This is a genomic window from Pseudomonas sp. LBUM1671, assembly GCF_059695685.1.
Genome location: NZ_CP166782.1, coordinates 3,263,407 through 3,376,486 on the forward strand (window position 1 = coordinate 3,263,407; position 113,080 = coordinate 3,376,486).

Below are 113,080 nucleotides of genomic sequence, written 5' to 3' on the forward strand. Positions count from 1 at the left end.
ATGCTCTGCTGGCTGGCCGCCCTGCGCGATGTGCCGCTGGGCCGGGCCTATTCGCTGCTGAGCATCAGCTACGCGCTGGTGTATCTGTTGGCGGCCAGCCTGCCGCTGTTCAACGAAACGTTCAGCCTTTCAAAAAGCCTCGGGGTGGTCCTGGTCATGCTCGGGGTCATCACCATCAACACCCATCCAGCTCGCGCGCCCGAACTCAGGAGTGGCTCATGAAAATCAGTGTATTTGGTAGCGGTTACGTTGGCCTGGTGCAAGCCGCCGTCCTGGCGGAAGTCGGCCACGACGTGGTCTGCATGGACATTGACGAGAAAAAAGTCGAGTTGCTGCAACAGGGCCACGTGAGCATTTTCGAACCGGGTCTGGCCAGTCTGGTGCGTGAAAGCCTGGAAGCCAGGCGGCTGCAGTTCACCACCGACGAAAAACTCGCAGTGCAGCATGGTCAGGTGTTGTTTATCGCCGTCGGTACGCCGTCCCGGGACGATGGCTCGGCGGACCTGCGTTACGTGTTGTCAGTGGGTGAAGCGGTAGCGCGGCACCGTGAGCAGCCGGTGATTCTGGTGGAGAAATCCACGGTGCCGGTAGGCACGGGCGACACCTTGCGCGCGCATATCGACAAGTGCCTGATCAAGGTCGGCCGCTTGCTGCAGTTCGATATCGTCTCCAACCCCGAGTTTCTCAAGGAAGGCTCGGCCGTGGCGGACTGCCGGCGCCCGGACCGGATCGTCATTGGCTGCGAAAGTGATGAGGTGCGCGACGTGATGCGTGACCTCTACGCGCCGTTCAACCGCAACCACGACCGCATCATGTTTATGGACCTGCGCAGCGCCGAGCTGACCAAGTACGCGGCCAACTGCATGCTGGCGACCAAGATCAGCTTCATCAACCAGATCGCCGAACTGGCCGAACACTTGGGTGCAGACATCGAATCGGTGCGCCTGGGTATCGGCGCCGACTCGCGCATCGGCTACCACTTCATCTACCCCGGCTGCGGTTATGGCGGCTCGTGTTTCCCCAAGGACATGCGCGCATTGATCCACAGCGCCGAAGAGGCGCACTGCTCCAGCGATCTGCTGCAAGCGGTGGAAGCGATCAACCAGCGGCAGAAGCACAAGCTGTTTGAGCGCATCAATGCATTCTACAAGGGCGATTTGCGCGGCAAGACGTTCGCAGTTTGGGGGCTGGCCTTCAAACCCAACACCGACGACATGCGCGATGCGCCGAGCCGGGTGCTGCTGGAATCGCTGTGGGCCGCCGGCGCCAGCGTGCGGGCGTTCGACCCGGAAGCCATGCAGGAAACCCAGCATCTGTATCCCGACGAGTCGAAGTTGATGCTGATGGGCACTCCGGAATCGGTATTGGCCGGCGCCGATGCGTTGATCATTTGCACAGAATGGCAGCAGTTCAAGGCCCCGGATTTCAATCTGATCCAGCAGCGGCTGAATGCGCCGGTGATCTTCGACGGACGCAATCTGTACGACGCTGAACGCCTGGCGCGCAATGGTTTTCTGTACTTCCCGATGGGGCGTGGTGAGTCGCGCAAGTTGCCGATTCCGCATCAGCAATGGCCGGCGGCTCAGGTGGTTGCTTGATCGCGTTGTGCTAGCCCCGTAGCACCGCGAGGCTGCGTTCGGCGACGCAGTCGTCGTAAAACCTGCGCATGCGGTTCACCTGATAAACCGCGGTGCCTGACTTCACGACTGCTTCGCAGCCGAACGCAGCCTCGCGTTGCTCGGCAGCTGCTACAGTGCCGCGCATGAATTTTATTGTCCGCCGTGCCCACTTTGACGACGCCGCCACCCTCCCCGCCATCGAGCGTTCGGCGGCGGAGCTGTTTCGCTGTGACCCTTCACTGGCCTGGCTCGCCGATGCTCCGGTGCCTAATGCCGTACACCATCAACAGGCAATCGAGCAGGAAGATGTTTGGGTGGCAGAATCCGCCGATGGCGCACTGATGGGATTTGTCAGTGCGGTTGAAATCGACAACGAACTGCATATCCAGGAACTGTCCGTCAGCCAACTCTTTCAAGGCCGCGGCGTTGGACGAAAGTTGCTGTTAGCGACCATTGAATGCGCCCGGGATCGAGAACTACACGGTCTGACCCTGACCACGTTTCGCGATGTGCCATGGAATCAGCCGTTTTATCAGCGCATGGGCTTTGAAACATTGAGCCCGGCACAACTGAGCCCACGTTTAACAGCAGTATTGAACAACGAAGTGGCCCACGGTTTACCCGGCGAACGCCGTTGTGCGATGCATTTGAACCTTAGACCGGCGCCTTCAGATCCACACCCAACGCCCGCGCAAACGCCTTGACCAGCGGACTGCGCACGGTGTTGTGCCGCAGGATCAGATTGAACGGCGTGACGATGCTGATCAGGTCCGGGCGCACCGCGCGAAATTGCCCCTGAGCCACCATCGATGCGGCGTAATGCTGCGGCAGAAAGCCCAGGAAGCGCCCGGTCTTGATCAACAATGCCACGGCTTCCACCTGGGTCGCCGACGCGGAAAAACTGTCGTAGTGGGCAAAATTCAGTTTGTCGCGATGGATCGCGTAGCGATGGTTGATGAACTCGTAATCCTTGAGCATATGGCTGCCGATTTCGGCGTCCGGCACCGAGAACAAGGGATGGCCGACCGCGCAGTAAACCTCCGAGCGTTCTTCATAGAGCGCGTAGTAATCAAACTCTTCACGCTTCTGATAAACCGGGACGATTCCCGCCACTAACCGCCCCTCGACCACGCCTCTTTCAACTTCATCCAGTTGCGACGCCTGAAGTTGAAACCTTACTTTAGGCGACTCTTCATTCATCCTTCTAAGTGCAGTAACTAACGGCGAATGAGCATCAGAGATTGTATTGTCAATAACCCCCACACCCAGATCACCGACAAGTTCATTCTGCGCTGAACTAAGCCGATCACGAAAGTTGTCGACCGAGGCAAACAAGTCGATGGACGCCTGATACACCAGGCTGCCTTCTTCGGTCAGGTGAAAACCTTCCCGGCCTCGGGTGCACAGGCGCATGCCGATGCGGATTTCAAGGTCGGAGATCTGTTTGCTGATGGCCGCCAGCCCCACATTCAGCTCGTTCTGGGCCGCACTGAAACCGCCGGCCTCGACCACGGCCTTGAACACTTTGAGCAGTTTGAAATCCAGCCCACTGAGGGTCAGCGGCGCGCGATGCGACGTTTTCAGCGGCGGGTTTCCGGAATTGGAAAGTGGGGTTTCCATAATGCTTATTTACCTCTGGCGCCCTATTCAACACTCTGTGTCCAACAACAAAAACAGTGCTGGTAAATAATAATGACCACAGAAAACCAGGCTTGGCAACCGCTAATAATCCCCGTACTTCAGTGCCAACTCACTGATTCCGAACTATTAAAAGCTGACACTTCGATCAGCTCTCGCAACGATGCAACTGCCCTCTTGAAACCTGCTTTGGCCTAACCACGCCCGAATAATTTCCGGCGAGTGTTCAAGGCCTTGCACACCGAATTCAGTTCGCTTTACCGACGAGGAAAACAACAATGTCTCAAACCACCGACCGTCTCTGGGGTGCGCGCTTCAAAAGCGGCCCGTCCGAAGCCCTGGCGGCCTTGTCCCGTTGCCCTGAGCGCTACTTTCGCCTCACCCCGTATGACCTCGCCGGTTCCAAAGCGCATGCCCGTGAATTGCAACGCGCCGGACTGTTGAGCGAGCAGGAAACCCTGACCATGCTCGATGCGCTGCAGCGCATTGGCGATGACTTCCGCGCTGGCAGCATCGCGCCGACCCTGGATGACGAAGACGTCCACACCTTCATCGAGCGCCTGCTGACCGAACGCCTCGGCGCCCTCGGTGGCAAGCTGCGCGCCGGGCGTTCCCGTAACGACCAGACCGCCAACGACCTGCGTCTGTTCCTGCGCGATCACGTGCGCACCCTGGCCGTTGAAGTGCTGGCCTTGCAGCAAGCGTTGGTGGATCAGGCCGAGCAACACATCGAGAGCATCTGCCCGGGCTTCACTCACCTGCAACAGGCCCAGCCGATCGTCTTCGCCCACCATTTGTTGGCCCACGCGCAATCGATGCTGCGTGACGTGCAACGCTTGGTGGACTGGGACAATCGCACTTCGCTGTCACCACTCGGTGCAGCGGCCATGGCCGGTTCCGCCATCGCGCGCCTGCCACAGCAGTCGGCCAAGGAAATGGGCTACAGCGGCGTCTGCGAAAACTCCATCGATGCGGTGGCCAGCCGCGATCACGTCGCCGAGTTCCTGTTTATCGCCAGCATGCTCGGGATCAACATCTCCCGCCTCGCCGAAGAATTCTGCCTGTGGTCGTCGCGGCAATTTCGCTGGGTCGCGCTGGACGATGCCTACGCCACCGGCAGCTCGATCATGCCGCAGAAGAAGAACCCGGACATTGCCGAACTGGCCCGGGGCAAGGCTGGCCGGTTGATCGGCAATCTCACCGGTTTGCTGTCGACGTTGAAATCCCTGCCGCTGTCGTACAACCGCGACTTGAGCGAAGACAAGAACGGCGTGCTCGACAGCGTCGACACCCTGTTGCTGGTGCTGCCAGCCATGGCCGGAATGGTTGCGACCATGAAGGTCAACGTCGAAGAACTGCGTCGTCAAGCGCCACTGGGCTTCACCCTCGCCACTGAAGTTGCTGACTGGCTGGCGGTGCGCGGCGTGCCGTTCAAGGAAGCGCATGAAATCACTGGTGCGCTGGTCCAGGCCTGCGAGAAACACGATATCGAACTGTGGGAGGCCTCCCCGGCGCTGCTGGCCGAGATCGACCCGCGCCTCAAACCGGAAGTGCGCGACAGCCTGACCCTCGAAGCCGCCATCGCTGCGCGCAGTGGCTGGGGCGGCACCGCGCCGCAGCAGGTGCGCGAGCAGATCGGGCGCTTGAAAACCGCCCTTGCCGCGCAGCACGAGTGGACCGAGAACTATCAGGGGTTCCGCCTCTAAGGCAAAACACAAAAACCTGTGGGAGCGGGCTTGCCCGCGATTGCGGTGGGTCAGCCAACATGAATGTTGAATGTAATACCGCCATCGCGGGCAAGCCCGCTCCCACAGGGATCAAGTTGGACCTGTGATACCAGTGTACGGAGAACAAACATGAGCCAGACTCAGGCAGAACGACTCCAGCGGGAGCGAAAACTGGCGGAAAACCAGTTCGACATCACCCAGTACCACCACGTCCCCCGGCGTTACTACGGGCGGATTTTCTTCGCCACCGTGATCGTCATTGCGATTCTCGGGCTGGTGCGGGCCTTCGCCGAAGGCAAGATCGAATGGTCGTACATCGGCCAGTTCCTCACCTCGCAAGCGATCATGTGGGGTTTGCTCAACACCATCGTCATGGCGGTGCTGGCAATGGCGCTGGGCATCGTCTTCGGGGTCATCACGGCGATCATGCGCATGTCGGCCAACCCGATCCTGCGCTACGTGGCGGTGACCTACACCTGGCTGTTTCGCGGCACGCCGCTGATCCTGCAACTGCTGTTGTGGTTCAACCTGGCGCTGATTTTCCCCACCATCGGCATCCCCGGTGTGTTCGAAATGGACACCGTGAGCCTGATGACGCCGTTCGTGGCCGCCCTGCTCGGCTTGAGCATCAACCAGGGCGCCTACACCGCCGAAGTGGTGCGTGCCGGCCTGTTGTCGGTGGACACCGGCCAGTACGAAGCCGCCAAGTCGATCGGCATGCCACGCCTGCAAGCGTTGCGCCGGATCATCCTGCCGCAAGCCATGCGCGTGATCATTCCACCGGTCGGCAACGAGTTCATCGGCATGGTGAAAATGACCTCGCTGGCGAGCGTCATCCAGTACTCCGAACTGCTCTACAACGCCCAGAACATCTACTACGCCAACGCCCGCGTGATGGAGCTGCTGATCGTCGCCGGTATCTGGTACCTGGCCACCGTCACCGTGCTGTCCTTCGGTCAAAGCCGTCTGGAGCGTCGTTTCGCTCGCGGCGCCGGCAAGCGTTCTTGAGGAGTCGAACATGAGAAGCATCGTCAAGGCCGTGAGCCTGAACAAGTATTACGACCAGTTTCACGCGCTCAAGGACGTCAACATCGAAGTCGAACAAGGCGAAGTGCTGTGCATCATTGGCCCGTCCGGCTCCGGCAAAAGTACCTTGCTGCGTTGCGTCAACCAGCTGGAAAAAATCGACAAGGGCGGCCTCTGGGTCGACGGCGAACTGGTGGGCTACCGCGTCGTCGGCAACAAACTGCACGAACTCAACGAGTCGCAGATCGCCCGTCAACGCCTGTCCACCGGCATGGTGTTCCAGCGTTTCAACCTGTTCCCGCACATGACTGTGCTGCAAAACATCATCGAAGGGCCGTGCCAGGTGCTCAAGCGTTCGCCCAAAGAGGCGCACGAAGAAGCCTTGGAACTGCTCGCCCGCGTCGGCCTGGCCGACAAGCGCGACAGCTACCCGATCGAGCTGTCGGGTGGTCAGCAACAACGCGTCGCCATTGCTCGTGCATTGGCGATGCGTCCCAAGCTGATGCTGTTCGATGAACCCACTTCGGCACTCGACCCGGAACTGGTCGGTGAGGTGCTGTCGGTGATGCGCGACCTCGCGCAAACCGGTATGACCATGATCGTCGTCACCCATGAACTGGGCTTCGCCCGTGAGGTTTCCAACCGCATGGTGTTCATGGACGGCGGGCAGATCGTGGAGGCTGGAAGCCCCGAAGAAATACTAATAAGTCCGCAAAACCCGCGCACCCAAAGCTTCATTTCTGCCGTTCGAACCTAAGCGCCAGCTGGCGTAACAACACTCATAAGAGAACGACCATGAAGAACATAGTTATCCCCGCAGTACTCGCAGGCGTTATGGCTTCCGGCTTCACCTGGGCCGCCGAATTACCGGCCAGCATCAAGGAAAAAGGCGAGGTCGTGGTAGCGATCATGCCGAACTACCCGCCGATGGATTTCAAGGACCCGGCCACCAACACCCTCACCGGTCTCGACGTTGACCTGGGCAACGCCCTGGCTGAGCGCCTAGGCGTGAAGATCAAATGGCAGGAAACCGGCTTCGAGCAAATGATCAATGCCCTGACCACCGACCGCGTGGACATGGTGATGTCGGGCATGACCGACACCGCCGAGCGCCAGGCCAGCGTGACCTTCGTCGACTACTTCACCAGCGGCCCGCAGTTCTACACCTTGCAGAAGAACAAGGACTTCAACGAGATCACCGACCTGTGCGGCAAGAAAGTCGGCACCAGTCGCCGTACCACCTTCCCAGCGGAAATCGCCGAATACAGCAAGGCCCACTGCGAAGGCGCCGGCAAACCGGCCATCGTGGTCGTCGGCACCGAAGGCTCGGCCGACGCCCGCGCGCAACTGCGCCAGAGCCGTATCGATGCGGCGATGCAGGGCAGCGAGACCCTGCCGTATCTCAAGACCCAGGAAAAGGACATGTACAAGACCGTGGGCCTGCCGATCTCCCAGCAGTTCACAGGCCTTGGCGTGAGCAAGAAAAAGCCTGAGCTGAGTGAAGCGTTGAAGGTGGCATTGCAGAGCATGGTGGATGACGGCACTTACCAGACCATCCTGAAAAAATGGGATCTGGAATTGGGTGCAATCAAAACCGTGACCATCAACGCCGGGAAATAACTCGATTCGTAGCAGCTGCCGAGCCTGCGAGGCTGCGTTCGAGGACGAAGTCCTCGCAAATCCTGCGTTCACGGTGTGTCAGGCACACCCGGGCGCCTGATTTTACGACTGCTTCGCAGCCGAACGCAGCCTCGCAGGCTCGACAGCTGCTACGGGTGTTTCAACTATAAATTCCGGAGCGCCACACGATGTCCTCCTCACCCCAACCCACCTGGCCCGACCAGCACAAAGCCTGCCTCGCCCTGGCCTTCGACCTCGACGGCCCGACCGGCGATGCGATGCTCAACGGCTCGATCTGGCGCAAGCCTGAGTATTTCGGTTTCGGCGGTTACGGCCCCTATCGGGCTTTGCCACGCATCCTCGATCTGCTCGACGACTACCGGATCCCGACGACGTTTTTCGTCCCGGCCTGGGTCGTGGAAAACTGGCCAAAGCAGTGCCAGGCGATTGTCGAGCGCGGGCATGAGGTGGCGTACCACGGCTACAAACACGAATCCTTTTACGCCCTGACGCTGGAACAGCAAAAGGACGTCATGAAGAAATCCCGCGAGGTGTTCTGGAAGCACCTGAACATCCGCGCCGAAGGTTTCCGCACCCCGTCCGGTGACTGGCGAGCTGAGACCCCGGCCATGCTGGTGGAATCCGGCGTGACCTACTCCAGCAGCATGCGCGGCGATGACCGCCCGTACCTGGTGAAAGTGCCGGGCCATGAAACGCCGCTGGTGGAAATCCCCGGCCGCTGGGAAATGGACGACTACGCCTCCCTCGCTTACACCCGCGCGCCGGACTTCCCTTCCGGGCTGGACCGCACTGCCAGCTACGAACTGACCCTCGACAACTGGCGCCGTGAATACGACGGTGCGATGAACGAAGGGCTGTGCCTGACCACCCTGTTCCACCCCAAAATCACCGGCAAACCCGGGCGCATCCTGTTGCTGGAAAAACTCTTCGAACACATGCGTCAGCGCGATGACGTGTGGTTCGCCACCTGCCGCGATGTCGCCCAGTGGTGGCTCAAGGAGCATCACCATGGCTGATTCGAACGTCTGGCCCAAAGGCTACCGCTGCGCCGTGGTCCTGACCGTCGATTACAACGACGTCCACGGCATCCTGACCCAAGCGCCGGAAGTCGCCGGGCGCGACAAGACGCTGTCGGTTTGGCGTTATGGCAGCCAACGCGGCGTCGACCGTTTGCTCGGTTTGTTCGCCGAACTCGGCGTAAAAAGCAGTTGGTGCATTTCCGGCATCGTCGCCGAGGAAAACCCGGAACACATCCAGGCGATCCAGGCCGGCGGGCATGAAATCGCCTGCGCCGGCTATCGCCATCAGAACTACGACCTGCTCGATCTCGCTGAACAAAACGCCGAGATCGCCAGAGGATGCGACGCACTGACGGCATTGACCGGCCTGCGGCCAACCGGGTTCCGCATTCCGGCCGGTAATGGCGCACCGGGCTTCATCGAGGCGTTGAGGGACCAAGGCATTCGCTGGTCTTCGTCCTGGCGTGGCGATGATTTGCCGTTCGCTCACCCCACGGCACCCGATGTCATCGAGCTGCCGCTGCACTACGAACTGGAAGACGAGCCCTACTTCGCCTTCAACCTCAGCCCGGCGGTGCCGCCAGCGCAATCGCGAATCGCCTCTTACAGCCACACCCTGGGCAACCTGCAAATGGACTTCGCCGGGTTTCATCGGTTTGGCCTGTGTTACGTGCTGCGCCTGCACCCGGAAATCATCGCCACGCCGGGGCGGATTGGCGTGTTGCGAGAACTGCTCCAGGGCATCCAGCAGCACGATGATGTGTGGATCGCCACGGCTGGCGAGGTCGCGCAATGGTGGGCGGATTCCGCCGTACCCGTGACCGAGGATCACCCGGCATCAGTGTATGAACGGCATTATCGGGATTACCTCGTATGACTGAACGCATGCAGCGACTGGCGCAGTTTTGCGTCGACACCCGTTTTGAAGACTTGCCACCCGCCCTGGTGGCCCAAGCCAAACGGCACATCCTCGACACCTTCGGCGTGACATTGGCCGGGGCGGATAGCGAGGTGGCAAAACAGGCGCGTCAGGTATTTGCAGGTGAAGCCGGCGACACCCTCGTCTGGGGCACGGACCTGCGGGTCGGCGCCGCTCAGGCCGCGATCCTCAACGGCATCGCCGCCCATGCCCTGGAACTGGACGACACCGGCGGCTGCGACCACTCCGGCGCGGTGGTGCTGCCGGCGATCATGGCCGCGGTGTCGATGCAGACAAAACCGGTCAACGGTCGCGAGTTGATTACTGCGGTGGTAATTGGCTACGAAGTCAGCCGACGCGTGCTCGAAGCCTGCGGCGGTTACTCGGCGCACAACGGCGCTGGCTGGCATTCGACGGCGACTTGCGGGGTGTTCGGCGCCGCAGCGGCGAGTGCACGGATTCTCGGCCTGGACGTCGCGCAAACCGTGTCGGCACTGGGCATCGCTGGAAGTTTCAGCGGCGGTTTGTGGGCCTTCATCCACGACGGCTCGCAGAGTAAAAAGCTGCACAGCGGTCGCGCGGCCGAAGGTGGATTGCTGGCGGCGCGGTTTGCTCAACAAGGCATCAGCGGACCGAAGAAGTTGTTCGAGGATGCCTGGGGCGGTTTTCTCAGAACCCTGGCCGGCGTGGCTTCAGACCCGAGCGCACTCGATGCGGATCTGGGCGTCGTGTGGAAGCTCGCGCGCTGTTCGATCAAGCCGTACGCCGCGTGCCGGGGGACGCATTCGGCAATCGATGCATTGGGGTTGTTGCTGGATCAACTGCAGGTCCGCGCCGATCAGATTGAAGACATCGACGTTTCGGTGTGCGGGTTTCTTCAGGACATGTGCGGTGGCCAGGAGGTCCGTACCCTGGCGGCGGCGCAGATGAGCCTGCCGTATGCCCTCGCCGCCCGGCTGGTGCATGGGCATTGCCGGCTGGAGGCGTATGACGAAGCGCAACGGGGCGATCCGCGGATTGCTCACTGGATGTCGCGCATTCGTCTTGAAGTGGACCCGCAACTGTCCGAGGATGGCGAGCCCGTCGTCAGCGTGCGGACCGTGGACGGTCGGCAGGCGAGCCTGTGTGTCGACCCGCCCTTGGGTGCGCCGGGGAATTCGTTGAGTGATGAGGCATTGGAGGAGAAGTTTTTCAGTCTGGCGTCGCGGGTGATGCCGCGGGAGCAAGCGGCAGAACTGCTTGAGCAATTGTGGCGGGTTGAAGAGCTGGAATCTGTCGAGGCACTGGGTGCATGGCTTGGGGGTTTGTGTGGTCGTTAAAACCACCCCTCACCCCAGCCCTCTCCCCACAGGGGAGAGGGGAAAGGGAGCTGATCTTCATGCTCTTCAAACCTGAATTCGACTCGGAGTTTCAGGTCGATGTAACTCGAAAAACACATCGATCAGTCCCCTCGCCCCTCTGGGGAGAGGGTTAGGGTGAGGGGTGGATCCCAAGCCAAACACCAAAATAAGGACATCCGCACCACCGTGGCCACTTACTCGCTCGTAATCCGCCGGTTGATGATCGTTTCGCTGACCATCGTCGTCAGCCGCGCCATCACCAGCCCGCTGCTCACCTTGTTCCTGAGCAACAAACTCGGCCTCAACCAACAAGACGTCGGTTTGCTGTTGGGTATCGCGGTGTTTATCGCCACCCTGCTCGCGCTCTACGGCGGTTACATCATCGACCGCCTCGAAAAGCGCCGGCTGCTGATCCTCGCCATGCTCTCCAGTGCCATCGGCTTCGTGTTGCTGACCTTTGCCGAAAACCTCTACCTGACCACCGCCACCCTGGTGATCACCGAAACCGCCTCGGCGCTGTTCCTGATCGGTTCGAAGGCGATCCTCAGCGAAAACCTGCCCATGGGCCAACGCGCCAAGGCCTTTTCGCTGCGCTACACCCTGACCAACATCGGCTACGCCACCGGCCCGATGCTCGGCGTGGTGATTGCCGGCGTGTACCCGATTGCGCCGTTCCTGATTGCCGGCGGCATCGCCTTCTTCAGTATTTTCCTGATGATCGGAATTCCAAAGGACTCCGCGCCGACACCCGCCATCGGACAACCGCAAAGCTTCCTCAAAACCCTGATCACGTTGAAAAACGACCGCACCCTGATCATGTTCACCTTCGGCTGCCTGCTCAGCACCGTGGTCCACGGCCGCTTCACCTTGTACCTGTCGCAATACCTGCTGGTGACTCACGATTCCAAGCGTGCGCTGGAAACCATGGCCGCCCTGCTCGCCTGCAACGCCATCAGCGTGATCCTGCTGCAATACCAGATCGGTCGTTTCCTCAAGCGCGAACAACTGCGTTACTGGATCGCGGGCGGCACCAGCCTGTTCATCGTCGGGCTGATCGGCTTCAGCCTGGCCGACAGTCTGGTGAGCTGGTGCGTGGCGATGTTCATCTTCACCCTCGGCGAAATGATCATTTACCCCGCCGAATTCCTCTTCGTCGACACCCTGGCCCCGGAAGAACTGCGCGGCAGTTACTACGGCGCCCAGAACCTCGCGGCCCTCGGCGGTGCGCTGAGCCCGGTGATTTGCGGATTCCTGCTGATGCACACACCGGCGCCGACGATGTTTTACGCATTGAGCGCGTTAACAGCCATGGGCGGGTTTCTGTGTTTCATGAGTGGCCGCCGAGTCGCGTTACAGCAAAAATAATGCACTCAAACTGCATTAATATGAATTTGTCAGCATCGGCATTGAACGGCACACTGTGTCCCGTTCCTCCCCCAATAGTTGGAACTCTTTCAAGGGCTTTCTGGGTTTCCCAGATAAGCCTTTTTTTTTCCTCGTTTTTTGCCAATGGATCGTTTGCCTCATGCTCGCTCGCTGGTTACCTGCCGCCGTCAACACCCGTCCTTCCGAATGGGGCCGCGCCGCCATTGGCATGTCCTTTGGAACGCTGTTCAGCGTCTGGCTGTGCGCTCAAGTGTTCGGCATGGAAGTGGCCCAGCATCTGATCGGGCCGCTGGGTGCCTCGGCGGTGCTGCTGTTCGCGGTGTCCTCCGGTGCCCTCGCGCAGCCGTGGTCGATTCTCGGCGGCTACTTGAGCGCCGGCGTTGTGGCGCTACTTGTCGCTCACGTACTGGGGCGAACCCTCGGCAGTGCTTGCCTGGCGGCCGGCATGGCGCTGATTCTGATGTGCTGGTTGCGTTGCCTGCATCCGCCGGCCGGGGCGTTGGCGCTGCTGTTGGTGCTGGCCGACCCGGCGACCATCGCGCTGGACTGGAAAGCTCTCGGCGCGGTGATGCTCGCCGCATTGACCATGCTGCTGAGCGCCCTGGCCTATAACAACCTGACGCGCATTCGCTACCCCAAACGTGCCGCAGAACCGGTGGCCGTGGTGCCGGCCGATCATCCGCCGATCGACAGTCAGGCGATCACCGCGCAGGACTTGAAACTGGCGTTAGCGGAGATGGAAGCGTTCTTCGATGTCACGCCGGAAGACCTTGAACAACTTATTCATATCAGTGAGTTGCACGCTAAACGTCGCAGTATTGGTGAGGTGTTGTTACGTCGCGCATAGCGTCGCAGGGATCGAACAGCGATCAACACGTCACCTTGCCTGCCGATAATCTGCAACTAGACTTCCCGGCGGGCTCTGATGATGCCAAGCGCTGAAAACCCTGTGGCGAGGGAGCTTGCTCCCGCTGGGCTGCGAAGCAGCCCCAAAACTGCAACCGCGAAACTTTCGGACACACCGCGTCATCCGGTTTACGACTGCTGCGCAGCCGAGCGGGAGCAAGCTCCCTCGCCACAGGTAAGTGGACCACCTCAGGTAAGTGCTCTCTTCAGAACTGAAGCTAGCCCTGCGGGCCGACGTTATCCAACACCCGATTCGCCGTAATCTCCGCCATCATGATGCTGTTAGAAATACCCAAAAGCGCGTAACGCGACTCCCCCTCCAGATGATCCACCAACTGGTGCACCATCACATCAACCGAGGCCAGCGTCTCGACCAGATACACCGCCAGGGTTTCAGTCGTGGCCTCTGGGTCTACGGAAAACAGGGTGCTGCGTGTTCGCGGGGTGGCTTTGATGTCGGCGTTCGATGGGAAATGGAAGTCGAGGGCTCGCTCGGCAGCCTCGTTGAGTTTTTTGGAATCGGTGGATTCGTAGGGGGAAACGTCGTCCGTTTCGGGTGGGTTGGGTGTTGGTTTGAACATTGGTGAAACTCCTCTCATCATATATAGGAGCCTTCACCCTTTCGCTACCAAACGAATGGGTGGCGGCCATGCACAGGTTGGTAGACCGGGATGTGAGGAGACCGGCGCGCCCGAAGACGCCCTGTACATGACCACCATAAAACAGAGACGAAAAAACGCCCCAAATGGTGATGCTTAGCACCTCACATGAAACCCGGGGCTACCAAACCCCCATCGCTGTTCTTCAGCGACGGGCAAACGATAAAACCCAGGCCCAAGGCGCACAAGCCGGCGAATTCTGGCGCAGTCGTAGGCAACGGCGCAAGGATGTGTAGCCTGAGTGAGTTTCTGAAGATGTCTATTAAACAACGCTGTTTAATTCTCGCCCTGGCTGAACGGAAGCGTTCTTCGACGTCACCCCGGAAGACCTTGAACAACTGATCCATATCAGTGACTTGCATGCGAAACATCACAGCATTGGTGAAGTCCTGAGCCAAAGTTCCTGACGACACGCCTCCCCCATTTAGAGCCATGCAAATATGCAGGAAGCACCTGCACATATCCCGGTTGTACATCACAAATTTGCACTGTTACGATCCAGCATCGCTCGCGCGCGAGCTTCTCTATAAAGAACAATAAAAGCAGGGAGTTAGTGATGACTGCTCAGGTTTCTTCTCCGCGGACTTCGTCCATGGATGCCACGCAAAACGAAGTGCTGGCCGAGGTTCGCAACCACGTCGGTCACCTGACCCTCAATCGCCCCGCCGGTCTCAACGCCATTACCCTCGACATGGTCCGCCACCTGCAGCGCCAGCTCGATGCCTGGGCGTTGGATTCCAACGTACACGCGGTGGTCTTGCGCGGTGCCGGCGACAAAGCGTTCTGTGCCGGCGGCGATATTCGCTCGCTGTATGACAGTTTCAAAAGCGGCGGCACGTTGCATGAAGATTTCTTCGTCGAGGAATACGCCCTCGACCTCGCCATTCATCACTACTGCAAACCGGTGCTGGCCCTGATGGACGGTTTTGTCCTCGGCGGCGGCATGGGTCTGGTGCAAGGCGCTGACTTGCGGGTGGTTACCGAGAAAAGCCGCCTGGCGATGCCGGAAGTGGCCATCGGTTATTTCCCGGACGTCGGCGGCAGTCACTTCTTGCCACGGATTCCCGGTGAGCTGGGAATTTATCTCGGCGTCAGCGGTGTGCAGATCCGCGCGGCCGATGCGCTTTATTGCGGTCTGGCCGACTGGTACCTGGAAAGCGAAAAACTCAGCACCCTCGACGAGCAACTCGATCAGCTCGAATGGAGCGATACGCCGCTCAAGGACCTGCAAGGCTTGCTGGCGAAACTCGCGGTGCAACAACTGCCCGATGCGCCATTGGAAGCGTTGCGCCCGGCCATCGATCACTTCTTCGCCCTGCCCGACGTGCCGAGTATTGTTGAGCAACTGCGCGAAGTGACGGTCGCCGACAGCCATGAATGGGCGACGACCACGGCGGATCTGCTGGAAAGCCGTTCGCCGCTGGCGATGGGCGTGACTCTGGAGATGCTGCGTCGCGGTCGGCACTTGAGCCTGGAAGACTGCTTCGCCCTTGAGCTGCACCTGGACCGTCAGTGGTTCGAGCGCGGCGACCTGATCGAAGGCGTGCGCGCCTTGCTGATCGATAAAGACAAGCAACCACGCTGGAACCCGCCGACCTTGCAGGCGCTGGACGCCGGGCACGTCGCGAGTTTCTTCAGCGGTTTTGACCAGAGCGGGAGCTGAGCCATGCACGATATCGAATTGAGCGAAGAACAAGTCATGATCCGCGACATGGCCCGGGACTTTGCCCGCGGCGAAATCGCGCCCCACGCGCAAGCCTGGGAAAAGGCCGGCTGGATCGATGACGGCCTGGTGGCGAAGATGGGCGAGTTGGGTCTGCTAGGCATGGTGGTGCCGGAAGAATGGGGCGGCACCTATGTCGACTACGTCGCCTACGCCCTGGCGGTGGAAGAGATTTCGGCCGGTGACGGCGCCACTGGCGCGCTGATGAGCATCCATAATTCCGTGGGCTGCGGCCCGGTGCTCAATTACGGCACCGAAGAACAGAAACAGACCTGGCTGCCGGACCTAGCCAGCGGCCAGGCGATCGGCTGCTTCTGCCTGACCGAGCCGCAAGCCGGTTCCGAAGCCCACAACCTGCGCACCCGCGCCGAACTGCGCGACGGCCAATGGGTAATCAACGGCGCCAAGCAATTTGTCAGCAACGGCAAACGGGCGAAACTGGCGATTGTGTTTGCCGTGACCGATCCGGACCTGGGCAAGCGCGGCATCTCGGCGTTCCTGGTGCCGACCGACACCGCCGGTTTTATCGTCGACCGCACCGAACACAAGATGGGCATTCGCGCCTCCGACACCTGCGCGGTGACGCTGAGCAACTGCACGATTCCCGAAGCCAACCTGTTGGGTGATCGCGGTAAAGGGCTGGCGATTGCCCTGTCCAACCTCGAAGGCGGCCGCATCGGCATTGCTGCGCAGGCGTTAGGCATTGCTCGGGCGGCGTTCGAAGCGGCGCTGGCTTACTCGCGGGATCGGGTGCAGTTCGACAAGCCGATCATCGAGCACCAGAGCATCGCCAATATGCTGGCCGACATGCACACCCGGCTGAATGCCGCACGTTTGCTGATCCTGCACGCGGCGCGGCTGCGCAGTGCCGGCAAGCCGTGCCTGTCCGAGGCTTCGCAGGCCAAACTGTTTGCTTCGGAGATGGCCGAGAAGGTCTGCTCGTCGGCGATGCAGATTCATGGCGGGTATGGGTATCTGGAGGATTACCCGGTGGAGCGTTATTACCGGGATGCGCGGATCACGCAGATTTATGAGGGGTCGAGCGAGATACAGCGGATGGTGATAGCTCGGGAGTTGAAGCATTACTTAGTGTGATGGCTGGAATTGGGGGGTGGTCTTGAAATCCACCCCTCACCCCAGCTCTCTCCCCATAGGGGAGTGGGGGAAAGGGAGCAGATCTTCAAGCTTTTCAAAACTTGAGTTCGACCTGATATTTCAGGTCGCCAATTTTCTACAATCACATCGGTCAGTTCCCTCGCCCCTCTGGGGAGAGGGTTAGGGTGAGGGGGTGGATTTCAAGGCCACCCCCCGCAATATCACTTACCGGTGAACTCGGCTTCACGCTTGGCAATAAACGCCGCCATCCCTTCCTTCTGATCCTGCGTCGCAAACGCCGCATGGAACACCCGACGTTCAAAGCGCACGCCTTCCGACAGGCTTACTTCAAAGGCGCGGTTGACGCTTTCCTTGACCATCATCGCAATCGGCAATGACTTCTTGGCGATCAACGTCGCGACTTTCAGCGCTTCCTCCAGCAGTTCATCCGCTGGAACGATCCGCGCGACAATCCCGCAACGCTCGGCTTCCACTGCATCAATCAAACGCCCGCTCAGGCACATTTCCATGGCCTTGGCCTTGCCCACGGCGCGGGTCAGGCGCTGGGTGCCGCCCATGCCCGGCAGCACGCCGAGGTTGATTTCGGGCTGGCCGAATTTCGCGTTATCGCCGGCGAGGATGAAATCGCACATCAGCGCCAGTTCACAGCCGCCACCCAAGGCAAAACCGTTGACCGCAGCGATGATCGGCTTGCGGCGGTTGGCCACGCGATCGCTGTCGCTGAACAGATCGTCCAGATAGATCTGCGGGTAGGTCAGCTCGGCCATTTCCTTGATATCGGCGCCGGCGGCGAAGGCTTTTTTCGAGCCGGTCAGCACGATACAGCCAATGTTCGAATCGGCTTCCAGGCCATCGAGGGCGTGGTTCAGTTCGCTGACGATCTGCGCATTCAACGCGTTCAACGCCTGCGGACGGTTGAGGGTAATCAGGCCCACGCGACCGTGGGTTTCCAGCAAAATCGTTTCGTAGCTCACAAATGGACTCCTTTTAAAGATTGCGCGAAATAACCATGCGCTGAATATCGCTGGTGCCTTCGTAGATCTGGCACACCCGCACGTCGCGGTAGATCCGCTCCAGCGGGAAGTCGTTCAGGTAACCGTAACCGCCGAGGGTTTGCAACGCCGAGGAGCAGACCTTCTCGGCCATTTCAGAGGCGAACAGTTTGGCCATGGACGCTTCGACCAGGGCCGGTTTGCCGCTGTCCCTCAGTGCCGCTGCGTAATGCACCATCTGCCGGGCGACGGCGATTTGCGTCGCCATGTCCGCCAGGCGGAAGGCTACGGCTTGATGTTCGATGATCGGTTTGCCGAAGCTCTCGCGCTCACGGGCGTAGTCGCGAGCCGCTTCAAACGCGGCGCGGGCCATGCCCACCGATTGCGAAGCGATGCCGACACGGCCGCCTTCGAGGTTGGCCAGGGCGATCCGGTAACCCTCGCCCTCCTCACCCAAACGATTGGCCACCGGCACTTTGACGTCTTCGAAGAGGATCTGACAGGTGTCGGAGGCGTGCTGGCCGAGTTTGTCTTCGACTCGGGCGACTTTGTAGCCCGGCGAATCGGTCGGCACGATCAGCGCCGTAATGCCGCGCTTGCCGGCACTCGGGTCGGTCACCGCGAATACGATCACCACCCCGGCGTTCTGCCCGGAGGTGATGAACTGCTTGCAGCCGTTGAGCACGTAGTGATCGCCTTCCAGGCGCGCGCGAGTTTTCAGGCCGCTGGCGTCGGAGCCGGCTTGCGGTTCCGTCAGGGCAAAGGCGCCGAGCATCGCACCGCTGGCCAGCGGCTTGAGGAAGCGTTCTTTCTGATCGTCGTTGCCGTACTTGAGGATCGGTACGCAACCGACCGAGTTGTGCACGCTCATGATGGTCGAGCAGGCGCCGTCACCGGCCGCGATCTCTTCCAGGGCCATGGCGTAGGCCAGGTAACCGGTGTCGCAACCGCCCCACTCCTCCGGCACCAGCATGCCGAAGAAACCCAGCTCGGCCATCTCGCCGATGGCTTCCTTGGGGAAGCGATGCTCGCGGTCCCACTCGGCAGCGAACGGTTTCAGCCGTTCCTCGGCGAATTGCCGGGCCATGTCGCGGATCTGTTGTTGGTCGTCATTGGGAATCATGGTGAATCCTTAAAATCCGGGGTACGACACAGAACTCTGTGGGAGCCAGCCTGCTGGCGATGGCGTCGTATCAGTCAATGTCGACTTTTATGACACACCGTCATCGCCAGCAGGCTGGCTCCCACAGGAGTGAGGTTGGCCTAGTAGAGGCATTCCACGGCCATGGCCGTGGCTTCACCGCCGCCGATGCAGATCGCTGCAACGCCGCGCTTCAGGCCTTTCTGGCGCAGGGCCGAGAGCAAGGTCACGAGGATTCGCGCGCCAGACGCACCAATCGGGTGGCCCAAGGCGCAAGCACCACCGTGAACGTTGATCTTCTCGTGGGGGATTTCCAGTTTGGTCATGGTCACGAGGCTGACGACGGCGAACGCTTCGTTAACTTCGAACAACTCGACGTCGTCCACGGACCAACCGGTTTTCTTCATCAGCTTCTTGATCGCACCCACCGGCGCCACGGGAAACAGGCCCGGGGTATCGGCAAATGCCGCGTGGCCGTGAATGACAGCGAGCGGTTTCAAGCCTTGTTTCTCAGCCTCGGACCGTCGCATCAACACCAATGCCGCCGCACCGTCGGAGATCGAACTGGAGTTGGCCGCCGTCACCGTGCCGCCCTCGCGGAACGCCGGTTTCAGCGAAGTGATCTTGTCCAGCTTGGCTTTTGGCGGCTGTTCGTCGTTGCTGATCAGCACCTGTTCTTTGCCGACGGTCACCGTGATCGGCACGATCTCGTCCTTGAAGTTGCCATCCTTGATCGCCTGCTGTGCGCGGGTGGTCGAGGCGATGGCAAACGCGTCCTGGGCTTCGCGGCTGAAACCGTTGGTTTCGGCGCAATCCTCGGCGAAGGTGCCCATCAGGCGCCCCTTGTCGTAGGCGTCTTCGAGGCCGTCGAGGAACATCGAATCGAGCACGCGGCCATGGCCCATGCGATAACCGCTGCGGGCACGGTCCAGCAGGTACGGCGCGTTGGACATGCTTTCCATACCGCCCGCGACGACCACGTCGGCGCTGCCGGCGACGAGCATGTCGTGGGCCAGAATCGCCGCTTCCATGCCCGAGCCGCACATCTTGTTCAGCGTGGTGCAGCGGGTCGATTTATCCAGCCCCGCGCCCAACGCGGCCTGGCGCGCCGGTGCCTGGCCGAGACCGGCGGGCAGTACGCAGCCAAACAGCACTTCTTCGACCGATTCAGGGGCGATACCGGCGCGTTCGACCGCTGCACGAATCGCAGCGGCACCGAGTTGCGGTGCGGTCAGGCTTTTCAGTTCGCCCTGAAAACCGCCCATCGGAGTGCGGACGGCGCTGACGATAACAATAGGATCGTTGGAAGTAGTCATGACAAATCCTCCTTATTTGGCGGCCATGCGCAAGGCACCGTCGAGACGGATCACCTCGCCATTGAGCATGCTGTTTTCAATGATATGCCTGACCAGCGCGGCATACTCGTCCGGTTTGCCCAGGCGCGGTGGAAATGGCACACCGGCCGCCAGGGAGGCGCGGACTTCCGGGGTCATGCCGGCCATCATCGGGGTTTCGAAAATGCCTGGGGCGATGGTCATCACGCGGATGCCGAAGCGCGCCAGTTCACGGGCGGCAGGCAAGGTCAGGCTGACGATGGCGCCTTTGGACGCTGCATAAGCGGCCTGGCCGATCTGGCCATCGTAGGCGGCCGCCGATGCAGTGTTGATGATCACGCCGCGCTCGCCGTCGGCATCCGCTTCGGTTTCAGCGATGGCCGCCGACGCCAGACGCAGCATGTTGAAGCTGCCGATCAGGTTGACGTTGATCACCTGGCTGAAACTGGCCAGCGCGTGCGGGCCGTTCTTGCCGAGGATCTTCTCGCCCCGCACGATGCCGGCGCAGTTGACCAGACCGTTGAGGCCGCCAAAGGCTTTTACCGTCGCTTGCACGGCAGCTTCGGCGGCAGCTTCGTCGCTGATGTCCGCCACCACGCTTTGCGCACCGAGACGTTCAGCCTGTGCCGCAACGGCCTCGGCGTTCATGTCCACCAGCATCACTTTGGCGCCGGCTGCGACCAGCATTTCCGCGGTGGCCGCACCGAGGCCCGACGCACCGCCGGTGACGAGAAAAACCTTGTTTTCGATCTGCATCATTGTTTCCTTGATTCAAGCTGAAACGTTCTTCGCGGCGGCCTCTTGAGCCTTTGCGATTTCCTGGTTGCGCAAGATAAAGCGCTGCAATTTGCCGCTTGGGGTTTTCGGCAACTCGCTGACAAATTCGATTTCACGCGGGTACGAATGCGCCGCCAGACGCTTGCGCACGTGTTGGCGCAGTTCTTCGGCCAGTTCCGGTGTCGCGCGGTATTGCTCACAGATCACGACGAAGGCCTTCACCAGCTCGGTACGTTCCGGGTCGGGCTTGCCGACGACGGCGGCTTCGATCACGGCCGGGTGTTCGATCAACGCACTTTCCACGTCGAACGGGCCGACGCGGTAACCGGATGTGGTAATCACGTCATCGCTGCGGCCGACGAAGCTGATGCTGCCATCCGGGTTCCACTCGACGGTGTCGCCGCTCAGGTAATAGTTGCCGACGAACGCTTTGGTTGGCGCGCCTTCGTAACCGGCGAACCAGCACATCGGCGACTGGGTGCGGTCGATGGCGAGGATGCCGGGCTGACCGACGCCGAGTTCCTTGTATTCGTCGTCGAGCACCACGATGCGGTGGCCCGGCGAGGCGAAACCGGCAGCGCCCATGTGGATCGGGTGCTCCAGGCCGTGGTGATTGCACAGGACCATGCCCAGTTCGGTCTGGCCGTAATGGTCGTGAATGACCACGCCGAGGTTGTCGGCGAACCAGCGGATCACTTCCGGATTCAGCGGCTCGCCGGCGCTGCTGACAATGCGCAGTTTGCCCTTGATCGACCTGGCGAATTCATCGCCGCCGGCAATCAGCAAGCGGTACGCGGTCGGCGACCCGGTGAGGTTGGTGATGCCGTATTTGTTGATGACCCGGCAAGTGCTTTCGAGGGTGAACGGGCCGTCGTAAAAGGTGATCGGATGCCCCATCGCCATCGGCCCGGTAACGCCGAAATAGATGCCGTAGGCCCAGCCCGGATCGGCCACGTTCCAGAACGCGTCTTCGGGGCGCAGGTCTACGGCGTCGCGGGTGTAGCTTTCGAAGGCGACGATGGCCTTGAGCGGCACCGACAAGGCTTTCGACGGGCCGGTGGTGCCCGAGGTGAACATCAGCAGGAACGGGTCTTCGCCGGTCAGCAGCACCGGTTCGCACTCGGCAGAGTAATTGGCCAGTTCGGCCCAGAAACTGTAATCGCCACGGACAATGCCTTGGCCTTTCGCACCGCCGACGGTGACGATGGTCGGGCAGTCGGCAACTTCAGCGAGTTTGGGGCGGTTGACCGCGTCGGTGACCACCACTTTGGCGCCGGAGCTACTGAGACGGTGCTCGATGGCTTTCGGGCCGAAGGCGGTGAACAGCGGCTGATAGACCGCGCCGATGCGCCAGGTCGCGAAGACGGTGATCAATAATTCAATGTTGCGTGGCAAGAGGCCGGCGACCTTGTCGCCCCTCTTCACGCCTTGGGCCAGCAGGAAATTGGCAAAACGCGCGGCCTTGTCCTGCAGGTCGCTGAAGGTGTACGTCGCGCTGGCGCCGTCGCGGCCTTCCCAGAACAGCGCAATGCGCCCCGGCAAGGCATGCCGGTCGCAACACTCGACGCAGGCGTTGAGGGCAGTCAAATCACCGGCAAGAGCGGCGTCGACGGTGTGCTGATAATTGAACTGTGACGTGGCAGACAAGTAATCGCGCATTGCCAGAATCCCTCTGTATTTTTGTTAGGTTGGGGGAACCGTAAAAAACCACAGAAATACTCGCCCCGCGCGGTGATCGGGGCAATGGTCAAAGCTATCAAGTTGTCTGACTGGTTTGGCCAAGGTTCAAGGGGTGTGTTGCCTGGACTGGCGCCTTCGCGGGCAAGCCCGCTCCCACAGTGTTTTGTGTCGTTTGTAATTATTGTGAACAATACAAAACCCTGTGGGAGCGTGGCTTGCCCGCGAAGAGGCCCGCCCTATCAACACAATCCTCGGATCAGTGTGCTTCGTTGAGGATCAAGCTCCGGTAATGCCCCGGATTCGACCCCGACCACTTGCGAAACGCCTTGTAGAACGAACTCGCATCCGCAAACCCCAGCCGCGTGGCGATTTCGGCGAAGCTGATGTGCGGCTCGGCCAGCCACACAATCGCCAATTCCTTGCGCACACTGTCCTTGAGCCCTTGATAGGTCTGCCCTTCCTCCGCCAGGCGCCGGCGCAAGGTCGAAGCCGACATGCACAGTTGCTGCGCCAGGGGCTCGGTCTCCGGCCACTGTTCGGCGGGCAGTTGTCTCAGATCATGCTTGATCCGGCTCGCCAGGCTTTCCGGGTCGCGGTACTTGACCAGAATATTCGCCGGCGCATGGGCCAGGAACCGCTTGAGCTCTTCCGGGCTGCGCTTGATCGGCAGGTCCAGGCAATCGGCCGAGAAAATCATCCGCGTGCGCGGCCGATCGAATCGCAGGTTTTCGGAGAACATCACCTGATAGTCATCGCAGAAATCCGGCTCCGGGCAGCGCAGTTCGATGGCCAGAATCGGTATACGTCGCCCGGCCAACCAACAGGCGACACCATGCACGATCATCCAGTAGGTGAAATAGGTGAAGGCCCGGCGCGGGTCCTGGTCGTCTTCCAGCAGCACTATCTCCGCCAGGCTTTGCTGATGAACCAACTGCGCGGGCATGCGTTCGAGCATCAACGACAGAAAACTCAGGCCTGAGGTCAGGCCGGCCGCCAGGCTCGGCTGGATCATCGAGCTGCGACAGAGAAACTCAAGGCTGCCGGACTTGAGCTTGCGCGGGTCCATGCCAAAAAACTCATCATCCCCACGCCGGGCGAGCAAGCGCCAAAGCCGTGCATACGCCGTCGCCGGAACGCGGGCATCACTGGTTTGCAGCAGCTGCGGATCAATGCCGACCTTGTTCAATACCTCGTCGGTGGCGGCTCCGGGGGCGCAGCTTTGCAACAGGGCTTCACGCACCAGTTGGATGGCGATGGTGTCTTTTTCCGACATTGAGCGAGGTGGGCCTTGATCTTGTTTGAGTGCCGGCATATTAGCGCACAGCGACCCAATCCTGTAGGAGCGAGGCTTGCCCGCGAAGCAGGCGACTTGGTCTTGCCCTGAAACCGCGTAATCGTTCTTCGCGGGCAAGCCTCGCTCCTACAAAGGTACGGGGTGATCTTTGATTTGTTCAGGTTAGGTTCAGGTAAATGCCAATGAATGCCATTTGGGAATGAGTGTCATTATGTTACAAATTAGCACCCTATCTAATTCCAAGTCGGTGCTGAATGCTTGTCCCTTTTCTGATCATGCTGCGCGAAGGCATTGAAGCCGCGTTGATCGTTGGCATCATCGCCAGCTATCTCAAGCAGACCGGCCGTGGCCAGTGGATGCCCGCCGTGTGGATCGGCGTGTTTCTCGCCGTTGCGCTGGCCCTGCTGGTGGGCGGTGGTCTGGAATTGGTCAGCGCCGAGTTCCCGCAGAAACAACAGGAACTGTTTGAAGGCGTGGTCGGCTTGTTGGCCGTCGGCATTCTCAGCTCGATGGTGTTCTGGATGCGCAAAGTGGCGCGTTCGATCAAGCACTCGCTGCACGTCTCCCTCGATCACGCGCTGACCGGCTCCAAACATCAGGTGACCGCGCTGATCGCCATGGTGTTTTTTGCTGTGGCCCGCGAGGGTCTGGAAACGGTGTTCTTCCTGCTCGCGGTGTTCCAGCAGAGCGAAGGCCCGGCAGCGCCGATTGGCGCCCTCCTCGGCCTGATCCTTGCGGTCATCGTCGGGTTCCTCATTTACACCGGCAGCATGCGCTTGAACCTCGGCGCATTCTTCCGCTGGACCGGTCTGTTCATCCTGGTGGTCGCGGCCGGCATTCTCGCCAACTCGGTGCAGGCGCTGCATGAGGCCGGGGTGTGGAATCACCTGCAAACCGTGCTCTTCGATTTCAGTGCGACGCTGCCGATGGACGGCCCGGTAGGTTCGGTGCTGGCCGGCATGTTCGGTTACCAGGACGCGCCGACGGTCAGCACCCTCGGGGCCTATCTGATTTACCTGGTGGTGGCGCTGGTGATGTTTTTTCTCCCTGCGCCCGCACTCGCTGAACAACCCTCTTCCGTTTCCAGCCAGTAAGGGCACCCATGCCAAATCAAGCCCCTCTCCAGGCCTTGCCTCCCCGCGCCTTGCGCTGGGCGGTGGCCGGTTCGGTGATCGTGATGATCGCCGCCGGTGGCCTGTTCTACTACGCCTCGAAAATGGCCGCCGCCAAGCGCCAGACCAACCATGATGAAGTGCTGGTGACCATTCACTCGCACAGCTGTGAGCCGAATGCGCTGACCGTTCCGGCGGGCCGCGCCAGTTTCCGTATCGTCAATCGCTCGGATCGGGCCGTTGAATGGGAAATCCTCGACGGCGTGCTGGTGGTCGAAGAACGGGAGAACATCGCGCCGGGCCTGAGTCAGGTCATCAACGCCAACCTGCTTCCCGGCGACTACGCGATCACCTGTGGACTGCTGAGCAACCCGCGCGGCACTTTGCACGTGACCCCGACCGCCGCTTCCGACGCGGCGGCCAAGGCCAAACCGTCGATGGTCGCGTTCGTGGGGCCGTTGTCGGAATTCCGCGTGTACCTGAGCAGCCAGGGCAGCGCACTGATCAAAGCCGTCGCCGCCCTTGAGCAAGCCATTGCCGCCGGCGACCTGAGCCAGGCACAAGCGCTATATGTGCCCGCTCGCGTCGCTTATCAACGAATCGCGCCGGCTGCCCAGCGTCTGGCCGAGCTGGACAACGCGATCAACGCCCGCGCCGATTACTTCGAGAAACGCGAGCAGGACCCGGCCTTCAGCGGTTTCCACCGGATCGAATACGCGCTGTTCCAGCAACGCAACCTCGACGGCTTGACGCCGGTTGCCCAGCGCCTGAGCAACGACGTCACCACGCTTAAGCAGCAACTGCTCGCCCAGTCGCTGCCACCGGAGCAACTGGTGAGCATTGTCGTGCGCAATCTCAACAGCCTCGCCGATGTGCGCGCCAGCAGCGGCGAAGAAGAACGCTACAGCCACATCGACCTGAACGGTTTTGCCGCCAACCTCTTTGCTGCGCGCAAAGTTGTCGACCTGTTGCGCCCGTTGTTGACCAAGTCTGCCGCCGAGTTGCTGCCGAAGATCGACGGTGCGATCACCGCGCTCGATGCCGAACTTAATGGCCTGAAGGTCAAGGACGGCTACGCGACCTATGACACGGTCACCGCCGAACAGCGCAAACAGATCGCCGACAAGACCAAGGCCCTGGCCGACGCACTCGACGCCATCGATCCCGCCCTCGGCCTCTCCGGCCTTTAAGCAGAAGACTCAAAACGATGAACGATTCAGAACACTTCAACCTCCAGCGTCGCCGGGTATTGATGGGCATGGGCGCCGCCGGTGTCGCGCTGGCAGGCTCCGCACTGAGTTGCCCGGCAATGGCCGCGAGCCCCGCGCAAGTCACCGAGGCGCCGAGCAGCGACAAGACCGAAGACCGCCACGCGTTCCACGGCCAGCACCAGACCGGCATCGTTACCCCGCGTCCGGCGTCCGGCATGTTGGTCTCGTTCGACGTGTTGGCCAGTGATCGCGAGGACCTGGAGCGGCTGTTCCGCACCCTCAACGAGCGCATCGCGTTCCTGATGCAGGGCGGCCCGGTGGCGCAAGTCGATCCGAAACTGCCGCCGGTGGATTCAGGAATCCTCGGCCCGGTGGTCACGTCGGACAACCTGACCATCACCGTGTCGGTGGGCGAATCGCTGTTCGACGAGCGCTTCGGCCTGGCCGCTGCCAAACCGAAACGGCTGATGCGCATGGTCGGTTTCCCCAACGATGCACTGGAAGCCGATTGCTGCCACGGCGACCTGAGTTTGCAGTTCTGCGCCAACACCACCGACACCAACATCCACGCCCTGCGCGACATCGTGAAAAACCTGCCGGACCTGCTGCTGGTGCGCTGGAAACAGGAAGGCAGCGTGCCGCCACAGGCGCCGACGAAACCCGGTGTGCCGGCGCAGAGCGCACGCAATTTCCTGGGTTTTCGCGACGGCTCGGCGAACCCGGATTCCAACGACGTCAAGGCCATGGACGGCATCGTCTGGGTGCAACCGGGCAGCGACGAACCGTCGTGGGCGGCCAATGGCAGCTACCAGGCGGTGCGGATCATCCGCAACTTCGTCGAGCGCTGGGACCGCACGCCCTTGCAGGAACAGGAAAGCATCCTCGGACGCATCAAAAGCACCGGCGCGCCCATGGGCGGCGAACATGAAACCCAGGTCCCGGACTATGCCAAGGACCCGGAAGGCAAGCTGACCAAGCTCGACGCGCACATCCGCCTCGCCAACCCGCGCACCGCCGCGACCCAGGCCAACCTGATCCTGCGCCGGCCGTTCAACTACTCCAACGGTGTGAACAAAAACGGGCAGCTGGACATGGGCTTGCTGTTCATCTGCTACCAGGCCGATCTGGAAAAAGGCTTCATCACCGTGCAGACCCGACTCAACGGCGAGCCGTTAGAGGAATACCTCAAGCCGGTCGGCGGCGGTTACTTCTTCACCCTGCCGGGTGTGACGAGCGACAAGGACTTCATCGGTCGCTCGCTGCTTGACGCTACCTCACCCAACACAAACACCTGAACGCCCCCCACACGGAACCGTCCCATGAAAAAGTCGCCACTCGCGTTACTGCTGACCCTTGGCTTGCTCAATACTCCGCTTTCGGCTTTCGCGGCGACGGCGCCGTTGGAGTTGGTGCAGCCGATTTCCGATTACAAAATCTACGTCACCGAGCAACTGGATGAGTTGGCCAGCCACACCCAGCAGTTCACCGATGCCGTGAAAAAAGGTGATCTGGCCACCGCCAGGAAACTCTACGCGCCGACCCGGGTTTACTACGAGTCGATCGAGCCGATTGCCGAGCTGTTCAGTGACCTCGATGCGTCCATCGACTCGCGCGTCGATGACCACGAAAAAGGCGTGAAAGCCGAAGACTTCACCGGTTTCCACCGCATCGAATATTCGCTGTTCTCGGAGAACAGCACCAAGGGCCTCAATGAACTGGCCGATGGCTTGAACAAAGACGTCAAAGACCTGCAAACCCGCGTCGCCGGCCTGACCTTTCCACCTGAGAAAGTGGTAGGCGGTGCTGCTGCGCTGCTGGAAGAAGTGGCGGCCACCAAGATCTCCGGTGAAGAAGATCGCTACAGCCACACCGACCTGTACGACTTCCAGGGCAACATCGACGGCGCGAAGAAAATCGTCGACCTGTTCCGTCCGCAGATCGAGAAGCAGGACGCGGCGTTTATTGCCAAGGTCGACAAGAACTTTGCCAGCGTGAACAAGATTTTGGCGAAGTACAAAACCAAGGAAGGTGGGTTTGAGACGTATGACAAGGTGAAGGAGAACGACCGTAAAGCGTTGGTTGGGCCGGTGAATACGTTGGCTGAGGATTTGTCCACTTTGCGTGGGAAGCTGGGTTTGAACTGAGGATTTTGTAGCGTTTTGGCGGGCCCCTTCGCGGGCAAGCCTCGCTCCTACAGGGGAATGCGTCAACTGTAGGAGCGAGGCTTGCCCGCGAAGGCATTATCACGCTCACCAATATTCCTCCTGCCTTGCACATAACCCGCGCTAACATCCCCCGCCAATAACAAAAGCTCACGGAAGACTCACCCATGACCACCCCTGCCTTCGACCTGCGCCCACTCATGGTCGCCAACATGGCCTGTTCCATGTCGATGATGGCGTTCGTCTCCCTGATCGGGCCGATCGCCCGGGTGTTGGGCCTGGCCACCTGGCAGGCCGGCGCGGCGGTGACGGTGTCCGGGGTGATCTGGATGTTGCTCGCCCGCCCCTGGGGTCAGGCCAGTGATCGCTATGGCCGACGAAGGATTCTGTTGATCGCCACGGCCGGTTTCACCCTCGCCTACTGGGCCTTGTGCCTGTTCATCGACGCGTCGTTGCGGTTTCTGCCGTCGGCGCTGCTGGGGTTTATCGGGTTGATGATCGGACGCGGCCTGATCGGCGTGTTCTATGCCGCGATTCCGGTGGGTGGCAACGCGTTGATCGCCGATAACATCGAGCCGCAACACCGAGCCAAAGCCATGGCTGCCTTGGGCGCGGCCAACGCCTGCGGCCTGGTGATCGGACCGGCGATTGCGGCCTTGTTGTCGCGCTTCAGCCTGAGCTTGCCGTTCTATGCCATGGCGGTCCTGCCGTTGCTGGCGTTCGTGGTGCTGCACTACAAGCTCAAGGGTCAGGAACTGCACCTGCGGCAAGCGCCGCGCAAGGTTCATCTGAACGATCCACGGCTACGCCGCCCGATGGCCGTCGCGTTCGTGGCGATGCTCTGTGTGTCGATTGCGCAGATCACCGTCGGTTTCTTCGCCCTCGACCGTCTCGGCATGAGCCCGGCCGATGCCGCGCAAACCGCTGGCATTGCCTTGACCATGGTCGGTTTCGCGTTGATCTGTTCGCAACTGGTGGTGCGCCGGCTCGAATGGCCGCCGCTGCGGCTCATCCGCGCAGGCGCGCTGGTGGCGGCCGTGGGTTTTGCCGGCAGCATCCTGGCGGATGCCGCGTGGGGTTTATGGCTGTGTTTTTTTGTGTCGGCGGGCGGGATGGGCCTGATTTTTCCGTCGTTCGCGGCACTGGCGGCCAACGCGGTCGACGCCTCGGAACAAGGCGCCACCGCCGGCTCCATTGGTGCCGCGCAGGGCTTCGGCGTGGTCATCGGGCCGCTGGCGGCGACGCTGATCTACGACATCGAACCGCGCCTGCCCTATCTGGTCGCCGCTGCGCTGTTGCTGCTGGTGGCGCTGTGGCCGCAGCCTCGACAGCACTGAGCCTTACAGAATGCGATAGAGCAAACGCTCGATCCGCACCCGGCTGACACGTTTGAGAAACTTGGCCACCGCCGCCGGGTATTCCAGCAGCGTTTCAAGATCCTGATAACGCTGGATGCGCGTGGTGTTCTGGAAAATCTCCTCCAGCTCCTTACTGCGCGGCTCCAGCAGTTCGCCTTTCGGGTCGTCGATCAACAGCGCGTTTTCCAGGTCAAGACGGAACGCCCGTGGATTGAGGTTATTGCCGGTCAACAAGGTGTAGCGCTTGTCGATCCACATGCCTTTGAGGTGATAGGTGTTGTCGCCGTCCTTCCACAAATGCAGGTTCAGCTTGCCGCTGTCGATGCTGTGCTGATGGCGTTTGGCGAAGCGTCGCAGACTGATCTCGTAGAGATACGGCAGCGCCGCGATCACCTTGAACGGCTCGCTTGGCGGGATGTAGAAGTCGTTGGCGGTCTTGTCACCGACCACGATGTCGATCTTCACGCCACGGCCCAGGGCCCGGTTGATTTCCCGGGTCACCGCCAGCGGCAGGTTGAAATACGGTGTGCAGATGGTCAGCTGATGCTGGGCACTGGCGATCAGTTCACAGATCACCCGACTCAACGGGTTGTTCTTGCCCACACCGAGCAGCGGACTCACCGACAAACCGCCTTTCGCGGTACTGCCGGCGGTGGTGTCGTACGCCGCGTGCTTGAGGCGGCTGCGCAAATCGCCGATGTCGTTGCGCAGGCTGCGGGTGGTCGGCAGGTTCGGCAGGTCGAGGCGATGCACCGCTTTGGAGGCGACCAGACCGTGCTGGATCAAGTGCTGCATGGAATCAGCCAATGCGGCGTTCCGCAGCAGGTGATAACGGTCGTAGCGGTACTTGTCGAATTTGTGCAGGTAAACGTTGTTCAGGCTCGCGCCGCTGTAGATCACGCAGTCGTCGATCACGAAGCCTTTCAAATGCAGCACGCCAAACAGCTCGCGGGTCTGCACCGGCACGCCGTAAACCGGCACAACACTTTCGTGGGTGCGCGTCGCCTCTTGATACCAGGCGGAGTTGCCCGGCTGCTTGCCGGCACCGATCAAGCCACGCTGGGCGCGCAGCCAGTCCACCACCACGACCACGTCCAGTTCTGGACGCGCCAGTTTGGCGGCGTGCAAGGCATCAAGGATTTCCTGGCCGGCCTCGTCCTGCTGCAAATACAACGCGACGATGTAGATGCGCTGGGTGGCGCTGGCGATTTTTTCCAGCAGGCAACGACGGAACTCGGCAGCGCCGGAAAGAATGGTGACGGCATCGGCGGTCAGCGGAAAACTGCGCAGTTTAGGCAGCAGAGAGCGTTTGAAAAGCGACGGCATAGGGCTCGCAATGGGTCAATTCCGAAGAGTCCGAGAGCTTACACCATGGATGGGCTTGGGTCTTGCTGGCGTCTGTGCTGTCCCCATCGCTAGCAGGCTAGCTCCCACATTTGAAATGCATTCCCCTGTGGGAGCTAGCCTGCTAGCGATGGCTTTCTAATCGCCAAAAAATATTTGCTTGACCAAGGAGAACGATCGTTCTACTGTTCGCCACATGAACGAAATCACAAGCAACGACACACGCGACATCATTCTGGATGTCACCGAAAAGTTGATCTATAAAAGTGGCATCGCCGCCACCGGGATGGATCTTCTGGTGAAAACCGCCGGCGTCTCCAGAAAAAGTATCTACCGCTACTTCGCCAACAAGGAGGAGCTGACCGTCGCCGCCCTGCAACGCCGCGACGTGCGCTGGATGCACTGGTACAGAAGTGAAGTCGATCAGGCTGAAACCCCGGCCGACCGCCTCCTTAACCTGTTTGCCGTGCTCAAGGCCTGGTTCGCCTCCGAAGGCTTCCGTGGCTGCGCATTCATTAACACCAGCGGCGAAACCGGCGACCCGCAAGACCCGGTCCGCCTGGTCGCCAAAGACCACAAACAGAAGCTGCTCGACTACGTGCGCGAGCTCTGCACCGAACATGGCGCTACCGACCCGGAGACGTTGGCCAAACAGCTGCTGATCCTGATCGACGGTGCCATTACCGTAGCGCTTGTGATGGGTGATCACAGTGCCGCCGATAATGCGCAATGCATGGCGCGAAAGTTATTGGACCTGTAACACTTGAACCAAGCCCGACAACTTGCTTGAACTTTAATTTGAGAGGGAGACGTTAAATGTCTAACGCAGAAGTTCGTCCGCCATTGCCGCCCTTCACCCGTGAATCGGCCATCGAAAAAGTTCGCCTGGCCGAAGACGGCTGGAACTCCCGTGATCCGGAACGCGTGTCGCTGGCCTACACTCTGGACACCAAGTGGCGAAACCGCGCCGAGTTCGCCTACAACCGCGAAGAAGCCAAAGGTTTCCTGACCCGCAAATGGGCCAAGGAACTGGATTACCGCCTGATCAAGGAACTCTGGGCCTTCACCGACAACCGCATTGCAGTGCGTTATGCCTATGAATGGCACGACGACTCGGGCAACTGGTTCCGTTCCTACGGCAACGAAAACTGGGAGTTCGACGAGAACGGCTTGATGGCCAACCGGTTTGCCTGCATCAACGACATGCCGATCAAGGAAAGCGACCGCAAGTTCCACTGGCCGCTGGGGCGTCGCCCTGACGATCACCCAAGCCTGTCCGACCTGGGCCTGTAACTTCACCTAAATCCATTGTGGGAGCGGGCTTGCCCGCGATGACTGACTGACATTCAACGATGATGTTGTCTGTCACTCCGCTATCGCGGGCAAGCCCGCTCCCACAGGGATCTATTGTGTTCAGACGACAGCCGTCTGCTTCTTGATAGCTGCTTTCGCTTCAAGCTCCCGCACCAACGGCAACACCCGCTTGCCGAAATACTCCACTTCTTCCTGGAAGTGCAGGAACCCCGCCAGCACCAGGTCCACGCCCACCGCTTTCAACGCCACGATGCGCTCGGCAATCTGTTGCGGCGTGCCGATCAGGTTGGTCTTGAAGCCATCGTTGTATTGCACCAGATCCTCAAACGTCGATTTCGCCCAGTTGCCCTCGCCCTCTGGTGACGCCCTGCCCGCTTGCTTTGCCGCGTCACCAAAGGCACTCACTGCTTCCGGATCGGCCTGATCGATGATTTGCGCCAAGACTGCCCGGGCCTCTTCTTCCGTGTCGCGGGCGATGACAAACGCATTCACACCGATTTTCACCGAGTGATGATTGGCTGCCGCCTTGAAGCGGATGTCGTCGACCTGAGCCTTGATGCCTTCAGGCGTGTTGCCGTTGGTGAAGTACCAGTCCGACACCCGCGCGGCCATGTCCCGGGCTGCGCGGGAACTGCCGCCCTGGAATATTTCCGGCTGGCCCAGTGGCTTGGGCTTGAGGCTGTAGTTGTCGAAGCGATAAAAGTCACCACGATAGGTGAAGTTGTCCTGAGACCAGATGCCTTTGAGTGAGCGAATGAATTCTTCGGAACGGCGATAACGCTCGTCGTGCTCGAGCCAGTGTTCGCCAATCGCCTGGAATTCGCCCTTGAACCAGCCGCTGACGATATTCACCGCGACCCGGCCGTTAGTCAGTTGATCGATGGTCGCCAGTTGCTTGGCCGCCAATGCCGGTTGCCAAGGCCCCGGCAGGATCGCGGCGATCACCTTCAGTTTGGTGGTTGCGGCCAGCAGCGCATGGCTGAAGGCGACCGACTCGTGCTGGAACTCGGCACCGTAACCGGCGGTGAAACGAATCTGGGTCAGGGCATATTCGAACCCGGCCTCTTCAGCCAGTTGCGCCAGCTTGCGGTTGTAATCGATGCCCCAGTGGGTGCGTTGTTCGATCTTGCTGACCACCAGCCCGCCGCTGACGTTCGGCACCCAGTAGGCAAATTTGACGGATTGCTGACTCATTGGCTTGTCCTTGGGACGTTGGGAAGTCCTTGGGTCGGAGCAGCAACCGTGCCAGTGCTGGTTACTTGTGAGAGAACTGTGGCGAGGGAGCTTGATCCCGCTTGAGTGCGCAGCGCTCACAAAAATTCTGGGGCCGCTGCGCAGCCCAGCGGGAGCAAGCTCCCTCGCCACAGATGTCGGTGTGTCCGGGGCAATTTGCGGATGCGCTGTTGGCTGGGCAACAGTTGGGCACATCTGAACATCGACCATGTCGCGCAAACCCTGGCCTGAAGCGCCAGGCATGGTCCGTGCAATCCCTCCTTGGCATTCACTGCCCAAGGAACCCTCCCATGACCGAACACCAGATCATCAACCCTCTGTCCATTGGCACTGACTATGAGGCGTTGGCCTCAAGATTCCGCCCGATCTTCCAACGCATCGCCGCCGGCGCTGTGGGGCGAGAACAGTCCCGCAGCCTGCCCTTCGAGCCGATTCAATGGCTCAAGGACGCCGGCTTCGGCGCCGTACGGGTGCCGGTGGAATATGGCGGTGGCGGCGCGTCCGTGCCGCAATTGTTCGAATTGCTGATCGAACTGGCCGAAGCCGATTCCAATGTGCCCCAGGCCCTGCGCGGGCATCTCGCCTTTGTCGAGGACCGCTTGAACTCGTCGCCGGGACCGGGCCGGGATTTGTGGTTCAAGCGCTTTGTCGACGGTGACATCGTTGGCAATGCCTGGACCGAAATTGGCAGCGTGGCCATCGGCGACGTCATCACCAAAGTCTCGCCCCACGGTGATCAATGGCGACTCAATGGTGAAAAGTTCTACAGTACCGGCAGCCTGTTTTCCGACTGGATCGACGTGTACGCCCAGCGTAGCGACACCGGCGGCGATGTGATTGCCGCGGTCCGCACCCGCCAGCCCGGGATCGTGCAGAGCGATGACTGGGACGGTTTCGGCCAGCGCACCACTGGCAGCGGCACCTCGCGGTTTATCGACGCTGAAGTGGACGCCGAGAACGTCATCGACTTCGCCACCCGCTTCAAATACCAGACTGCGTTTTATCAACTAGTGTTGCTGGCCACCCTGGCCGGGATCGGCCGCGCGGCATTGCGCGACGTGGCGCATCAGGTGCGCGAGCGCAAACGCATTTACAGTCATGGCAATGCTCAGCATGTCAGCCAGGATGCCCAGGTTCAGCAAGTGGTCGGGGACATCGCGGCATGGGTGTATGCCGCAGAAGCGAGTGCCTTGAAGGCTGCGGAACCGGCGCAACGGGCGTATCTGGCGCGGTTTTCGGGTGATGAAGTGCTGGAGCGGGCAGCGAATGTCGCGGCGGAAATCGAGTCGGCCAAGGCGCAAGGGGTGGTTTCTGAATTGATCCTGCGGGCGACCACCCAGTTGTTCAATGCGCTAGGGGCTTCGGATGTTCGCGAGGGGAAATCGCTGGATCGGCATTGGCGCAATGCGCGGACGGTGTCGTCGCACAATCCGCTGATCTACAAGGCGCGGATTGTCGGGGACTGGACGATCAACGGGACCGAGCCGCCGTTTGTGTGGCAGATCGGGAATGGGCCGCAGCCAAAGTGATGTGTTGTTTGGGCTGACGCCATCGCGAGCAGGCTCGCTCCCACAGGGGATTTGTGACCGCCACAGATTCAGTGTGGGAGCGGGCTTGCTCGCGATGGGGCCAGACGGGTCGCCGCAAAGTCAGGATCTAGGTAAGATAGCGGCCCTTCCCCGCAGCCCCTTGCTGCACCCCGCCGAATAAGCCGATTTCCATGCCTTTCGAACTCAGCGTTGACCTCACCACTCTGGCCATTCTGGCCTTCGTCGCTTTCATTGCCGGTTTCATCGACGCCATTGCCGGCGGTGGCGGTCTGCTGACCACTCCGGCGCTGTTGACCGCCGGCCTGCCGCCGCACTTGGTGCTGGGCACCAACAAACTGAGTTCGACCTTCGGCTCCGCCACCGCCAGTTTCACCTTCTATCGCCGCAAGCTGTTCCATCCACGGCAGTGGGTCCATGCCATCGTCGGCACGCTCGTCGGCGCGTTGACCGGCGCGATCGTCGCGCATTACCTGCCGGCCGAATGGCTCAACAAAATGCTCCCGGTGATCGTGTTCGCCTGTGGCCTGTATTTGTTGTTCGGCGGCACGCCAAAAGCGCCGCTGGACAGCGACGCACCGATCAAGAAAAAGTGGCAATCGACCCAAGGCTTCAGCCTCGGTTTCTACGACGGCGTGGCCGGTCCGGGCACCGGCGCGTTCTGGACCGTCAGCAGTATGCTGATGTACCCCATCGACCTGGTGAAGGCCAGCGGCGTCGCGCGCAGCATGAACTTCGTCAGCAACATCGCGGCGCTGTCGGTGTTCGTGTTTTCCGGGCAGGTGGACTGGATCATCGGCCTGAGCATGGGCCTGTCGGTCATGGTCGGCGCGTTTTTCGGGGCTCGCACCGCCATCAGCGGCGGCGCGAAGTTCATTCGCCCGGTGTTCATCACCGTGGTACTGGGCTTGACCGTGCGGTTAGCCTGGCAACACTGGTTCAGCGTGGCCTAAGCGCCGCGCCACGTACACGTCGATAAGGTAACGGGCAATCGAGCGCGACGCCGGCAACGGCGGCAACGCATGAACGTTGAACCACTGGGCGTCTTCGATCTCGTCTTCCTGGCAGACAATCTCGCCGCCAGCGTACTCGGCGTGAAAACCGAGCATCATCGAGTGCGGGAACGGCCAGCACTGGCTGCCCAGGTACTGGATGTTCTTGACCTCGATCTGCACCTCCTCGCGCACTTCGCGAATCAGGCAATCCTCGGCTGACTCACCGGGTTCGGCAAACCCGGCCAACGTGCTGTAGACCCCAGTCACAAAGCGCGGCGAACGGGCCAGCAGCACTTCATCACCCCGGGTCACCAGCACAATCATGCTCGGCGAGATGCGCGGGTAATAACGCAAATCACACGGCTCGCAGTACATCGCCCGTTCACGGGGCACTTGCGTCGCCGCCTGGCCACAGTTGCCACAAAAGCGATGCTCGCGATACCAGGTGCCAATCTGCGCGGCATAACCGAGCACCTTGTACACCGTGTGGTCGCCATCGAGCATGAACGCCCGCAGGCCTTTCCAGTTGCAGCCCGGCACATCGCTGTGACTGCGCAATTCCAGCAGATAGACCGGTTCACCATCGAGGTGACCGATGCCATGTTCGGCCAGGATCGACAAGTCCTGACGCTTGAGCCATTCGCGAGGGAACAGCGCGCCATTGTCATCGAACAAAAAGCCTTCGGGGCTGCGAGCCACGGCCCAGCCGCCGGGTTGATCGGTGTCCAGTACTGCAGTGGTCCAGCGTGAAGTCATGTTTAATCAATCCAGAAATTCGGGTTTCTGTTTGCTCATATGGGCGGCCATGGCCACGCGCAAATCGGTGGATTGCAGCATGGCGGCGTTCCAGGTGGCGACGTATTCGAGGCCGTCGTCGATGCGGTGGTCGCGCATGTAGCTGATCATCTCTTTGGTGCCGGTGACCGCGATCGGCGACTTGCTGGCAATTTCCCGGGCAATGCCCATCACTCCGTCCAACAGGCTGGCAGGGTCGCTGTAAACGCGATTGACCAGACCGATACTGCGCGCTTCCTCGGCGCCGAAGGTGCGACCAGTGTAAGCCAGTTCACGCAGCATGCCGTCACCGATGATCCGCGGCAAGCGTTGCAAAGTGCCCACGTCGGCGGCCATGCCGATGTCGATTTCCTTGATCGAGAATTGCGCGTCTTCGGCAGCGTAACGCATGTCACACGCGGCAATCAGATCGATGGCGCCACCCAGGCAATAGCCCTGAATCGCCGCCAGCACGGGCTTGCGGCAATTATCGACCGCATTGAACGACGCTTGCAGGGCGAGGATCTTGCGGCGCAGCAGGCGTGCATTGCGGCCGACGTCCTTGCCCAGTTCATTGGCCACCCCGGCCAGCATCATCAGGTCGATGCCGGAGGAAAAGTGCTTGCCGGCGCCACTGAGCACCACCACCCGGGCTTCATCGGTGTCGTCGATCCACTGGAAAATTTCGATGATCTCGCTCCAGAACGCGGCGTTCATCGAATTGATCTTTTCCGGGCGGTTGATCTGCACATGGGCGATTTTATCGGCCAGTTCAACGGTGAACGCGGTGTACTGAGACATGGCAGTGATCCTTTACCGGGGTAGAAAATGAGGCCCGGACTATAACAAGGCATTGCCTGGGGAAGTAAGGCAGTGGTTCGGCCAAAAGCGGGACTGACTGATGGATCTTTAGTGTCTGTGCCGGCCTCTTCGCGGGCAAGCCTCGCTCCTACGGGGGATACGGTGCCATTGTAGGAGCGAGGCTTGCCCGCGAAGGCCGCACCGCCGATTCAACCGCCCTTCACCGCCACAAACGCCACGGTTTCATACGGCACGGTCACCACATCCTTCCCGCGCAACTCAGGCTCCCCGGCAATCATCGACCGAATCTGTTCATCCACCCTCTTGCGCTGCTCTTCAGGCAATGCCGCAATAAAACTGATCGAGCGCACCCGATTGAAAATCACATCCTCCGGCGTCCCCGTGTGCTTGTGGCTGAAATGCTGCGCCAGCAACGGCCCGAACGCCGGGTGAGGAAAGGCTCGCCGCCAGGCCCCGGTGTAATAGCGCGGCGTATCGCCTTCCCGCGCAGTGATAATCGCATCCAGTTTCGGCATCCAACTCACCTTGGTATCCCGCAGGTTCCACACCAGCCCAAGCTTGCCGCCGGGCTTGAGGACCCGGGCGATTTCGGTCAGGGCTTCGGGGCTGGCAAACCAGTGAAAGGCCTGCGCGCAGACCACCACATCCACCGAGGCATCGGGCAGTGGGAGATCCGTCGCCGTGCCGCTGACCGCCAAGACGTCCGGGAACGCCAGTGACAGTTTCTCAAGCATTTGCGCCACCGGCTCCACCGCAATCACCTGCGCGCCCGTCGCTACCAGTCGGCCAGTAAATTTGCCGGTGCCCGCGCCGAGGTCGATGACGGTTTTGTCCGCGTTCAATCCCAGGGTATCGCTCAACCAGTCAGCCACTTGCGGCGGATAATCCGGACGTCCGCGAACATACGTATCGGCGGCGGTTTTATAGCCTGCAGCGGCAGAATGATGGACCTGATCTTTCATGGCAGTGCTCCCGATCGACAACGAATGCTGTCGAGCATAGCGCCTCGATTTGCGCTTTCACTGCCAAAGAAATGAATAATTGTTCACCCTGCGGTGTTCTCCAATCAACGCCCCATGAGAATTGACCGTGAACAACCTGAACCCCGATTCACCGCCCCGTTACGACCGCCTCACCATGAGCCTGCACTGCCTGACAGCCTTGCTGGTGATTGGCTGCCGGGGCGTGGTTTACACTGAATCGAATCTACTTGCGGAGCATTTTCCATGACTTTACGTTTTGCTGTTTTCACCGCCCCGCTAATGCTTGCAGTGGCATTGTCCGGCTCGCTGGCCCTGGCCAATGGCGACGATGACGCCCCGGCCAAACCCAACTGCCCCAAAGGCCAGGTTTTCGACACCAAGTCGCAGAAGTGCGTGATGCAGACCAGCAGCCTGGTCCCGGACGCCGACCGCACCGATTACGCTTATCGCCTGGCCAAGGACGGTCGTTACGAAGAAGCCCTGGCGCTGCTCGACACGCTCAAGAATCCCAATACCGCCAAGGCCCTTAACTATCGTGGCTACGCCACGCGTAAACTGGGGCGCACCGACGAAGGCATCGGTTATTACCTGCAATCGGTCAAACTCGATCCTCGGTATGCGCAAGTGCGTGAATACCTCGGCGAGGCCTACGTGATCAAAGGTCGGCTGGACCTGGCGCAAGAGCAGTTGCAGCAGATCAAATCGATCTGTGGCAGCACGTGCGAGGAATACCAGGACCTGGCCGACGCCATCAACGATTCATCGAAAACCTGACACACCGAACAGATGGAGGTCGCCATCGCCAGCGATCAGACAATACGAGCAGAACTGGGCCAGCATCTGACGCGTTTATGGCGTTACGGCCTGCTGCTGTCCCGGCAACGGCATGTCGCCGAAGACCTGGTGCAAGCCACCTGCGTTCGGGCGCTTGAACGTGCCGGGCAGTTTGTCCCAGGCACTCGCATGGACCGCTGGCTGTTGAGCATTCTGCACTCGATCTGGCTCAACGAAGTGCGCTCCCGGCGGGTGCGCCAGGGACAGGGCCTGGTCGATGCCGATAGCCAGTTGTCGTTTGACGGTGAATCCGTGGCGCAGACCCATGTGCTCGCCGCCCAGGTCATCCGCCGCGTCGACGCTCTGCCCGAGGCCCAACGCGAGACGGTGTACCTGGCGTATGTCGAAGGCTTGTCGTATCGCGAAGTCGCCGATGTGCTTCAAGTGCCCATCGGCACCGTCATGAGCCGCCTCGCCACTGCCCGGGTGAAGCTGGCGGAATATCCGCCGCTGCACACAGTACCGAACCCTTTCACGGGAGAACGTCGATGAACGACCGAACGACACCCACGGACGAGCAACTGGTGGCGTACCTCGACGATCAACTTGATGCCGACCAGCGCACCCGCATCGACGCGGCCATTGCTGAAGACTCGACACTCAACCTGCGCCTGCAATGGCTGGCCCGCAGCAGCCTGCCGTTCAAAGAAGCCTACGACGAACTGGCTCAACAGGCGCCCGTCGACCGCTTGCAGTCGATGCTCGACACCTTACCCACACCTGAACGCCCGGCCCTGAATCGACGCTGGTTCCTTGCCGCTGCGGCGAGCCTGGTGGTGGGCGGTGTGGTAGCGGATCGTTTGTTTCTTGGCTGGCAAATGAGCCAGGAAAAGAGCAATTGGCGGGGCCTGGTCGCCAACTATATGTCGCTGTACGTGCCGCAAACCCTGGAGCACTTGCCCGTCGACGAAGCTTCGCAACGGGCGCAATTGCGCACCATCGACGCGCGTCTGGGCCTGAACCTCACGCCTGCGCAACTGGCCCTGCCTCGGTCCGAATTGAAGCGTGCGCAAATCCTCGAGTACGACGGCATGCCCATCGCGCAGATTACTTATCTGGATCCGTCGCATGGTCCGATAGCCTTGTGCGCCAAGCGCTCCAACAGTGGCAGCCGGCATTTCACCCATGAGATTCGGCACAGGATGAACGTGGTGTATTGGGCGGACATGGAGCATGCGTGGATGCTGATCGGACATAACCCGGCGGCGGAACTGGAGAGCATGGCGAAGTTATTGCGCAGCCGACTTAGCGCGTGAGCGAAGTTGTCCTATGCTTGGCGTCCGTTTTCCAAGGAGGAACCTAACCATGCCCAACGCTTCTCGCACAGCCTTGCTGGTCATCGACGTACAGAACGACTTCATTCCCGGCGGCCAACTGCCGGTGCCTGAGGGTGACCTGATCGTGCCCTTGATCAACCGACTCGGCGGCCAGTTCAAACAAGTCATCATCGCCCAGGACTGGCACCCGCCGGGCCACGCCTCGTTCGCCTCCAGCCACCCTGGCCGCCAGCCTTACGATGTGATTCAGTTGCCTTACGGCGCGCAAACGCTGTGGCCGGACCATTGTGTTCGGGCGACGACCGGGGCCGAGTTGCACAAGGATCTGGACCTGCCCCACGCACAATTGATCATCCGCAAAGGCTGTAATCCGGACATCGACAGTTATTCGGCGTTTCTGGAAGCGGATCGCACGACTACCACCGGGCTGGCCGGCTATTTGAAAGAACGCGGCATCGACACCGTTTACCTGGTCGGACTGGCACTGGATTTTTGCGTGATGTTCTCGGCGCTGGATGCACGGGCGGCAGGGTTCAATGCGTTTGTGGTGATGGATGCGTGCCGGGCGATTGATCTGGACGGATCATTGGCAGCGGCGATCGAGCGGATGCAGGTGGCTGGGGTTGGGTTGATTTCCTCCACTGAAGTACCGGGCTAACCCCCTGTAGCAGCTGCCGTTGTGGTGAGGGGATTTATCCCCGTTGGGCTGCGAAGCGGCCCCCAGCGTCCGTTCAGACAGACCGAGTTGTCTGGATTTACGACTGCTTCGCAGCCGAACGGGGATAAATCCTCTCGCCACAGGGCAGCTGCTACACCACGTGCGTCAGGCTGAGGTGGGGAGCCACAAACGGAACCGTGCACCACCCAACGGCGACGATTCGACGGTCAGCGTGCCGCCCTGCGCTTCCAGCGCTCGACGGCTGATCGCCAGCCCCAGGCCAAACCCACCCGTTGCCCGATCGCGGCTGCGGTCCAGTCGATAGAACGGTTCGAATATCCGCTCGCGTTCATCATCGGGAATACCGATGCCGTCGTCATCGACCCAGATTTCGCAACCCTTCGCGCACACCTGCACGCCAATCTGAATGCGCTTTTCGCAGTAGCGCATCGCATTGCGCAGCAGGTTTTGAATCGCGCGAGCGGTCAGTCGCGGATCCAGCACAAAGCGTTCGAGCTGCCCATGCAGCACTACATCGATCACGATGTCCGGCGATTCCAGCTCTTCATCGACGCTGCCCAAAATACTGTCGATAAACTCATCCAGCGACACTTCGATCTGCTCCGGCAGCCGCGCCGGGTTTTGCAGTCGGCTGTAGGACAGCAACTCCAGCACCAACTCATCCAGTTCCCGAATGTGCGCGACCAGCCCCAGCAGTCGTTCGCGGCTGGCGGCCGGCAAGTCGTCGGACAGCGCCAGGGCCAGGCCGAAGTCCAGCCGCGTCAGTGGCGTGCGCAGTTCGTGGGAGACGGCGTTGAGCAGGTCGCGTTGCTGGTTGAGCAGGTTTTCGATATCGCCGGCCATGGTGTCGAAGACGTTGGCCAGGCTGCCGATGTTGGAGTGCGGGGAAATCTGCGTGCGCTCGTCGAGGTGGCCTTTGCCGAAGCGTTCGGCGGTGCCTTTGAGGCGTTCCAGGTCGCGCCAGTGCGGGCGCAGCCACAGTAACAGACAGGCGAGCATGGTCGCGCCGATCAGTACGTTGATGCTCCAGTACAACAGGCTGACGTCCATCGGGTCCGGCGGCACGACCATTTCGACAACGGTCTGCGGGTTCAGCGGCGCCACGGCCAGAGTGCGCCAGCCCCAGTCGCCGATGCGCACGACGTTCTCGCCACGCTGCAAACGCTGGCGTTCATCGGGGGTGAAATCGGGGTCGTCATGGCGGGTCAGGACGATCTGCAGCGGCGCGAATTCCTTGTCCATCTCGCTCGCCAGCGCCGGCCACTGCGCTTCGGGCACGGCGTGGAACTGTTTGACGATGAGGGTTTGCAGCCCGCGCGAATAATCGAGGTTGTAGGCGACAAACCGCTCATGGAATACCTTGATCACCAGGTCCGGCATCAAGTAGATCGCCGCGCTGTACGAAACGATCATCACCAGATAGAGGCGAAACAGGATCCTGAACATCGTCTCAGCATTCCCACTCGGAACGGCTGAACAGGTAGCCCTTGCCCCACACGGTCTTGATCTTGCGCGCCTCGCCCGCGTGGTCGTCGAACTTGCGCCGCAATTTGGAAATCGCCACGTCCACCGAGCGGTCGGTGCCGTTGAATTCGATGCCGCGCAGGCGTTGCAGGATCTGGTCGCGGCTCAACACTTCGCCGGCATGCCGGGCCAGCACCACGAGCAGGTTGTATTCGCCACTGGACAGTTCGACCAGTTGTTCGCGCCAGGTCACGGTGCGCTCGGACAGGTCGATGCACAGGTTGCCCATGAGGATGCGGTCGTTGGCGGTCTGCGGTTCGCTGAGGCTGCTGCGGCGCAACAGCGTGCGCACGCGGGCCAGCAACACGCGGGGCTCGCAGGGTTTGGTGACGTAATCGTCGGCGCCCATTTCCAGGCCCAACACCTGGTCGTGGCTGTCGTCGCGGGCGGTCAGCATCAGGATCGGCAATGTCGCCGAATCCGCCCGCAGCAACCGGCAGACTTGCAGGCCATCGAGCCCCGGCAGCATCAAGTCGAGGATCACCAGGTCCGGCGGATTGACCCGCGCCCGCTCACGCACGTGGTCGCCACGGCTGATCACACTGACGCAATAGCCATTGCGCTCCAGGTAGCTGGCAATCAGTTCGGAGAGCGCGGTGTCGTCTTCGACCAGGAGGATGTTGGGCATGGGGTGTTTCCAGAAAGTGCAGTGGCGCCTGTCAGGCCGCCATCGCTAGCAGGCTAGCTCCCACAGGGATTTGATGTGAGCACAGATTTTGTGAACATCCCCAATCTACTGTGGGAGCTAGCCTGCTGGCGATGGCGGTATGACCGTCGCAAAAAGTTTCAAGCGGCCAAGGATATACGCCCGCGCCCGCCCGTGAGTAAAACCCTTACACAATTTCACACAGCACCAACAAAGCTTCACCGCTACTCTCCTCGCCTCCCCGTAGGATGCGGGCAGTCATTATTGGGGTATTTACATGTCAAAGAACCTGCTTGCCAAGCTCAGCCTGATGGCTTTGGCATTGACACTAAGCGCTTGTGACAAGTCCTCAAGCGCCGAAGAACAGGCGCCTCTGGCCACGGTCCGCGTCGAAACCATCGAAGCCCGGCCCTTGTCGATCACCAGCGAATTGAGCGGGCGGATTGCCGCGCCACGGATTGCCGAAGTGCGTGCACGGGTTGCCGGCGTCGTGTTGCAACGCGCCTTTCGCGAAGGCAGCGACGTGAAAAAAGGCGACGTGCTGTTTCGTATCGACCCGGCGCCGTTCAAGGCAGACCTGGACAGCGCCGAAGCATCCTTGCGCAAGGCTGAGGCCAACGCCTTCCAGGCCAAACTGCAAGAACAGCGTTATGCCCAGTTGATCGAAGGCAACGCCATCAGCGGTCAGGATTACGACAACGCCCGGGCCAGCGCCCGGCAAACCGCCGCCGACGTCGCCGCCAACAAAGCCGCCGTGGACCGGGCGAAACTCAACCTCGGTTACGCCACCGTCACCGCGCCGATTTCCGGGCGCATCGGCCGTGCGCTGGTGACGGAAGGCGCACTGGTCGGGCAGAACGAAACCACGCCACTGGCACTGATTCAGCAGCTGAACCCGATTCACGCCGACCTGACCCAATCAACCCGCGAACTCAACGACCTGCGCCGCGCCTTCCGCTCAGGCCAATTGAAAGAAGTGGGCCAGGGTCAGGCCAAGGCCACGCTGATTCAGGATGACGGCAGCCTCTACCCGCTGCCGGGCAAATTGCTGTTCACCGACATTACCGTCGACCCGGGCACCGGCCAGATCATCGTGCGCAGCGAATTCCCCAACCCGGACCTCGATTTGCTGCCGGGCAGCTTCGTGCGGGTGCGCCTGGAGCAAGCGGTGAACCAGCAAGGCATCAGCGTGCCGCAACGGGCCATTCAGCGTGACAGCGCCGGTATTGCCCAAGTGCTGGTGCTCGACGCCGAGCAACGCATCGGCCAGCAACCGGTCGAACTGGGCGCGGTGCAGAACGATCGCTGGATCGTCACCGGCGGTCTCAAACCCGGCGACCGCATCGTCACCGAAGGCCTGCAACACGCCAAGCCCGGTGAAAAAGTCCAGATCGACAACACCCCTCTTCCACTTGCCCAGGTTTCTGGTCAGTAAGCAGGACGCTTTTTTATGCCGCAGTTCTTTATCGATCGCCCGGTGTTCGCCTGGGTGGTCGCCTTGTTCATCCTGCTGGCCGGCGCGTTGGCCATTCCGCAATTGCCGGTGGCGCAATACCCCGATGTCGCGCCGCCGCAGATCGAAATCTACGCCGTGTATCCTGGCGCCTCGGCGCAGACCATCGACGAGAGCGTGGTCAGCCTGATCGAGGAAGAGCTCAACGGCGCCGATCATCTGCTGTATTTCGAATCCCAGAGCAGCCTTGGCAGCGCCACCATCAAAGCCACTTTCCAGCCGGGTACCAACCCTGAAATGGCCCAGGTTGATGTGCAAAACCGCTTGAAAGTCGTGGAGTCGCGTCTGCCACAAGCGGTCAATCAGCAAGGCTTGCAGGTGGAGAAAGTCTCCGCCGGTTTCCTGTTGCTGATCACCCTGACCTCCAGCGACGGCAAGCTCGACGATGTGGCGCTCAGTGATTATCTGGCGCGCAACGTCATGAACGAGATCAAGCGTCTCGACGGTGTCGGCAAGGCCCAACTGTATGGCGCCGAACGGGCGATGCGCATCTGGATCGACCCGCAGAAGCTGATCGGTTTCAACCTGACCCCGGCCGACGTCAACGCCGCCATCGTCGCGCAGAATGCTCAGGTCTCGGCCGGCAGCATCGGTGATTTGCCGACGCGCACCACCCAGGAAATCACTGCGACCATTCTGGTCAAAGGCCAATTGTCGACGCCGGAAGAGTTCGCCGACATCGTCCTCAAGGCCAACCCCGACGGTTCCACCGTGCGCATCAAGGACGTCGCGCGAGTCGAAATCGGCAGCCAGGAATACCAGTTCGGCACGCGCCTGAACGGCAAGCCGTCCACCGCCGTCAGTGTGCAGTTGGCGCCGGGCGCCAATGCCCTGAGCACCGCGACCCTGGTGCGGGCGAAGATGGATGAACTGGCGCGCTATTTCCCGGCAGGCGTCGAATACAAGATTCCGTACGACACTTCACCTTTCGTTAAAGTCTCGATCACCAAAGTGGTTTACACCCTTGGCGAGGCGATGCTGCTGGTGTTTGCGGTGATGTTCCTGTTTCTGCAGAACATCCGCTACACGCTGATCCCGACGCTGGTGGTGCCGGTGGCGCTGATGGGCACCTTTGCGACCATGCTGGCGCTGGGCTTCTCGATCAACGTGTTGACCATGTTCGGCATGGTGCTGGCCATCGGCATTCTGGTGGACGACGCCATTGTGGTGGTGGAGAACGTCGAGCGGATCATGGCCACCGAAGGCCTGTCGCCCAAAGAGGCGACGCGCAAAGCCATGACGCAGATTACCGGTGCGATCATCGGCATCACCCTGGTGCTGGTGGCGGTGTTCATTCCGATGGCGTTCATGCAAGGTTCGGTCGGGGTGATTTACCGCCAGTTCTCGCTGTCGATGGCCACCTCGATCCTGTTCTCGGCGTTCCTTGCTCTGACGTTGACCCCGGCGTTGTGCGCGACGCTGCTCAAGCCGATTGCCAAGGGCGAGCACCACGAAAAGAGCGGTTTCTTTGGTTGGTTCAACCGTGGTTTCGAACGTTTGACCGCGCGTTATCAAGGCTGGGTCGCCTATGCACTGAAACGCACCGGTCGATATCTGCTGATCTACGGCGTGCTGCTGATCGGTCTGGGTCTGTGCTTCAGTCGTTTGCCCTCCTCGTTCCTGCCGGTTGAAGATCAGGGTTACACCATCACCGACATCCAACTGCCACCGGGCGCGAGCAAAAACCGCACGGTGCAGGTCGTCGAGCAAATTGAAGCGCACAACGCCACGGAACCGGGTGTGGGCGACAGCACGGTGATTCTCGGCTTCAGTTTTTCCGGCAGCGGGCAGAACGCCGCACTGGCATTTACCACGCTCAAGGATTGGTCGGATCGGGGCAGCGACGACTCGGCAAGTTCCATCGCCGACCGCGCCAACATCGCGCTGAGCCAGATCAAGGATGCCGTGGCCTTCTCGGTGCTGCCACCGCCGGTTGACGGCCTCGGCACCTCCAGCGGCTTCGAGTTCCGCTTGCAGGACCGTGGCGGCCTCGGTCATGCCACGCTGATGAAAGCGCGCAGCGAATTGCTCACCGCCGCCGAGAAAAGTCCGATCCTGATGAACGTGCGCGAAAGCGCGCTGGCCGAAGCGCCGCAGGTGCAGCTGGAAGTCGACCGCAAACAGGCTAACGCGCTCGGCGTATCGTTTGCCGACGTGGGCAACGTGCTGTCCACGGCGGTCGGTTCGGCCTACATCAACGACTTCCCCAATCAGGGGCGGATGCAACGGGTGGTGGTCCAGGCTGAAGGCGATCAGCGCAGCCAGGTCGCCGACCTGCTGAAGATCCACGTGCGTAACGATGCCGGGAAGATGGTGCCGTTATCGGCGTTTGTTCAAGCGAAATGGATTCAGGGGCCGGCGCAATTGACCCGTTACAACGGCTACCCGGCGATCAGCATTTCCGGTGAGCCGTCGCCCGGTCACAGCACCGGTGAAGCCATGGCGGAAATCGAGCGGCTGGTTGCGCTCGGCCCGGCGGGATTGGGTCAGGAGTGGACCGGGTTGTCATTGCAGGAACGTTTGTCCGGCAGTCAGGCGCCGATTCTGCTCGGTTTGTCGCTGCTGATCGTGTTTCTGTGTCTGGCGGCGTTGTATGAGAGTTGGTCGATTCCGACGTCGGTGCTGTTGGTGGTGCCGCTGGGTGTGCTCGGCGCAGTGCTGGCGGTGACCTTTCGCGGAATGCCCAACGACGTGTTCTTCAAAGTCGGGTTGATCACCATCATCGGACTGTCGGCGAAGAACGCGATCCTGATCATCGAGTTCGCCAAGAGCCTTTATGACGAAGGCCATGATCTGATCGACGCAACCTTGCAAGCCGCCCGCTTGCGTTTGCGGCCGATTGTGATGACTTCACTGGCGTTTATCCTTGGCGTGGTGCCGTTGGCGATTGCCACCGGAGCCAGTTCGGCGAGCCAACAAGCGATCGGCACCGGGGTGATTGGCGGGATGATCACGGCGACGCTGGCGGTGGTGTTTGTGCCGGTGTTTTTTGTGGTGGTGATGAAGTGGGTGAAGCGCATGAATAAAGGGTGACTACCGCCCTCGCGGGTGATGACAATAGTTTTCACCCGCCGAACACAAGTCTGGCCTCAGCCAGAAAAAATCCACTTCAGTTATAAAAAACAGGACTCTTACACCTGTTATATCTGACAGTTACTTAGGAACGATCAAACACATAAGCTGTTTCCTGCCGCGCGGCAATTAAATATTCCCCTACCGGTCAGGAGCGCATATGGAAATCACCACCACGGGCATTATCACAGCGAAGTTGAATGACGAGGTCAATTTTCACGGAGACAAGAAACCGACTCTTTACCATGACCCTGTGTACAATTTTTGGGTCGCGAATTCAGCTGATGTAAAAGACGACGGGCAAAGCTTCTTGATCGAGCTACGGATACCGGATGAGGGAGATGTGACGAACAAGGAGTATTCCATTGACAGTGACTATTCAAACCTTGCCACCGCCAAGGCAAGCTGGATTGAATTTCGGGATTCTAACTGGACGCCTTTTCTGGTTAAATCGGGCAAAGTAAAAGTAACCATCGATACTAAGCAACAAACTGTAACGGGCACTTTCGATTTCACCGTTCGCCTTCCAGAAAACAAGGAACTTGTCGTCAGTCAAGGCTTATTGGAGATGAAAGACTTTGAAGTCCTGGCAGCTTCAAAGGCAGATACTGCCGGCGCCTTCACGGCTACACTTGAGGGTGGCGCGTATCAAAAATACAACGCCAATCAATTCCTGCTCGTGGCACGCCCCGGGAATCCGGAGGTAGGCCTGAAGGTTCCACATTGGCTGGCATGGTCCCAGACCTATTCACACGGTGTGCCCAACCGCCCGCTGGATATAGTCACTATCTCATTTGCACGCGACCTTGGACCTGGCACTTATGACCTGGCCGCATTCAAGGATAAAATCCTCGTCAGTTACAACGAGGTTTATCCCGGAGCAGCAGGCTATCCGGCACAAAGCGGCATATTGGTGGTTGAGGAAGTGCCCGCGGATGGTTCATCGCATGGTTTGTTCAGGGGACGCCTGGAATTCATCAGTGAAGAAGCCTCCAACGGGACGCGAATTACGTTTAAAAACGGAGTTTTCACTTTCGACAGTAATCCTCAAACCCCTTGACGCTTTTGACCTGCCTTTGATTGATCTGAAAGGCAGCGCTTGATGCACCACTCACGGCAAGGCTATGGTGCTGCAAAAGGCCCTGACCGTGAGTCTCCATGCCCTTCCTCGCCCGCACCCACCCTCGCCTGTCCGCCGCCACCACCCTTGGCGTCGCGGCAGGCATCCTGGCTCCGGCCGATTCGATCATCAGCAAAATCCTCATTGGCTGGAATGTCGGGGTCTGGACGTACCTGATCCTGATGCTCTGGCTCACCACGCGCGCCAAGGCCCCGGACGTGAAGCGCATTGCCGAAGTCGAAGATGAAAACGCCGGTCTGGTGCTGTTCGTGGTGTGCATCGCCGCGATTGCCAGCCTCGCGACCATCACCTTTGAACTGGCCGGCAGCAAAGACCTGGAAACCACCCGCAAGCTGCTGCATTACGGCTTCACTGCGCTGACGGTTCTCGGTTCATGGCTGCTGATCGGGGTGATTTTCAGCGTGCATTACGCCCGTCTGTTCTACACCTGGGACGGCAAAGACCTGGCGCTGCGCTTTGCAGAAGGCCTGGAAACGCCCAATTACTGGGACTTCCTGTACTTCTCTTTCACCATTGGCGTGGCGGTGCAGACCTCGGACGTCGGCGTGGCGACCCGGGGCATTCGCAAAATCGTGCTGGCACAATCGCTGATCGGTTTTTTGTTCAACACGGCGATCCTCGGCTTCTCGATCAACATCGCGGCAGGACTGTTCAACTGATGCGTGCACAAACGTTCTAGGCATCGACCTCGGCATCGGCGTTAAATAAACCGGCAATCCGTCCCACAGGTGCAGCATGACCACTCACAACTGGATCGATCTGGCCCAGGACGCCGATACCGCCATCGAGACCCTGCGCGCGCATTTCCAGGGCCACGCCTACGACCCGCATTGGCACGACAGCTACCTGGTGGGCGTCACCGAACAAGGCGTCCAGCAATTCAATTGCCGGAGGGCGACGCATCAAAGCACGCCGGGCAAGGTATTCCTGCTCGAGCCGGGTGACATCCACGACGGCGACGCGCCGACCGAAGACGGTTTCACCTACCGCATGCTGTACCTCGATCCGCAGTGGCTGAAACGTGAACTCAGTGCCGTCTTCGAAAATGCCCCCGACAACAGTCAATTGAGTTTCGCCAACACCCTGGCCAGCGATCCACGACTGGCCCACGCCACCAGCCTGGCGTTTCAAACGCTGCATCACGGCGAGCTGAAAATCGTCCGCCAGACCGCGCTCGACAGTTTGCTCGAACGTCTGACCAGCCATTTACACTGGCGCACCCGTTACGGCGAAGATCCGCGCCTGCCGTTGGTGGCGCAGAGGGCTCGTGAGTATCTACACGCCAATGCTCAATACGATATCGGCCTCGATCAATTGGCCGCAGCAACGGGTGTCGACCGTTTTCGTCTGACTCGCGCCTTTAAGGCCGCCTATGGCATGGCACCCCACGCCTACCTCGTGCAATTGCGCCTCGCCACGGCCCGGAGAATGCTGGCCCTTGGCAGTCAACCGGCAGCAGTGGCGATGGAACTGGGCTTTGCCGATCAGAGCCATCTGGGCCGCTGGTTTGTCCGGGCATATGGCTTGACTCCGGCGCTGTACCGCAAGCGCTGCTCAAATCTTCCAGACGCATGACCCGAACTTTGTGAGGATCGGCTCCAGAGATCATTCACGGAGCCCGCTGCCATGTTGTCCACCGTTCCCACACTGCTGCCATTTTTGCTGTTCGCTTTTGTCGCGTCCATCACGCCGGGACCAACCAACATTCTGGTGCTGAGCAACAGCGCCCGCTTTGGCTTCAAGGCAGCGCTGCCGATCATTTTCGGCGCCTGTGCCAGTGCGGCGCTGATTGTGTTGCTGGTGGGGAGCGGTGTGGGTGAGTCGCTCTCCGGATTGCCAGGGGTGCAATCGCTGATGAAATGGGCCGGGATCGCCTGGCTGAGCTTCCTGGCATGGCAGATTTACCATGCGCCGCTCTCGACATTCACCGTGGAAGGTGGAAAAAGACGCGAGTTTGGATTGTGGGCAGCCGCGAGCTTGCAGTTGGTCAATCCAAAAACCTGGATGATGGCGTTTGCCGTGGTGGGTGTGTTCGCCGGGGTCGGCGATGATCGTCAACTTCAGATTATCGGGCTGTCGCTGGCATTTTTTCTGGTTTCGCTGCCGTGCCTGACTGTTTGGGCACTGTTGGGAAAGGGTGCAAACCGATGGCTTGGCTCGGCAAAGGCCCTCCGGCGTTTTAATCGCGCAATGGCGTTACTGCTATTGGTTTCTGCCTGGCTTGCGCTGATGTGACGCGAGTCTTTAGCTAAAAAAATGCCCCGAAACGTTCAGGGCATTGTTGTATCGAGTTAGCTGAGAATCGCTGACTCCATCAGAAGAAGTAGCTCAACCACAAGTTCCCACTCCAGTCCTGGCTGACCGTCTTGCCTTTGCTGCCACCGACTTGACCGGACACTTTCCAGTTTTTTTGTGCAGGCGTCCACTTCAGGCGTGCACCGTATTCAACGGCACTGCGACCACGATCGTCATCGAAGGCATCATCGTCATTGATCGTGACCTCGTTGGTTTTTACAAACTCATGAGTGACGGCGGTGACCAGACTCGGCTCCAGCACACCCCCGCCTTCGAGCGCAATTGCTACCCCGCCCCGGATGCCGACTTTGCCTTGAAACGAACGCATGGCATCGCTTTCTACTTCCAGCCCATTGTCCAGTCGATAGTTGTCGCTCTGGGTGATGGCTGTGGCCAGTTGCACTTTAGGTTCGATAAAGTAGCCGCTGTCGAAACGAATATGTTTGCCCACCGCCACCGACCCGCTGACACCCAATGCTTTGAAGTCACCTTTGGCAGGTGTGCCATCGCTCATGATGACCTTGGCCTTGTGATCAAACTCGTTGATCTTGGCCATGACGTTAACGAAGACACCGCTTTTAACATCGAACGTATTGCCATAGACACCGGCGTTCAGGCTTGTAACCGTTGCACTGGATCCGTACTTGAGATCCATCTCGGTATGACTCGACCCGAAAAACCCTCCCAACACCCATAGACGGCCCGCCAAATCGACCGCCGTATCGGCACCTGCAGTGATTCCCCTCTGGTTCTGGGTATACCCGTCGCCGTAGGCATTCTTGACGCTGTATTGATTGCCGTACGTGTGCACCCAGACGCTGTTGCTGAGGTTCATGACCGCGTCGTCACCGGCTGCACGTAACGAACCCATCTGATTGTCGCTCATGCCACGCTCACCCACCTGCTCGCTGAGCATGGTTGTTTCAGCGTACGTGATACTGCGCGCGCTGCCTGCCAGTGCCAAGGCCGTATTGGTCGACGTACTGACCGTTTCCTTGTCCGGCCGCAGGTACAACCCCTCGCCGTTCCTCGCCAGCCGGTAGACAAACGTGCCGCCGTCCACTGTTTCCCCATTATTCAAGCTGACGTCAGCGTTGCCCGAATTGATAATGCCGATGTGTACGTCCTCGGCAGTCAGCGGATTGTTGCCGGTAGCGGTGACATCAAATTTAATTTGACCGTCCGCGTGCCCGGCATTGAAAAAATCGGTATTGCCGGTGCTCAAGTCTGTCCCCGTGAAAACAGTGACGTTTCCGGAGACGTTAGCGACATCCAGCCGAAGGAACTGCTCGTTGGTGCCCATGCGCACGATGCCGCCGTTGGACGTCAGGTTCTGTATGGCGTTATCCCCGGTCATCACCCACTGCGCCGCGTTGTTGATGCTCAGATTGCCTGAATTGTTGACTTTGCCGGTCAATACCGACCCATTGTCCAGCAGCACGTTGCCATTGATACCGGTAACTACATCACCGGTCATGCTGCTGCCATTGGTCAGCGCAAGGCTGGAAACATTGTCGGCATTGCCGTTGAGCACAGAGCGGTTGTCCAGCGACACACTGCCATTGGCATCGGAGAGCACGTTACCGGTGATACGACTGCCATTGTTCAGTGCGAGGCTGACGACATTGTCGACATTGCCGTTGATTGCAGAATTGTTGTTTAAATTGACCGTTGCCGCTGTCCCCGCAACAGCCTGCACATTACCGTTCAACGTGCTGTTGGAATCAAGGCTGACCTGAGTGACATTCTGCAAATTGCCATTGATGGAGGCTGCGTTTTTCATCAACAGCGCAACGGTGCTGCCGGTATCGGCAACGACATTGCCATCCAGAGCACTGCCGTCAATGGCGAGATTGGCGGTGGAGCGATTGGTCGCTTGCAACAGGTTACCGTTGCCACCGATCAGCTCGCTGGTGCCAGAAATACTGATATTCGCAACTGTACCGGCAGCACCCGAAGAGCCCAATAAGATGGCTGACCCTGTTCCCCCCGTTACACGGGTACTGTTCAACGTCACTGTGTTGGCATTGACACCGGTTAAATCAGTGTTGATTTGCAGGCCGTTCTTCTCTCCGGACAGAACGCTGCCGTTGGCCGAAAGCGTCGCTCCACCAAGCCTCACACCATAACTGTCCGAACCCGTGCCTCGGACGGTGGAGTTCTCGACGTTTAATACGGCAAAGCCCACCGCATCCGCGCCATTCAGGCCGATGATCGTGCTTCCTCCCTTGACCGTCGCGCTTGAAGACGCCGGGGTAGTGGTATTGCGACCCAAGAGAAGACCGAAACTGTTGGTACTGATGATGGTGCTGTTGTCGATGATGGCGCTGCTGTCGATCAGTTGTATCGCCCCCCTGCCAGCCGCGCTGTTTACAGTCGCACCAGAGAGGTTTACCACTGAAGTGTTGGCATCGATACGGGCGCTTTGACCGCCATTGAAAACGACGTTGGCATTTGATGACGAGATGGTCAGCGCCTGTGCGTTATCAATGGTTAGTGTGCCCCCTTGGGACACCACCCAGGCTTCCGGTGCGGGTGGGTTCGTGACGACTGCGCTCTCACCTGGATTTAGCGTTCGACTGAAGGCCTCGCTGGAGGATAGAAGTGCCGCAGCAATCCCTAACTTCTGAAAAGTCACAGAGGGCGGAGATTTAAAACAAAAATGCATGGGGAATTCCTCAAACTGCGCAACTACTGACATTGCTTTTTGGCAGTATTGAAAGCTCCCGCCAAAAAAACGTTCGACACTTTAATGAGAAAATCGAGACTTATATGTAGGAATATTCCTTATCAAAAGAGGAATTATTCTCGCCGACTGTAGCGCGTCTACCGTTCCCTTGCCGTTAACACGGGTAATCACGAAAGAAACATCCGTGTCTCTCTCGCAATACCGATCAGCTAATACGCCAACTACTGAGCAGCCGGAGCAGGTGTCAGATCGCAAAAATTGAAGCTGTTGCTGATATTGTCGATCCGTTTGATGATTGGGTCAGACGATTGCTGTCCATTGATATCGGTCGTGTACCAATACTTGCCATACGCTATTGCTCCCCTGACAGGTTGTGCCAATTTGAAAATGGCAGGGTTGGCCACTGGCGCGACATCAGGAATATTGGCTGCTTTGATCACATAAGGTTGAGCGTCTTCAGTATTCGGAATCAGATCAGTACCTGCCAAGTCCCTGTAAGCTGCGAAATGTGCTGTAATCGTTTTACCTGGTGGTAGAAGCGGATCTTTTGGAATCTGCAAGCCTAGAACCATGCTACTGGTTGGAGTGATCATGCCGTAACATTCGATGTAATCACGCAAGGCCGGATTTCGGACCCTGATTGTAGGTGGAGGTAAAGGTACTGCTGCACCAGCAACAGTCACCAGTTGGTTAAGGGATTTCATTACATTTTTATCACTATCTGCCTTCTGAATGGTCCAGTGAGCATCTACTGTGCCAATGGGCAACCTGGATATGATATCTGCCGAAACAGGAACTTCAAATTCATCCGCATCTTCAAATGGATTAAATTCACCTACAGGCTGACCATTAATGAAACACTTCGCCAACTCGGCCGAAGTAATAGGAGGCTGACCGATTGCAAAGGTAACTTTAAATTTGCCCGGACTGTTTCTGTCACCTGGCCGCAAGTCGTTAGGCGTATTCGAGGCACCCGTCACTACAGGCAACACGAGATCTCTGTTGGTAAGATCTGGAAGATCCGGATTCGGAGGTCCCGCATGGTCGAATGCCAACGTGATGAGTTGAACCGGAGATTCAGCGTTTGGAATACCGGTTCGAACGATCTCATACCAGATATTGGCCATTTTAGGCTCATCGGCATTGTTAAATATTTGGGAGAGATCCGTGTATGTCAGGGCAAACGTTAAATTGGTATTGGCGACCCACGGTTGGGAGGTAAGATTTACAGAGTTAGTTGCGTCAGTGGCGTCTTCAATGGTGATGAAAATTTCATCGCCTGGCTCTGCATTCGTGATGAAAGCGCTTTCAACGATCGCGGTTATCCCGCCGGCAAAATCGTCCAGATAAAGTGCCGTGGTATAGTTCGGATCGGTTTTCGGTACCAGAGGACCTTTTGTTGAAACTGGAGGTTGTGCCAATGCCAGTGTCAGTACGTCACTTGCGGCAGACTCCCGACTTTCATTACCAGGCAGATCTTTCCATTGATACTGAATTCTGACGCGGCCGTTTGGAAATGTGCGTAACACGGTGTTGTCGATAGTAAATGCGCCGCTAGCGGGTACCGCATCGTTCCACACCTCGACTCGCTGAGCGCCAGAAATCAACCAGACGCGAAGATTTTCGTCAAGACGACGCAGCGGATAACCAACGTTCACGGTGAAATTCAGGTCGGCGTTAGCCGGCTCCGCCAACCAGGCTTCGTTAATTGTGCGTTGCGCATCCGAGGGTGAATTAACGAACGCGGGGGTTGGCGTTGGTACGGCGAGCGTGACAACGGCATTGCCATTGGCGTCTGACCTTTTTGAACCAAACGGTGCAGTCTTGTCGATAACAAACTCCAACACATTGGAGGGTTCATTAACACCGCCCCCCTCTTTGTAGAGTTGAAACATAACTTCATGAGTGGTGGGCGTTGCCGGTGTTGGAAGTTCTGGAAACAAGCTTGCTGGCAACGGGATCGGTATAGTCCCAACTGGCCGGGCAGCAACCGGACCAAGTGCAATTTTTTGATTCCACGTTGTCAGCGTCTGGCCTTTAACACCGTGTTCCAGTTCCAGTTCATCCTCGTCAAACTCTTCTGCAGTGCGGGTAAAGTCAATCGTCACAAACCCGGTGTCCAGCACGCTTTTGGCGATCAGACCGTCTGCAAGTGTGTCTATAGAAATATCAGCCAAGGGGTCAATATTCTTGACACCGTTGAATTCAGGTCTTGGAGTTCTTGGTACGATTTTTATAGCCATTTTTCCATCTCCTTGTGTATTCAGGCCGAAAGGGCCGCGTTCGCCAGGTGTTACCCTGTCTATTTTCACCAAACCTTTTTTCGACTCGCCGACAAGTCGCCCGCCTTTGAACAACTGCCAGTGAGCAATGGCTGAATCATTATCAATAAGTGGCTTGACATTGGGGTCAAACGGAACAACAAACAGCCAATGTCCATTTATATGCTTCGGCTCCAGCGTTATCTCCCAGTCACCGTAAGTACCCCGCACTGGTGGCCCGCTTCCATTCAAACTTGAATACCCTTGCCAATATAATTTGGCTTTATCGCCATCTGCCGCAGGGCTATTGGCTGTAGGTATCAAAACGGTTGCTCCGCAGGTCAACGGCGGTACTGTCTCGTTATTCAAGTAACCCCAAATCGTTGCATGGGGAAACGTAGGTTCATTCAGAACAAGAATGGGCGTGTGATCTATCGTCAGTTTTCTTTCAGGTGATGGATCCGCGATGCCACCGCTCGCTTTCCAAACCAGGTAGGACAAAAGCGCAACGCCGTCAGTTGCGAGGTGCGCTGGCGTCAAATTGAAATAAAGATAAGGTGGTTGTGGTGGACTATAGAATTCTGTGTAGAGCCTTGTAACAGTGCCACCCTGATCCAGTTCAATCCAAAGTTCGTCCAGTGGCTCCGGGTCGGGCCAGTAAGGAATAATGATTCGAGTACCATTAAGCAAAATATTGCGCGGCACGTATCCGTCGAGATCATTATCATCAATACCTTCCACCGATAGCGGGCTCGCTAGAATCCCTGTACTTCTATCGGTCGCCTTCCTCATCGTCATGATGTACTCGCCCGTTCACTTTAATTACGCGGAAGATTTGAGATTCTTCTGGGGGAGATTAAGCGCTCAGACACTGCACCTGCCTACTGTCAGATATGACAGGTGAAGCTACCGTTCGTCGGTTTTAAACGGGCTTTTGTCCATTCCCACATCAAATGCTTCTTGACGGAGATGTGTGGATTGATGTTTCCTGAAACCGGTTTCAGAAATTTACGCAGCAGACTCCGACAATAAGAAAATCAACGCCATGAACGACTTCTCCACCGCCCAACGCAGCCGTGTAACCATGCTCGATGTCGCCGAACGCGCCGGCGTATCCAAGGCCAGCGTCTCGCGCTTCATCGGCGATGACCGCGCCCTGCTCTCCGATGCCATTGCCCTGCGCATCGAGCAGGCGATTGCCGAACTGGGCTATCGCCCCAATCAGATGGCCCGTGGCTTGAAACGCGGTCGTACGCGCCTGATCGGCATGCTGGTGGCCGATATCCGTAACCCTTATTCGATTGCCGTGATGCACGGGGTGGAAACCGCTTGCCGTCGTCATGGTTACAGCCTGGTGGTGTGCAACACTGATCGCGATGACGAGCAGGAACGTCAGCACTTGGCGCTGCTGCGCTCGTACAACATCGAAGGCTTGATCGTGAACACCCTGGGCCATCACCGCGATGAGTTGCGCGAGTTGCATCGGGAAATGCCGATGGTGCTGGTGGATCGCAAGGTCGAGCAGCTGGAGAGTGATCTGGTCGGGCTGGACAACCCGGCCGCCGTTGAAATGGCCCTCGCCCATTTGCAGGAGCGCGGTTACCGCGATGTTCTGATGGTGACGGAGCCGTTTGACGGCACCAGTTCGCGGATTGAGCGAGTGAGCAGTTTCAAGGCGCAAATCGCGCAACGCCCTGCTTTAACCGGCGCGGTTGTTGAGACCGGCAGCGAACTGACCTCACGGCTGAAAACCTTCCTGAACACTCCAGGTCCTGGCCCGAAAGCGTTGTTTTGCGCCAATGGCATTGCGGCGCTGGCCAGTACGCATTCGTTGCGCGAGTTGCAGTGCAATCTGTTTGAGGATTTGGGGCTGATCGCGCTGGATGATCTGGATTGGTATCCACTGGTGGGCAGCGGGATTACGGCGCTGGCCCAGCCGACGGCGGAGATGGGCGCGAGTGCCTTTGAGTGTTTGCTCAAGCGGTTGCGCGGGGATGATGGGCCGGTGCGGACGATGGATTTTTCGGCGCGGTTGATTGTGCGTGGGTCGACCCTGGGGGATTTGCGGTGAATGTGCGGGCCTCTTCGCGGGCAAGCCCGCTCCCACAGGGATCGGTGGCGTTCACAAAACCTGTGGGGGCGAGCCTGCTCGCGATGAGGCCCTGAAGAACAGCAGAAAACTTAAGACAGCTCCTTTTTTTTGAACAAAAATGAAACCGGTTTCAGAGGTGCAAAACAATGAATAAACCACCCGTTTCCATCAGCCTGTCGAGCTATGGCGCCGACCTGGTCCGCCAACGCGGCCAAGGCAGTTTTATCGAGGTCTTGGCCGCTGCCGGCGCCTCGCGCATTGAATGGCGCGAAGAGTTGCTGACTGATGAAAATCCGCTGCAACTGGCCGCCGACACCCAGGCCCGAGGTCTGGAAAGCATCTATTCCTCGCCGATGGAGTTGTGGCTGGCCGGCCAGTCGAGACCCAATCCTCAACTGCTCACCACACTCCAGCGCGCCGAAATATTCGGCGCCAAGTGGCTGAAAGTCTCCCTGGGCTATTTCACCGACAACAACGATCTCCAGGCCTTGAGCCGAATCCTCGCGCAAAGCCCGGTGCACTTGCTGGTGGAAAACGACCAGACCTTGCACGGCGGTCGTATCGAACCGTTTCAACGTTTCTTCGGCGAGGTCGAGCAACACAACCTGCCGATCAAGATGACCTTCGACATCGGCAACTGGCAATGGCAGGACCAGTCCGCCGCCAGCGCGGCGCGGTTGCTCGGACGGCATGTCGGCTACGTGCATTGCAAAGCCGTGGCGCGCCGGGCCGACGGCAAACTGGTCGCCACCCCGCCGGTGGCCAGCGACGTGCATCTATGGGAACAACTGTTGCGGCACATGACCCAAGGCGTGATGCGGGCGGCGGAATATCCGCTGCAAGGCGATGACCTGGTGCAACTGACCACCGAACACGTCGCCACCCTCGCCCGCCTCGGTCAATCCTGTCTGGAGAGTGCTCATGTCTGAGTTCGATATCCTCTCGTTCGGCGAAACCATGGCGATGTTTGTCGCCGAACAGAATGGCGATCTGGCGGCCGTCGGCCAATTCCACAAACGCATTGCCGGGGCGGACAGCAACGTGGCGATCGGGCTTTCGCGGCTGGGCTTCAACGTTGCCTGGTTGAGTCGTGTCGGCGCTGATTCATTGGGCCGGTTTGTCGTCGACACGCTGGAAAAAGAAGGCCTGGATTGCAGCCATGTCGACATCGACCCGGCGCACCCGACCGGGTTTCAGCTCAAGTCCCGAGCCGACGATGGCAGTGATCCGGTGGTTGAGTATTACCGCCGTGGTTCGGCAGCCAGTCACTTGTCGGTGCAATCGATCTCCGAGCAGTTGCTCAATGCCCGCCACTTGCACGCCACCGGCATTCCGGCGGCGCTGTCTGCGTCGACCCGGGAAATGTCTTTCGAATTGATGTCTCGCATGCGCAACGCCGGGCGCAGTGTGTCCTTCGACCCGAACCTGCGCCCGAGCCTGTGGGCCAGCGAACAAATGATGATCACTGAGATCAACCGCCTCGCCGCCCTCGCCCACTGGGTGTTGCCGGGGTTGAGTGAAGGCCGTTTGCTGACCGGGTTTGAAGACCCGGAAGACATTGCCGCGTTTTACCTCGATCAGGGTGCAGAAGCGGTGGCGATCAAGCTCGGCCCGCATGGCGCGTATTACCGCACGCCTCTGGATCAGGGATTTGTCGCGGGCGTGCCGGTGGCAACGGTGGTCGATACCGTCGGCGCCGGTGATGGCTTTGCCGTCGGCATGATCAGCGCCTTGCTGGAAAACCACAGCTTTGCCAATGCCGTGCAGCGGGCCAACTGGATTGGCAGCCGGGCGGTGCAGAGTCGAGGGGATATGGAGGGGTTGCCGACCCGGCTTGAACTGTCTTCTGAATTTGAGGCCGCCATCGCGGGCAAGCCCGCTCCCACAGGATCGAGTCCAGACGCAAAACCTGTGGGAGCGGGCTTGCCCGCGATGGGGCCCGCCTAGTCACCGCAATATTTCCCCGTTACCTGCTGCGACAAAAACAACAAGCTCAGGAGCACCACCATGAAAACCGCCTCACTCGCCACCCGCCGCTGGTGGTACATCATGCCCATCGTCTTCATCACCTACAGCCTGGCGTATCTGGACCGCGCCAACTATGGGTTCGCTGCCGCCTCCGGGATGGCCGCCGACCTGATGATCACCCCCGGCCTGTCGTCGATGCTCGGCGCGCTGTTTTTCCTAGGCTACTTTTTCTTCCAGGTACCGGGCGCGATCTACGCGCAAAAGCACAGCGTGAAGAAACTGATTTTCGTCAGCCTGATCCTCTGGGGCGGGCTCGCCACACTGACCGGCATCGTCTCCAACGCCTATTGGCTGATCGTGATCCGCTTCATGCTCGGCGTGGTCGAAGCCGCGGTGATGCCGGCGATGCTGGTGTACCTGTGCCACTGGTTCACCCGGGCCGAACGCTCGCGGGCCAACACTTTCCTGATCCTCGGCAACCCGGTGACCATGCTCTGGATGTCGGTGGTGTCGGGTTATCTGGTGCAGCATTACAGCTGGCGCTGGATGTTCATCATCGAAGGCTTGCCGGCGGTGCTCTGGGCATTTATCTGGTGGCGTCTGGCCGACGACCGCCCGGCCCAGGCCAAGTGGCTGACCGACCAGGAGAAGCACGACCTGGAAAGCGCCCTCGCCGCCGAACAGGTCGGCATCAAGGCAGTGAAGAACTACGCCGAAGCCTTTCGCTCACCGAAAGTAATCATCCTGGCGTTGCAGTTTTTCTGCTGGAGCATTGGTGTCTACGGTTTCGTGTTGTGGCTGCCGTCGATCCTCAAGGCCGGCGCGCAGATGGACATGATCGAAGCCGGTTGGCTCTCGGCGCTGCCGTACCTGGCCGCCGTCATCGGCATGTTGCTGGTGTCGTGGGGCTCGGACAAATTGCAGAAGCGCAAACGCTTCGTCTGGCCGCCGCTGCTGATTGCCTCGATTGCGTTCTACGGCTCCTACGCCTTGGGCGCTGAACATTTCTGGTGGTCCTACACACTGTTGGTGATTGCCGGCGCCTGCATGTATGCGCCTTACGGACCATTTTTCGCGATTGTCCCGGAGATTCTTCCTGCCAACGTAGCCGGCGGCGCGATGGCGCTGATCAACAGCATGGGCGCGCTGGGTTCGTTTGGCGGTTCATATCTGGTCGGCTACCTGAACAGCTCCACCGGGTCGCCCGGTGCTTCTTACCTGCTGATGAGCGGTGCGTTGATGCTCTCGGTGGTGCTGACGATTTTCCTCAAGCCCGGCGCCAGTGACCGGGTCGTGGCCAAGGCCGCTGCGCAACGGCCAGTGACGGCTCACCCTTGAATTGAAGTTGAGATGATGACGATGAAAAAGCAGGTCGTGCTGTACAAGAAACTCTCGCCGCTGTTGATGGCTCGCCTGCATGAGCGCACCGAGGTGACGCTGATCGACAATCTCAAGCCGGAGGGCATCGCGCAACTGCGCGACGCCCTGCCCCGCGCTCACGGACTGCTCGGTGCGAGTCTGAAGCTGGACGCCGAACTGCTTGATCTGGCGCCCAATCTTGAAGCCATCGCCAGTGTCTCCGTCGGTGTCGACAACTACGACATCGACTACCTGACCGAGCGACGCATCCTGCTCAGCAATACGCCGGACGTGCTGACCGAAACCACCGCCGACACGGGTTTTGCGCTGATTCTGGCGACGGCGCGGCGCGTGGTGGAGTTGGCCAACATGGTCCGCGCCGGTCAGTGGAACCGCAACATTGGCCCGGTGCATTTCGGCACCGATGTGCATGGCAAGACGCTGGGCATCATCGGCATGGGGCGGATTGGCGAGGCGCTGGCGCAACGTGGGCATTTTGGCTTTGGCATGCCGGTGATCTACCACAGCCATTCGCCGAAGCCGGCGGTTGAGCAACGTTTTGATGCTCAGTACCGCAGCCTGACGGAGCTGTTGCAGCAGGCCGACTTCATTTGCCTGACGTTGCCACTGACGGCTGAAACCGAAGGGTTGATTGGCGCTGCAGAGTTCGCACTGATGCGGCCGGAGAGCATTTTCATCAACATTTCCCGAGGGAAAGTCGTGGATGAGGCAGCGCTGATCGAAGCGTTGCGCACCGGACAGATTCGCGCGGCGGGCCTGGATGTGTTTGAGCGTGAGCCGCTGAATGTTGACTCGCCGTTGTTGACGTTGAACAACGTGGTGGCGACGCCGCACATGGGGTCGGCGACGCATGAGACACGGGAGGCGATGGCTCAATGCGCGGTGGATAATCTGCTGATGGCGTTGGCTGGGGAGCGGCCCAAGAATCTGGTGAATGTCGGGGCGTGGTCCGGGGCGTAGAAATTTAGCGTCTATGAGTCAGACTTCGCGAGCAAGCCCGCTCCCACATTGGATTTGTGGTGTTCACAGAACCCTTGTGGGAGCGGGCTTGCTCGCGAAGAGGCCGGCATTGCCAACGCAAAACCATCAGGCGCGCCGCGCTTCCAGCAGGTCCGCCGCACACAAGGCGATTCGCCGACAAGCATCGGCCAGTTTCACTTGATCCACCACCAACCCGATCCGGATATGCCCCGCCGCACTCGGCCCGAACGCCTCACCGGCCAGCACAGACACGCCGTACCCCTCCAGCAAACGCTCGGCAAACCCTTGGGCACACAACCCGGTCGGGCGCACATCGACCATCACGAACATCCCGCCATCCGGCCGCACCGGTCGGAGCCCCGCGCAATTGCTCAACCGCGCACACACCAGATCGCGACGCTGGCGATATTCCTCACGCATCAGCGCGACTTCCGGCAGGTCTTCATCCAGCGCCACTTGCGCGGCTTTCTGCACAAAATCGGGAATGCCGAACAGCATGCACAACGACAAATGCACCAGATGCTCGGCCAGCATTTTCGGGCCGATCGACCAACCCACGCGCCAGCCGCTCATGGCGTGGGACTTGGACAAGCTGTTGATGGTCGCGGTGCGTTCGGCCATGCCCGGCAGGCTCGCCGGGCTGGTGTGCTCACCCTCGAACAACAGATCGCTGTAGACCTCGTCACTGATCAGCCACAGATCATGGCGCACGCACAACGCGGCCAGCGCTTGCCAGGTCTTGAGCGGCAAACTGGCACCCGACGGATTGTTCGGACTGTTGAGCAACAGGACGCGGGTCTTCGGCGTGATCAGCGCCGCCACATCCGCCGGGTCAACGCGAAAGCCGTCCTCCGGGCGCACCGCCACCGGCACCACTTTGGCGGAGCAGGCGCCGAACACGCCTTCGTAGGTGACGTACATCGGCTCGGCAACGATCACCTCATCGCCTGGATCGAGCAGGCATTGCGCAACCGAATACACCGCACACTGCGCCCCCGGAAACACAATCACATGATCGGCGTCCACCGCCTGACCACTGCGCTGTCGATGACGCCGCGCGATGCTGCTGCGCAATCCGCGACTGCCACGCACCTCGGGGTAATGCGTTTCGCCGGCCCGCAAGCTGTCGATGGCGGCCTGGACGATGGGCGGCGGTGTGTCGAAATCCGGATCGCCAATCGACAGAAGCAGCACATCGATTCCCTGCTCGCGCATTTCCAGCGCTCGGTCATGAATCTGCCAGGCTGCCGCTCCGTCGCCGGCGATTCGTTGGGTCAAGGCTGAATAGCGCATGTAATTCTCCTGTCGCGCGCGGACTCCCAGCCACAACCCTATCTCAAATCACGAAACGCGCCACCATCGCATTCAAATCCACCGCCAGGCGCGACAGTTCATGGGTCGCGGCGCTGGTCTGATTGGCACCGGCGGCGGACTGGGTGGCGAGGTCGCGGATGTTCACCAGGTTGCGGTCGACTTCACGGGACACCTGGGCCTGTTCTTCCGAGGCGCTGGCGATCACCAGGTTGCGTTCGTTGATCAAGTGGATCGACTGGGTGATCTGCTCCAGCGCCACACCGGCGGCGCGGGCCATCTCCAGCGTGCTTTGGGTGCGCTGATTGCTTTGCTGCATCGACGAGACCGCTTCGCCCGTGCCGTTCTGGATGCCGGCGACCATTTTTTCGATTTCCTGGGTCGATTGCGCCGTGCGATGAGCCAGGGCCCGGACTTCATCCGCGACCACGGCAAAACCACGTCCGGCTTCACCAGCACGCGCCGCTTCGATCGCCGCGTTGAGGGCCAGCAGGTTGGTTTGTTCGGCGATGGCGCGGATCACGTCCAGCACTTTACCGATGTCGCGGCCTTGCGCGGCCAGGCCTTCGATCATCAACGAAGTGTTTTGCACGTCATGGGTCATGGTCTGGATCGCGTCGACGGTTTCCACCACACGGTCGCGGCCTTCGCGCGCGGCTTGGGTCGACTGGTTGGACGCTTCTGAGGTCGACACGGCGTTGCGCGCGACTTCTTCCACGGCGGCGGTCATTTCGTTGACGGCGGTGGCGGCCTGTTCGATTTCGTTGTTCTGTTGTTGCAGGCCGCGGGACGCTTCCTGGGTCACGGTGCTGAGTTCTTCAGCTGCGGCGCCCAGTTGCGTGGCGGAGCCGGCGATCTGTTCGATGGTTTGGCGCAGGTTGGCCTGCATGACGGACAAGGCCCCGAGCAAACGCGCCGGTTCGTCCTTGCCGTCGACCTCGATGGCTTTGATCAGGTTGCCGCCGGCAATGGTTTCGGCCACCTGCACGGCGCGGTTCAGCGGCGTGATGATGCTGCGGGTCAACAGCCAGGCCAGCAGCACGGTCAAGAGCGACGCCACCACCGACACCGCGATAATGCCGGTCACGGCGGTGTTGTAGTTGTCTTCCGCGATAACACCAGCCGCTTTGGCGCCCTCCTGGTTGTACGCCACCAGTTTATTAAGCTGTTCGCCCATCTGGTCGGTGCCTTCCTTGATCCGCGTGTTGATCAGGGTGCGCATCTCATCGACCTTGTTCTGGCGCGACAGGTCCAACATCTCGCGCTGCGCTTGTATGTATTTGTCCAGCGTGGCGCTGAACACTTTATACAGCGCCGCTTCGTCCGGGCCCGCCTTCAATTCGGCATAACTGGCCTGGGCCTTGCGCGCTTTGTCGGTGAGCACGGCAATCCGGGCTTCAGCTTCCTGCAGACTGGCCGGCTCGCGGTTGACCAGAATGCGGAACGACAGAATGCGCATGCGCAGGATGTTTTCGGTGACATTGCCCAGGTACCCAACGCTGGGCAGTTGGGTACTGCCCATCTCGACCGAGGCGTGGCGGATGATCGACATGCGGTTCACCGCGAATACACCCAGCACGATGACGAGCAAGGCAATGAACGCAAAACCCAGGAAGGCTCGAGGCGCGATATTCAGATTACGCAGGGACATAGGACGATACTCGGGTGATTGAAGCGGCGAGCGTCCTTGCGGTGATGGCTGAGTGGCGGGCATGAGGCGCGCGCGGGGTCAGCGTGGCGCCACTGTTATAATAGGTTTGTGTACGCCTATTGGATGTATCGGCTGGGGATGAGGTTTTTCGCGGGGATCTGAGAAAAATATTTTTGCTGGGCGACATCTGTTTCAACGCTGAAACACAGTGGCGGCCCTGATGAACATTTGTGGCGAGGGAGCTTGCTCCCGTCCGGCTGCGCAGCGGCCGTAGATTTTGGGGCCGCTTCGCAGCCCAGCGGGAGCAAGCTCCCTCGCCACAAGATTCCTGTGTGCTGACAGTTTTGGTCAGCGCTTGCGGCTGGCCATCCGCCAAACACGCGCGATATCACTCGCCCGATCACGCAACAACCGCGGCGCCTCGGCACACGCCTGTTCCAGCGTCATCGGCCCGCTGGCCAAGGCAAAAGCCGCATCGATGCCATATTCATACAAATCCTGATAACCCTCACCCAACGTCCCCGCGATCACAATCACCGGCACGCCCTGCTCACGGGCAATGCGCGCCACGCCAAACGGCGTTTTGCCGCGCAACGTCTGGGCGTCAAAACGGCCTTCGCCGGTGATGACCAAGTCAGCGCCCTTCACCGCTTCTGCGAGCCCGACCAACTCGGCGACGACTTCCACGCCCGCCTCGAATTGCGCCTCCAGAAACGCCTTGGCCGCAAACCCCAAGCCACCCGCCGCGCCGCTGCCCGGTTCGTCCTGGACGTCCTTGCCCAACGCCTGGGCGCAGAGCTTGGCGAAGTGCCCGAGGGCAGCGTCCAATTGCCGGACCTGCTCAGGCGATGCACCTTTCTGCGGACCAAAAATCGCCGAAGCGCCGTGAGGACCGCACAGGGGATTGTTGACGTCGGCAGCGATGTCGAAGCGCACCTTGGCCAGACGCGGATCGATTTCACTCAGGTCGATCTGAGTCAGGTGCGCCAACGCCAGACCACCCGGTGCCAGCGTTTGCCCCTGCGCATCCAGCAACTTCACGCCCAACGCTTGCATCGCCCCGGCGCCGCCGTCGTTGGTGGCGCTGCCGCCAATGGCCAGGATCACTCGTTGCGCCCCGGCATCCAGCGCGGCGCGAATCAGTTCACCCGTGCCAAAGGTGCTGCTGACGCACGCATCGCGTTGCCCCGGCGGCACCAGTTGCAGGCCGCTGGCCTCGGCCATTTCGATGATCGCGGTGTGGGTCTGCGGCAACCAGCCCCACGCGGCATCGACGGTGATGCCGAGCGGACCGCGAACCTGGGTCCTGCGCAATTCACCTTCGCACGCCGCCAGAATCGACTCGACCGTGCCTTCGCCACCGTCGGCCATCGGGCATTTGACCAACTGCGCGTCAGGCCAGACCTGCGCCAATCCCAGAGCAATGGCATCGGCCACACCTTGGGCACTCAGGCTGTCCTTGAACGAATCGGGGGCGATGACGATTTTCATGCGAATTCTCCAGTTCCAATGCGTTCCATGCTGCCAGCAGCCCCGAACAATAACGCCGGTCCGCTGCACAAGCGGGGGTGGCGTTTATTGTTCATTTCTACAAACCTTGCCGACCTACACACTTGTTGTAGCAGCTGACGTTGTGGCGAGGGGATTTATCCCCTCGCCACAGGGCAGCTACAGAAAGAGGGCTTCAGTCGGTTTGGGGGAGGAGTTGGACGCCTAAGTACAGCGCAAGCATCCCGTCCAGTTTCAGCGGGTCAACCCCGCTCAACTCGGCAATCCGCTCCATCCGATAGCGCAAACTGTTGCGATGAATCCCCAGCGCATCCGCACACGCCTGACTCTGCCCGTCGTGCTCACACCAACTGCGCAAAGTCGCCAGCAGTTGACCGTTGCCATCCTTGGCGATGACTTTGCGCAGCGGCTTGAGCAATTCATCCAGCGCATCATCATTGCGATGCCGCCACAGCATCACCGGCAGCCGATACCGGTGGAGCGTCAGCAATCGCGATCGCGGCAACACATCGCGCCCATACGCCAGCAAATCGCCGACCCGTCGATAACAGCGGCGCAACCCGGACAACCCATCCGCCTGCCCGCCCACGGCAATACGCAAAATGTTCCAGCCCAGACCGTCGAGTTTCTCCAGCAGCCGATCATTCTCGATCGCCTGACTCGCCGGCCGGCACCACAGCAACGAAGACTTCGCCGAACTCACGCACCAACTGTCCGGGTACCGCGAGGTCAGCCAGGCACTGAGCGCATCCACCGTTTGCCCCGGCCCATGCTCCATGCCCAACTCGAACAGATACGGCACCCGGGTCATCTGCGGCTTGAGCCCCAATTGCTGCGCTTCATCCAGCAAGCGCGGTGAATCCCCGGCCTCGCTCAGCAGCAACGCCAGCAGATCGTCGCAACGCTGACGCCGCCATTGCTGCTCGGCCTGCTGATTGCGCTGGCCGACCAGCATCTCCGCCGTCATCCGCACCAGCTCGGCATAGGTGCGCAATTGCTCGGGCTCGCCGGTAATCCCCAGCACACCAATCAGGCGCTGATCGAGCAACAACGGCAGGTTGATCCCCGGCTGCACGCCTTTGAGATGAATCGCCGTCTGCGCGTCGATCTCCACCACGCGCCCGTTGGCCAGGACCAGTTGCGCGCCTTCATGGCGGGTGTTGATCCGCTCCGGTTCGCCGCTGCCGAGGATCAAGCCCTGACTGTCCATGACGTTGACGTTGTACGGCAGGATGGCCATCGCCCGGTCGACGATGTCCTGGGCCAGGTCGTGATCGAGTTCGAACATATCGGGATCCTTGAAGGCGTGATGGGACGGCTTGTTCACCCGCACAGGGCTTGGTTGCAAACCCTGTGCTCAGGCACAAAGACAGCAACCCCGAGGGTGGCCGAGACTCTCTGGGCGATCAACGTTACCCTGCGCATCGCAAAAAATCATAATAAAGAGAGAGCCCGCCATGTCACAGAGCGCCGCCGCTACCCAGGCCATCGTTGACGACAAAAACGCCGTCTACAAACGCATCACTCTGCGTTTGATCCCCTTCATCTTCATCTGCTACCTGTTCAACTACCTCGACCGGGTCAACGTTGGATTCGCCAAGCTGCAGATGCTCGACGCACTGAAATTCAGCGAAACCGTGTACGGCCTCGGGGCCGGGATCTTCTTTATCGGCTACGTGCTGTGCGGTGTACCGAGCAACCTGGCACTGACCAAATTCGGTCCACGGCGCTGGATCGCGTTGATGATGATCGTCTGGGGCACGCTCTCGACCTGCCTGCTGTTTGTCACCACCCCGACCGAGTTCTACACCTTGCGCCTGTTCACCGGCGCGGCCGAAGCCGGGTTCTTCCCGGGCGTGGTGCTTTACCTTTCGCAGTGGTTCCCGACCTTCCGCCGTGGCCGCATCATGGCGCTGTTCATGTCGGCGATCCCGGTGTCCGGCCTGCTCGGCAGCCCGTTTTCCGGCTGGATTCTTAACCATTTCGCCGCCGGCCAGGGCGGGTTGGCCGGCTGGCAGTGGATGTTCCTGCTGCAAGGCATTCCGACCGTGATCCTCGGCGCCCTCGCCTATTTCCTGCTGAGCGACAGCTACGCCAACGCCAAGTGGCTGACGCCGTTTGAGCGTTCGGTGCTGGAAGCCGACCACGCCATCGATCTGGCCAACAAACCGAAAACCTCTACCGACTCGTTGCTGGCCGTATTCAAGAACCCGGCGATCTGGGCGTTCGGTTTGATCTACTTCTGCATCCAGAGCGGCGTCTACGCGATCAACTTCTGGCTGCCGTCGATCATCAAGAACCTGGGCTTCAGCGATAACCTGGTGATCGGTTGGTTGAGTGCGATTCCGTATCTGCTGGCGGCGCTGTTCATGTTGATGGTCGGTCGCTCGGCGGACCTGCGCAAAGAGCGTCGCTGGCATTTGGTGGTTCCGATGCTGATGGGCGCGGTCGGTCTGCTGATCGCCGTGAACTTCGCCACGACGCCGGCCATTGCGATCCTCGGCCTGACCATCGCCACCATGGGCGCCCTCACCGGCCTCCCGATGTTCTGGCCAGTGCCTACAGCGATGTTGAGCGCAGGCGCGGCGGCGGGCGGTTTGGCGTTGATCAACTCCATGGGGCAGATGGCGGGTTTCCTGAGCCCGTACCTGGTGGGTTGGGTCAAGGACAGCACCGGTTCGACGGATGCTGCGCTGTATCTGCTAGCGGGTGTGATTGTGTGTGGCAGCTTGCTGGCGTTGCGCATGACGCGGACGTTGAGGGTTTAAAGATCAACAAAAAACGGCCCTTTCGGGCCGTTTCTTATTTCGCATGTGTACTCAGATCTTATGTGGCCAGACACACTTTTTTGGCCACACAGGCATTTGTGGCGAGGGAGCTTGCTCCCGCTGGGATGCGAAGCAGCCCCAAAAGCCGCAACCGCGAACTTTCAGGCACACCGCATATGCCGGATTTACGACTGCTGCGCAGTCGAGCGGGAGCAAGCTCCCTCGCCACAAGTAAGTGCACTTACATAGCAAAGTGTTCTTCTCAGAACTTAAGCTACCCCTGCGGGCCAACGTTATCCAGCACCCGGTTCGCAGCAATCTCCGCCACCATGATGCTGTTCGAAATACCCAAAAGCGCATAACGCGACTCCCCCTCCAGATGATCCACCAACTGATGGACCATCACATCGACCGAGGCCAGCGTCTCGACCAGGTAAACCGCCAGGGTTTCGGTCGTGGCTTCGGGGTCCACGGAAAACAGGGTGCTGCGGGTTCGCGGGGTGGCTTTGATGTCGGCACTCGACGGGAAGTGAAAATCGAGCGCTCGTTCGGCGGCTTCGTTGAGCTTTTTTGAGTCGGGGAATTCGTAGGGGGAAACGTCGTCCGCTTCTGGTGGGTTTGGCGTTGGTTTGAACATAGATGAAACTCCTAATTGAGATTAAGGAGCCCTCACCCTCGCTACCAAACGAGTGGGTGGTGGCCATACGCGGGTTGGTAGACCGGCAATTAGGACCCGGCGCCCCCGAGGGAGCCCTGCGCATGACCACCATAAAAACAGCGACCTGAAAAGGCCTGCAAACGGTGGCGCTATGCGCCTAATTGCCGGGCTACCAAACCCGATCGCTGATATTCAGCGACGGGGAAACGATAAAACCCAGGCCCAAGGCGCACAAGCCGGCGGATTCTGGCGCAGTCGTAGGTAACGGCGCAAGGATGTGTAGCCTGAGTACGTGTCTGAAGGTGTCCGTTAAACAGTGCTGTTTATTACTGTCCCTGCGCCAATAATTCACTTTGCTCCGCGCAGGCGTTCTGGTATTTGATTGAAGCTTTCCCACCGGTAAAAGGATTTCGTCATGAGCTATCGCACGCTGGGTCATTCGGGTTTACAGGTGTCGACCCTGACGTTGGGCACCATGATGTTCGGCGAACAGACCAGCACCGAAGATTCCCTGCGGATCATCGACAAGGCCTGGGACCAGGGCATCAATTTCATCGACACGGCGGACGTTTACACCAACGGCCGCTCCGAAGAGATTGTCGGCGAAGCGATCGCCGGCAACCGCCACGAATGGGTGCTGGCAACCAAGGTCGGTTTTGGCCCGGTGGACGGTGTGCCGAACCGCAGCGGGTTGAGCCGCAAGCATATTTTCAATGGCCTCGACGCCAGCCTGACGCGGTTGGGTACTGACTACCTCGACATCTATTACCTGCATCGTGAAGACCACAACACGCCGCTGGAAGTGACCGTGTCGGCGATTGGCGATCTGATTCGTCAGGGCAAGATTCGCTATTGGGGGCTGTCGAACTACCGGGGTTGGCGGATTGCCGAGGTGATTCGGGTGGCGGATCAATTGGGTGTTGATCGGCCGGTGATCAGCCAGCCGCTGTACAACATTGTCAACCGTCAGGCCGAGACTGAGCAGATCACGGCCGCGCAGAATTATGGCCTGGGCGTGGTGCCTTACAGTCCGTTGGCGCGGGGGGTGTTGAGCGGTAAATATGCACCCGATGTCAAACCGGATGCCAACAGCCGTGCCGGACGTGCGGATAAACGCATCCTGGAAACCGAATGGCGCGTGGAGTCGTTGCGCATTGCCCAGCAGATTCAGGAATACACCCAGGGGCGCGGCGTGGGGATTGTCGAGTTTGCGATTGCGTGGGTGTTGAACAACAGTGCCGTTGCTTCTGCCATCGTCGGGCCGCGGACCGAGGAACAATGGGATGCGTATACCAAGGCGCAGTCGGTGAAGATCACGGCGGAGGATGAGGCGTTTATTGATTCGCTGGTGACGCCAGGGCATTCGTCGACACCGGGGTTTAATGACGTGAGCCATTTTGTGTCGGGGCGTAAATCGCGTACGGCTTGAGATTTATCGCGGGCAAGCCCGCTCCCACAGGATTTGTGTTGATCCGCTGGCGGTGATTTGACGCGAATACTTGTGGGAGCTGGCTGGCCTGCGATGGCGGTCTATCATTCATTGCGATGTTGGAAATATTGAGCACCCGACCAATATTCAGCACAAAAACCACGTATCCTCTGCGCCCCGTTTCACCTTCGACCTCGCGAGGGCAGTTTGTCTAAAGGTATCGCTTTATCGGTTTCAGCCTCGGTGCTGTTTGCCGTCATGTATTACTACACGTCGTTGCTCACGCCTTTGAGCGGCGTGGAAATTTTCGGTTGGCGCATGCTGCTGACCGTGCCCTGCATGACCGTGTTCATGGTGGTCTCCGGCGAGTGGAGACGCGTGACCGATATTCTTCGGCGCCTCAACGGCCAGCCGAAACTGATCGCTGGCCTGATCGTCTCCTCGGCCCTGCTCGGTGTTCAGCTCTGGCTGTTCATGTGGGCGCCGCTTAACGGCTACAGCCTCGATGTGTCCCTCGGCTACTTCCTGTTGCCGCTGACCATGGTGCTGACCGGGCGGCTTGCCTATGGCGAGCGCCTCTCCTACCTGCAAAAAATCGCCGTGGTGCTGGCCTGTCTCGGGGTGGTCAACGAGGTGTATCAGGTCGGTGGTTTTTCCTGGGCGACCTTGCTGGTCTGCATCGGCTATCCGCTGTATTTCATCCTGCGCAAACGTCTGGCCGCCGACAACCTTGGCGGTTTATGGCTGGACATGGCGTTGACGCTGCCGGTGGCGTTCTGGTTCGTGCAGAGTGGCGAACAGGGTTTCGGCGTGTTTGACCAACATCCGTGGTTGTCGCTGCTGATCCCGATACTCGGGGTGATCAGCGCGTCGGCGCTGGTGGTCTACATCATTGCCAGCCGGTTGTTGCCGTTCAGTCTGTTCGGGCTGTTGAGCTATGTGGAACCGGTGTTGCTGCTGGGCGTTGCATTGCTGCTTGGGGAAAGCATCAAGCCCGGGGAATGGTTGACTTACATCCCGATCTGGCTCGCGGTGGTGGTGCTGGTGTTTGAAGGGTTCAAGCATTTGATGCGTCAGCGCAGACCTTAAATACAGCACAAGCAAATGTGGGAGCCAGCCTGCTGGCGATTGCAATCTGTCAGTCAACATCAATGTTGACTCTGGAGACGCTATCGCCAGCAGGCTGGCTCCCACAGTTTTTAGCGGTGAGGCGGATTACTCGGTGGCAAGTACGCCACGACGAACCTGATCCCGCTCGATCGATTCGAACAGGGCCTTGAAGTTGCCTTCGCCGAAACCATCGTCGCCTTTACGCTGGATGAATTCGAAGAACACCGGGCCCATCAGGGTTTCCGAGAAGATCTGCAGCAACAGGCGCTTGTCGCCCGACTCGGACGAACCGTCCAGCAGGATCCCGCGCGATTGCAGTTGATCAACCGGCTCGCCATGGTTCGGCAGACGGCCTTCGAGCATTTCGTAATAGGTTTCTGGTGGCGCGGTCATGAAGCGCATGCCGATGCTTTTCAGGTGATCCCAAGTTTTGATCAGGTCATCGCTGAGGAAAGCAACGTGCTGGATGCCCTCACCGTTGAACTGCATCAGGAACTCTTCGATCTGCCCGGCGCCCTTGGACGACTCTTCGTTCAACGGGATGCGGATCATGCCGTCCGGTGCGGTCATGGCTTTCGAGGTCAGGCCGGTGTATTCGCCCTTGATGTCGAAGTAACGGATCTCGCGGAAGTTGAACAGTTTCTCGTAGAAGTTGGCCCAGTAGGCCATTCGACCGCGATACACGTTGTGGGTCAGGTGATCGATGATTTTCAGGCCGGCGCCGACCGGGTTACGGTCTACACCTTCGATGAACACGAAGTCGATGTCGTAGATCGAGCTGCCTTCGCCGAAACGGTCGATCAGGTACAGCGGCGCGCCGCCAATGCCTTTGATCGCCGGCAGATTCAGCTCCATCGGACCGGTCTCGATATGGATCGGCTGGGCGCCGATTTCCAGCGCGCGCTTGTAAGCCAGTTGCGAATCCTTGACGCGGAACGCCATGCCGCACACCGACGGACCGTGCTCGGCCGCGAAGTACGAGGCGACGCTTTGGGGTTCGTTGTTGAGGATCAGGTTGATCTGGCCCTGACGATACAGGTGCACGTCTTTGGAGCGGTGGGTCGCGACCTTGGTGAAGCCCATGATCTCGAAGATCGGCTCCAGGGTGTTCGGGGTCGGCGATGCGAATTCGATGAATTCAAAGCCCATCAGGCCCATTGGGTTTTCGTATAAATCTGCCATTTTGGCGCCTCATCATTTTTTAGAATTAACGGAACGTTAGATGCTAAGAATGCTGAAGCCGGCGGGTGGCGCGCAGGAGATGCCCCGCACGCTGCGGGCGAGGAAGTCACCGTAGATCAATTGAAACCCAAAACTCTTCATTGTCGACCCAAGGCTGATGCGGGCGAGTCTTCTGCTGCCAGAAGACGATTATTATTGTATGCGTAACCCGATTCTACACAGCGTAAATAGGTTTGTCCGCCTTCTGTATCAAATCCCCTTTTTCCCTGATCGCGCAAGGGGTTTGTTGCACAGGAAAATCCCCACAAGAATCAACCCTCCTCCCAGGCACATCGCCAGCGTCAACTGCTCGTCCAGCAGCAGCGCACCGAGGATCACGGCGGTCAGCGGATTCAAGGCAATGAACACCCCCGAACGCGTCGCGCCAATCTGGCGAATGCCGTCGTAATAGCCAATGTAGGCCAGCGCCGAGCCCAATACGCCCAAATACATCAGGCTCAACCACTGTTGCGGGCCGAGGCTGACAAGCGCGCTGACACTCAGTTCACCACTTACCGCGCTGGTCACCCAAAGCATCAACGTGCCCAGCAGTATCGAATAGGTCACCGTTTGCACCGGCCCCAGCGAGTGGTTCAGTTCTTTGGAGAACAGCGAGTAAATCCCCCAGCCGAGCACGCAGCCGAAAATCAGCAGGTCGCCGACCCAGGCGTCGGCATTGCTAGCCAGCAACTGCGGGTTGCGGCTGACGATCACCAGGCTCGCCCCGGCGATGCACACCGCGATCCCGACAACCTTCGCCCGACTCAAGCGCTCCTTGAACAGCAGCCACGACGCCAGCCCGATCACGGCGGGGTTTAGCGCCACAATCAATGATGCACGGGACGCATTGATGTAATGCAGTCCATAAAAGAAGCACAGGTTATAGAAGAAGATCCCGAAGAACCCCAGCAGCGCCAATTGCAGCCATTGCCTGGGGCTTGGTTTAGCCAGTGGCACTCGGGCCAGCAGCAAAAACAGCAGCAACGCCACGCTGGCCAGCAAGAATCTCAGGCTGGCGGCGAACAACGGACTGAGGCTGTCCGCGAGAAACCGGCCGGCCACGAACGTGCCGCCCCAGATCATGGTGACGGCGGCGAGTTTGAAATAAACCGGCACATCCGATGACGTTGTTTGCGCGTAAGTATTCATAAGGCGTCGGGACTTCAATCAGGGTAGATGACGTATCATTTGACTAATGCACGATCATCGTAAAATGAGTAAAGACTCATGACCCTGACGCAACTCGAGATTTTCTCGCTGGTCGCCGAACTGCGTGGCTTTACGGCGGCGGCCAATCGGTTGGGGATTTCCCAATCGGCGGTGTCGCATGCCCTGAAGTCGCTGGAGCAGGAATTGGGCGTCGAGCTGTTCAGGCGCCATCAGTCTCAAGTCGAACTGAGCGATATAGGCGAACAGCTCTTGTCGCGTGCTCGGGCGATGCTCGGACTGGCCAACACGTTGCGTCAGGAAGCCGCCGATGCTCGCGGAATGAAGCGCGGCACTCTTCGCATCGGCTCGTTCGGTCCGACTTCATCGATCAAACTGCTGCCACAGATCCTGCGGCACTATCGCGCAGCTCACCCCGGTATCGAAGTCCACATCGATGAAGGTCCGGACCGGCAGATTATCCAGTGGCTGGAAGAGCGGCGGATCGATATCGGTTTCGTGGTGCTGCCAGAAGATCGCTTCGACACCTTCGCGTTAATGGAAGACCAGATGGTTGCGCTGCTACCCTGCGAACATCCGCTGGCAGTTCGCGACCACCTGAGTTTGAGCGACTTGTGTCACGACCCGTTCGTGCTGACCGAAGCCGGGTCCTCGGAGCTGGTTTCACGGCTGTTCAATACTGCCCGGCTGACACCGAACATCCGTTATCGCTGCTCGCAGTTGCTCAGCACCCTCGACACCGTGGGCCGCGGCGACGCCTTGACCGTGGTCGCCGAAAGCTCATTGCCCGACGACAACAGCCGCTACGTGAAAAAACCACTGTTGCCATCGGTTAAACGGCAGGTCGGTCTGGCAGTGCTCGACCAGCGTCAGTCGTCACCCGCAACGCTGGCGTTTATTCAACTGGCTTCAAGCCTTGACTATGGTTGAGCGGCATAAGTGTTGATGGCCATCTATCATGCCCACTGTCTGAACTCTTTATGGGAGGCGTGCCGTTGTCCTCCCGGCTTTTGAGAGCCGTCTTTCATCCTCACAGGCTTTGCGAATGCCACTGAACGCCAAAACCCGCCATAAACGCGGCAAACGAATGGCTGTAACCATTTTGAGCGGGTTGCTTCCGATGCTCTTGGGGAGTCTCATCCTCTATGCGCAGGCTGAGCGTGCGCTCGAGCAAAGCACTGAGCTGACGGCCGAAGAAGCCATCCGCCAATTCGAACTGATGCTCGACAATACCGCCCAGGCCGCACGGGAATTGTTACCGCTGGCCGGCCAGACCTGTAACGACGTCAAGTTGGCCCTGCGCGAACAGGTTACCCGCCGACCGTTCGTGCGCTCGACGAACCTGGTGTGGGACAACAACCTCTATTGCAGTTCGTTGTTTGGTGATTATCAGGAGACGGTCAATCCGGGCGACTACACCCAGGGCAAGTTGTGGTTGATGAATGGCAACCCGGTCACGCCCAATACCGCACTGTTGGTGTATCGACTCAGCGAAGGTAACCAGGGGGCGCTGACGACCCTGGACGGTTATCACTTGAGCAACGTGTTGCGACTGATTGGTCGCAAGACATTGCTGTTGTTGCAAGTCGGCCCTGATTGGTTGTCCGCCGACGGCAAGGTTCACGAAGATGCCCTGCCCGCCTTGCCCGTGGCCAAAAGCAAACTGACATCCTCGCGTTATGCCTTTACGGTCGCGGCCGGTTTTCCCGAAGGTGAAACCTGGCGTTACATGAGCAGCGAGTACCCGCCGCTGTTCAGTTTGCTGATCTTCTTCGGCGTGGTCTCGGGCGCAATCGGGCATGTCCTGCAACAGCGTTCGTCGTCCCCCAGCCACGAATTGCGGCGCGCGCTGGAGGCCGAAGAGTTTGTTCCGTACTTTCAGCCCGTGGTGTATGGCGATACTAAAGCGTGGTCCGGGGCCGAAGTGCTGATGCGCTGGAATCATCCGAAGGAAGGCCTGGTGCGACCGGACCTGTTCATTCCTTTTGCCGAACATTCCGGGTTGATCGTACCGATGACCCGCTCGCTGATGCGACAGACCGCAGTGTTGCTGGCGCCTGCTGTTGCGTCCTTCGACGGCCCCTTCCACATCGGGATCAACATTACCGCCAGCCATTGCAAGGACCTGGAGTTGGTTGAGGACTGCCGGGAGTTTCTCAGTGCCTTCGCGCCGGGTGCCGTCAATCTGGTGCTGGAGTTGACCGAGCGCGAACTGATCGAGCCGACGACCATCACGCTCCAATTGTTCGAGCAGCTTCATGCCTTGGGCGTAATGATCGCTATCGATGACTTTGGCACGGGTCACTCAAGCCTTGGTTATCTGCGCCAGTTCAATGTGGACTTCCTGAAGATCGATCAGAGTTTTGTCGCGATGATCGGCGTTGACGCGCTTTCCCGGCACATTCTGGACAGCATTATCGAACTGTCGGCCAAGCTTGATCTGGGCATCGTCGCCGAGGGCGTTGAAACCGAGGAGCAAAGTGACTATCTGGCCGCACACGGCGTTAACTTCCTGCAAGGTTATTTGTTCGGTCGACCGATGCCCGGCGCAGAATTCATTAAAGCATTAAGGCACCATTAACCTGCCGTTTAAGCGACGAGGCAACGAAACGGCGCACCAAATTGAATCAAAAGACTACTGTTGTTACATGAAGAAAAAGACAGGATTTACTCTTGGCCAATTAACTACTACAATTTTTCATGCCTGCGCAAGATTGGCAGGTGAGCCACTTATCACCGAGTCGCTTCAAGGCTCTTGGCTTATAGCTTTGTTTGCGGTTGGTATCAGCCAAACACACTATTGGAGTAATGAATTTGTCCAGACTCGCTGAATTTCGTGCCGCTGAAAAGGCCCTTCAAGAACAGCTCAAGCAGCTGGAATCGCTGAAGAATGACGCCGGGCTCAAGAAAGAAATCGAATTCGAAGAAAAGCTCCAGGGGCTGATGAAAACCTACGGCAAAAGCCTGCGTGACATCATCGCCATCCTCGATCCGAACCCGGCAAAATCCGGACTGCAGGCAGCCGCTCCGAAAACCCGCCGCGCTCGCGTGGTCAAGGTTTATCACAACCCGCACACTGGTGAGCTTATTGAAACCAAAGGCGGCAACCACCGCGGCCTGAAAGCCTGGAAGGAACAATACGGTGCCGCTACCGTAGATTCCTGGCTGCGAGGTTAAGCACTCGCGGTGATAAAAAAAGCCCTGCCGATGCAGGGCTTTGTTTTATGGAAGACCTTTGAATTCAGTGAGCGCAGCCGATCAACTCGCTACTTGCCGACTCAACTTAATGCTTAATCCGTTTAGGTATCTAAAGATTTCGGGTCGCGCTGAAATCTGCAGTCACGCAAACCGCCTACTAAAGTTTCAAGCTGTTACGGGCCGCCGTTATTTCCTCCTGACTTGCCTTATAAGCCTCGGCCTGCCCCGCGTAGGAAAGAACATAGGCTTTATCGGCGTCCACCGCCGCAACCAATGTTTGCGACAGAACATGTCGACCATTCTGTGTAATCGTACAGGTAGTTTCCAATCCCGATAAGCGGCTCAAGGTTGCTGGATGGATTTTGTTGCAGACGCTTTGATAGCCGCCTTGAAAGAAGTCCTTCTGCACCGACTTGCGCATTTCCAGCAATACACCTTCCAGATTGACCTGATGACCGCGCTCTACTTGTGTCATGGTCAACTCCATTACCATCACCGGCGTGCCGCCCTGGTCGTTTTTCACGGCACGCTGGCGTGAAACCGTTGAGTTGGCATCGTCCAGCGGGACGGCCTCGACTTCCCAACCTTCCGGCCACGTCACCACTGGCGTATCCGCATGAGCGCTGGCAATACCCGACAGCAGGCAGAACAGAACGAAGGTCGATTTACAGAATCGGATCATTGCAATGAGCACTCACGAATTGAACCGTAAAGTCTGAGCCTCACCCGTCCGTCAGGCAATAGCCGACTGTTTGCGTTTGGTGATGTCCCAGCCCTTGCGTATCATTGTCGCCATTCGTTAGCCCCACTTATTTTCCGGAGGGCCCATGAGCCTGCACGAATTGAACGCTTTCCCCGGCGTTACCGCCCAACCCGACACCGCCACCCAGAAGTTCGTCTTCAACCACACCATGCTGCGTGTCAAGGACATCACCAAGTCCCTGGATTTCTACACGCGCATCCTGGGTTTTTCGCTGGTAGAAAAACGCGACTTCCCGGAAGCCGAGTTCAGCCTGTACTTCCTGGCGCTGGTCGATAAAAACCAGATTCCGGCCGATGCTGCCGCGCGCACCGAATGGATGAAATCCATCCCCGGCATTCTCGAACTGACCCACAACCACGGCACCGAGAACGACGCAGATTTCGCCTACCACAACGGCAATACCGACCCGCGCGGTTTCGGCCACATCTGTATCTCCGTGCCGGACATCGTCGCCGCATGCGAGCGCTTCGAAGCACTGGGCTGCGATTTCCAGAAGCGCCTGAATGATGGCCGCATGAAGAGCCTGGCGTTCATCAAGGATCCAGACGCTTACTGGGTTGAAATCATCCAGCCAGCGCCGATGTGACACTTAGCCCGCTCCCACATTGGGAATGCGTGAGACACAAAAAACCCCATGATCGCTCATGGGGTTTTGTGTTTTCAGTGTCGGCGTTCAGGCCGGTGCGGAGGTGCGGATCAAGTGATCGAATGCGCTCAGCGAAGCCTTGGCGCCCTCGCCCACTGCGATCACGATCTGCTTGTACGGCACGGTAGTCACGTCACCGGCAGCGAACACGCCCGGCATTGAAGTTTCACCACGGGCATCGACGATGATCTCGCCGCGAGGCGACAGTTCGATGGTGCCTTTGAGCCAATCGGTGTTGGGCAGCAAGCCGATCTGCACGAAGATCCCTTCCAGTTCGACGTTACGCAGTTCATCAGTCTGACGATCCTTGTAGCGCAGACCGTTGACCTTCTGGCCGTCACCCAACACTTCAGTGGTTTGCGCACTGGTGATCACGGTGACATTCGGCAGGCTGTGCAACTTGCGCTGCAACACCGCATCGGCGCGCAGCTGTACATCAAACTCCAGCAACGTAACGTGAGACACGATGCCCGCCAGGTCGATGGCCGCTTCGACGCCGGAGTTACCGCCGCCAATCACCGCTACACGCTTGCCTTTGAACAGCGGACCGTCACAGTGCGGGCAGTACGCAACGCCTTTGTTGCGGTATTGCTGCTCGCCCGGGACATTCATTTCACGCCACCGCGCACCGGTCGCGAGGATCACGGTCTTGGCTTTCAGGGTCGCGCCGCTGGCGAAGTGGACTTCGTGCAGCTCACCACTCTTGCCCGGCACCAGTTTGTCGGCCCGCTGCAGGTTCATGATGTCGACGTCGTATTGCTTGACGTGTTCTTCCAGCGCCACCGCCAGTTTCGGCCCTTCGGTTTCCTGCACAGAGATGAAGTTCTCGATGGCCATGGTGTCGAGCACCTGCCCACCAAAACGTTCAGCAGCCACACCGGTGCGAATGCCTTTACGAGCGGCGTAGATCGCGGCCGAAGCACCGGCCGGGCCACCGCCGACGACCAATACGTCAAAGGCTTCCTTGGCGCTGATCTTTTCGGCTTGACGCTCGATACCGCTGGTGTCGATCTTGGCAAGGATTTCTTCCAGGCCCATGCGCCCCTGGCCGAAGTTGACGCCGTTGAGGTAAATGCTTGGCACGGCCATGATCTGACGATCATCGACTTCAGCCTGGAACAGCGCACCGTCGATGGCGACGTGACGGATGTTCGAGTTTAGTACCGCCATCAGGTTCAGTGCCTGGACCACGTCCGGACAGTTCTGGCAGGACAGCGAGAAGTACGTCTCGAAGCTGAACTCGCCTTTGAGCGAACGGATCTGTTCGATCACTTCAACGCTGGCTTTCGATGGGTGGCCGCCGACTTGCAGCAAGGCCAGCACCAACGAAGTGAATTCGTGGCCCATCGGGATGCCGGCGAAACGCAGGCTGATATCGGCACCCGGGCGGTTGATCGAAAACGATGGTTTGCGTGCATCGTCACCGTTATCGAGCAAGGTAATTTGGTTGGAAAGACTGGCAACGTCTTTGAGTAATGCGAGCATTTCCTGGGATTTCGCACCGTCGTCGAGGGAGGCAACGATCTCGATCGGCTGGGTGACCCGTTCCAGGTACGATTTCAACTGGGCTTTAAGATTGGCGTCCAACATACGGGCGATTTCCTTTTTGAATTCGAAAAAAAAACGCCCGAGCGAATCTCGCCCGGGCGTTTTTGAGGGCGGTTGCGGCTTACTTAGGTGCGGAAACCCGCCCTGATAGTGCTTTCACAGACTTAGATCTTGCCGACCAGGTCCAGGGACGGAGCCAGAGTGGCCTCGCCTTCTTTCCACTTGGCTGGGCAAACCTGGCCTGGGTGAGCAGCGACGTATTGAGCAGCCTTGATTTTGCGCAGCAGCTCGGAAGCGTCACGGCCAACGCCGCCATCGTTCAGTTCAACGATTTTGATCTGGCCTTCAGGGTTGATCACGAAGGTGCCACGGTCAGCCAGGCCAGCGTCTTCGATCAGCACGTCGAAGTTGCGGGAGATGGCGTGAGTCGGGTCGCCGATCATGGTGTACTGGATTTTGCCGATGGCTGGCGAAGTGTTATGCCAGGCAGCGTGAGCAAAGTGGGTATCGGTGGAAACGCTGTAGATCTCGACGCCCAGTTTCTGGAACGCGTCGTAGTTGTCAGCCAGGTCTTCCAGTTCGGTCGGGCAAACGAAGGTGAAGTCGGCTGGGTAGAAGAACACGACAGACCACTTGCCTTTCAGGTCAGCGTCCGACACTTTTACGAAATCGCCATTTTTGAAGGCGTCAGCTTTGAACGGTTTAACTTGGCTGTTGATGATAGGCATCGATGACTCTCCGTCAGGGTTGAAAAGTTTGGTTGAGAAGTTGATGGGGGGAATCCTACCCACTCGATCGCCGCCTGGCTCATTGGCAAAGCTCATGCTGCTGATTGGTTTTCGCTATTAGGGGACAGTATTAATAGAAGAAAACGGTATCTAGCGCGCCAACGGCTTTTCAGCGACCCGAGCCATTCCGAGAAACGGGCTGGCTTCAACATAGCGCATGGCTGACTTCACATCCTTCCATCCCACGTAATTCATCAACGATTTCAGATCCCAACCACTTTGATGGGCCCAGCTGGCAAAGCCGCGTCGCAGGGAATGGCTGGTGTAGTGCTCGGCGGGGATACCGGCACGTTCCAGGGCTTGGCGGAGCAACGGGATCACGCTGTTAGCGTGCAAACCCTCCTCGCTCAAGTTGCCCCAACGGTCGATACCGCGGAACACCGGACCGCGGACTAACGCAGCTTCGGTGATCCATTGGATATAGGCGTTGACCGGGCAAAGCCGTTGCAGAGCCGGGGTCTGGTAAGTCTTGCCGAGGTTTTCGCGATCGCTCTTGCTGCGTGGCAGGTAGAGGGTGATGCCTGAACCGGCGCTCGCCTGCACGTGCTCGATCTGTACGCGGCACAACTCATCGCTGCGAAATCCGCGCCAGAAGCCCAGCAAGATCAGCGCGGTGTCGCGTCGGGCGCGCAGCAAGCCCGCCTGATCGTTTTGCGCCTTGGCGGTTTGCGCTTCCAGTTCCAACCACGCCACCACTTGCTCCAGATGCTGAAGTTGCAAGGGCTCGGCCTGCTTCTCCTGTGCCGGGTGCAGCGCACGAATGCCTTTGAAGACCTTGCGCACCACCGGCGACTTGGTCGGGTCAGCGAAACCCTGGCTGTTATGCCACTGCGCCAGCGCTGACAACCGCAGCTTCAACGTATTGATCGACAGCACGCCCGCATGAGCCACGAGGTAACGCGCCACGCTGTCGCTCGTCGCCGGCAGGAAACCACCCCAATGGACTTCGAAATGTTCAATGGCCGCTCGATAGCTACGCCGGGTGTTGTCGCGGGTGGCGGCTTGCAGGTAGCGATCCAGATCGGTCATGGGCTCATCTCTCGAAAACGTACCGCTTTAGCGGTGTAAAACCCGCCGTACGGCGCATCACACGGGGTAATACCAGTATATCCCGCATTAGTATCCTACATTTTTTATCTTTTTATAAACGATGGTACACTGCGTACTTTAGTGGCATGTACCACAGTACGAAATCGTAGGAGAACACATGGCTCGTGGCGGCGTAAATAAAGCGGTAGTGCAGGCGGCACGTTTGGCAATCCTTGCCCGCGGCGAAAACCCCAGCATCGATGCAGTACGAATCGAGATGGGCAATACCGGCTCAAAAACCACCATTCACCGCTATTTAAAGGAGCTGGATGATGGCGGCGAACGCGTCGAAACGCCCTCAGAGCCCATTGATGCCGAACTGGCTGGCCTGGTTTCGCGCCTGGCGCAACGCCTGAAGGAACAGGCCCAAGAACCCATCGAACACGCACGCGCGCAGTTCGATCAGCAACGTAAAGAACTGGAAATCCACCTGACTGCGGCCCGGCAAGACAACGCGGAATTACACCAGCAATACGAGATTCAAAGCCTGGCGCTGACTCAAGAGTCCGAAGCCCTGCAAGAAACCCGCTCCATGCTGCAGGCAGAACAAACCCGCAACGCCGGACTAAACCAGGCACTGGCCGATTTCGAACTGCGCTTGCAAGACAAGGATGAGCAGATCCGCTCACTGGAAGAAAAGCACCTGCACGCACGCGATGCGCTGGAACACTACCGCAACGCCGTCAAGGAACAGCGCGAGCAGGAACAGAGCCGCCACGAAGGCCAGGTTCAGCAGATTCAGATGGAATTGCGCCAGGCCCAGCAAAGCGCGTTGGTGCGTCAGGATGAGATCACCCAGCTGCATCGCGACAACGAGCGCCTGCTCACCGAGAACCGTGGAACGCTGCGGGAACTGGGGTTATTGCAGGAGCAACTCAAACACACCCACAGCCGCCAGGACCAACTGCTGGAGCAGGTCAACCGCATCGACAGCGAACGCACCCTCCTCCAGGAACGCTTGCGTGCCGCCCTGCTGGAAAGTCAGTCGCTCAAGCAGAGCGTCGACGAGCAGTCGCAGATCAACAAAGGGCTGGAGATTGAATTGCTCAAGACTCAGGCGAGCCTCGATGAAAGCCTGCGCCTGGCGGCCGTCATTGCAACAGCGCCAGACGCATCAGAGGCCGATAAAAACGATTAACCGCTAACCGGCGTACGCATGGTGACGAACTCTTCGGCGGCAGTTGGATGCACGCCAACTGTTTCGTCGAAGTCGCGCTTGGTCGCGCCAGCCTTCAAGGCAATCGCCAACCCCTGAACGATCTCACCGGCATCCGGCCCGACCATGTGGCAACCCAGGACCTTGTCGGTCTTGGCATCGACCACCAGTTTCATCAGCGTACGCTCCTGACATTCGGTCAGGGTCAGCTTCATCGGACGGAAACGGCTTTCGTAGATCGTGACCTCGTGGCCGGCCTCGCGAGCCTCTTCCTCGCTCAAGCCAACCGTGCCGATGTTCGGCAAGCTGAACACAGCAGTCGGGATCATCTTGTAATCCACCGGACGATATTGCTCAGGCTTGAACAGGCGACGCGCCACGGCCATGCCTTCAGCCAGCGCGACGGGGGTCAGCTGAACACGACCGATCACATCGCCCAGCGCCAGGATCGACGGCTCGGCGGTCTGATACTGATCATCGACCTCGACGAAACCTTTCTTGTCGAGTTTGACCCCGGTGTTTTCCAGCCCGAGGTTGTCGAGCATCGGACGGCGACCGGTGGCGTAGAACACACAATCCGCCTCCAGCTCACGACCGTCCTTGAGCGTCACCTTCAGGCTGCCATCGGATTGCTTGTCGATACGCTCGATGTCGGCGTTGAATTGCAGGTTCATGCCGCGCTTGGTCAGTTCTTCCTGCAAGTGCTTTCGTACCGCTCCGTCGAAGCCACGCAGGAACAGCTCGCCGCGATACAACAACGTCGTGTCGGCGCCCAGACCGTGGAAGATCCCGGCGAATTCGACAGCGATGTAACCGCCGCCCACCACCAGAACGCGCTTGGGCAACTCTTTGAGGAAGAACGCCTGGTTGGAACTGATCGCGTGTTCATGCCCCGGAATCTCCGGGATCTGTGGCCAGCCGCCGGTGGCAATCAGGATGTTCTTGGCGGTGTGGCGCTCGCCATTGATCTCGACCGTGTTGGGGTCGACGATTTTGGCGTGGCCTTCATGCAAGGTCACACCGCTGTTGACCAGCAAGTTGCGGTAAATGCCATTCAGGCGATTAATCTCGCGATCCTTGTTGGCGATCAGCGTTGCCCAATCGAACTTCGCTTCGCCCAACGTCCAGCCAAAGCCCGAAGACTGCTCGAAGTCTTCGGCGAAGTGCGCGCCGTAGACCAGCAATTTCTTCGGCACGCAGCCGACGTTCACACACGTACCGCCCAGGTAACGGCTCTCGGCCACAGCCACCTTCGCTCCAAAACCGGCAGCAAAACGAGCAGCCCGTACACCGCCGGAACCGGCACCAATCACATAAAGGTCAAAATCGTAGGCCATTTTCAATCTCCTCGGCAGGAAACCAGCATACCCGCAGACGTCCGTTGGGCAAGCGCTGCAAGCGATATGGGGGCGGAAAATGAAAAAGCCACCCGAAAGGTGGCTTTTCAATACAAGCGGGTAAGGCGCTATCAGTAAGCCTTGCCAGTCTTGTAGAAGTTCTCGAAGCAGAAGTTGGTCGCGTCGATGTAGCCTTCAGCGCCACCGCAGTCGAACCGCTTGCCTTTGAACTTGTAGGCCATGACGCAGCCGTTCTGGGCCTGCTTCATCAGGGCGTCGGTGATCTGGATTTCACCACCCTTGCCTGGTTCGGTTTGTTCGATCAGGTCGAAGATGTCCGGGGTCAGAATGTAACGGCCGATGATCGCCAGGTTCGACGGTGCATCTTCAGGCTTTGGCTTTTCGACCATGCTGTGAACACGGTAGATGTCGTCGCGGATCATCTCACCAGCAATAACGCCGTACTTGTGAGTTTCTTGCGGATCGACTTCCTGGATGGCAACGATCGAGCAGCGGAACTGCTTGTACAGCTTGACCATCTGGGTCAGGACGCCGTCGCCTTCGAGGTTGACGCACAAGTCATCCGCCAGGACCACGGCGAACGGCTCGTCGCCGATCAACGGGCGACCGGTCAGAATCGCGTGACCCAGGCCTTTCATTTCGGTCTGGCGGGTGTAGGAGAACGAGCAGTTGTCGAGCAACTTGCGGATACCGACCAGGTATTTCTCTTTGTCGGTGCCTTTGATCTGGTTTTCCAACTCGTAGCTGATGTCGAAGTGGTCTTCCAGGGCGCGTTTGCCGCGACCGGTGACGATGGAGATTTCAGTCAAACCAGCGTCCAGTGCTTCTTCGACGCCGTACTGGATCAGTGGCTTGTTTACCACCGGCAGCATTTCTTTGGGCATGGCTTTAGTCGCTGGCAGGAAGCGAGTACCGTAACCGGCTGCTGGGAACAAGCATTTCTTGATCATATAAGTCCTTGAAAGGGCTGTGTGTACGAGTTTCGGCGCAGTCTAATCAGGCGGAGTGCACCTTACAATGCCCCGCGCTGGCTAACCGATGCCATCATAGAGAAATATTCCCGCGGATAGTTCCATCCGGATTTTTGCGCGGTCAAATCAGCGTAGCTCAAAGAGGCCGGCAAACTGGACCACCATACGCTTATCGCCCCCCAATGCGAGCATTTGCCGGTATCATGGCGACTTTGAACCAGTGAACGAGACAGATAGATGACCGCAGCAAAAATCATCAACGGGTACACGGTCGACAAAGGAAAAGATGGCCAGTGGCACATTACCGCCACCAATGGCGAAGATGTTTCCGGGCCGTTACCCAGCGAAGCGATGGCGATTGAAGTGGCTTCGGTGCTCGACTACACACCTCCCGCGCCGAAGCGACGCGGCAAGAGTCAGGACTGATAGCCTGCGGCACGCGCAGAGCCCTGCCATCGAGCAGGGCTTTTTTGTGGCCAGATGCAAACAAGTGGCCAATCGCTATAACCTTTTCACACTGGCGCTGTCAGAGCGTCTAGCCCCCTCGCTGAAGACGATTATGAACATGAACAGATTTTTGCCCCTGATTGCACTCCTGGCCCTGAGCGGCTGCGCCACTTCCGAAAAGATGTACCTGAACAACGGCGAGCAAGGACTGGCGATCGACTGCTCCGGTGAAGCCAACTCCTGGGCCACGTGCTACGAAAAAGCCGATGCCTCTTGCGCCGGCACCGGCTACCGGATTGTCGGTACCGACGGCACACCATCCACCAAGGAAAGTGACAAGACCCTGGGGGTCGACGTCGGCAACTTCAAGAACCGCAGCGTCGTGGTGGTCTGCAAGTAAGGCGCCCTGCCCTACATGTGAATTTCGGCGAATTTGATCCCGAGGCCGCGCACTGTCTCGATCAAATCGTCGAGACGACCAAACGATTCGACCTCATCGTTATCATCCACCAGGAAATAACTGCGCCCGGCGCTTTTCTTGAAAAACACGATCCATTCCCCGGGGTTTGCCGGATTTTGAATGACGTGGGTGGCAGAGATCAGTCCCTCTGCATGGCGTTCCCGAACTTGCTCTCGCTTCATGCGCGACTCCAGAAATGACAATGCCGCCAAAGCATGACTTTGACGGCATCAGTATGAACGGTGGCCAGTCTATCAGCCGGAAATGCACGCATTGGCGGCTTTCTGCACGTCCTTCGGACGCACCGGCACATTGGACATGCGCTCATGCAGCTTGATACCGCTGCCACCCGAGCGGTCTTCGATGTCGAATACGGCTGCCGGGGCCGACGAGAATTTCGCCGGCACGATTACACGCATCCCGTCCTTGTGCGACTCCACTTGCAGGGCGCCACGACTGTCGGCCAGTTTTTCAACCAGGCATTGCGCGTACTCATTGGGCTTTTTGCCTGAGATCACGTTCATGGTAGGCAACGTCTCGTTAATCTCCGCGACATTCGCACAGCCACTCACTACCAATGCCAACGGCAAGACCAACACACCCCACTTCATACAAAACCTCCGATAAAGACCCTCCGACAGCACAAATGCTGATTTTCTCCGAGGTTCGTTGCGTTTATCGCTCATAGAATTCCGAATAACTGTTTTTAATTGTCAAAGCGAACCCCGACGACCGGATAATAACCTGTTCGGGCTGATAAACTGCGTCAATCGCCCATGCTATCGTTTTGATTTTGTAGAAAAAGCCCTTCTGGAGGCGCCTCATGAAATTTATCCACCAGCGCGAGCACCTCAATGAAGACGACATTGTCGTCATCCAGTGCTCCCAAACCTGCAACATTCGCTTGATGAACGACGCCAACTTTCGCAGCTTCAAGAACGGCGGCCGTCATACTTATCACGGCGGTGCGTTCGACACGTTCCCGGCGCGGATTACTGCACCGAGCACCGGTTTCTGGAACATCACCATCGACACGGTCAACCGCCGGCCGATCAGCGTGACCCGCAAACCGACCCTGACGCACTCGATCAAGATCATCCGTCGCTCCAGCACAAAACTGAGCTGAGTGACGTTCCCGCACGAATAAAAGAAGGTATGACCGTGGCCCAAACGACCAAGTACGTCATCAAATACAAACTCAACGGCGAACGCCGTTTCGAATTTGCCCAGCTCGAAAACGGCACAGAAGAAGAAGCCAAGGCCGCGCTGGACGCCATTCATGGTTCGAGCGAAGACGTCATCAGCGACATCGCCGTCAGCAAAGCGCTGTAACGCGACCCGGCACCCGGAGCGACAACAAGGACGTCATGCTCCGCGCCTATATGAATTCCACCGCAAGCGCCGGAGTGTTCACTCCCTTGGCGCTCCCTAGACTGGCCACCTCGACCTTTGGTTAAGGAGTCAGAACATGTCTACTTCCTCGATTCGCTACATCAGCGGCACTTCCAGCCTTGGCGTCCTGTTACTGGCATTCAGCGCCGAAGGCCTGTGCGCGTTGTTGCTCGGTGACGACTTGATCACGCTCGAGCAGGATCTGGCACGGCGTTTCCCTGGATTGCCAACTTCGCAGCGCGATGAAAGTCTGATGCCGGCCTTGGAGCAAACCCTGCGCCACCTCGACGACCCGCGCATTGCACTCGATCTGCCGCTGGACCTGACCGGCAGCGTATTTCAACGGCGCGTCTGGGAAATCCTGCGGCAAATCCCCGTCGGCGAAACCGCCAGCTACCTGGATATCGCCCAACGCCTCGGCCAGCCCGGCGCTTTTCGGGCGGTGGCGAATGCCTGTGGGGCTAACCCGATCGCCGTTGTCGTGCCGTGCCATAGGGTGCTGCGCCAGGATGGCAGCCTTGGCGGCTATCGCTGGGGAATGGAGCGCAAACGGCAGTTGCTGGACCGTGAGGTTTCACGATGAGCGAGCAAACCTTCGATTCGCTGGACTGGGCAACCCTGGAGCAACAACTCGATCAGGATGGCTGTGCCGTCATCAAGTCGCTGCTGAGTGCAAAGACGTGCAACGAAATCAGCGCCCTCTACGCTCAGACAGCGCCCTTCCGCTCTCAAGTGATGATGGCGCGTCATGGCTTTGGCCGTGGCGAGTACAAGTATTTCAAATACCCGCTGCCGGACACGGTCGCCCGACTGCGCAGTGCGCTCTACCCTTGTCTCGTGCCAATCGCCAATCGCTGGTACGAATGCATGGACCTGCCGATCCGTTTTCCTGAAAGCCACCAAGCATTCCTGCAACGCTGCCATGCCGCCGGTCAGGAGCGCCCGACGCCGTTATTGCTGCAATATGGCCCGCAGGACTACAACTGCTTGCATCAGGATCTGTACGGCGAACACGTGTTCCCGCTGCAGGTGGCGATTCTTCTGTCAGAACCGGACGAAGATTTTACCGGCGGCGAGTTTGTGCTGACCGAACAACGCCCGCGGATGCAGTCACGCCCGCAGGTGATCGGCCTGAAGAAAGGCGATGGTGTGATCTTTGCGGTCAGCCAGCGCCCGGCCAAAGGCGTTCGCGGCTATTACCGGGTGACGATGCGACACGGCGTGAGTCGCCTGCACAGCGGAAAACGGCATACCCTTGGAATCATCTTTCACGATGCGTTATGACCCCATGATCCCGACCACCTTCGATCTGTTTGCCGATGCCGAGCCCGAACAGAAACCCAGGCGCGAGCAAATCGGCGAACAATCCTACGTCTTGCGCGGCTTTGCCCTGCAGTGGATAGATCAGTTGCTGCCGGCACTGGAAGCGATTCTAACGGCCGCCCCCTTTCGGCAGATGGCCACGCCGGGCGGTTTCACCATGTCGGTGGCGTTGAGCAGTTGCGGCACCTGGGGCTGGACCACGGATCGCAGCGGTTACAAATACACACGCAACGACCCGCAGACCGGACAACCCTGGCCCGCGATGCCCGACGTGTTTTTCGAATTGGCACAAGCGGCGGCCCGGGAAGCGGGATTTGCGGACTTTATTCCTGATTCCTGCCTGATCAACCGTTATGTCCCCGGCGCCAAGATGTCATTACACCAGGACAAAGACGAAGGTTCCTACGCCGCTCCGATTGTTTCGGTGTCATTGGGATTGCCTGCCATCTTCCTGTTCGGCGGGTTTCAACGCAGCGATAAAAGCCAACGCGTGCCATTGCTGCATGGTGACATCGTGGTCTGGGGCGGCGTCGATCGTTTGCGTTATCACGGAGTGCTGCCGATCAAGGACGGCCATCACCCGCGCCTGGGCGAACAACGGATCAACTTCACCTTTCGAACCGCCGGATGAAACCCTCGAATTCAACCGCAAGACTCGGGGTGCAGCGCTGTTGCCGGATGGTTAATCTGCATGAAACGAGTCAACGGACATGAAGCCATGACAACTCATTCGACCAGGATCGCCACCGAAAACGATCCTCGCTGGGCCGCCGTCGTTGCACGAGATCCCAGCGCCGACGGGCAGTTTGTCTACGCCGTGAAAACCACCGGAATCTATTGCCGTCCCAGCAGCCTCGCTCGCCTGCCGAAACCGCAGAATGTCGAATTTTTCGACACCGCCGAGCAGGCCCAGGCGGCGGGATATCGTCCGAGCAAACGAGCCACAAAGGATCAAAGCGACGTCGCCGCACAACACGCGGCAACCGTAGCGGCCGCCTGCCGGCACATCGAATCCGCGGAAAACCTGCCTGCGTTAAATGAACTGGCGGACGTAGCGGGCCTGAGCAGCTTTCACTTTCATCGCGTGTTCAAAGCCGTGACCGGCCTCACACCCAAGGGTTACGCCACCGCCCATCGTTCACGCAAGGTTCGAGAACGCCTGGCCGACGGCGGTTCGGTCACCGACGCCTTGTACGACGCCGGGTTCAACTCCAACAGTCGCTTCTATGAGTCGGCCGATCAGTTGCTGGGCATGACGCCCGGTGATTACCGTGCGGCGGGCCAGAACAACGATATCCGCTTTGCCGTCGGCCAGTGTTCTCTGGGAGCGATTCTGGTGGCACAAAGTGAACGCGGCGTTTGCGCAATTTTGTTGGGAGACGATCCGCATCAACTGGTCTGCGATCTGCAGGACAAGTTTCGCCGTGCGAATCTGATTGGCGCCGATCATGCGTTCGAACAGCTGATCGCCAAGGTGGTCGGTTTTATCGAGGCGCCGGCGATTGGCCTGGACTTGCCGCTGGACGTGCGCGGTACGGCGTTTCAGGAGCGGGTCTGGCAGGCGCTGCGGGAAATTCCAGCGGGCAGCACCGCCAGCTACGCCGATATCGCTCAGCGTATCGGCGCGCCCAAAGCCGTGCGCGCCGTGGCCCAGGCCTGCGGCGCGAACAGTATCGCGGTAGCGATTCCGTGCCATCGCGTGGTGCGCAGCGACGGCAACCTGTCGGGCTATCGCTGGGGTGTAGAACGCAAGCGCCAGTTGCTGGAACGCGAGACTCGCTAATCAGCGATTCACATCAACTACAACCCGCCCGCGCAATTGCCCGGCGAGCAAGCGTGGCGCGGCGTCGATGGCTTCGCTCAAGCCGATCTCATGGCTGATCAGCGGTAGCAACGCGAAGTCCAGATCCTTGGCCAGACGATTCCAGGCTTCTATCCGCTTGGCTTTGGGTTGGGTCACGCTGTTGATTCCGGCCAATGTCACGCCGCGCAAAATGAACGGTGCGACGGAGGCTGGAAAGTCCATGCCTTGCGCCAAACCGCAAGCGGCGACCGTGCCATTGGCCTTGGTGCTGGCGCAAGCGTTGGCCAACGTGTGACTACCGACGGAGTCGATCACCGCAGCCCAACGCTCCTTGGCCAACGGTTTACCCGGCGCGGACAGCGTGGCGCGATCGATGATTTCGCTGGCACCCAGTTGCTTGAGGTAATCGTGCTCGGAGGTGCGGCCCGTGGATGCCACGACCCGATAGCCGAGTTTGCTCAGCAGCGCGATGGCGAAACTGCCTACGCCGCCGTTGGCCCCGGTGACCAGCACTTCACCCTGCTCAGGCGTGACGCCGTTGTGTTCCAGCGCCAGGATGCACAACATCGCCGTGTAACCGGCGGTGCCGATTGCCATGGCCTGGGCCGCGGTGAATTCCTTGGGTAGCGCAATCAGCCAGTCACCCTGGAGGCGTGCCTTTTGTGCCAGCCCGCCCCAGTGCCCTTCGCCCACACCCCAGCCGTTGAGCAGTACCTGGTCACCGACCTTGTAGTCCGGATGATCACTGACTTCGACCGTACCGGCCAGATCGATCCCTGGCACCATCGGAAATTTCCTGACCACCGGACTGCTGCCGGTGATCGCCAGGCCATCCTTGAAGTTCAGCGTGCTGTACGCCACGCGTACCGTCACATCACCCTCGGGCAGCTGGTCGTCATTGATCTCTTGCAGTGTCGCCCGGTAACCGCTGTCGTCTTTGTCGATCAAAATACCTTTGAACATCATCGCCTCTCAATGGAGTCAATCTGGGGGTGGGGCCATTGAAATACCACAAAGAAACATCGCGCCGTACAAGACTTTAGCCAAACCGCCAACGCGCCGAGCGTTTCCATGACGTGCGGCTACGCTTTTTTTCCGCGCTTATGGAAGACCTGAAAACCTCCCGGATACAAAAGTCGGCTGGCCCTGCGACAGCCATTGCTGGTAAAAAACCGGTTCTACCCGTCGGAGAATCATTGAAATGAGCCAATGGCCAGACACCCGCATCCTTGACCTGCTCGGCATCGAACTGCCGATCATCCAGGCGCCCATGGCTGGCGCTACCGGCTCGGCCATGGTCATCGCCGCGAGCAACGCCGGCGGCCTGGGCTCGATGCCCGCCGCAATGCTGAGTATCGAGCAGTTGCGCGAAGAGCTGAAGACGATTCGCCAACACAGCCAGCGCCCGTTCAACATCAACTATTTCTGCCACCAGACGCCGGCGGCCGATGAGCAACGTGCCCGGGACTGGAAGAATTTGTTGGAGCCGTACTATCGGGAACTGGGCGTCGATTTCGAGGCGCCTACCCCGGTGTCCAATCGCGCACCTTTCGATCACGCTGCCTGCGAAGTGCTCGAAGAATTTCGCCCCGAAGTTGTGAGCTTTCACTTCGGCCTGCCGGAAAAATCCTTGATGGATCGCGTAAAAGCCACCGGGGCGAAAATTCTCTCCTCGGCGACGACGGTCGAAGAAGCCATCTGGCTGGAGCAGCATGGCTGCGACGCGATCATCGCCATGGGCTACGAAGCCGGCGGGCATCGCGGGATGTTTCTCAGCGATGACTTGAGCAGCCAGGTAGGCACATTCGCCCTCGTGCCTCAGGTCGTCGACGCGGTGAAGGTGCCGGTGATTGCAGCGGGCGGGATCAGCGATGCACGGGGCGTTGCGGCGGCTTTTCTGTTGGGCGCTTCGGCGGTGCAGGTGGGGACGGCCTACTTGTTCACGCCGGAAGCCAAGGTCAGCGCGTCTCACCACAAAGCATTGCGCACGGCCAAGGAAAGCGAGACTGCGGTGACCAACCTTTTCACCGGCCGCCCTGCACGGGGGATTCTCAATCGGGTGATGCGCGAAATCGGGCCCATGAGCGATAAAGCACCGGCCTTCCCGCTGGCTGGCGGAGCGTTGATGCCGTTGCGGGCGAAAGGTGAGGCGGACTTCAGCAATCTCTGGGCTGGGCAGGCGTTCACGTTGGGGGTTGAAATGGGGACGGCGGAGCTGACTCGGCGGCTGGCGGAGGAAGGCTTGGCCAAATTGCTTCGTCGGTAGCGCACGTTGTTGTAGCAGCTAACTTGTGGCGAGGGGATTTATCCCCGTTCGGCTGCGAAGCAGTCGTCAATCCTGACAACTTAGTCTGGTTGACGGACGCTGGGGCCGCTTCGCAGCCCAACGGGGATAAATCCCCTCGCCACCGGCAACAGGTCGTGCGCAATCTCAGTACCGACACATTCCGTTGGCAGGCATTTCGCTATATATTCCGCTATACAGCGTTCCATCCCCTCGTTGCATTTGCCGATAACGGAGCCGTTTCATGAGCATTCGTGCCTCACGTTTTGCCCCCACCCGCCTCGCAAGCCTGCTCGCCGTATTCGCCTTCGGGTCCGCCCAGGCGGACGAAGTCCAAGTGGCCGTCGCCGCCAACTTCACCGCGCCGATCCAGGCCATCGCTGCAGATTTCGAGAAAGCCACCGGGCATAAACTGGTCACTTCCTTTGGCGCAACCGGTCAGTTCTACACCCAGATCAAAAATGGCGCACCGTTCGAAGTGCTCCTCTCGGCGGACGACACCATCCCGCAAAAACTTGAGGCTGAAGGCGACACCGTCAATGGTTCGCGCTTCACCTACGCTATCGGCACACTGGCGTTGTGGTCAGCCAAGGAAGGTTACGTCGATGCCAAGGGTGATGTGCTGAAAGCGAACGAGTACAAGCACCTTTCCATCGCCAATCCGAAAGCGGCGCCTTACGGCCTGGCCGCCACTCAAGTGCTGGCGAAGCAGGGCCTGACCGACAAGGTCAAAGACAAGATCGTTGAAGGCCAGAACATTACGCAGGCCTATCAGTTCGTTTCCACCGGCAATGCTGAGCTGGGCTTCGTGGCCTTGTCGCAGATCTACAAAGACGGCAAAGTCACCGGTGGTTCGGCCTGGATCGTTCCGGCCGACCTGCACGACCCGATCAAACAAGATGCGGTGATCCTCAACAAGGGCAAGGACAACCCGGCTGCCAAGGCGTTGGTTGACTACCTCAAGGGGCCGAAAGCTGCCGCTGTCATCAAGTCCTACGGTTATCAACTCTAAATGACGCTGACGAGTGCCGACTTTTCCGCCATCTGGCTGACTCTGAAACTGGCGTCCCTGACGACGGTTATCCTGCTGATCATCGGCACTCCGATTGCGTTATGGCTGTCGCGCACCCAGTCCTGGCTGCGTGGCCCGGTCGGGGCGATCGTCGCCCTGCCCCTGGTCTTGCCGCCCACAGTGATTGGCTTTTATCTGTTGCTGGCGCTCGGCCCGAACGGCTTTGTCGGCCAATTCACCCAGTCGCTGGGGCTCGGCACGCTCACCTTCAGTTTCGCGGGGCTGGTGATCGGTTCAGTGCTGTATTCGATGCCTTTCGTGGTCCAGCCGCTGCAAAACGCTTTTTCTGCCATCGGTACTCGCCCACTGGAAGTGGCCGCAACCTTGCGCGCCAATCCCTGGGACACCTTCTTCAGCGTGATCCTGCCGCTGGCTCGACCCGGCTTCATCACCGCGGCCATTCTCGGTTTCGCCCACACCGTCGGCGAGTTCGGCGTAGTGCTGATGATCGGCGGCAACATTCCCGACAAGACCCGCGTGGTCTCGGTGCAGATCTACGATCACGTTGAAGCCATGGAATACGCCCAGGCCCATTGGCTGGCCGGGGCGATGCTGGTGTTCTCCTTTGTCGTGTTGCTGGCGCTCTATTCCAGTCGGAAAACCAAAACAGGCTGGAGCTGATCGATGATTCATACGCGTCTGAAACTGCGTTTTTCGGGATTCGCCCTGGAGGTGGATCTGCAACTGCCAGGCCGTGGGGTGACTGCACTTTACGGTCACTCCGGCTCGGGCAAGACCACGTGCCTGCGCTGTATTGCTGGCCTGGAGCGGGCTGAGCAGGGCTTTATCCAGGTCAACGATGAAGTCTGGCAGGACAGCGACAAGGGCATTTTCGTACCTCCGCATAAACGTGCGCTGGGGTATGTGTTTCAGGAAGCGAGCCTGTTTCCTCACCTGTCGGTGCTCGCCAATCTGGAGTTCGGCCTCAAGCGCATCCCTAAGCAACAACGCCGGGTCGACATGGCGCATGCCACCGAACTGCTGGGCATTGGTCATCTGCTGGACCGCCATCCGCAGCACCTGTCCGGCGGTGAACGGCAGCGAATCGGCATCGCCCGCGCGTTGCTCACCAGCCCCAAACTCCTGCTGATGGATGAACCGCTGGCGGCGCTGGACAGTCAGCGTAAAAACGAAATCCTGCCTTACCTGCAACGCCTGCACGATGAACTCGACATCCCGGTGCTCTACGTCAGCCACTCGCAGGATGAGGTCGCCCGCCTCGCCGACCACATCGTCCTGCTCAGCGACGGCAAGGCGCTGGCCAGCGGCCCCATCGGCGAAACCCTGGCGCGTCTCGATTTGCCCCTGGCGCTGGGCGACGATGCCGGCGTGGTGATCGAAGGCCATGTCAGCGCCTACGATCCCCACTATCAATTGCTGACGTTGCAACTGCCCGATACCAACATGAGTATTCGCGTGACGCATGCGCCGATGACTCCGGGCCAGGCATTGCGCTGCAAGGTCCAGGCGCGTGATGTGAGCCTGAGCCTGCAAGGCGTCGAGCACAGCAGCATCCTCAATCGCTTGCCGGTGACGGTGATCAGTGAAATCGGCGCCGACAACGCCGCCCACGTGCTGATCCGATTGAATGCCGCCGGGACGCCCCTGCTGGCACGCATCACCCGCTACTCCCGGGACCAGTTGGGCGTGCACCCCGGCCAGCAACTCTGGGCGCAGATCAAAGCGGTGGCCGTCCTGGCGTAAATCTGTCGGCACCACGGCGAACGGGCGCGGTCAATGGCTGTACAGGCCCCCTGACTTCGTTGCCAAGGATTTCTCGCCATGTCCGATACCGCGCTGCCCGATGTGCTGCCACCCGACCTGCATTATGTCGACGACACGCAGCCTGGAATCACCCGCAAGCGCTTGCGTGGCAAATTCTGCTACTTCGATCCCGCGGGCCAGCGCATTACCGATCCAGACGAAATCAAGCGCATCAATGCCCTCGCCGTGCCGCCGGCCTATACCAATGTGTGGATCTGCGCCGATCCGCGCGGCCATCTACAAGCCACCGGGCGTGATGCTCGCGGTCGCAAGCAATACCGATACCACGCACGCTGGCGCGAAGTGCGCGATGCCGACAAATACTCGCGCCTTCGGGACTTTGGGCTGGCGCTGCCGAAACTGCGCAAACAGCTTGAAACCCTGCTGGACGCTCCGGGGTTCAGCCGGGACAAAGTCATGGCGACCGTCATTACTTTGCTCGATGCGACGTTGATCCGCGTCGGCAATACGCAGTACGCCCGGGAAAATCGCTCCTATGGCCTGACCACCCTGCGCAGCCGTCACGTCGAGGTCAACGGCAGCGCGATCCTGTTCCAGTTTCGCGGCAAGAGTGGGGTCGAGCACCAGATCACCGTGAAGGACCGGCGCCTGGCGCGAATCATCAAGCGCTGCCTGGAAATTCCCGGGCAAGACCTCTTTCAGTACCTGGACGAAAATGGCGAGCGCCATACCGTCAGCTCCTCAGACGTCAACGCCTACCTGCAAACCCTCACCGGTGCTGACTTCACGGCCAAGGATTACCGCACCTGGGCGGGCAGCGCGCTCGCATTGTCGGTGCTGCGCGAATTGCAGTGGGAACCCGAATCGGACGCAAAACGGCATGTGGTGGAGATGGTCAAGAATGTCGCCAGGCAACTCGGCAACACCCCGGCGGTGTGCCGCAAGTGCTACATCCACCCGGCGGTAGTTGAAGGCTTCATGCTCGGTGCCTTGGCCCAACTGCCGCGGCCGAGACTGCGTAAAGGGCTCAGGGCACAGGAAGTCGGGCTCGCCATGTATCTGGAGAAGATGATCGAGGCGGCCGAATCGACGAAATGACCCGCCCATTTTTTGCACGATCGCCAGGAACTTCTATAGTTGATGTGGACATGAATCAGCTGCGGTGACGCCATGGAAGACATTTTCGTTGTGAAGCGTTGCAACAAGATCATCATTCATGGCCGCCGGGCCGGAGAAGCCGGCCACCCACCACCCGACGCGGCGGAGTTTTATCGAATCTTCGACACCCGCACCTTGGGCTTCTGCGGTGACGACTACGATTGTGAAGAAGATGCCCAACGTAAATGCCTGCAGCTCAATGCCAAGTCACAAGTGACGGCCCGACAAGCCTGAAGTCCGGGTCTATACTGAAATCAGCTGAAGGAACAGCGACCCCATCGGCAGAAAGCTCGCACACAGCGGGCTTTTTGCTGCTATTTGCCAGGTTTCTTGAACGGAGGTGTTTGCCATGTCCGAAAAAGAGTCCATCACCACCCTGCTCACCCTGCTCGACTCCCGCCAGGCTCGACTTGCCGCTGCGTGCAAGGAGATTGCCGACTGGGTAGATCATCAAGGAGGGCACCCGACAGCCCTCAGAATTCGTGACCGCCTGAACGACATCGAGAAAGACGCGCCACTGATTCGAAATACCCTGTCTTCGTTAAAACCTGTCGATCCCCCTCTTCCGCGGTTCAGATGATCCGATCTGGACGCGCGATTCGAGAAAGGGCCTGATACAGGGAGTATGAACGGCGACCTCATCGTCACCGTGCTCGTGCCTGTCTGATTATCTTGTGTTGCACCCGCACCCGGCCTGGCGCTGGGCTTTTTTTTGCGACCGTCTTTTCACGTAATGTTCACAACACACGCCTTACAGTGAACCACTCCTTTGAGAAATACCCTGGTCTGCCCGCATGCAGACCTTTTTTTTGCCCGCCAGTCAGCCGGCGAACGTCACTGGCTGCTGGAGGTCAAACAATCACACGTCACGAAGGAGACGTTCCATGGTCACCCACTTCAAAGTTGGCGGGCATCTGGCCTGCGGTCACAAGGGCAGCAATCTCACCTCAAGCAGCGAATTGACCCGCGTCAAGTGCAGAAGCTGCCGAAACACCGACGCGTTCAAGGACGCGCGCAAAGCCGAACGTAATGCAGCACGCCGTGCTGCGCGCAAGGCCAAAGTCACTCACACCGCCAATGATTGGCGCGCAGCCTGGGTAGAACGGCTTACTGCCATGGCCGGGCGGCAAAGATTACCTCGTGGTTTTACTGGCCAGCCTTTTGTTTAGAGGGCTGATTCGATACCTGGGTCGACTTTGCTCGACCCAGTCCTGTCGATGCCTCGGGCGTATTCATGCTCGCGGGCTCCATGATTTCAGCGAGGGACATGCGCTTGAACGCTTCAAACAACCTCCTCCCCTCTTCGGGCGCACAAGAAATGGCCAGGCGCATGGTCGCTTCACCGAGTTGCCAGATCAGAAAGGCACAATCCGTAACCCGCTGTGCATCGCGACCTGGAAAAACCCGCAACATCGCATCGGCTAGTATTCCGCCCGCCACACGACTCTCCTCCAGCTCCAACGCCAACAACTGCTTGTCCGCCTGCATGCCTGACCAGATATCACGCATCGCGGGCTCGGCCTGAACGATTTCGTAATACTGATCCAGCAGGTTCGAAAAAGCATCCGCCAACCCTTGGGCATCCTCAACCGCCACCAATGACTCTTCGATACAACGACGGCTGGCAGCGTTATAGCGCTCGGCCAGCGTGCGAATGACCGAGCTCTTGTCGGGAAAGTACTGATAAAGCGATCCGATCGAGATCTCCGAGCGCTCGGCAATTTCGCTCATCTTGACCTGGTCGCTGCCCTTGGTCGCGATCAGTTGAGTCGCCACAGCAAGAATCCGCTCCTGCCGCTCACGACTGCGTTGTTGCGTGGGATTGCGTCGGCTCGGCTCTGAAACAGATGGCTCAAGCCCGGCGGCGACTTTCTTTGGCACTGGCGTGATTCCGTTAATAACATGACGAGCACTCACCTTAGCACCAGCCACGGATGCCCCCAAGCGGTTGTGTCCGTACGTCGGCTTCCTTTCTAAGGTTGGTTGACGAAATAACGTGAGGGATTATCATCTTTTTAACGTGAGTATCACTCACATTAAACCGATGGAGATGAACGCGATGAAATCCGCTCAAGACACTTTCCTCGTTCTCGGTGCGACCGGTAAAACAGGAAGCAGGGTCACTCAACAGCTCAAAGCCTTGGGGTTGCCTGTGCGCCTCGGGTCGCGCAATGCGAATCCGCCCTTCGACTGGGAAGACCGGGCGACTTGGGATGCAGCGCTTGATGGCGTTCACGCGGTTTACATTTCCTATCAACCGGACCTCGCCGTTCCGGGTGCCGTCGAGACAGTCCGGGCGTTCACCGACTTGGCCATCAACAGCGGTGTCGGCAAACTGGTTCTGCTATCCGGACGCGGCGAGGTCGAAGCGGAAGAAGCCGAACGCGTGATTCAGAACAGTGGTGTCGACTGGACGATCCTGCGGGCCAGCTGGTTTTTCCAGAACTTCAGCGAGGCGCATTTTCTGGAACCGATTCTTCAGGGAGAACTGGCCCTGCCCGTCGGCAATATCGCGGAGCCCTTCGTTGATGTGGATGACATTGCAGAAATTGCCGTCGAGGCTCTGACCCAACCCGGACACTCACGCCAACTCTATGAATTGACCGGACCTCGCGCGCTGACGTTTGCCGAGGCGGTCAGTGAGATTGCTCAAGGGACCGGGCTCGAGATCGGCTTCGTCGCTGTTACGCCGTATGACTATCGGCAGGCGCTGGAACAGGCACAACTTCCAGCCGAGCTTATCGACCTGGTGCTGTATCTCTTCACGACGGTGCTCGACGGACGCAACACACCACTGTCTGATGGCGTTCAGCGCGCACTGGGCCGGCCAGCGCGAGATTTCAGCGATTATGTGCGGCGCACGGCTGCTACCGGAGTCTGGCAGAAACAGGTTTGAGGTCGACGAGACGGCCTGTCAAAAAATCACGGAGCAGAAACGACAAAGGCCTGCATGAGAAAACTCATGCAGGCCTTTGTATGTATGGTGCCCGAAGCCGGAATCGAACCGGCACGCCCTTACGAGCGGGGGATTTTAAGTCCCATGCGTCTACCAGTTTCGCCATTCGGGCGGTAGCGCGGTGAAGCGGTCTGGCTTGTGCAACAGAGGACGAAATATATACATCCCGTCCCGGTGAAGCAAGTTCGCAGATACCCTTTTCAAGACAAAATCTTGCAAGGCTGCGGAAATAAAAAAGCTCCGTAAATCATAGATCTACGGAGCTTGTTTATAGTGGAGGCCGAGGTCGGAATCGAACCGGCGTAGGTGGATTTGCAATCCACTGCATAACCATTTTGCTACTCGGCCTCAAACATTTGCTGTCATGTAGCGCGACTTCAAATGCATACAAACTTGGAGCGGGAAACGAGACTCGAACTCGCGACCCCGACCTTGGCAAGGTCGTGCTCTACCAACTGAGCTATTCCCGCGTCTTGGTGTGGCGCATTCTATAGAATCCAGAAGCCCCGTCAACCCTTTGATTCAAAAAAGTTTTATTTCTTTTCCACGTCGGTCTTCAGATGCGGCCAGGCAGCCCGCAGGTATTGGACCATGGACCACAATGTCAGGCCGGCAGACACCAGCAGCAAGGCATAACCGATCAAGACCCAGAAGGTGAAGTCTGACGGATTAGCCAGCAGGATCACCAGCGCCAGCATTTGCGCGGCGGTTTTCCATTTGCCCAGGTTCGACACGGCAACGTGAGCGCGGGCGCCGAGTTCGGCCATCCATTCGCGCAGTGCCGAGACGACAATTTCGCGACCGATGATGACGGCGGCCGGCAGCGTCAGCCACAGGTTGCCGTGTTCTTGCACCAGCAGCACCAGGGCAACGGCCACCATCAGCTTGTCAGCCACGGGATCGAGGAAAGCCCCGAACGGTGTGCTTTGCTCCAGACGACGGGCCAGATAACCGTCCAGCCAGTCTGTGGCGGCGGCAAATGCGAAGACCGAGGCGGAGGCCAGGTAGCTCCATTGGTAAGGCAGGTAAAACAATAAAATAAAGATCGGGATGAGCAGGACGCGTAGTACGGTAATCAGATTAGGGATATTCATCGGCACAACTGGCTACGAGGTGAGGTGGCATTCTACTCGCTGTGCAGATTTGCATAAATCAACTCTGCGAGCTTTTTACTGATCCCGGGTGCTTTGGCGATCTCTTCGATGCTGGCACGAGACAGCTCCTGCAATCCACCAAAATGTTTTAACAAATCGCGCCGCCGTGTCGGACCGACGCCGGCAACCCCCTCAAGTGTCGAGGTGCGACGGGTTTTGCCACGGCGCGCGCGGTGACCGGTAATGGCAAAACGGTGGGCTTCGTCGCGTATCTGTTGAATCAGGTGCAGCGCGGGGGAATCGCCGCGCAAGGTGAATTCGTGGGCCGCGTCGTTGAGGTACAGGGTTTCAAAACCGGCCTTGCGCGTCGCGCCCTTGGCCACGCCCAACAGAATCAGGTCAGGCACCGCCAGTTCATTGAGCACGTCGCGAGCCATCGACAGCTGCCCCTTGCCGCCATCCACCAACAGAATATCCGGCAGCTTGCCCTCCCCGTCCTTCAGCTTGCTGAAGCGTCGGGTTAGGGCCTGGTGCATGGCCGCATAGTCGTCGCCCGGGGTAACGCCTTCAATGTTGTAACGACGATAGTCGGACTTGATCGGGCCTTCCGGACCGAACACCACGCAAGACGCCACGGTGGCTTCGCCACTGGAATGGCTGATGTCGTAGCACTCAAGGCGCTGCGGCGGCTCGTCCAGATTCAACACTTCGGCCAAGGCATCGAAACGTGCGGCGACGTGCTGACGGTTGGCCAGCCTCGCGCCCAACGCTTGCTCGGCATTGGTGACGGCCAGTTGTTGCCAGCGCGCTCGGGTACCGCGCACCCGATGGCTGATGGTCAATTCACGACCGCGCAACTCTTCTATGGCTGTGATGAGCGTCGGGAAGTCCTCGTGAACCACGTTGACGATCAGTTCGCTCGGCAAGTCGCGCTCGGGACTGGTAATGAAGTACTGCCCCAAAAAGGCCGCCATGACCTCGGAAACGTCTTCGTCGATGCCGACCTGAGGGAAGAAGTTCTTGCTGCCCAGCACCCGCCCACCGCGCACGCTGATCAAGTGAACGCAGGCGCCGCCCGGATTGACGAACGCAGCAATCACATCGATATCGCCCGTTCCACCCTCCATGCTTTGCTGGTCCTGGACCCGGCGCAACAGTGAAATCTGATCACGCAGCTCGGCCGCGCGTTCGAACTCGAGGTTGATCGCCGCTTCTTCCATGCCGGCGGACAACTCGTCCGTCAGCGCATTGCTGCGACCTTCGAGGAACATCACCGAGTGGCGAACGTCTTCGGCATACACCTCGGGCTCCACCAGCCCGACGCACGGGGCCTTGCAGCGTTTGATCTGGTATTGCAGACAAGGACGCGTACGGTTCTTGTAATAGCTGTCTTCGCACTGGCGAACAAAAAAGGTCTTCTGCAGCAGACTCAGACTTTCGCGAATGGCACCCGCGCTGGGATACGGACCGAAATACTTGCCCTTGGCCTTTTTCGCACCGCGATGGATGCTCAGGCGAGGAAACTGGCCATCCGAGAGAAAGACGTAAGGGTAGGATTTGTCGTCGCGCAGCAGGATGTTATACGGAGGACGCCATTCCTTGATCAGCGTCTGCTCAAGCAGCAACGCTTCCGTTTCGTTAGCCGTGATGGTCGTTTCGACCTGGGCGATACGGGCGACCAGCGCAGCGGTCTTGGGCGCGAGACCGGATTTGCGGAAGTAGCTCGACAAACGATTTTTCAGGTTCTTGGCTTTGCCGACATACAGCAGACGTGCATCGCTATCGAACATGCGATAGACGCCCGGACGCCCACTGACCGTGGACAGAAAAGCGCCTGGATCGAAGACTTCAGTCATTTTCAGAGGCTGGCATCGACCATGCCGTGACGCACCGCCAACAGCGTCAGCTCGACATCACTGCTGATCGAGAGCTTCTCGAAAATGCGGTAACGGTAAGTGTTGACCGTTTTGGGTGACAGGCAGAGCTTGTCGGAAATGATCTGGACTTTCTGACAGCCGACAATCATCAATGCGATCTGGATTTCCCGCTCCGACAGCGCGTCGAAGGGCGAATCGTTGGTCGGCTGGAAGGATTTGATCGCCAATTGCTGGGCAATCTGCGGGCTGATGTAGCGTTGCCCGGCAAAGACCAGGCGAATCGCCTGGACCATTTCCGGCAACCCGGCGCCCTTGGTCAGATAACCTGCGGCTCCGGCCTGCAACAGCCGCGTAGGAAACGGATCTTCTTCGCACACGGTGACCGCGACGACTTTGATGTCCGGATGACTGCGCAATAACTTGCGCGTGGCTTCAAGACCGCCGATCCCGGGCATCTTGACGTCCATCAGCACCACATCGGGTTTCAACTCACGCGCCTTAAGCAGGGATTCCTCCCCTGACTCAGCCTGGCCGACTACTTGCAGGCCATCGATGTCAGCCAGCATTCGTGTAATGCCTGTACGAACGAGATCATGGTCATCGACTACTAGCACCCTAATCAAGCAGACACCTCGCGATATGGTCTTATTGGGTTGCCGGACACCTTAGCAAAAAGCGACTGGCAGACCTAGCGGCAAGCGCTATATAAAAAGTTTCAATACATCTTGAAAGGCTTGTCGCCAGCGTGTTTCAGCGATGTAGCTCATCGACATCGCGCTGCATTCTCAGGAAACACTCGTCTTGGCCGACCACCTTCAGCCCTTTTCGCTCATAAAGCGCCTTGGCTGGATTCGTTTCAAAAACTGTCAGGCGTAACCCCGGACGCCGTTCCTTGCATGCCATGGCGAATACCTGATCGATCGCCCAGGAACCGGCACCCTGCCCCTGGAACGCTTCGAGCACGTGCAATTCGCGGATGTACAAGGCTCTGGCGTCGCGACTGAGACTGACATAACCCACCGATAAGTCGCCGCACACGATCACCCGGCTCTCGCGCCCCGCCCAAGCCACATCGAACGCCTCGTCCAGCCAGAGCAGATCATTCTGAATGTAATAGCGGAGCATATTGCGACAGGTCAGCTCGCGAGCGAAGTCAAGGTCGCCGGATGTCGCCGGACGCCAGTCAAAAGTCATTCAAACCTCCGCGGGCGGCAATGCTCAGTGCCGTCATGGTTTGTCCTTGTGGCATCACGCGTTGACCGAAGCGCGAAGTGTGTCATAAACCCCGATGCGCTCAAGCGATAGAAAACAGGATCGGTCATCGATAGCATTTTCTGATTGAAACGGCGCACCGGCCTCTAGTAAGCTCGGCGCATTCATTGGAGACAGACCATGTTCAACGCCCTCTCACAGCTTCGTACCGCCAGCGCCCCGCGCTCGGTTGCGGCTGCCCGGGCGACTGACGTTTGTGCTCCGGTCAGCTTTTATTTTGGGTATTGGTTTAGCCACTGGCGCGCCTGATACCCACACGGCGCCCATTTTAAAGGGGTCGCCGCCAGAGAATTCTCAACCCCCGGTCGGCCTCCCGACCGGGGGTTTTGTTTTTTCAGCCCCACTCATTTTTAGCGACACACCAGACAACCAGAGGATTCACGAAATGAACTACGCCACTTATTACCGTTACGACAGCTTTTCCGCCTGGCGATTTAGCAGCCTCCGCTCGGGACAGCCTGCCGCCTCCGATCGGTCACCCACAGGTGGCAAGCACACACACGCAGCCAATCCGGCCAATTGTCGAACACCCCAGTAGGGCCGAGCGCGCGGGAACGAACCCGCCGCCAGCCCAGGAAGCCTGAATATGAACTCGTCCGTCTCTGCTCTGCCGCTGTCCACCTTGAGCCCTGCCAATGAAGCGCTGACCCTGCGTCTGCCCAGCTCATTGCAACTCAAACAGCAACTGCCCCTCAGCAATGCCCTGACCCGGCAAGTCGCCGATCACCGCGATGCGGTCCGTGCGATTCTCAACGGTAAAGATTCCCGTCTGCTGATCATCGTCGGCCCTTGCTCGATTCACGATCCCCAGTCCGCCCTCGAATACGCGGCCAATCTCGCTCGTCTGGCCTCCGAAGTCAGCGATGAAATGCTGCTGGTGATGCGCGCCTACGTCGAAAAACCCCGCACCACGGTCGGCTGGAAAGGCCTGGCCTACGACCCGCAGCTCGATGGCAGCGATGACATGGCCGGCGGTTTGACGCTGTCACGCGAACTGATGCGCGAAATGCTGCGCCTCGGCTTGCCGATTGCCACCGAACTGCTGCAACCGATGGCGGCTGGCTACTTCGACGATCTGTTGAGCTGGGTCGCTATCGGCGCCCGCACCACCGAGTCGCAAATCCACCGGGAAATGGCCAGCGGCCTGAGCATGCCGGTCGGTTTCAAGAACGGCACCGATGGCGGTGTCGCCGTAGCCAGCGACGCCATGCGTTCGGCCGCCCACCCGCATCGCCATTTCGGCGTCGACAGCCAGGGGCATCCTGCGATCATTCAAACCCCAGGTAATCCCGACACCCATCTGGTGTTGCGCGGCGGCCATCGCGGGCCGAACTACGATCGCGACAGCGTCGCCCAGGTAAATAGCGATTTGGCCAAACTGAAGATCCCGGCACGGATCATGGTTGACTGCAGCCACGCCAACAGCGGCAAAGACCCGGCGCGCCAGCCCGCCGTGTTCAACGATGTGCTGGAGCAACGCCTGCAGGGTGATTGCTCGCTGATCGGCATGATGATCGAGAGCCATTTGTTCGAAGGCTGCCAGCCATTGAGTCCATCGCTGCGCTACGGCGTATCGGTAACGGATGGCTGCCTTGGCTGGACCGCAACCGAACAACTGCTGCGCCAGGCAGCAGGCCGGTTGCGAGCACAGAACAGCGTCCAGCAACCGGCATAACCACTGCCGACCTTCCAGCCCTCGATCGAGGGCTGGGCGTCTGAAAAGCGAATCGGTTTACAGGTAAACGGCGTGCGCACGGTAGGCCGTTGCAATGATGTGCGCCACGAACGACAAAAAGATGTCCAAATATTCCGAACAGGACCTCAGGCTCTTTCGAACTTTCCTACGTTTTCTATACCTTTTTCATCAGCTTACAGCGGATTCCTCATACATCGCCGAGCTGCCGGTGTGCTTTAGAGTGAGCCCATATTCACACCTCTGAACCACCGAGAAAAAGGAATGAACATGCTACGGAATGCAACCACTCAGTATCCAATCCTGCTGATCCACGGGCTCTTCGGCTTTGATCGCATTGGTAAAGTCGAACTCTTCCATGACGTCAAGCAGGCCCTCAGGAGTGCTGGCGCAAGAGTGTTTGTCCCCCACCTCTCGGCAACCCATAGCAACGAAGTGCGCGGCGACCAACTGTTGGCACAGATCGAACGGGTGCTGGAAGGAACCGGCGCTCGGCAAGTCAACCTGATCGGTCACAGCCAGGGCGCCCTTGCGGCGCGTTACGCTGCGGCCATCGCGCCGGAGATCATCGCGTCTGTAACTTCGGTGAGCGGCCCGAACCACGGCTCGGAACTGGCCGACTTCCTGCGCAAGGCATTGACACCCGGGCGCCTGCCGGAACACGTCGCATCCACGGTTGCAACGCTGTTTGCGGACTTTGTGTCGTTGCTCAGCGGCCACCAGGCCCTGCCGCAAAATGCCGTCGCCGCGCTGAATGCGTTGACCACCGAAGGTGTGGGCGCTTTTAACGACAAGTACCCACAAGGGCTGCCGAAAACCTGGGGTGGCAAGGGCCGCGAATTGGTTAACGGGGTGCGCTATTACTCCTGGAGCGGGATATTGCAGGGCGATCTCCTGGACAAAGGGCTGGATGCGATCGATCCGCTGCACGGTTTCCTCCAGGCCTTTTCGCGCTATTTCACCACCGAAGCAGAGCAGAATGACGGCATGGTTGGCCGCTACAGCTCCCATCTGGGCAAAGTTATCCGCTCCGACTATCCGCTGGATCATCTGGACAGCCTCAGCCAAACCGCCGGGGCACTGCGCAAGGGCATCGACCCGATTACCTTGTATGTGCAACACGCCGAGCGCCTGAGAAAGGCTGGCCTATAATCCGTGCGGAACTTTGACGAGAAATAGCCCACTGAATCCGGTAGGCTCCGCACTTTACTGAACATTGAAAGGAGTATTCTTCCATGGCTAAAGCCACTGCCCGTCACATCCTGGTTGCCTCTGAAGACAAGTGCAACGAACTCAAAGCCCAGATCGAAGGCGGCGCCGATTTCGCCGAAGTTGCCAAAGCCAACTCCACCTGCCCATCCAGCCGCCAAGGTGGTGACCTGGGTTCGTTCGGTCCAGGCCAGATGGTCAAAGAGTTCGATACCGTCGTCTTCAGCGCACCTATCAACGTAGTGCAAGGCCCGGTGAAGACCCAGTTCGGTTATCACCTGCTGGAAGTGACCAGCCGCCAGGACTGATCAGCGCCCTGGTTTTGTGTATGACGGCCCACCTTTTGGTGGGCCGTTGTGTTTCGGTTAGTAATACGGCTGGCGAGGGACGCGCCGCTAGCGTACAAATTGCGGTTATCGATCACCCGGCTCTAAGGCTGACAATGCGACTGGCTTTCCCCACTTTGTTGTTCACTGCCGTGGCCCTGCTGTTGGGCGCCACCGGTGTGAATGCTGCACCGCAACAGGCGTTGACCGTGTACGGCGAACCGGCGAAGTATCCCGCCGGCTTCAGTCATTTTGCCTACGCCAACCCGCAAGCCCCCAAGGGCGGCACGATGCGTCGCTCCGCCATCGAGATCGGGCATTTCGACCATATACTGCCGTACATCGACAAAGGCATCGGCGTCACGCAAATCGACGGTTTGCTCTACTCGCCCCTGGCCCAGCGTTCGCTGGACGAGCCCTACACCGTCTACGGTCTGGTGGCACAGAAGATGGAGCGCTCGGAGGACGGCATGTCCCTGCGCTTCTACCTGAACCCAAAGGCGCGTTTCGCCGACGGCACCCCGATCACAGCCCAGGACGTACGCTATACCTTTGACCTGCTGATGACCCAGGGCAGCCTGCGTTATCGCACCCAGTTCGCCGACGTCAAAGGCGTCGAAGTCGAAGCGCCGCTGACGGTTCGGTTCGACTTCAAAAGCAACGAAAACCGCACCCTGCCCCTCGATATCGCCACCTTGCCGGTATTTCCCGAACACTGGTGGAAGACCCGTGACTTCGCCAATGGCGGTGGTTATGAAGCACCACTGGGCAGCGGCCCGTACAAAGTGGGCAAGGTCGATTCCGGTCGCAGCATCACCTTCGAGCGCAACGCCACCTGGTGGGGCAAGGATCTGCCGGTCAGCCGCGGCCTCTATAACTTCGATCATTTCAGCATCGAGTACTTCGGCGACACCGACGTCGCACGCCAGGTCCTGCGGGGTGGCGCCTATGACTACAACCGCGAATTCTCCGCCACCGGCTACTCGATCGGCTACGAAAGCCCGGCCCTGAGCGATGGTCGACTGCAAAAAGCGCATCTGGCCAAAGAAGCCCCGCAATCGGCCCAGGGCTTTGTCTTCAACCTGCAAAACCCGATGTTCCACGACCGCCGCGTGCGCCAGGCCCTGGCCATGCTCTGGGATTTCGAGTGGAGCAATCGGCAGATGATGCGCGACCTGTACATCCGCCAGCAGAGCTTCTTTTCCAACACCGACCTCGCCGCCCGCAAACTGCCGGATGCCGGCGAGTTGGCGATTCTCGAGCCACTGCGTGGGCAGATCCCCGACGAGGTCTTCACCCAAGTCTTCGAAGCACCGAAAACCGATGGCAGCGGCCTGATTCGCGACAAGCAACTGCTGGCGCTGAACCTGCTCGAGCAAGCCGGCTGGAAACCCGATGGCGACCAACTGGTCAACGCCGAAGGCACGCCGCTGAGCTTCACCTTTCTGGTCAGCCAGAACGGCATGGACCGACTGCTATTGCCGTATAAGCGCACCTTGAAACAGATCGGCATCGACCTGAACATCCGCCGCATCGACTCCTCTCAGTACGTGAATCGCCTGATGAGCCGCGACTACGACATGATCGTCACCGGCTATCCGGTCACCACTTCCCCCGGTGGCGAGCTGTTCAACTACTTCGGCTCGATCTCGGCCAACGACCCCGGCGCCAACAACTACATGGTGCTGAAAAACCCGGCGGTCGATACGCTGATCAACGGGCTGGTGCGCGCCAACACCCAGCCAGAAATGCTGCGTTACGCCCATGCGCTGGACCGGGTGCTGCAATGGAACTACTACTGGATTCCCAACTATTACCCGCCGGGCACTTCGACGGTGTGGTGGAACCGCTTCGGCATGCCCAACGAGCAGGCCAGCAATGACGAAGCCATCGAAAGCTGGTGGGAGGTGAGCTCCACGCCGCTGACCAACCAGCAGATGACGGCCGAGAAAATCCGCCGTGGCAAACCCGGAGGGCCGCATTGATGTGGGCTTACATACTGCGGCGCCTGCTGCTGATCATCCCGACGCTGGTGATCATTCTTCTGGTCAACTTCATCATCGTCCAGGCCGCACCGGGCGGTCCGGTGGAACAGGCCATCGCGCACTTGCAAGGCATCGGCGGCGCGAGTGTCGGCGGCGGCTCCGGGGAAACCATGTCGGGCACCTCCCGGGCCAGTCGCGGCCTCGACCCGCAATTGATCAAGGACATCGAAAAGCAGTACGGCTTCGACAAGCCCGCGCACGAACGCCTGTGGCTGATGCTCACCAGCTACGCGCGCCTGGACTTCGGTAAAAGTTTTTTCCGCGGTGCGACCGTCACCGACCTGATCCTGGAAAAAATGCCGGTGACCATTTCCCTCGGGCTCTGGGCCACGCTGATCACCTATCTGGTGTCGATCCCGCTGGGCATCCGCAAGGCCGTGCACCATGGCAGTCATTTCGATATCTGGAGCAGCACCGCGATCATCATCGGCTACGCGATGCCGGCGTTCCTGTTCGCGATGTTCCTGATCGTGGTCTTCGCCGGTGGTACCTCGCTGAACTGGTTCCCGGTGCGCGGGCTGGTCTCGGACAACTTCGAATCGCTGTCGACCGTGGGCAAAATCGCCGACTACTTCTGGCACTTGGTGCTGCCGGTGACGGCGTTGGTGATTGGCGGTTTCGCCACCCTGACGATCCTCACCAAGAACTCGTTCCTCAATGAAATCACACGCCAATACGTGGTCACCGCACGGGCCAAAGGCTTGAGCGAACGACGCGTGCTGTACGGCCATGTGTTCCGTAATGCGATGCTGCTGGTGGTGTCGGGGATTCCCCAGGCGTTTATCAGCGTGTTCTTCGCCGGCTCGCTGCTGATCGAGGTAATTTTCTCGCTCGATGGCCTGGGGCGCATGAGCTATGAAGCCGCCGTGTCCCGGGACTATCCGGTGGTGTTCGGCTCGCTGTTTATCTTCACGCTGTTCGGGCTCTTGATAAAACTGATCGGCGACCTGTGCTACACCCTGGTCGACCCGCGTATCGACTTCGCCGCGAGGAACGCCTGATGTTCCAGCTCTCGCCGTTAGGCCGCCGCCGCTTCGAACGCTTCAAGAAAAACCGCCGGGGCTGGTGGTCGCTGTGGCTGTTCATAGGCCTTTTTCTGCTGACGTTGGGCGGCGAGTTGATCGCCAACGACAAACCGCTGGTGGTCAGTTATCAGGGGCAGTGGTACTTCCCGGTATTCAAGCGCCACACCGAGCAGGAATTCGGCGGGCAACTGCCGTTCCAGGCTGACTATCGCAGCGACTACGTGCAGAAGCTGATTCACAAGGACGGCGGCTGGATGCTGTTCCCGCCAATCCCGTTCAGCGATGACACGCCCAACTATGAACTCAATAAACCGGCGCCGAGCCCGCCCTCCAGCGTCAACTGGCTGGGCACCGACGACCAGTCCCGGGACGTCATGGCCCGGGTGATTTTCGGTGCGCGGGTGTCGATCCTGTTTGCGTTGATGCTGACCTT

The 113,080-nt window shown here is 59.3% G+C and carries 108 protein-coding genes, 3 tRNA genes and 2 pseudogenes (2 of these 113 running past the window's edge); 71 read left to right on the top strand and 42 right to left on the bottom strand.

All coding sequences use genetic code 11. The annotated features are described in order from the left end of the window. On the top strand, positions 1-222 hold the 3' portion of the coding sequence (gene arnF, locus ACA060_RS14895) for a 4-amino-4-deoxy-L-arabinose-phosphoundecaprenol flippase subunit ArnF (RefSeq protein WP_497311594.1). 180 nt of this gene lie to the left of the window's left edge; the window shows 222 of its 402 coding nt (coding positions 181-402); its start codon lies off the left edge, out of view; the stop codon is at positions 220-222. Next, positions 219-1,598 carry a UDP-glucose dehydrogenase family protein gene (locus tag ACA060_RS14900; protein ID WP_497311595.1) on the top strand — a complete coding sequence of 460 codons (1,380 nt, stop codon included), beginning with the start codon at positions 219-221 and terminating at the stop codon, positions 1,596-1,598. Before arnF ends, ACA060_RS14900 begins: the two co-directional genes overlap by 4 nt. A gap of 10 nt (positions 1,599-1,608) precedes the next feature. Here the strand turns inward: ACA060_RS14900 and ACA060_RS14905 are convergent, their stop codons facing one another. Continuing rightward, a complete protein-coding gene (locus ACA060_RS14905; RefSeq protein WP_497311596.1) occupies positions 1,609-1,764 on the bottom strand; it encodes a hypothetical protein in 156 nt (51 codons plus the stop codon). On the opposite strand from ACA060_RS14905, the gene ACA060_RS14910 reads away from it, so the two are divergent. After that, entirely contained in the window at positions 1,763-2,323 is a 561-nt protein-coding gene (locus ACA060_RS14910) for a GNAT family N-acetyltransferase (protein WP_497318252.1), read from the top strand. The two genes, ACA060_RS14905 and ACA060_RS14910, sit on opposite strands and share 2 nt — an antisense overlap. Here the strand turns inward: ACA060_RS14910 and ACA060_RS14915 are convergent. After that, positions 2,274-3,239 (bottom strand): LysR family transcriptional regulator, encoded by a 966-nt coding sequence (locus ACA060_RS14915; protein ID WP_109631689.1) that lies wholly within the window; start codon positions 3,237-3,239, stop codon positions 2,274-2,276. The genes ACA060_RS14910 and ACA060_RS14915 overlap by 50 nt on opposite strands. 296 nt (positions 3,240-3,535) lie before the next feature. Between ACA060_RS14915 and argH the strand changes: the two genes are divergently transcribed. The 9 genes from argH (at position 3,536) to ACA060_RS14960 (ending at position 13,162) form a co-directional block, all read left to right on the top strand. Continuing rightward, on the top strand, positions 3,536-4,963 hold the full coding sequence (argH, locus tag ACA060_RS14920) for an argininosuccinate lyase (protein ID WP_497311597.1): 1,428 nt from the start codon (positions 3,536-3,538) through the stop codon (positions 4,961-4,963). A 150-nt stretch (positions 4,964-5,113) separates the two neighbouring features. Next, a complete protein-coding gene (locus tag ACA060_RS14925) occupies positions 5,114-5,992 on the top strand; it encodes an amino acid ABC transporter permease (RefSeq protein ID WP_497311598.1) in 879 nt (292 codons plus the stop codon). Between the two features lie 10 nt (positions 5,993-6,002). Next, entirely contained in the window at positions 6,003-6,767 is a 765-nt protein-coding gene (locus tag ACA060_RS14930; RefSeq protein ID WP_497311599.1) for an amino acid ABC transporter ATP-binding protein, read from the top strand. 38 nt (positions 6,768-6,805) lie between these two features. Next, positions 6,806-7,630, top strand: a complete 825-nt coding sequence (locus ACA060_RS14935) for an ABC transporter substrate-binding protein (RefSeq protein WP_497311600.1) — start codon at positions 6,806-6,808, stop codon at positions 7,628-7,630. 188 nt (positions 7,631-7,818) lie between these two features. Next, a complete protein-coding gene (locus tag ACA060_RS14940; protein WP_497311601.1) occupies positions 7,819-8,667 on the top strand; it encodes a polysaccharide deacetylase family protein in 849 nt (282 codons plus the stop codon). After that, on the top strand, positions 8,660-9,547 hold the full coding sequence (locus tag ACA060_RS14945) for a polysaccharide deacetylase family protein (RefSeq protein ID WP_497311602.1): 888 nt from the start codon (positions 8,660-8,662) through the stop codon (positions 9,545-9,547). Before ACA060_RS14940 ends, ACA060_RS14945 begins: the two co-directional genes overlap by 8 nt. Further along, complete coding sequence (locus ACA060_RS14950) at positions 9,544-10,908, top strand: MmgE/PrpD family protein (RefSeq protein ID WP_497311603.1); 1,365 nt, start codon at positions 9,544-9,546, stop codon at positions 10,906-10,908. Before ACA060_RS14945 ends, ACA060_RS14950 begins: the two co-directional genes overlap by 4 nt. A gap of 207 nt (positions 10,909-11,115) precedes the next feature. Then, the gene (locus ACA060_RS14955; protein ID WP_497311604.1) at positions 11,116-12,294 is read left to right on the top strand and encodes an MFS transporter; all 1,179 of its coding nucleotides are present in this window, start codon (positions 11,116-11,118) and stop codon (positions 12,292-12,294) included. Between the two features lie 160 nt (positions 12,295-12,454). Beyond that, positions 12,455-13,162 (top strand): HPP family protein, encoded by a 708-nt coding sequence (locus ACA060_RS14960; protein WP_497311605.1) that lies wholly within the window; start codon positions 12,455-12,457, stop codon positions 13,160-13,162. A 277-nt stretch (positions 13,163-13,439) separates the two neighbouring features. Here the strand turns inward: ACA060_RS14960 and ACA060_RS14965 are convergent, their stop codons facing one another. Continuing rightward, positions 13,440-13,802, bottom strand: a complete 363-nt coding sequence (locus tag ACA060_RS14965) for a DUF6124 family protein (protein WP_497293559.1) — start codon at positions 13,800-13,802, stop codon at positions 13,440-13,442. Positions 13,803-14,179: 377 nt separating this feature from the next. Here ACA060_RS14965 and ACA060_RS14970 point away from each other — a divergent pair. The 3 genes and pseudogenes from ACA060_RS14970 to ACA060_RS14980 form a co-directional block, all read left to right on the top strand. Continuing rightward, positions 14,180-14,287 (top strand): annotated as a pseudogene (locus ACA060_RS14970) (HPP family protein); the annotation flags it as partial. A gap of 149 nt (positions 14,288-14,436) precedes the next feature. Further along, complete coding sequence (locus ACA060_RS14975; protein WP_497311606.1) at positions 14,437-15,543, top strand: enoyl-CoA hydratase/isomerase family protein; 1,107 nt, start codon at positions 14,437-14,439, stop codon at positions 15,541-15,543. Between the two features lie 3 nt (positions 15,544-15,546). After that, positions 15,547-16,698, top strand: a complete 1,152-nt coding sequence (locus ACA060_RS14980; RefSeq protein ID WP_497311607.1) for an acyl-CoA dehydrogenase family protein — start codon at positions 15,547-15,549, stop codon at positions 16,696-16,698. A 221-nt stretch (positions 16,699-16,919) separates the two neighbouring features. On the opposite strand, the gene ACA060_RS14985 is transcribed toward ACA060_RS14980, so the two are convergent. The 6 genes from ACA060_RS14985 to ACA060_RS15010 all read right to left on the bottom strand — a co-directional run bounded on the left by ACA060_RS14985 (position 16,920) and on the right by ACA060_RS15010 (position 23,916). Beyond that, positions 16,920-17,693 carry an enoyl-CoA hydratase gene (locus ACA060_RS14985; protein WP_109631725.1) on the bottom strand — a complete coding sequence of 258 codons (774 nt, stop codon included), beginning with the start codon at positions 17,691-17,693 and terminating at the stop codon, positions 16,920-16,922. Positions 17,694-17,706: 13 nt separating this feature from the next. Further along, positions 17,707-18,834 carry an acyl-CoA dehydrogenase gene (locus ACA060_RS14990; RefSeq protein WP_403103659.1) on the bottom strand — a complete coding sequence of 376 codons (1,128 nt, stop codon included), beginning with the start codon at positions 18,832-18,834 and terminating at the stop codon, positions 17,707-17,709. A 140-nt stretch (positions 18,835-18,974) separates the two neighbouring features. After that, positions 18,975-20,168 (bottom strand): acetyl-CoA C-acyltransferase, encoded by a 1,194-nt coding sequence (locus ACA060_RS14995; protein ID WP_497311608.1) that lies wholly within the window; start codon positions 20,166-20,168, stop codon positions 18,975-18,977. A gap of 12 nt (positions 20,169-20,180) precedes the next feature. Continuing rightward, complete coding sequence (locus ACA060_RS15000) at positions 20,181-20,942, bottom strand: SDR family NAD(P)-dependent oxidoreductase (RefSeq protein WP_109631732.1); 762 nt, start codon at positions 20,940-20,942, stop codon at positions 20,181-20,183. A 15-nt stretch (positions 20,943-20,957) separates the two neighbouring features. Next, a complete protein-coding gene (locus ACA060_RS15005; protein WP_497311609.1) occupies positions 20,958-22,622 on the bottom strand; it encodes an AMP-binding protein in 1,665 nt (554 codons plus the stop codon). Positions 22,623-22,899: 277 nt separating this feature from the next. Continuing rightward, positions 22,900-23,916, bottom strand: a complete 1,017-nt coding sequence (locus ACA060_RS15010; RefSeq protein WP_497311610.1) for an AraC family transcriptional regulator — start codon at positions 23,914-23,916, stop codon at positions 22,900-22,902. A gap of 275 nt (positions 23,917-24,191) precedes the next feature. Here ACA060_RS15010 and efeU point away from each other — a divergent pair, with 275 nt between their 5' ends. The 5 genes from efeU (at position 24,192) to ACA060_RS15035 (ending at position 29,759) form a co-directional block, all read left to right on the top strand. Next, positions 24,192-25,031: an iron uptake transporter permease EfeU gene (gene efeU / locus ACA060_RS15015; protein ID WP_497311611.1), complete on the top strand. Its 840-nt coding sequence runs from the start codon at positions 24,192-24,194 to the stop codon at positions 25,029-25,031. A gap of 8 nt (positions 25,032-25,039) precedes the next feature. Beyond that, positions 25,040-26,239, top strand: coding sequence for an iron uptake system protein EfeO (gene efeO / locus ACA060_RS15020; protein WP_497311612.1), 1,200 nt, complete (start codon positions 25,040-25,042; stop codon positions 26,237-26,239). Positions 26,240-26,256: 17 nt separating this feature from the next. Next, positions 26,257-27,555 (top strand): iron uptake transporter deferrochelatase/peroxidase subunit, encoded by a 1,299-nt coding sequence (efeB, locus tag ACA060_RS15025; protein ID WP_497311613.1) that lies wholly within the window; start codon positions 26,257-26,259, stop codon positions 27,553-27,555. Between the two features lie 24 nt (positions 27,556-27,579). Then, entirely contained in the window at positions 27,580-28,404 is an 825-nt protein-coding gene (gene efeO / locus ACA060_RS15030; protein ID WP_497311614.1) for an iron uptake system protein EfeO, read from the top strand. Positions 28,405-28,589: 185 nt separating this feature from the next. Further along, positions 28,590-29,759 (top strand): MFS transporter, encoded by a 1,170-nt coding sequence (locus tag ACA060_RS15035; protein ID WP_497311615.1) that lies wholly within the window; start codon positions 28,590-28,592, stop codon positions 29,757-29,759. Between the two features lie 3 nt (positions 29,760-29,762). On the opposite strand, the gene pssA is transcribed toward ACA060_RS15035, so the two are convergent. Next, positions 29,763-31,106 (bottom strand): CDP-diacylglycerol--serine O-phosphatidyltransferase, encoded by a 1,344-nt coding sequence (pssA, locus tag ACA060_RS15040; RefSeq protein ID WP_497311616.1) that lies wholly within the window; start codon positions 31,104-31,106, stop codon positions 29,763-29,765. Positions 31,107-31,320: 214 nt separating this feature from the next. On the opposite strand from pssA, the gene ACA060_RS15045 reads away from it, so the two are divergent. Both ACA060_RS15045 and ACA060_RS15050 read left to right on the top strand, forming a co-directional pair. After that, positions 31,321-31,884, top strand: a complete 564-nt coding sequence (locus tag ACA060_RS15045) for a TetR/AcrR family transcriptional regulator (protein WP_497311617.1) — start codon at positions 31,321-31,323, stop codon at positions 31,882-31,884. 56 nt (positions 31,885-31,940) lie between these two features. Next, positions 31,941-32,417, top strand: a complete 477-nt coding sequence (locus ACA060_RS15050; protein WP_497311618.1) for a nuclear transport factor 2 family protein — start codon at positions 31,941-31,943, stop codon at positions 32,415-32,417. 120 nt (positions 32,418-32,537) lie between these two features. Here ACA060_RS15050 and sfnG read toward each other — a convergent pair whose 3' ends face one another. Then, the gene (sfnG, locus tag ACA060_RS15055) at positions 32,538-33,632 is read right to left on the bottom strand and encodes a dimethylsulfone monooxygenase SfnG (protein WP_497311619.1); all 1,095 of its coding nucleotides are present in this window, start codon (positions 33,630-33,632) and stop codon (positions 32,538-32,540) included. Between the two features lie 329 nt (positions 33,633-33,961). Between sfnG and ACA060_RS15060 the strand changes: the two genes are divergently transcribed. Beyond that, positions 33,962-35,200 (top strand): acyl-CoA dehydrogenase family protein, encoded by a 1,239-nt coding sequence (locus ACA060_RS15060; protein WP_497311620.1) that lies wholly within the window; start codon positions 33,962-33,964, stop codon positions 35,198-35,200. A 191-nt stretch (positions 35,201-35,391) separates the two neighbouring features. Beyond that, the gene (locus ACA060_RS15065) at positions 35,392-36,171 is read left to right on the top strand and encodes a TSUP family transporter (protein WP_497311621.1); all 780 of its coding nucleotides are present in this window, start codon (positions 35,392-35,394) and stop codon (positions 36,169-36,171) included. Here the strand turns inward: ACA060_RS15065 and nudC are convergent. The 3 genes from nudC to ACA060_RS15080 form a co-directional block, all read right to left on the bottom strand. After that, a complete protein-coding gene (nudC, locus tag ACA060_RS15070; protein WP_497311622.1) occupies positions 36,139-36,969 on the bottom strand; it encodes an NAD(+) diphosphatase in 831 nt (276 codons plus the stop codon). The genes ACA060_RS15065 and nudC overlap by 33 nt on opposite strands. Before the next feature lie 6 nt (positions 36,970-36,975). Next, a complete protein-coding gene (locus ACA060_RS15075) occupies positions 36,976-37,788 on the bottom strand; it encodes a crotonase/enoyl-CoA hydratase family protein (protein ID WP_497311623.1) in 813 nt (270 codons plus the stop codon). Positions 37,789-37,997: 209 nt separating this feature from the next. Then, entirely contained in the window at positions 37,998-38,771 is a 774-nt protein-coding gene (locus ACA060_RS15080) for a class I SAM-dependent methyltransferase (protein WP_497311624.1), read from the bottom strand. 127 nt (positions 38,772-38,898) lie between these two features. On the opposite strand from ACA060_RS15080, the gene ACA060_RS15085 reads away from it, so the two are divergent. From ACA060_RS15085 to pncA, 5 genes are read left to right on the top strand one after another with little or no spacing between them, the layout of a single operon-like run. Continuing rightward, entirely contained in the window at positions 38,899-39,039 is a 141-nt protein-coding gene (locus tag ACA060_RS15085; RefSeq protein WP_497311625.1) for a hypothetical protein, read from the top strand. Continuing rightward, the gene (locus ACA060_RS15090; RefSeq protein ID WP_497311626.1) at positions 39,036-39,566 is read left to right on the top strand and encodes a tetratricopeptide repeat protein; all 531 of its coding nucleotides are present in this window, start codon (positions 39,036-39,038) and stop codon (positions 39,564-39,566) included. The genes ACA060_RS15085 and ACA060_RS15090 overlap by 4 nt, the downstream gene beginning before the upstream one ends. Positions 39,567-39,578: 12 nt before the next feature. Further along, a complete protein-coding gene (locus tag ACA060_RS15095) occupies positions 39,579-40,118 on the top strand; it encodes an RNA polymerase sigma factor (RefSeq protein ID WP_178082307.1) in 540 nt (179 codons plus the stop codon). Beyond that, the gene (locus ACA060_RS15100) at positions 40,115-40,882 is read left to right on the top strand and encodes an anti-sigma factor family protein (protein WP_497311627.1); all 768 of its coding nucleotides are present in this window, start codon (positions 40,115-40,117) and stop codon (positions 40,880-40,882) included. The genes ACA060_RS15095 and ACA060_RS15100 overlap by 4 nt, the downstream gene beginning before the upstream one ends. A 49-nt stretch (positions 40,883-40,931) precedes the next feature. Then, entirely contained in the window at positions 40,932-41,561 is a 630-nt protein-coding gene (pncA, locus tag ACA060_RS15105) for a bifunctional nicotinamidase/pyrazinamidase (RefSeq protein WP_497311628.1), read from the top strand. A 165-nt stretch (positions 41,562-41,726) separates the two neighbouring features. On the opposite strand, the gene ACA060_RS15110 is transcribed toward pncA, so the two are convergent. Both ACA060_RS15110 and ACA060_RS15115 read right to left on the bottom strand, forming a co-directional pair. After that, complete coding sequence (locus tag ACA060_RS15110) at positions 41,727-43,028, bottom strand: ATP-binding protein (protein ID WP_497311629.1); 1,302 nt, start codon at positions 43,026-43,028, stop codon at positions 41,727-41,729. A gap of 4 nt (positions 43,029-43,032) precedes the next feature. After that, positions 43,033-43,734, bottom strand: coding sequence for a response regulator (locus tag ACA060_RS15115; RefSeq protein WP_109631796.1), 702 nt, complete (start codon positions 43,732-43,734; stop codon positions 43,033-43,035). A 295-nt stretch (positions 43,735-44,029) separates the two neighbouring features. Here ACA060_RS15115 and ACA060_RS15120 point away from each other — a divergent pair, with 295 nt between their 5' ends. From ACA060_RS15120 to ACA060_RS15145, 6 genes are all read left to right on the top strand, one after another. Next, a complete protein-coding gene (locus ACA060_RS15120; protein WP_109631799.1) occupies positions 44,030-45,187 on the top strand; it encodes an efflux RND transporter periplasmic adaptor subunit in 1,158 nt (385 codons plus the stop codon). A 15-nt stretch (positions 45,188-45,202) separates the two neighbouring features. Beyond that, positions 45,203-48,298, top strand: coding sequence for a multidrug efflux RND transporter permease subunit (locus ACA060_RS15125; RefSeq protein WP_497311630.1), 3,096 nt, complete (start codon positions 45,203-45,205; stop codon positions 48,296-48,298). Between the two features lie 199 nt (positions 48,299-48,497). After that, positions 48,498-49,397, top strand: a complete 900-nt coding sequence (locus ACA060_RS15130) for a hypothetical protein (protein WP_497311631.1) — start codon at positions 48,498-48,500, stop codon at positions 49,395-49,397. A 98-nt stretch (positions 49,398-49,495) separates the two neighbouring features. Continuing rightward, positions 49,496-50,137: a DUF1345 domain-containing protein gene (locus tag ACA060_RS15135; RefSeq protein ID WP_497311632.1), complete on the top strand. Its 642-nt coding sequence runs from the start codon at positions 49,496-49,498 to the stop codon at positions 50,135-50,137. A gap of 76 nt (positions 50,138-50,213) precedes the next feature. After that, positions 50,214-51,053, top strand: coding sequence for an AraC family ligand binding domain-containing protein (locus tag ACA060_RS15140; protein ID WP_497311633.1), 840 nt, complete (start codon positions 50,214-50,216; stop codon positions 51,051-51,053). Between the two features lie 51 nt (positions 51,054-51,104). Then, entirely contained in the window at positions 51,105-51,713 is a 609-nt protein-coding gene (locus ACA060_RS15145; RefSeq protein WP_497311634.1) for a LysE family translocator, read from the top strand. 79 nt (positions 51,714-51,792) lie between these two features. On the opposite strand, the gene ACA060_RS15150 is transcribed toward ACA060_RS15145, so the two are convergent. Continuing rightward, positions 51,793-54,441, bottom strand: coding sequence for an autotransporter outer membrane beta-barrel domain-containing protein (locus ACA060_RS15150; protein WP_497311635.1), 2,649 nt, complete (start codon positions 54,439-54,441; stop codon positions 51,793-51,795). A 242-nt stretch (positions 54,442-54,683) separates the two neighbouring features. Next, positions 54,684-57,464, bottom strand: a complete 2,781-nt coding sequence (locus ACA060_RS15155) for a hypothetical protein (RefSeq protein ID WP_497311636.1) — start codon at positions 57,462-57,464, stop codon at positions 54,684-54,686. Positions 57,465-57,768: 304 nt separating this feature from the next. Between ACA060_RS15155 and ACA060_RS15160 the strand changes: the two genes are divergently transcribed. The 5 genes from ACA060_RS15160 (at position 57,769) to ACA060_RS15180 (ending at position 63,123) form a co-directional block, all read left to right on the top strand. Continuing rightward, complete coding sequence (locus tag ACA060_RS15160) at positions 57,769-58,794, top strand: LacI family DNA-binding transcriptional regulator (protein ID WP_497311637.1); 1,026 nt, start codon at positions 57,769-57,771, stop codon at positions 58,792-58,794. Positions 58,795-58,961: 167 nt separating this feature from the next. Continuing rightward, entirely contained in the window at positions 58,962-59,744 is a 783-nt protein-coding gene (locus ACA060_RS15165; protein ID WP_497311638.1) for a sugar phosphate isomerase/epimerase family protein, read from the top strand. After that, the gene (locus tag ACA060_RS15170; protein WP_497311639.1) at positions 59,737-60,762 is read left to right on the top strand and encodes a sugar kinase; all 1,026 of its coding nucleotides are present in this window, start codon (positions 59,737-59,739) and stop codon (positions 60,760-60,762) included. Before ACA060_RS15165 ends, ACA060_RS15170 begins: the two co-directional genes overlap by 8 nt. A gap of 60 nt (positions 60,763-60,822) precedes the next feature. Next, entirely contained in the window at positions 60,823-62,121 is a 1,299-nt protein-coding gene (locus ACA060_RS15175; protein ID WP_109631829.1) for an MFS transporter, read from the top strand. A 21-nt stretch (positions 62,122-62,142) separates the two neighbouring features. Beyond that, positions 62,143-63,123 (top strand): NAD(P)-dependent oxidoreductase, encoded by a 981-nt coding sequence (locus ACA060_RS15180; RefSeq protein WP_497318254.1) that lies wholly within the window; start codon positions 62,143-62,145, stop codon positions 63,121-63,123. 126 nt (positions 63,124-63,249) lie between these two features. Here ACA060_RS15180 and ACA060_RS15185 read toward each other — a convergent pair whose 3' ends face one another. From ACA060_RS15185 to ACA060_RS15200, 4 genes are all read right to left on the bottom strand, one after another. After that, a complete protein-coding gene (locus ACA060_RS15185; RefSeq protein WP_497311640.1) occupies positions 63,250-64,437 on the bottom strand; it encodes a pyridoxal phosphate-dependent aminotransferase in 1,188 nt (395 codons plus the stop codon). 43 nt (positions 64,438-64,480) lie between these two features. Next, positions 64,481-66,106 (bottom strand): methyl-accepting chemotaxis protein, encoded by a 1,626-nt coding sequence (locus ACA060_RS15190; protein WP_497311641.1) that lies wholly within the window; start codon positions 66,104-66,106, stop codon positions 64,481-64,483. Positions 66,107-66,454: 348 nt separating this feature from the next. Beyond that, positions 66,455-67,597, bottom strand: a complete 1,143-nt coding sequence (locus ACA060_RS15195) for a glycerate kinase (RefSeq protein ID WP_497311642.1) — start codon at positions 67,595-67,597, stop codon at positions 66,455-66,457. A 193-nt stretch (positions 67,598-67,790) separates the two neighbouring features. After that, positions 67,791-68,903 (bottom strand): sugar diacid recognition domain-containing protein, encoded by a 1,113-nt coding sequence (locus ACA060_RS15200; RefSeq protein WP_109631835.1) that lies wholly within the window; start codon positions 68,901-68,903, stop codon positions 67,791-67,793. Between the two features lie 169 nt (positions 68,904-69,072). On the opposite strand from ACA060_RS15200, the gene ACA060_RS15205 reads away from it, so the two are divergent. Next, on the top strand, positions 69,073-70,383 hold the full coding sequence (locus tag ACA060_RS15205; RefSeq protein WP_497311643.1) for an MFS transporter: 1,311 nt from the start codon (positions 69,073-69,075) through the stop codon (positions 70,381-70,383). Between the two features lie 274 nt (positions 70,384-70,657). Here the strand turns inward: ACA060_RS15205 and ACA060_RS15210 are convergent, their stop codons facing one another. After that, the gene (locus ACA060_RS15210) at positions 70,658-71,020 is read right to left on the bottom strand and encodes a DUF6124 family protein (protein ID WP_109631839.1); all 363 of its coding nucleotides are present in this window, start codon (positions 71,018-71,020) and stop codon (positions 70,658-70,660) included. Between the two features lie 436 nt (positions 71,021-71,456). On the opposite strand from ACA060_RS15210, the gene ACA060_RS15215 reads away from it, so the two are divergent. Both ACA060_RS15215 and rarD read left to right on the top strand, forming a co-directional pair. Continuing rightward, complete coding sequence (locus tag ACA060_RS15215) at positions 71,457-72,470, top strand: aldo/keto reductase (RefSeq protein ID WP_497311644.1); 1,014 nt, start codon at positions 71,457-71,459, stop codon at positions 72,468-72,470. 207 nt (positions 72,471-72,677) lie between these two features. Further along, on the top strand, positions 72,678-73,559 hold the full coding sequence (gene rarD / locus ACA060_RS15220) for an EamA family transporter RarD (protein WP_497311645.1): 882 nt from the start codon (positions 72,678-72,680) through the stop codon (positions 73,557-73,559). A 126-nt stretch (positions 73,560-73,685) separates the two neighbouring features. On the opposite strand, the gene hppD is transcribed toward rarD, so the two are convergent. Continuing rightward, the gene (hppD, locus tag ACA060_RS15225; RefSeq protein ID WP_497311646.1) at positions 73,686-74,762 is read right to left on the bottom strand and encodes a 4-hydroxyphenylpyruvate dioxygenase; all 1,077 of its coding nucleotides are present in this window, start codon (positions 74,760-74,762) and stop codon (positions 73,686-73,688) included. Positions 74,763-75,011: 249 nt separating this feature from the next. Beyond that, positions 75,012-75,950 carry a DMT family transporter gene (locus ACA060_RS15230; RefSeq protein WP_497311647.1) on the bottom strand — a complete coding sequence of 313 codons (939 nt, stop codon included), beginning with the start codon at positions 75,948-75,950 and terminating at the stop codon, positions 75,012-75,014. 78 nt (positions 75,951-76,028) lie between these two features. Here ACA060_RS15230 and ACA060_RS15235 point away from each other — a divergent pair, with 78 nt between their 5' ends. The 3 genes from ACA060_RS15235 (at position 76,029) to ACA060_RS15245 (ending at position 79,145) form a co-directional block, all read left to right on the top strand. Then, complete coding sequence (locus ACA060_RS15235) at positions 76,029-76,898, top strand: LysR family transcriptional regulator (protein WP_497311648.1); 870 nt, start codon at positions 76,029-76,031, stop codon at positions 76,896-76,898. A 115-nt stretch (positions 76,899-77,013) separates the two neighbouring features. Next, positions 77,014-78,549 carry an EAL domain-containing protein gene (locus tag ACA060_RS15240; protein ID WP_497311649.1) on the top strand — a complete coding sequence of 512 codons (1,536 nt, stop codon included), beginning with the start codon at positions 77,014-77,016 and terminating at the stop codon, positions 78,547-78,549. 233 nt (positions 78,550-78,782) lie between these two features. After that, positions 78,783-79,145, top strand: a complete 363-nt coding sequence (locus tag ACA060_RS15245; protein ID WP_077747869.1) for a histone-like nucleoid-structuring protein, MvaT/MvaU family — start codon at positions 78,783-78,785, stop codon at positions 79,143-79,145. Between the two features lie 178 nt (positions 79,146-79,323). Here the strand turns inward: ACA060_RS15245 and ACA060_RS15250 are convergent, their stop codons facing one another. Then, on the bottom strand, positions 79,324-79,848 hold the full coding sequence (locus ACA060_RS15250; RefSeq protein ID WP_497318256.1) for a DUF4946 domain-containing protein: 525 nt from the start codon (positions 79,846-79,848) through the stop codon (positions 79,324-79,326). Between the two features lie 145 nt (positions 79,849-79,993). On the opposite strand from ACA060_RS15250, the gene gloA reads away from it, so the two are divergent. Continuing rightward, positions 79,994-80,515, top strand: coding sequence for a lactoylglutathione lyase (gene gloA, locus ACA060_RS15255; protein WP_109631853.1), 522 nt, complete (start codon positions 79,994-79,996; stop codon positions 80,513-80,515). Positions 80,516-80,602: 87 nt separating this feature from the next. On the opposite strand, the gene ahpF is transcribed toward gloA, so the two are convergent. From ahpF to ACA060_RS15270, 3 genes are all read right to left on the bottom strand, one after another. Then, complete coding sequence (gene ahpF / locus ACA060_RS15260; RefSeq protein ID WP_497311650.1) at positions 80,603-82,165, bottom strand: alkyl hydroperoxide reductase subunit F; 1,563 nt, start codon at positions 82,163-82,165, stop codon at positions 80,603-80,605. Positions 82,166-82,287: 122 nt separating this feature from the next. After that, a complete protein-coding gene (gene ahpC / locus ACA060_RS15265; RefSeq protein WP_010460707.1) occupies positions 82,288-82,851 on the bottom strand; it encodes an alkyl hydroperoxide reductase subunit C in 564 nt (187 codons plus the stop codon). A 150-nt stretch (positions 82,852-83,001) separates the two neighbouring features. Beyond that, the gene (locus ACA060_RS15270) at positions 83,002-83,940 is read right to left on the bottom strand and encodes a site-specific integrase (RefSeq protein WP_497311651.1); all 939 of its coding nucleotides are present in this window, start codon (positions 83,938-83,940) and stop codon (positions 83,002-83,004) included. A 178-nt stretch (positions 83,941-84,118) separates the two neighbouring features. Here ACA060_RS15270 and ACA060_RS15275 point away from each other — a divergent pair, with 178 nt between their 5' ends. Further along, positions 84,119-85,138 carry a DNA-binding protein gene (locus ACA060_RS15275; RefSeq protein WP_497311652.1) on the top strand — a complete coding sequence of 340 codons (1,020 nt, stop codon included), beginning with the start codon at positions 84,119-84,121 and terminating at the stop codon, positions 85,136-85,138. On the opposite strand, the gene gorA is transcribed toward ACA060_RS15275, so the two are convergent. Both gorA and galU read right to left on the bottom strand, forming a co-directional pair. Next, the gene (gene gorA, locus ACA060_RS15280; protein WP_497311653.1) at positions 85,135-86,493 is read right to left on the bottom strand and encodes a glutathione-disulfide reductase; all 1,359 of its coding nucleotides are present in this window, start codon (positions 86,491-86,493) and stop codon (positions 85,135-85,137) included. The genes ACA060_RS15275 and gorA overlap by 4 nt on opposite strands. Positions 86,494-86,624: 131 nt before the next feature. Then, positions 86,625-87,464 carry a UTP--glucose-1-phosphate uridylyltransferase GalU gene (galU, locus tag ACA060_RS15285; protein ID WP_010460715.1) on the bottom strand — a complete coding sequence of 280 codons (840 nt, stop codon included), beginning with the start codon at positions 87,462-87,464 and terminating at the stop codon, positions 86,625-86,627. A 258-nt stretch (positions 87,465-87,722) separates the two neighbouring features. Between galU and ACA060_RS15290 the strand changes: the two genes are divergently transcribed. Both ACA060_RS15290 and ACA060_RS15295 read left to right on the top strand, forming a co-directional pair. Further along, positions 87,723-87,911 (top strand): hypothetical protein, encoded by a 189-nt coding sequence (locus ACA060_RS15290; protein WP_109631862.1) that lies wholly within the window; start codon positions 87,723-87,725, stop codon positions 87,909-87,911. Positions 87,912-88,050: 139 nt separating this feature from the next. Continuing rightward, positions 88,051-88,332 (top strand): hypothetical protein, encoded by a 282-nt coding sequence (locus ACA060_RS15295; RefSeq protein ID WP_497311654.1) that lies wholly within the window; start codon positions 88,051-88,053, stop codon positions 88,330-88,332. Positions 88,333-88,343: 11 nt separating this feature from the next. Here ACA060_RS15295 and ACA060_RS15300 read toward each other — a convergent pair whose 3' ends face one another. Both ACA060_RS15300 and ACA060_RS15305 read right to left on the bottom strand, forming a co-directional pair. Further along, on the bottom strand, positions 88,344-88,574 hold the full coding sequence (locus ACA060_RS15300) for a hypothetical protein (protein ID WP_109631864.1): 231 nt from the start codon (positions 88,572-88,574) through the stop codon (positions 88,344-88,346). 72 nt (positions 88,575-88,646) lie between these two features. After that, positions 88,647-89,003 carry a hypothetical protein gene (locus tag ACA060_RS15305; RefSeq protein WP_497311655.1) on the bottom strand — a complete coding sequence of 119 codons (357 nt, stop codon included), beginning with the start codon at positions 89,001-89,003 and terminating at the stop codon, positions 88,647-88,649. A gap of 212 nt (positions 89,004-89,215) precedes the next feature. On the opposite strand from ACA060_RS15305, the gene ACA060_RS15310 reads away from it, so the two are divergent. The 6 genes and pseudogenes from ACA060_RS15310 to ada all read left to right on the top strand — a co-directional run bounded on the left by ACA060_RS15310 (position 89,216) and on the right by ada (position 92,890). Beyond that, positions 89,216-89,518 (top strand): DUF1883 domain-containing protein, encoded by a 303-nt coding sequence (locus ACA060_RS15310; protein WP_007946189.1) that lies wholly within the window; start codon positions 89,216-89,218, stop codon positions 89,516-89,518. A 29-nt stretch (positions 89,519-89,547) separates the two neighbouring features. Further along, complete coding sequence (locus ACA060_RS15315; RefSeq protein WP_178082308.1) at positions 89,548-89,724, top strand: hypothetical protein; 177 nt, start codon at positions 89,548-89,550, stop codon at positions 89,722-89,724. 358 nt (positions 89,725-90,082) lie between these two features. Further along, positions 90,083-90,367, top strand: a pseudogene (locus ACA060_RS15320) (methylated-DNA--[protein]-cysteine S-methyltransferase); the annotation flags it as partial. Then, positions 90,364-91,068, top strand: a complete 705-nt coding sequence (locus ACA060_RS15325; RefSeq protein WP_497311656.1) for a 2OG-Fe(II) oxygenase — start codon at positions 90,364-90,366, stop codon at positions 91,066-91,068. The pseudogene ACA060_RS15320 and the gene ACA060_RS15325, both read left to right, overlap by 4 nt. Beyond that, complete coding sequence (alkB, locus tag ACA060_RS15330) at positions 91,058-91,738, top strand: DNA oxidative demethylase AlkB (RefSeq protein WP_497311657.1); 681 nt, start codon at positions 91,058-91,060, stop codon at positions 91,736-91,738. Before ACA060_RS15325 ends, alkB begins: the two co-directional genes overlap by 11 nt. 87 nt (positions 91,739-91,825) lie before the next feature. Beyond that, on the top strand, positions 91,826-92,890 hold the full coding sequence (ada, locus tag ACA060_RS15335) for a bifunctional DNA-binding transcriptional regulator/O6-methylguanine-DNA methyltransferase Ada (RefSeq protein ID WP_497311658.1): 1,065 nt from the start codon (positions 91,826-91,828) through the stop codon (positions 92,888-92,890). Here the strand turns inward: ada and acuI are convergent, their stop codons facing one another. Continuing rightward, entirely contained in the window at positions 92,891-93,874 is a 984-nt protein-coding gene (gene acuI / locus ACA060_RS15340; protein ID WP_497311659.1) for an acrylyl-CoA reductase (NADPH), read from the bottom strand. A 238-nt stretch (positions 93,875-94,112) separates the two neighbouring features. Here acuI and ACA060_RS15345 point away from each other — a divergent pair, with 238 nt between their 5' ends. The 8 genes from ACA060_RS15345 to ACA060_RS15380 all read left to right on the top strand — a co-directional run bounded on the left by ACA060_RS15345 (position 94,113) and on the right by ACA060_RS15380 (position 100,319). Next, positions 94,113-95,177, top strand: a complete 1,065-nt coding sequence (locus ACA060_RS15345; RefSeq protein WP_497311660.1) for an NAD(P)H-dependent flavin oxidoreductase — start codon at positions 94,113-94,115, stop codon at positions 95,175-95,177. A 262-nt stretch (positions 95,178-95,439) separates the two neighbouring features. Continuing rightward, entirely contained in the window at positions 95,440-96,207 is a 768-nt protein-coding gene (gene modA, locus ACA060_RS15350; protein WP_497311661.1) for a molybdate ABC transporter substrate-binding protein, read from the top strand. Then, positions 96,208-96,888, top strand: coding sequence for a molybdate ABC transporter permease subunit (gene modB, locus ACA060_RS15355; protein WP_109631879.1), 681 nt, complete (start codon positions 96,208-96,210; stop codon positions 96,886-96,888). Positions 96,889-96,891: 3 nt separating this feature from the next. Continuing rightward, entirely contained in the window at positions 96,892-97,971 is a 1,080-nt protein-coding gene (gene modC / locus ACA060_RS15360; protein WP_497311662.1) for a molybdenum ABC transporter ATP-binding protein, read from the top strand. Positions 97,972-98,049: 78 nt separating this feature from the next. Beyond that, positions 98,050-99,090 carry a DNA topoisomerase IB gene (locus ACA060_RS15365; protein ID WP_497311663.1) on the top strand — a complete coding sequence of 347 codons (1,041 nt, stop codon included), beginning with the start codon at positions 98,050-98,052 and terminating at the stop codon, positions 99,088-99,090. A 72-nt stretch (positions 99,091-99,162) separates the two neighbouring features. Next, positions 99,163-99,384 (top strand): hypothetical protein, encoded by a 222-nt coding sequence (locus ACA060_RS15370; protein ID WP_109631885.1) that lies wholly within the window; start codon positions 99,163-99,165, stop codon positions 99,382-99,384. A 115-nt stretch (positions 99,385-99,499) separates the two neighbouring features. Continuing rightward, positions 99,500-99,730: a hypothetical protein gene (locus ACA060_RS15375; protein WP_010460746.1), complete on the top strand. Its 231-nt coding sequence runs from the start codon at positions 99,500-99,502 to the stop codon at positions 99,728-99,730. A 304-nt stretch (positions 99,731-100,034) separates the two neighbouring features. After that, the gene (locus ACA060_RS15380; RefSeq protein WP_497311664.1) at positions 100,035-100,319 is read left to right on the top strand and encodes a hypothetical protein; all 285 of its coding nucleotides are present in this window, start codon (positions 100,035-100,037) and stop codon (positions 100,317-100,319) included. On the opposite strand, the gene ACA060_RS15385 is transcribed toward ACA060_RS15380, so the two are convergent. Continuing rightward, positions 100,297-101,031: a TetR/AcrR family transcriptional regulator gene (locus ACA060_RS15385; protein WP_497311665.1), complete on the bottom strand. Its 735-nt coding sequence runs from the start codon at positions 101,029-101,031 to the stop codon at positions 100,297-100,299. The genes ACA060_RS15380 and ACA060_RS15385 overlap by 23 nt on opposite strands. A gap of 178 nt (positions 101,032-101,209) precedes the next feature. Here ACA060_RS15385 and ACA060_RS15390 point away from each other — a divergent pair, with 178 nt between their 5' ends. Beyond that, the gene (locus tag ACA060_RS15390; protein WP_497311666.1) at positions 101,210-102,046 is read left to right on the top strand and encodes an NAD(P)H-binding protein; all 837 of its coding nucleotides are present in this window, start codon (positions 101,210-101,212) and stop codon (positions 102,044-102,046) included. An 85-nt stretch (positions 102,047-102,131) separates the two neighbouring features. On the opposite strand, the gene ACA060_RS15395 is transcribed toward ACA060_RS15390, so the two are convergent. From ACA060_RS15395 to ACA060_RS15425, 7 genes are all read right to left on the bottom strand, one after another. Continuing rightward, positions 102,132-102,218, bottom strand: a tRNA-Leu gene (locus tag ACA060_RS15395). A 162-nt stretch (positions 102,219-102,380) separates the two neighbouring features. Next, positions 102,381-102,454: transfer RNA gene (locus tag ACA060_RS15400), tRNA-Cys, on the bottom strand. A gap of 46 nt (positions 102,455-102,500) precedes the next feature. Next, a tRNA-Gly gene (locus tag ACA060_RS15405) sits at positions 102,501-102,576 on the bottom strand. A gap of 63 nt (positions 102,577-102,639) precedes the next feature. Then, a complete protein-coding gene (pgsA, locus tag ACA060_RS15410; RefSeq protein ID WP_109632018.1) occupies positions 102,640-103,200 on the bottom strand; it encodes a CDP-diacylglycerol--glycerol-3-phosphate 3-phosphatidyltransferase in 561 nt (186 codons plus the stop codon). A gap of 32 nt (positions 103,201-103,232) precedes the next feature. After that, the gene (gene uvrC, locus ACA060_RS15415) at positions 103,233-105,056 is read right to left on the bottom strand and encodes an excinuclease ABC subunit UvrC (protein ID WP_109632020.1); all 1,824 of its coding nucleotides are present in this window, start codon (positions 105,054-105,056) and stop codon (positions 103,233-103,235) included. 2 nt (positions 105,057-105,058) lie between these two features. Next, positions 105,059-105,700 (bottom strand): response regulator transcription factor GacA, encoded by a 642-nt coding sequence (gene gacA, locus ACA060_RS15420; protein WP_008015884.1) that lies wholly within the window; start codon positions 105,698-105,700, stop codon positions 105,059-105,061. Positions 105,701-105,827: 127 nt separating this feature from the next. After that, the gene (locus ACA060_RS15425; RefSeq protein ID WP_497311667.1) at positions 105,828-106,271 is read right to left on the bottom strand and encodes a GNAT family N-acetyltransferase; all 444 of its coding nucleotides are present in this window, start codon (positions 106,269-106,271) and stop codon (positions 105,828-105,830) included. A gap of 664 nt (positions 106,272-106,935) precedes the next feature. Between ACA060_RS15425 and ACA060_RS15430 the strand changes: the two genes are divergently transcribed. The 6 genes from ACA060_RS15430 to ACA060_RS15455 all read left to right on the top strand — a co-directional run. Next, positions 106,936-108,024, top strand: coding sequence for a 3-deoxy-7-phosphoheptulonate synthase (locus ACA060_RS15430; RefSeq protein ID WP_497311668.1), 1,089 nt, complete (start codon positions 106,936-106,938; stop codon positions 108,022-108,024). Between the two features lie 288 nt (positions 108,025-108,312). Continuing rightward, entirely contained in the window at positions 108,313-109,194 is an 882-nt protein-coding gene (locus ACA060_RS15435; protein ID WP_497311669.1) for a lipase family alpha/beta hydrolase, read from the top strand. Between the two features lie 83 nt (positions 109,195-109,277). After that, entirely contained in the window at positions 109,278-109,559 is a 282-nt protein-coding gene (locus tag ACA060_RS15440; protein WP_003445034.1) for a peptidylprolyl isomerase, read from the top strand. 134 nt (positions 109,560-109,693) lie between these two features. Then, positions 109,694-111,562, top strand: coding sequence for an extracellular solute-binding protein (locus tag ACA060_RS15445; RefSeq protein WP_497311670.1), 1,869 nt, complete (start codon positions 109,694-109,696; stop codon positions 111,560-111,562). Further along, positions 111,562-112,623, top strand: coding sequence for a microcin C ABC transporter permease YejB (locus tag ACA060_RS15450; RefSeq protein WP_438657734.1), 1,062 nt, complete (start codon positions 111,562-111,564; stop codon positions 112,621-112,623). The genes ACA060_RS15445 and ACA060_RS15450 overlap by 1 nt, the downstream gene beginning before the upstream one ends. Further along, positions 112,623-113,080, top strand: the start of a protein-coding gene (locus ACA060_RS15455) for an ABC transporter permease (RefSeq protein WP_109632029.1). The gene runs 565 nt beyond the window's last position; 458 of the gene's 1,023 nt are visible here — the first part of the coding sequence; it begins with the start codon at positions 112,623-112,625; its stop codon lies off the right edge, out of view. The genes ACA060_RS15450 and ACA060_RS15455 overlap by 1 nt, the downstream gene beginning before the upstream one ends.

Excerpts from the sequence above, each read along its gene's own strand:
- ACA060_RS14900 (WP_497311595.1), top strand. The coding sequence starts at position 219 with ATGAAAATCAGTGTATTTGGTAGCGGTTACGTTGGCCTGGTGCAAGCC.
- ACA060_RS14910 (WP_497318252.1), top strand. The coding sequence starts at position 1,763 with ATGAATTTTATTGTCCGCCGTGCCCACTTTGACGACGCCGCCACCCTC.
- ACA060_RS14905 (WP_497311596.1), bottom strand. The coding sequence starts at position 1,764 with ATGCGCGGCACTGTAGCAGCTGCCGAGCAACGCGAGGCTGCGTTCGGC.
- ACA060_RS14915 (WP_109631689.1), bottom strand. The coding sequence starts at position 3,239 with ATGGAAACCCCACTTTCCAATTCCGGAAACCCGCCGCTGAAAACGTCG.
- argH (WP_497311597.1), top strand. The coding sequence starts at position 3,536 with ATGTCTCAAACCACCGACCGTCTCTGGGGTGCGCGCTTCAAAAGCGGC.
- ACA060_RS14925 (WP_497311598.1), top strand. The coding sequence starts at position 5,114 with ATGAGCCAGACTCAGGCAGAACGACTCCAGCGGGAGCGAAAACTGGCG.
- ACA060_RS14930 (WP_497311599.1), top strand. The coding sequence starts at position 6,003 with ATGAGAAGCATCGTCAAGGCCGTGAGCCTGAACAAGTATTACGACCAG.
- ACA060_RS14935 (WP_497311600.1), top strand. The coding sequence starts at position 6,806 with ATGAAGAACATAGTTATCCCCGCAGTACTCGCAGGCGTTATGGCTTCC.
- ACA060_RS14940 (WP_497311601.1), top strand. The coding sequence starts at position 7,819 with ATGTCCTCCTCACCCCAACCCACCTGGCCCGACCAGCACAAAGCCTGC.
- ACA060_RS14945 (WP_497311602.1), top strand. The coding sequence starts at position 8,660 with ATGGCTGATTCGAACGTCTGGCCCAAAGGCTACCGCTGCGCCGTGGTC.
- ACA060_RS14950 (WP_497311603.1), top strand. The coding sequence starts at position 9,544 with ATGACTGAACGCATGCAGCGACTGGCGCAGTTTTGCGTCGACACCCGT.
- ACA060_RS14960 (WP_497311605.1), top strand. The coding sequence starts at position 12,455 with ATGCTCGCTCGCTGGTTACCTGCCGCCGTCAACACCCGTCCTTCCGAA.
- ACA060_RS14965 (WP_497293559.1), bottom strand. The coding sequence starts at position 13,802 with ATGTTCAAACCAACACCCAACCCACCCGAAACGGACGACGTTTCCCCC.
- ACA060_RS14975 (WP_497311606.1), top strand. The coding sequence starts at position 14,437 with ATGACTGCTCAGGTTTCTTCTCCGCGGACTTCGTCCATGGATGCCACG.
- ACA060_RS14980 (WP_497311607.1), top strand. The coding sequence starts at position 15,547 with ATGCACGATATCGAATTGAGCGAAGAACAAGTCATGATCCGCGACATG.
- ACA060_RS14990 (WP_403103659.1), bottom strand. The coding sequence starts at position 18,834 with ATGATTCCCAATGACGACCAACAACAGATCCGCGACATGGCCCGGCAA.
- ACA060_RS14995 (WP_497311608.1), bottom strand. The coding sequence starts at position 20,168 with ATGACTACTTCCAACGATCCTATTGTTATCGTCAGCGCCGTCCGCACT.
- ACA060_RS15000 (WP_109631732.1), bottom strand. The coding sequence starts at position 20,942 with ATGCAGATCGAAAACAAGGTTTTTCTCGTCACCGGCGGTGCGTCGGGC.
- ACA060_RS15005 (WP_497311609.1), bottom strand. The coding sequence starts at position 22,622 with ATGCGCGATTACTTGTCTGCCACGTCACAGTTCAATTATCAGCACACC.
- ACA060_RS15010 (WP_497311610.1), bottom strand. The coding sequence starts at position 23,916 with ATGTCGGAAAAAGACACCATCGCCATCCAACTGGTGCGTGAAGCCCTG.
- efeU (WP_497311611.1), top strand. The coding sequence starts at position 24,192 with ATGCTTGTCCCTTTTCTGATCATGCTGCGCGAAGGCATTGAAGCCGCG.
- efeO (WP_497311612.1), top strand. The coding sequence starts at position 25,040 with ATGCCAAATCAAGCCCCTCTCCAGGCCTTGCCTCCCCGCGCCTTGCGC.
- efeB (WP_497311613.1), top strand. The coding sequence starts at position 26,257 with ATGAACGATTCAGAACACTTCAACCTCCAGCGTCGCCGGGTATTGATG.
- efeO (WP_497311614.1), top strand. The coding sequence starts at position 27,580 with ATGAAAAAGTCGCCACTCGCGTTACTGCTGACCCTTGGCTTGCTCAAT.
- ACA060_RS15035 (WP_497311615.1), top strand. The coding sequence starts at position 28,590 with ATGACCACCCCTGCCTTCGACCTGCGCCCACTCATGGTCGCCAACATG.
- pssA (WP_497311616.1), bottom strand. The coding sequence starts at position 31,106 with ATGCCGTCGCTTTTCAAACGCTCTCTGCTGCCTAAACTGCGCAGTTTT.
- ACA060_RS15045 (WP_497311617.1), top strand. The coding sequence starts at position 31,321 with ATGAACGAAATCACAAGCAACGACACACGCGACATCATTCTGGATGTC.
- ACA060_RS15050 (WP_497311618.1), top strand. The coding sequence starts at position 31,941 with ATGTCTAACGCAGAAGTTCGTCCGCCATTGCCGCCCTTCACCCGTGAA.
- sfnG (WP_497311619.1), bottom strand. The coding sequence starts at position 33,632 with ATGAGTCAGCAATCCGTCAAATTTGCCTACTGGGTGCCGAACGTCAGC.
- ACA060_RS15060 (WP_497311620.1), top strand. The coding sequence starts at position 33,962 with ATGACCGAACACCAGATCATCAACCCTCTGTCCATTGGCACTGACTAT.
- ACA060_RS15065 (WP_497311621.1), top strand. The coding sequence starts at position 35,392 with ATGCCTTTCGAACTCAGCGTTGACCTCACCACTCTGGCCATTCTGGCC.
- nudC (WP_497311622.1), bottom strand. The coding sequence starts at position 36,969 with ATGACTTCACGCTGGACCACTGCAGTACTGGACACCGATCAACCCGGC.
- ACA060_RS15075 (WP_497311623.1), bottom strand. The coding sequence starts at position 37,788 with ATGTCTCAGTACACCGCGTTCACCGTTGAACTGGCCGATAAAATCGCC.
- ACA060_RS15080 (WP_497311624.1), bottom strand. The coding sequence starts at position 38,771 with ATGAAAGATCAGGTCCATCATTCTGCCGCTGCAGGCTATAAAACCGCC.
- ACA060_RS15090 (WP_497311626.1), top strand. The coding sequence starts at position 39,036 with ATGACTTTACGTTTTGCTGTTTTCACCGCCCCGCTAATGCTTGCAGTG.
- ACA060_RS15095 (WP_178082307.1), top strand. The coding sequence starts at position 39,579 with ATGGAGGTCGCCATCGCCAGCGATCAGACAATACGAGCAGAACTGGGC.
- ACA060_RS15100 (WP_497311627.1), top strand. The coding sequence starts at position 40,115 with ATGAACGACCGAACGACACCCACGGACGAGCAACTGGTGGCGTACCTC.
- pncA (WP_497311628.1), top strand. The coding sequence starts at position 40,932 with ATGCCCAACGCTTCTCGCACAGCCTTGCTGGTCATCGACGTACAGAAC.
- ACA060_RS15110 (WP_497311629.1), bottom strand. The coding sequence starts at position 43,028 with ATGTTCAGGATCCTGTTTCGCCTCTATCTGGTGATGATCGTTTCGTAC.
- ACA060_RS15115 (WP_109631796.1), bottom strand. The coding sequence starts at position 43,734 with ATGCCCAACATCCTCCTGGTCGAAGACGACACCGCGCTCTCCGAACTG.
- ACA060_RS15120 (WP_109631799.1), top strand. The coding sequence starts at position 44,030 with ATGTCAAAGAACCTGCTTGCCAAGCTCAGCCTGATGGCTTTGGCATTG.
- ACA060_RS15125 (WP_497311630.1), top strand. The coding sequence starts at position 45,203 with ATGCCGCAGTTCTTTATCGATCGCCCGGTGTTCGCCTGGGTGGTCGCC.
- ACA060_RS15130 (WP_497311631.1), top strand. The coding sequence starts at position 48,498 with ATGGAAATCACCACCACGGGCATTATCACAGCGAAGTTGAATGACGAG.
- ACA060_RS15135 (WP_497311632.1), top strand. The coding sequence starts at position 49,496 with ATGCCCTTCCTCGCCCGCACCCACCCTCGCCTGTCCGCCGCCACCACC.
- ACA060_RS15140 (WP_497311633.1), top strand. The coding sequence starts at position 50,214 with ATGACCACTCACAACTGGATCGATCTGGCCCAGGACGCCGATACCGCC.
- ACA060_RS15145 (WP_497311634.1), top strand. The coding sequence starts at position 51,105 with ATGTTGTCCACCGTTCCCACACTGCTGCCATTTTTGCTGTTCGCTTTT.
- ACA060_RS15150 (WP_497311635.1), bottom strand. The coding sequence starts at position 54,441 with ATGCATTTTTGTTTTAAATCTCCGCCCTCTGTGACTTTTCAGAAGTTA.
- ACA060_RS15160 (WP_497311637.1), top strand. The coding sequence starts at position 57,769 with ATGAACGACTTCTCCACCGCCCAACGCAGCCGTGTAACCATGCTCGAT.
- ACA060_RS15165 (WP_497311638.1), top strand. The coding sequence starts at position 58,962 with ATGAATAAACCACCCGTTTCCATCAGCCTGTCGAGCTATGGCGCCGAC.
- ACA060_RS15170 (WP_497311639.1), top strand. The coding sequence starts at position 59,737 with ATGTCTGAGTTCGATATCCTCTCGTTCGGCGAAACCATGGCGATGTTT.
- ACA060_RS15175 (WP_109631829.1), top strand. The coding sequence starts at position 60,823 with ATGAAAACCGCCTCACTCGCCACCCGCCGCTGGTGGTACATCATGCCC.
- ACA060_RS15180 (WP_497318254.1), top strand. The coding sequence starts at position 62,143 with ATGAAAAAGCAGGTCGTGCTGTACAAGAAACTCTCGCCGCTGTTGATG.
- ACA060_RS15185 (WP_497311640.1), bottom strand. The coding sequence starts at position 64,437 with ATGCGCTATTCAGCCTTGACCCAACGAATCGCCGGCGACGGAGCGGCA.
- ACA060_RS15190 (WP_497311641.1), bottom strand. The coding sequence starts at position 66,106 with ATGTCCCTGCGTAATCTGAATATCGCGCCTCGAGCCTTCCTGGGTTTT.
- ACA060_RS15195 (WP_497311642.1), bottom strand. The coding sequence starts at position 67,597 with ATGAAAATCGTCATCGCCCCCGATTCGTTCAAGGACAGCCTGAGTGCC.
- ACA060_RS15200 (WP_109631835.1), bottom strand. The coding sequence starts at position 68,903 with ATGTTCGAACTCGATCACGACCTGGCCCAGGACATCGTCGACCGGGCG.
- ACA060_RS15205 (WP_497311643.1), top strand. The coding sequence starts at position 69,073 with ATGTCACAGAGCGCCGCCGCTACCCAGGCCATCGTTGACGACAAAAAC.
- ACA060_RS15210 (WP_109631839.1), bottom strand. The coding sequence starts at position 71,020 with ATGTTCAAACCAACGCCAAACCCACCAGAAGCGGACGACGTTTCCCCC.
- ACA060_RS15215 (WP_497311644.1), top strand. The coding sequence starts at position 71,457 with ATGAGCTATCGCACGCTGGGTCATTCGGGTTTACAGGTGTCGACCCTG.
- hppD (WP_497311646.1), bottom strand. The coding sequence starts at position 74,762 with ATGGCAGATTTATACGAAAACCCAATGGGCCTGATGGGCTTTGAATTC.
- ACA060_RS15230 (WP_497311647.1), bottom strand. The coding sequence starts at position 75,950 with ATGAATACTTACGCGCAAACAACGTCATCGGATGTGCCGGTTTATTTC.
- ACA060_RS15235 (WP_497311648.1), top strand. The coding sequence starts at position 76,029 with ATGACCCTGACGCAACTCGAGATTTTCTCGCTGGTCGCCGAACTGCGT.
- ACA060_RS15240 (WP_497311649.1), top strand. The coding sequence starts at position 77,014 with ATGCCACTGAACGCCAAAACCCGCCATAAACGCGGCAAACGAATGGCT.
- ACA060_RS15250 (WP_497318256.1), bottom strand. The coding sequence starts at position 79,848 with ATGATCCGATTCTGTAAATCGACCTTCGTTCTGTTCTGCCTGCTGTCG.
- gloA (WP_109631853.1), top strand. The coding sequence starts at position 79,994 with ATGAGCCTGCACGAATTGAACGCTTTCCCCGGCGTTACCGCCCAACCC.
- ahpF (WP_497311650.1), bottom strand. The coding sequence starts at position 82,165 with ATGTTGGACGCCAATCTTAAAGCCCAGTTGAAATCGTACCTGGAACGG.
- ahpC (WP_010460707.1), bottom strand. The coding sequence starts at position 82,851 with ATGCCTATCATCAACAGCCAAGTTAAACCGTTCAAAGCTGACGCCTTC.
- ACA060_RS15270 (WP_497311651.1), bottom strand. The coding sequence starts at position 83,940 with ATGACCGATCTGGATCGCTACCTGCAAGCCGCCACCCGCGACAACACC.
- ACA060_RS15275 (WP_497311652.1), top strand. The coding sequence starts at position 84,119 with ATGGCTCGTGGCGGCGTAAATAAAGCGGTAGTGCAGGCGGCACGTTTG.
- gorA (WP_497311653.1), bottom strand. The coding sequence starts at position 86,493 with ATGGCCTACGATTTTGACCTTTATGTGATTGGTGCCGGTTCCGGCGGT.
- galU (WP_010460715.1), bottom strand. The coding sequence starts at position 87,464 with ATGATCAAGAAATGCTTGTTCCCAGCAGCCGGTTACGGTACTCGCTTC.
- ACA060_RS15290 (WP_109631862.1), top strand. The coding sequence starts at position 87,723 with ATGACCGCAGCAAAAATCATCAACGGGTACACGGTCGACAAAGGAAAA.
- ACA060_RS15295 (WP_497311654.1), top strand. The coding sequence starts at position 88,051 with ATGAACAGATTTTTGCCCCTGATTGCACTCCTGGCCCTGAGCGGCTGC.
- ACA060_RS15300 (WP_109631864.1), bottom strand. The coding sequence starts at position 88,574 with ATGAAGCGAGAGCAAGTTCGGGAACGCCATGCAGAGGGACTGATCTCT.
- ACA060_RS15305 (WP_497311655.1), bottom strand. The coding sequence starts at position 89,003 with ATGAAGTGGGGTGTGTTGGTCTTGCCGTTGGCATTGGTAGTGAGTGGC.
- ACA060_RS15310 (WP_007946189.1), top strand. The coding sequence starts at position 89,216 with ATGAAATTTATCCACCAGCGCGAGCACCTCAATGAAGACGACATTGTC.
- ACA060_RS15315 (WP_178082308.1), top strand. The coding sequence starts at position 89,548 with ATGACCGTGGCCCAAACGACCAAGTACGTCATCAAATACAAACTCAAC.
- ACA060_RS15325 (WP_497311656.1), top strand. The coding sequence starts at position 90,364 with ATGAGCGAGCAAACCTTCGATTCGCTGGACTGGGCAACCCTGGAGCAA.
- alkB (WP_497311657.1), top strand. The coding sequence starts at position 91,058 with ATGCGTTATGACCCCATGATCCCGACCACCTTCGATCTGTTTGCCGAT.
- ada (WP_497311658.1), top strand. The coding sequence starts at position 91,826 with ATGACAACTCATTCGACCAGGATCGCCACCGAAAACGATCCTCGCTGG.
- acuI (WP_497311659.1), bottom strand. The coding sequence starts at position 93,874 with ATGTTCAAAGGTATTTTGATCGACAAAGACGACAGCGGTTACCGGGCG.
- ACA060_RS15345 (WP_497311660.1), top strand. The coding sequence starts at position 94,113 with ATGAGCCAATGGCCAGACACCCGCATCCTTGACCTGCTCGGCATCGAA.
- modA (WP_497311661.1), top strand. The coding sequence starts at position 95,440 with ATGAGCATTCGTGCCTCACGTTTTGCCCCCACCCGCCTCGCAAGCCTG.
- modB (WP_109631879.1), top strand. The coding sequence starts at position 96,208 with ATGACGCTGACGAGTGCCGACTTTTCCGCCATCTGGCTGACTCTGAAA.
- modC (WP_497311662.1), top strand. The coding sequence starts at position 96,892 with ATGATTCATACGCGTCTGAAACTGCGTTTTTCGGGATTCGCCCTGGAG.
- ACA060_RS15365 (WP_497311663.1), top strand. The coding sequence starts at position 98,050 with ATGTCCGATACCGCGCTGCCCGATGTGCTGCCACCCGACCTGCATTAT.
- ACA060_RS15370 (WP_109631885.1), top strand. The coding sequence starts at position 99,163 with ATGGAAGACATTTTCGTTGTGAAGCGTTGCAACAAGATCATCATTCAT.
- ACA060_RS15375 (WP_010460746.1), top strand. The coding sequence starts at position 99,500 with ATGTCCGAAAAAGAGTCCATCACCACCCTGCTCACCCTGCTCGACTCC.
- ACA060_RS15380 (WP_497311664.1), top strand. The coding sequence starts at position 100,035 with ATGGTCACCCACTTCAAAGTTGGCGGGCATCTGGCCTGCGGTCACAAG.
- ACA060_RS15390 (WP_497311666.1), top strand. The coding sequence starts at position 101,210 with ATGAAATCCGCTCAAGACACTTTCCTCGTTCTCGGTGCGACCGGTAAA.
- pgsA (WP_109632018.1), bottom strand. The coding sequence starts at position 103,200 with ATGAATATCCCTAATCTGATTACCGTACTACGCGTCCTGCTCATCCCG.
- uvrC (WP_109632020.1), bottom strand. The coding sequence starts at position 105,056 with ATGACTGAAGTCTTCGATCCAGGCGCTTTTCTGTCCACGGTCAGTGGG.
- ACA060_RS15425 (WP_497311667.1), bottom strand. The coding sequence starts at position 106,271 with ATGACTTTTGACTGGCGTCCGGCGACATCCGGCGACCTTGACTTCGCT.
- ACA060_RS15430 (WP_497311668.1), top strand. The coding sequence starts at position 106,936 with ATGAACTCGTCCGTCTCTGCTCTGCCGCTGTCCACCTTGAGCCCTGCC.
- ACA060_RS15435 (WP_497311669.1), top strand. The coding sequence starts at position 108,313 with ATGCTACGGAATGCAACCACTCAGTATCCAATCCTGCTGATCCACGGG.
- ACA060_RS15440 (WP_003445034.1), top strand. The coding sequence starts at position 109,278 with ATGGCTAAAGCCACTGCCCGTCACATCCTGGTTGCCTCTGAAGACAAG.
- ACA060_RS15445 (WP_497311670.1), top strand. The coding sequence starts at position 109,694 with ATGCGACTGGCTTTCCCCACTTTGTTGTTCACTGCCGTGGCCCTGCTG.
- ACA060_RS15450 (WP_438657734.1), top strand. The coding sequence starts at position 111,562 with ATGTGGGCTTACATACTGCGGCGCCTGCTGCTGATCATCCCGACGCTG.